General features: G+C 60.3%; 108 protein-coding genes and 1 tRNA gene (1 of these 109 only partly in view). 94 read left to right on the forward strand and 15 right to left on the reverse strand.

Annotation, left to right across the window (positions count from 1 at the left end; all coding sequences use genetic code 11):
* From aroC to aroF, 5 genes are all read right to left on the reverse strand, one after another.
* Positions 1–971: chorismate synthase (gene aroC, locus ARB25_RS00075; protein WP_070100709.1), on the reverse strand; the 971-nt coding region annotated here is incomplete at its 3' end.
* Position 972: 1 nt separating this feature from the next.
* Positions 973–2,292 (reverse strand): 3-phosphoshikimate 1-carboxyvinyltransferase, encoded by a 1,320-nt coding sequence (aroA, locus tag ARB25_RS00080; RefSeq protein ID WP_055285107.1) that lies wholly within the window; start codon positions 2,290–2,292, stop codon positions 973–975.
* The gene (gene aroB / locus ARB25_RS00085; protein ID WP_055285108.1) at positions 2,286–3,392 is read right to left on the reverse strand and encodes a 3-dehydroquinate synthase; all 1,107 of its coding nucleotides are present in this window, start codon (positions 3,390–3,392) and stop codon (positions 2,286–2,288) included. The genes aroA and aroB overlap by 7 nt, the downstream gene beginning before the upstream one ends.
* Positions 3,393–3,428: 36 nt before the next feature.
* Positions 3,429–4,343, reverse strand: a complete 915-nt coding sequence (locus ARB25_RS00090) for a prephenate dehydrogenase (RefSeq protein ID WP_055285109.1) — start codon at positions 4,341–4,343, stop codon at positions 3,429–3,431.
* A 3-nt stretch (positions 4,344–4,346) separates the two neighbouring features.
* Complete coding sequence (gene aroF, locus ARB25_RS00095; protein ID WP_022094767.1) at positions 4,347–5,369, reverse strand: 3-deoxy-7-phosphoheptulonate synthase; 1,023 nt, start codon at positions 5,367–5,369, stop codon at positions 4,347–4,349.
* Positions 5,370–5,573: 204 nt separating this feature from the next.
* Between aroF and ARB25_RS00100 the strand changes: the two genes are divergently transcribed.
* From ARB25_RS00100 to ARB25_RS00200, 20 genes are all read left to right on the forward strand, one after another.
* A tRNA-Arg gene (locus ARB25_RS00100) sits at positions 5,574–5,650 on the forward strand.
* 75 nt (positions 5,651–5,725) lie between these two features.
* The gene (locus ARB25_RS00105; RefSeq protein WP_055285110.1) at positions 5,726–8,449 is read left to right on the forward strand and encodes an HAD-IC family P-type ATPase; all 2,724 of its coding nucleotides are present in this window, start codon (positions 5,726–5,728) and stop codon (positions 8,447–8,449) included.
* Between the two features lie 216 nt (positions 8,450–8,665).
* Positions 8,666–9,808: a zinc ribbon domain-containing protein gene (locus ARB25_RS00110; protein WP_055285111.1), complete on the forward strand. Its 1,143-nt coding sequence runs from the start codon at positions 8,666–8,668 to the stop codon at positions 9,806–9,808.
* A 107-nt stretch (positions 9,809–9,915) separates the two neighbouring features.
* Positions 9,916–10,458 carry a peptidylprolyl isomerase gene (locus ARB25_RS00115; protein ID WP_006236059.1) on the forward strand — a complete coding sequence of 181 codons (543 nt, stop codon included), beginning with the start codon at positions 9,916–9,918 and terminating at the stop codon, positions 10,456–10,458.
* Between the two features lie 11 nt (positions 10,459–10,469).
* Positions 10,470–11,774 carry a tetratricopeptide repeat protein gene (locus ARB25_RS00120; protein WP_055285112.1) on the forward strand — a complete coding sequence of 435 codons (1,305 nt, stop codon included), beginning with the start codon at positions 10,470–10,472 and terminating at the stop codon, positions 11,772–11,774.
* 127 nt (positions 11,775–11,901) lie between these two features.
* Complete coding sequence (locus ARB25_RS00125; protein WP_006236061.1) at positions 11,902–12,933, forward strand: rod shape-determining protein; 1,032 nt, start codon at positions 11,902–11,904, stop codon at positions 12,931–12,933.
* A gap of 78 nt (positions 12,934–13,011) precedes the next feature.
* On the forward strand, positions 13,012–13,953 hold the full coding sequence (gene mreC, locus ARB25_RS00130) for a rod shape-determining protein MreC (RefSeq protein WP_082421788.1): 942 nt from the start codon (positions 13,012–13,014) through the stop codon (positions 13,951–13,953).
* A gap of 11 nt (positions 13,954–13,964) precedes the next feature.
* The gene (locus tag ARB25_RS00135; RefSeq protein ID WP_022094761.1) at positions 13,965–14,531 is read left to right on the forward strand and encodes a rod shape-determining protein MreD; all 567 of its coding nucleotides are present in this window, start codon (positions 13,965–13,967) and stop codon (positions 14,529–14,531) included.
* Positions 14,532–14,544: 13 nt separating this feature from the next.
* A complete protein-coding gene (gene mrdA / locus ARB25_RS00140) occupies positions 14,545–16,614 on the forward strand; it encodes a penicillin-binding protein 2 (RefSeq protein ID WP_055285113.1) in 2,070 nt (689 codons plus the stop codon).
* Positions 16,615–16,623: 9 nt separating this feature from the next.
* Positions 16,624–17,850: an FtsW/RodA/SpoVE family cell cycle protein gene (locus ARB25_RS00145; protein ID WP_055285114.1), complete on the forward strand. Its 1,227-nt coding sequence runs from the start codon at positions 16,624–16,626 to the stop codon at positions 17,848–17,850.
* A gap of 18 nt (positions 17,851–17,868) precedes the next feature.
* Positions 17,869–18,798, forward strand: a complete 930-nt coding sequence (locus ARB25_RS00150) for a YcjF family protein (RefSeq protein WP_055285115.1) — start codon at positions 17,869–17,871, stop codon at positions 18,796–18,798.
* 10 nt (positions 18,799–18,808) lie between these two features.
* Positions 18,809–20,686: a TIGR03960 family B12-binding radical SAM protein gene (locus tag ARB25_RS00155; RefSeq protein ID WP_055285116.1), complete on the forward strand. Its 1,878-nt coding sequence runs from the start codon at positions 18,809–18,811 to the stop codon at positions 20,684–20,686.
* Complete coding sequence (locus ARB25_RS00160) at positions 20,683–21,495, forward strand: TIGR03936 family radical SAM-associated protein (RefSeq protein WP_055285117.1); 813 nt, start codon at positions 20,683–20,685, stop codon at positions 21,493–21,495. The genes ARB25_RS00155 and ARB25_RS00160 overlap by 4 nt, the downstream gene beginning before the upstream one ends.
* Positions 21,496–21,562: 67 nt before the next feature.
* Positions 21,563–21,937: a 50S ribosomal protein L21 gene (gene rplU / locus ARB25_RS00165; protein ID WP_035138585.1), complete on the forward strand. Its 375-nt coding sequence runs from the start codon at positions 21,563–21,565 to the stop codon at positions 21,935–21,937.
* Positions 21,938–21,970: 33 nt separating this feature from the next.
* On the forward strand, positions 21,971–22,228 hold the full coding sequence (rpmA, locus tag ARB25_RS00170; RefSeq protein WP_006236075.1) for a 50S ribosomal protein L27: 258 nt from the start codon (positions 21,971–21,973) through the stop codon (positions 22,226–22,228).
* Between the two features lie 85 nt (positions 22,229–22,313).
* Entirely contained in the window at positions 22,314–23,780 is a 1,467-nt protein-coding gene (gene obgE, locus ARB25_RS00175; protein WP_172676293.1) for a GTPase ObgE, read from the forward strand.
* A 3-nt stretch (positions 23,781–23,783) separates the two neighbouring features.
* Entirely contained in the window at positions 23,784–24,461 is a 678-nt protein-coding gene (gene nadD, locus ARB25_RS00180) for a nicotinate-nucleotide adenylyltransferase (protein ID WP_055285119.1), read from the forward strand.
* A gap of 87 nt (positions 24,462–24,548) precedes the next feature.
* On the forward strand, positions 24,549–25,082 hold the full coding sequence (yqeK, locus tag ARB25_RS00185) for a bis(5'-nucleosyl)-tetraphosphatase (symmetrical) YqeK (protein WP_172676299.1): 534 nt from the start codon (positions 24,549–24,551) through the stop codon (positions 25,080–25,082).
* A gap of 42 nt (positions 25,083–25,124) precedes the next feature.
* Positions 25,125–25,565 (forward strand): ribosome silencing factor, encoded by a 441-nt coding sequence (gene rsfS / locus ARB25_RS00190; protein WP_421755285.1) that lies wholly within the window; start codon positions 25,125–25,127, stop codon positions 25,563–25,565.
* Positions 25,566–25,793: 228 nt separating this feature from the next.
* On the forward strand, positions 25,794–26,543 hold the full coding sequence (locus ARB25_RS00200; RefSeq protein ID WP_070100710.1) for a transposase: 750 nt from the start codon (positions 25,794–25,796) through the stop codon (positions 26,541–26,543).
* Positions 26,544–26,763: 220 nt separating this feature from the next.
* On the opposite strand, the gene dinB is transcribed toward ARB25_RS00200, so the two are convergent.
* Positions 26,764–28,017, reverse strand: coding sequence for a DNA polymerase IV (gene dinB, locus ARB25_RS00205; RefSeq protein ID WP_082421790.1), 1,254 nt, complete (start codon positions 28,015–28,017; stop codon positions 26,764–26,766).
* A 201-nt stretch (positions 28,018–28,218) separates the two neighbouring features.
* Here dinB and rpsP point away from each other — a divergent pair, with 201 nt between their 5' ends.
* The 26 genes from rpsP to ARB25_RS00335 all read left to right on the forward strand — a co-directional run bounded on the left by rpsP (position 28,219) and on the right by ARB25_RS00335 (position 54,902).
* Positions 28,219–28,560, forward strand: coding sequence for a 30S ribosomal protein S16 (gene rpsP / locus ARB25_RS00210; protein WP_022094749.1), 342 nt, complete (start codon positions 28,219–28,221; stop codon positions 28,558–28,560).
* Positions 28,561–28,602: 42 nt separating this feature from the next.
* On the forward strand, positions 28,603–28,848 hold the full coding sequence (locus tag ARB25_RS00215; RefSeq protein ID WP_171021534.1) for a KH domain-containing protein: 246 nt from the start codon (positions 28,603–28,605) through the stop codon (positions 28,846–28,848).
* Positions 28,849–28,852: 4 nt separating this feature from the next.
* A complete protein-coding gene (gene rimM / locus ARB25_RS00220) occupies positions 28,853–29,374 on the forward strand; it encodes a ribosome maturation factor RimM (RefSeq protein ID WP_055285125.1) in 522 nt (173 codons plus the stop codon).
* 10 nt (positions 29,375–29,384) lie between these two features.
* Complete coding sequence (gene trmD, locus ARB25_RS00225) at positions 29,385–30,143, forward strand: tRNA (guanosine(37)-N1)-methyltransferase TrmD (RefSeq protein WP_055285126.1); 759 nt, start codon at positions 29,385–29,387, stop codon at positions 30,141–30,143.
* A 2-nt stretch (positions 30,144–30,145) separates the two neighbouring features.
* On the forward strand, positions 30,146–30,709 hold the full coding sequence (gene lepB, locus ARB25_RS00230) for a signal peptidase I (protein ID WP_055285127.1): 564 nt from the start codon (positions 30,146–30,148) through the stop codon (positions 30,707–30,709).
* 59 nt (positions 30,710–30,768) lie between these two features.
* On the forward strand, positions 30,769–31,680 hold the full coding sequence (locus ARB25_RS00235) for a glycine--tRNA ligase subunit alpha (protein ID WP_006236091.1): 912 nt from the start codon (positions 30,769–30,771) through the stop codon (positions 31,678–31,680).
* A 3-nt stretch (positions 31,681–31,683) separates the two neighbouring features.
* Complete coding sequence (glyS, locus tag ARB25_RS00240) at positions 31,684–33,780, forward strand: glycine--tRNA ligase subunit beta (RefSeq protein ID WP_055285128.1); 2,097 nt, start codon at positions 31,684–31,686, stop codon at positions 33,778–33,780.
* A gap of 34 nt (positions 33,781–33,814) precedes the next feature.
* Positions 33,815–34,690, forward strand: a complete 876-nt coding sequence (locus tag ARB25_RS00245; protein ID WP_055285129.1) for a pyruvate, water dikinase regulatory protein — start codon at positions 33,815–33,817, stop codon at positions 34,688–34,690.
* A gap of 296 nt (positions 34,691–34,986) precedes the next feature.
* Positions 34,987–37,737: a pyruvate, phosphate dikinase gene (gene ppdK, locus ARB25_RS00250; protein ID WP_055285130.1), complete on the forward strand. Its 2,751-nt coding sequence runs from the start codon at positions 34,987–34,989 to the stop codon at positions 37,735–37,737.
* 209 nt (positions 37,738–37,946) lie between these two features.
* Positions 37,947–38,288: a 50S ribosomal protein L19 gene (rplS, locus tag ARB25_RS00255; protein WP_006236098.1), complete on the forward strand. Its 342-nt coding sequence runs from the start codon at positions 37,947–37,949 to the stop codon at positions 38,286–38,288.
* Positions 38,289–38,381: 93 nt separating this feature from the next.
* Positions 38,382–39,170: a ribonuclease HII gene (rnhB, locus tag ARB25_RS00260; RefSeq protein ID WP_055285131.1), complete on the forward strand. Its 789-nt coding sequence runs from the start codon at positions 38,382–38,384 to the stop codon at positions 39,168–39,170.
* A 189-nt stretch (positions 39,171–39,359) separates the two neighbouring features.
* Positions 39,360–39,845: a YraN family protein gene (locus ARB25_RS00265; protein WP_055285132.1), complete on the forward strand. Its 486-nt coding sequence runs from the start codon at positions 39,360–39,362 to the stop codon at positions 39,843–39,845.
* Positions 39,845–41,368 (forward strand): YifB family Mg chelatase-like AAA ATPase, encoded by a 1,524-nt coding sequence (locus ARB25_RS00270; RefSeq protein ID WP_006236101.1) that lies wholly within the window; start codon positions 39,845–39,847, stop codon positions 41,366–41,368. The genes ARB25_RS00265 and ARB25_RS00270 overlap by 1 nt, the downstream gene beginning before the upstream one ends.
* The gene (locus ARB25_RS00275) at positions 41,365–42,300 is read left to right on the forward strand and encodes a DNA-processing protein DprA (RefSeq protein ID WP_035138565.1); all 936 of its coding nucleotides are present in this window, start codon (positions 41,365–41,367) and stop codon (positions 42,298–42,300) included. The genes ARB25_RS00270 and ARB25_RS00275 overlap by 4 nt, the downstream gene beginning before the upstream one ends.
* Before the next feature lie 14 nt (positions 42,301–42,314).
* Positions 42,315–43,652: a methylenetetrahydrofolate--tRNA-(uracil(54)-C(5))-methyltransferase (FADH(2)-oxidizing) TrmFO gene (gene trmFO / locus ARB25_RS00280; RefSeq protein ID WP_055285133.1), complete on the forward strand. Its 1,338-nt coding sequence runs from the start codon at positions 42,315–42,317 to the stop codon at positions 43,650–43,652.
* An 8-nt stretch (positions 43,653–43,660) separates the two neighbouring features.
* Complete coding sequence (locus ARB25_RS00285) at positions 43,661–44,569, forward strand: tyrosine recombinase (protein ID WP_366223324.1); 909 nt, start codon at positions 43,661–43,663, stop codon at positions 44,567–44,569.
* Between the two features lie 219 nt (positions 44,570–44,788).
* Complete coding sequence (gene rpsB / locus ARB25_RS00290; protein ID WP_055285135.1) at positions 44,789–45,517, forward strand: 30S ribosomal protein S2; 729 nt, start codon at positions 44,789–44,791, stop codon at positions 45,515–45,517.
* A gap of 45 nt (positions 45,518–45,562) precedes the next feature.
* The gene (gene tsf / locus ARB25_RS00295; RefSeq protein WP_055285136.1) at positions 45,563–46,432 is read left to right on the forward strand and encodes a translation elongation factor Ts; all 870 of its coding nucleotides are present in this window, start codon (positions 45,563–45,565) and stop codon (positions 46,430–46,432) included.
* A gap of 118 nt (positions 46,433–46,550) precedes the next feature.
* Complete coding sequence (gene pyrH / locus ARB25_RS00300) at positions 46,551–47,273, forward strand: UMP kinase (RefSeq protein ID WP_035138557.1); 723 nt, start codon at positions 46,551–46,553, stop codon at positions 47,271–47,273.
* A 2-nt stretch (positions 47,274–47,275) separates the two neighbouring features.
* Complete coding sequence (frr, locus tag ARB25_RS00305; RefSeq protein ID WP_006236112.1) at positions 47,276–47,812, forward strand: ribosome recycling factor; 537 nt, start codon at positions 47,276–47,278, stop codon at positions 47,810–47,812.
* A 1-nt stretch (position 47,813) separates the two neighbouring features.
* On the forward strand, positions 47,814–48,608 hold the full coding sequence (gene uppS, locus ARB25_RS00310) for an undecaprenyl pyrophosphate synthase (protein ID WP_055285137.1): 795 nt from the start codon (positions 47,814–47,816) through the stop codon (positions 48,606–48,608).
* Between the two features lie 2 nt (positions 48,609–48,610).
* Positions 48,611–49,510, forward strand: a complete 900-nt coding sequence (locus tag ARB25_RS00315) for a phosphatidate cytidylyltransferase (RefSeq protein WP_253276017.1) — start codon at positions 48,611–48,613, stop codon at positions 49,508–49,510.
* Positions 49,510–50,697: a 1-deoxy-D-xylulose-5-phosphate reductoisomerase gene (dxr, locus tag ARB25_RS00320; protein ID WP_055285138.1), complete on the forward strand. Its 1,188-nt coding sequence runs from the start codon at positions 49,510–49,512 to the stop codon at positions 50,695–50,697. The genes ARB25_RS00315 and dxr overlap by 1 nt, the downstream gene beginning before the upstream one ends.
* A gap of 25 nt (positions 50,698–50,722) precedes the next feature.
* Entirely contained in the window at positions 50,723–52,084 is a 1,362-nt protein-coding gene (locus tag ARB25_RS00325; RefSeq protein WP_055285139.1) for a M50 family metallopeptidase, read from the forward strand.
* A gap of 13 nt (positions 52,085–52,097) precedes the next feature.
* Entirely contained in the window at positions 52,098–53,180 is a 1,083-nt protein-coding gene (gene ispG / locus ARB25_RS00330; protein ID WP_082421791.1) for a flavodoxin-dependent (E)-4-hydroxy-3-methylbut-2-enyl-diphosphate synthase, read from the forward strand.
* Complete coding sequence (locus ARB25_RS00335; RefSeq protein WP_055285141.1) at positions 53,181–54,902, forward strand: proline--tRNA ligase; 1,722 nt, start codon at positions 53,181–53,183, stop codon at positions 54,900–54,902.
* A 178-nt stretch (positions 54,903–55,080) separates the two neighbouring features.
* Here ARB25_RS00335 and ARB25_RS00340 read toward each other — a convergent pair whose 3' ends face one another.
* The gene (locus ARB25_RS00340; RefSeq protein ID WP_006236119.1) at positions 55,081–55,845 is read right to left on the reverse strand and encodes an aminoglycoside phosphotransferase family protein; all 765 of its coding nucleotides are present in this window, start codon (positions 55,843–55,845) and stop codon (positions 55,081–55,083) included.
* A gap of 89 nt (positions 55,846–55,934) precedes the next feature.
* The gene (adhE, locus tag ARB25_RS00345; RefSeq protein WP_055285142.1) at positions 55,935–58,583 is read right to left on the reverse strand and encodes a bifunctional acetaldehyde-CoA/alcohol dehydrogenase; all 2,649 of its coding nucleotides are present in this window, start codon (positions 58,581–58,583) and stop codon (positions 55,935–55,937) included.
* 332 nt (positions 58,584–58,915) lie between these two features.
* Here adhE and ARB25_RS00350 point away from each other — a divergent pair, with 332 nt between their 5' ends.
* The gene (locus ARB25_RS00350; RefSeq protein ID WP_055285143.1) at positions 58,916–59,692 is read left to right on the forward strand and encodes a transposase; all 777 of its coding nucleotides are present in this window, start codon (positions 58,916–58,918) and stop codon (positions 59,690–59,692) included.
* A 197-nt stretch (positions 59,693–59,889) separates the two neighbouring features.
* Here the strand turns inward: ARB25_RS00350 and rpmB are convergent, their stop codons facing one another.
* On the reverse strand, positions 59,890–60,078 hold the full coding sequence (rpmB, locus tag ARB25_RS00355; RefSeq protein ID WP_022094725.1) for a 50S ribosomal protein L28: 189 nt from the start codon (positions 60,076–60,078) through the stop codon (positions 59,890–59,892).
* 451 nt (positions 60,079–60,529) lie between these two features.
* Here rpmB and pyrR point away from each other — a divergent pair, with 451 nt between their 5' ends.
* From pyrR to hflX, 42 genes are all read left to right on the forward strand, one after another.
* Positions 60,530–61,114, forward strand: coding sequence for a bifunctional pyr operon transcriptional regulator/uracil phosphoribosyltransferase PyrR (pyrR, locus tag ARB25_RS00360; RefSeq protein ID WP_006236123.1), 585 nt, complete (start codon positions 60,530–60,532; stop codon positions 61,112–61,114).
* Positions 61,115–61,118: 4 nt separating this feature from the next.
* Positions 61,119–62,063, forward strand: a complete 945-nt coding sequence (locus ARB25_RS00365) for an aspartate carbamoyltransferase catalytic subunit (protein ID WP_055285144.1) — start codon at positions 61,119–61,121, stop codon at positions 62,061–62,063.
* The gene (locus ARB25_RS00370) at positions 62,047–63,336 is read left to right on the forward strand and encodes a dihydroorotase (RefSeq protein WP_055285145.1); all 1,290 of its coding nucleotides are present in this window, start codon (positions 62,047–62,049) and stop codon (positions 63,334–63,336) included. The genes ARB25_RS00365 and ARB25_RS00370 overlap by 17 nt, the downstream gene beginning before the upstream one ends.
* Positions 63,337–63,452: 116 nt before the next feature.
* Entirely contained in the window at positions 63,453–64,220 is a 768-nt protein-coding gene (locus ARB25_RS00375; RefSeq protein ID WP_055285236.1) for a dihydroorotate dehydrogenase electron transfer subunit, read from the forward strand.
* Between the two features lie 14 nt (positions 64,221–64,234).
* Entirely contained in the window at positions 64,235–65,143 is a 909-nt protein-coding gene (locus ARB25_RS00380) for a dihydroorotate dehydrogenase (protein ID WP_006236128.1), read from the forward strand.
* Positions 65,137–65,853, forward strand: coding sequence for an orotidine-5'-phosphate decarboxylase (pyrF, locus tag ARB25_RS00385; protein WP_035138533.1), 717 nt, complete (start codon positions 65,137–65,139; stop codon positions 65,851–65,853). Before ARB25_RS00380 ends, pyrF begins: the two co-directional genes overlap by 7 nt.
* Positions 65,854–66,092: 239 nt before the next feature.
* Entirely contained in the window at positions 66,093–66,401 is a 309-nt protein-coding gene (gene mihF / locus ARB25_RS00390) for an integration host factor, actinobacterial type (protein ID WP_006236130.1), read from the forward strand.
* On the forward strand, positions 66,402–66,971 hold the full coding sequence (gene gmk / locus ARB25_RS00395) for a guanylate kinase (protein WP_006236131.1): 570 nt from the start codon (positions 66,402–66,404) through the stop codon (positions 66,969–66,971).
* Positions 66,972–66,976: 5 nt separating this feature from the next.
* A complete protein-coding gene (locus ARB25_RS00400; protein WP_035138532.1) occupies positions 66,977–67,258 on the forward strand; it encodes a DNA-directed RNA polymerase subunit omega in 282 nt (93 codons plus the stop codon).
* Positions 67,259–68,503, forward strand: a complete 1,245-nt coding sequence (gene thiI / locus ARB25_RS00405) for a tRNA uracil 4-sulfurtransferase ThiI (RefSeq protein ID WP_055285146.1) — start codon at positions 67,259–67,261, stop codon at positions 68,501–68,503. It begins immediately after the preceding gene.
* Positions 68,504–68,638: 135 nt separating this feature from the next.
* The gene (locus tag ARB25_RS00410; protein ID WP_082421792.1) at positions 68,639–69,430 is read left to right on the forward strand and encodes a ComEA family DNA-binding protein; all 792 of its coding nucleotides are present in this window, start codon (positions 68,639–68,641) and stop codon (positions 69,428–69,430) included.
* A complete protein-coding gene (locus ARB25_RS00415; RefSeq protein WP_055285148.1) occupies positions 69,427–71,730 on the forward strand; it encodes a DNA internalization-related competence protein ComEC/Rec2 in 2,304 nt (767 codons plus the stop codon). Before ARB25_RS00410 ends, ARB25_RS00415 begins: the two co-directional genes overlap by 4 nt.
* A gap of 78 nt (positions 71,731–71,808) precedes the next feature.
* Positions 71,809–72,771, forward strand: a complete 963-nt coding sequence (gene holA / locus ARB25_RS00420) for a DNA polymerase III subunit delta (RefSeq protein WP_055285149.1) — start codon at positions 71,809–71,811, stop codon at positions 72,769–72,771.
* Positions 72,772–72,905: 134 nt separating this feature from the next.
* Positions 72,906–73,172: a 30S ribosomal protein S20 gene (rpsT, locus tag ARB25_RS00425; RefSeq protein ID WP_022094714.1), complete on the forward strand. Its 267-nt coding sequence runs from the start codon at positions 72,906–72,908 to the stop codon at positions 73,170–73,172.
* 96 nt (positions 73,173–73,268) lie between these two features.
* A complete protein-coding gene (gene lepA / locus ARB25_RS00430; protein ID WP_055285150.1) occupies positions 73,269–75,080 on the forward strand; it encodes a translation elongation factor 4 in 1,812 nt (603 codons plus the stop codon).
* A 4-nt stretch (positions 75,081–75,084) separates the two neighbouring features.
* The gene (dusB, locus tag ARB25_RS00435; protein ID WP_055285151.1) at positions 75,085–76,128 is read left to right on the forward strand and encodes a tRNA dihydrouridine synthase DusB; all 1,044 of its coding nucleotides are present in this window, start codon (positions 75,085–75,087) and stop codon (positions 76,126–76,128) included.
* A gap of 2 nt (positions 76,129–76,130) precedes the next feature.
* Positions 76,131–77,363: a radical SAM family heme chaperone HemW gene (gene hemW / locus ARB25_RS00440; RefSeq protein WP_055285152.1), complete on the forward strand. Its 1,233-nt coding sequence runs from the start codon at positions 76,131–76,133 to the stop codon at positions 77,361–77,363.
* A gap of 58 nt (positions 77,364–77,421) precedes the next feature.
* Positions 77,422–78,525, forward strand: a complete 1,104-nt coding sequence (locus tag ARB25_RS00445; RefSeq protein ID WP_172676294.1) for a DnaJ domain-containing protein — start codon at positions 77,422–77,424, stop codon at positions 78,523–78,525.
* Between the two features lie 81 nt (positions 78,526–78,606).
* Positions 78,607–79,755, forward strand: a complete 1,149-nt coding sequence (dnaJ, locus tag ARB25_RS00450) for a molecular chaperone DnaJ (protein ID WP_055285153.1) — start codon at positions 78,607–78,609, stop codon at positions 79,753–79,755.
* A gap of 9 nt (positions 79,756–79,764) precedes the next feature.
* Entirely contained in the window at positions 79,765–81,057 is a 1,293-nt protein-coding gene (locus ARB25_RS00455; protein WP_055285154.1) for a MiaB/RimO family radical SAM methylthiotransferase, read from the forward strand.
* Entirely contained in the window at positions 81,038–82,024 is a 987-nt protein-coding gene (locus tag ARB25_RS00460; protein WP_055285155.1) for a PhoH family protein, read from the forward strand. The genes ARB25_RS00455 and ARB25_RS00460 overlap by 20 nt, the downstream gene beginning before the upstream one ends.
* A complete protein-coding gene (ybeY, locus tag ARB25_RS00465) occupies positions 82,021–82,530 on the forward strand; it encodes an rRNA maturation RNase YbeY (RefSeq protein ID WP_055285156.1) in 510 nt (169 codons plus the stop codon). The genes ARB25_RS00460 and ybeY overlap by 4 nt, the downstream gene beginning before the upstream one ends.
* A 9-nt stretch (positions 82,531–82,539) precedes the next feature.
* A complete protein-coding gene (locus tag ARB25_RS00470; protein ID WP_055285157.1) occupies positions 82,540–82,917 on the forward strand; it encodes a diacylglycerol kinase family protein in 378 nt (125 codons plus the stop codon).
* A 12-nt stretch (positions 82,918–82,929) separates the two neighbouring features.
* Positions 82,930–83,997 (forward strand): GTPase Era, encoded by a 1,068-nt coding sequence (gene era / locus ARB25_RS00475; protein WP_172676295.1) that lies wholly within the window; start codon positions 82,930–82,932, stop codon positions 83,995–83,997.
* A gap of 15 nt (positions 83,998–84,012) precedes the next feature.
* Entirely contained in the window at positions 84,013–84,762 is a 750-nt protein-coding gene (gene recO, locus ARB25_RS00480) for a DNA repair protein RecO (RefSeq protein ID WP_055285158.1), read from the forward strand.
* A gap of 137 nt (positions 84,763–84,899) precedes the next feature.
* Complete coding sequence (rpsO, locus tag ARB25_RS00485; protein ID WP_035138510.1) at positions 84,900–85,178, forward strand: 30S ribosomal protein S15; 279 nt, start codon at positions 84,900–84,902, stop codon at positions 85,176–85,178.
* A 149-nt stretch (positions 85,179–85,327) separates the two neighbouring features.
* Complete coding sequence (locus ARB25_RS00490; protein ID WP_055285159.1) at positions 85,328–87,574, forward strand: polyribonucleotide nucleotidyltransferase; 2,247 nt, start codon at positions 85,328–85,330, stop codon at positions 87,572–87,574.
* A 647-nt stretch (positions 87,575–88,221) separates the two neighbouring features.
* The gene (locus ARB25_RS00495; protein ID WP_006235967.1) at positions 88,222–89,892 is read left to right on the forward strand and encodes a ribonuclease J; all 1,671 of its coding nucleotides are present in this window, start codon (positions 88,222–88,224) and stop codon (positions 89,890–89,892) included.
* 1 nt (position 89,893) lies between these two features.
* On the forward strand, positions 89,894–92,674 hold the full coding sequence (locus tag ARB25_RS00500; protein ID WP_253276018.1) for an FtsK/SpoIIIE family DNA translocase: 2,781 nt from the start codon (positions 89,894–89,896) through the stop codon (positions 92,672–92,674).
* The gene (locus ARB25_RS00505; RefSeq protein WP_055285160.1) at positions 92,674–94,185 is read left to right on the forward strand and encodes a helix-turn-helix domain-containing protein; all 1,512 of its coding nucleotides are present in this window, start codon (positions 92,674–92,676) and stop codon (positions 94,183–94,185) included. Before ARB25_RS00500 ends, ARB25_RS00505 begins: the two co-directional genes overlap by 1 nt.
* 26 nt (positions 94,186–94,211) lie before the next feature.
* On the forward strand, positions 94,212–94,709 hold the full coding sequence (locus ARB25_RS00510) for a YajQ family cyclic di-GMP-binding protein (RefSeq protein WP_022094699.1): 498 nt from the start codon (positions 94,212–94,214) through the stop codon (positions 94,707–94,709).
* Between the two features lie 27 nt (positions 94,710–94,736).
* Positions 94,737–96,086 carry a 30S ribosomal protein S12 methylthiotransferase RimO gene (gene rimO / locus ARB25_RS00515; RefSeq protein ID WP_055285161.1) on the forward strand — a complete coding sequence of 450 codons (1,350 nt, stop codon included), beginning with the start codon at positions 94,737–94,739 and terminating at the stop codon, positions 96,084–96,086.
* A gap of 99 nt (positions 96,087–96,185) precedes the next feature.
* Entirely contained in the window at positions 96,186–96,734 is a 549-nt protein-coding gene (gene pgsA / locus ARB25_RS00520) for a CDP-diacylglycerol--glycerol-3-phosphate 3-phosphatidyltransferase (RefSeq protein WP_006235973.1), read from the forward strand.
* A gap of 12 nt (positions 96,735–96,746) precedes the next feature.
* A complete protein-coding gene (locus ARB25_RS00525; RefSeq protein WP_055285162.1) occupies positions 96,747–97,277 on the forward strand; it encodes a CinA family protein in 531 nt (176 codons plus the stop codon).
* 257 nt (positions 97,278–97,534) lie between these two features.
* Positions 97,535–98,683, forward strand: coding sequence for a recombinase RecA (gene recA / locus ARB25_RS00530; protein ID WP_022094695.1), 1,149 nt, complete (start codon positions 97,535–97,537; stop codon positions 98,681–98,683).
* A gap of 11 nt (positions 98,684–98,694) precedes the next feature.
* Positions 98,695–99,387, forward strand: coding sequence for a regulatory protein RecX (locus tag ARB25_RS00535; protein ID WP_082421793.1), 693 nt, complete (start codon positions 98,695–98,697; stop codon positions 99,385–99,387).
* 257 nt (positions 99,388–99,644) lie between these two features.
* Entirely contained in the window at positions 99,645–101,195 is a 1,551-nt protein-coding gene (gene rny / locus ARB25_RS00540; RefSeq protein ID WP_055285163.1) for a ribonuclease Y, read from the forward strand.
* 1 nt (position 101,196) lies between these two features.
* Positions 101,197–102,282, forward strand: a complete 1,086-nt coding sequence (locus ARB25_RS00545; protein ID WP_006235981.1) for an ATP-binding protein — start codon at positions 101,197–101,199, stop codon at positions 102,280–102,282.
* 74 nt (positions 102,283–102,356) lie between these two features.
* Complete coding sequence (locus ARB25_RS00550; protein WP_006235982.1) at positions 102,357–102,674, forward strand: stage V sporulation protein S; 318 nt, start codon at positions 102,357–102,359, stop codon at positions 102,672–102,674.
* Positions 102,675–102,723: 49 nt separating this feature from the next.
* On the forward strand, positions 102,724–104,094 hold the full coding sequence (gene miaB, locus ARB25_RS00555) for a tRNA (N6-isopentenyl adenosine(37)-C2)-methylthiotransferase MiaB (protein ID WP_055285164.1): 1,371 nt from the start codon (positions 102,724–102,726) through the stop codon (positions 104,092–104,094).
* The gene (gene miaA / locus ARB25_RS00560) at positions 104,094–105,032 is read left to right on the forward strand and encodes a tRNA (adenosine(37)-N6)-dimethylallyltransferase MiaA (protein ID WP_055285165.1); all 939 of its coding nucleotides are present in this window, start codon (positions 104,094–104,096) and stop codon (positions 105,030–105,032) included. The genes miaB and miaA overlap by 1 nt, the downstream gene beginning before the upstream one ends.
* Positions 105,032–106,321 carry a GTPase HflX gene (gene hflX / locus ARB25_RS00565; protein ID WP_055285166.1) on the forward strand — a complete coding sequence of 430 codons (1,290 nt, stop codon included), beginning with the start codon at positions 105,032–105,034 and terminating at the stop codon, positions 106,319–106,321. The genes miaA and hflX overlap by 1 nt, the downstream gene beginning before the upstream one ends.
* Here the strand turns inward: hflX and ARB25_RS00570 are convergent.
* A complete protein-coding gene (locus ARB25_RS00570) occupies positions 106,306–107,010 on the reverse strand; it encodes a heparan-alpha-glucosaminide N-acetyltransferase (protein ID WP_035138489.1) in 705 nt (234 codons plus the stop codon). The genes hflX and ARB25_RS00570 overlap by 16 nt on opposite strands.
* Positions 107,010–107,654, reverse strand: coding sequence for a transcriptional repressor LexA (gene lexA, locus ARB25_RS00575; protein ID WP_035138488.1), 645 nt, complete (start codon positions 107,652–107,654; stop codon positions 107,010–107,012). The genes ARB25_RS00570 and lexA overlap by 1 nt, the downstream gene beginning before the upstream one ends.
* 163 nt (positions 107,655–107,817) lie before the next feature.
* Here lexA and ARB25_RS00580 point away from each other — a divergent pair, with 163 nt between their 5' ends.
* Genes ARB25_RS00580 through dut form a run of 3 tightly spaced genes read left to right on the forward strand, consistent with a single transcriptional unit; the run spans position 107,818 to position 109,210 of the window.
* Positions 107,818–108,267 carry a LysM peptidoglycan-binding domain-containing protein gene (locus tag ARB25_RS00580; RefSeq protein ID WP_055285167.1) on the forward strand — a complete coding sequence of 150 codons (450 nt, stop codon included), beginning with the start codon at positions 107,818–107,820 and terminating at the stop codon, positions 108,265–108,267.
* A 51-nt stretch (positions 108,268–108,318) separates the two neighbouring features.
* Positions 108,319–108,762, forward strand: coding sequence for a transcriptional regulator NrdR (nrdR, locus tag ARB25_RS00585; protein WP_055285168.1), 444 nt, complete (start codon positions 108,319–108,321; stop codon positions 108,760–108,762).
* Positions 108,763–108,766: 4 nt separating this feature from the next.
* Complete coding sequence (gene dut, locus ARB25_RS00590; protein ID WP_055285169.1) at positions 108,767–109,210, forward strand: dUTP diphosphatase; 444 nt, start codon at positions 108,767–108,769, stop codon at positions 109,208–109,210.
* 467 nt (positions 109,211–109,677) lie between these two features.
* Here the strand turns inward: dut and ARB25_RS00595 are convergent, their stop codons facing one another.
* Positions 109,678–110,979 carry an MGDG synthase family glycosyltransferase gene (locus tag ARB25_RS00595; RefSeq protein ID WP_082421795.1) on the reverse strand — a complete coding sequence of 434 codons (1,302 nt, stop codon included), beginning with the start codon at positions 110,977–110,979 and terminating at the stop codon, positions 109,678–109,680.
* 118 nt (positions 110,980–111,097) lie between these two features.
* On the opposite strand from ARB25_RS00595, the gene ARB25_RS00600 reads away from it, so the two are divergent.
* Both ARB25_RS00600 and ARB25_RS00605 read left to right on the forward strand, forming a co-directional pair.
* Positions 111,098–112,036, forward strand: a complete 939-nt coding sequence (locus ARB25_RS00600) for an NAD(P)/FAD-dependent oxidoreductase (RefSeq protein ID WP_055285170.1) — start codon at positions 111,098–111,100, stop codon at positions 112,034–112,036.
* 154 nt (positions 112,037–112,190) lie between these two features.
* On the forward strand, positions 112,191–112,802 hold the full coding sequence (locus ARB25_RS00605) for a DUF1836 domain-containing protein (RefSeq protein WP_172676296.1): 612 nt from the start codon (positions 112,191–112,193) through the stop codon (positions 112,800–112,802).
* Between the two features lie 72 nt (positions 112,803–112,874).
* Here ARB25_RS00605 and ARB25_RS00610 read toward each other — a convergent pair whose 3' ends face one another.
* The 3 genes from ARB25_RS00610 to ARB25_RS00620 all read right to left on the reverse strand — a co-directional run.
* Positions 112,875–113,741 carry a DegV family protein gene (locus tag ARB25_RS00610; RefSeq protein ID WP_055285171.1) on the reverse strand — a complete coding sequence of 289 codons (867 nt, stop codon included), beginning with the start codon at positions 113,739–113,741 and terminating at the stop codon, positions 112,875–112,877.
* 165 nt (positions 113,742–113,906) lie between these two features.
* Entirely contained in the window at positions 113,907–115,034 is a 1,128-nt protein-coding gene (locus ARB25_RS00615; RefSeq protein ID WP_055285172.1) for a coiled-coil domain-containing protein, read from the reverse strand.
* Positions 115,035–115,066: 32 nt separating this feature from the next.
* On the reverse strand, positions 115,067–115,343 hold the 3' portion of the coding sequence (locus tag ARB25_RS00620) for an adenine phosphoribosyltransferase (RefSeq protein ID WP_055285173.1). It continues 254 nt past the right edge of the window; 277 of the gene's 531 nt are visible here — the last part of the coding sequence; its start codon lies off the right edge, out of view — the gene reads right to left on this strand; its stop codon occupies positions 115,067–115,069.

Here is a 115,343-nt window from a genome sequence, read left to right on the forward strand (position 1 = left end):
TCCATAGCTTCCATGTCTACGGTCTGCTGCTCGCGGCCAATTGAGGGCGTCGGCTTTACGGCCATGCGCCACATGACGGGCGCGCCGGTCGAAATACCGCCCAGGATGCCGCCGGCGTTATTGGACTCGACCTCGATCTCGCCGGTCTCGGCATCGATGCGATACGGATCGTTGTTCTCGCTGCCGCGCATGGCGGCCACGGCAAAGCCCATGCCAAACTCCACGCCCTTTACGGCGGGAATGCCAAACGCGATGTGCGCGATGCGGTTCTCGATGCCGTCGAACATAGGGTCGCCGATGCCCGCGGGCAGGCCGTAGATGCCGCACTCCACGATGCCGCCGATGCTGTCGAGTTCATCGCGCGCGGCCAGAATCTCCTCGCGCATGCGGCCGGCTGCGGCGGCGTCAATGCACGGCAGGTCGTTCGTAAGGATAGCCTTGCGGTCGGCCTCTCGATAGACCATATCGTCCATCGGCAGGTCGGAGATGCCGCCGATCTGCGCGACGTGCGCCATGACCTGAATGCCGCGGGCCTCGAGTGCCTGTAGCGCAATGCCGCCGGCGATGCATAGAGGGGCCGTCAGACGGCCGGAGAAGTGCCCGCCGCCGGCGACGTCGTGCATGTTGTGGTACTTCACACGCGCCGGAAAGTCTGCGTGCCCGGGACGGGGCTTGCGGCGCAGCTCGGAGTAATCCTTGGAGCGCGTGTTGGTGTTCTCGATAATCGCGGCGATGGGCGCGCCGGTGGTATGTCCATCGACTACACCGGCGATGATATGCGCGGCGTCGGCCTCGCGGCGTTTGGTCGCGGTCTCGTCGCGACCGGGGGCTCGACGGTCGAGGAAGGACTGTAGCTGCTCCTGGTCCACGGCGATGCCCGCCGGAATGCCATCGAGCGAGCAGCCGATGGCGGGGGAGTGCGACTGTCCGAAGATGCTTAAGTGTAAGACGTTGCCAAAGGTCGAGGACATGCTATTCCTCCTCGAGCGTGACCTTGCCGCCCAGTAGGCGGTAGTGGTCGAAGAAATCGGGATAGGACTTGTTGACGGCCTCGGCGCCGTGGATCACGACCTCGCCGGTGGCGCGGCTCGCGGCGATGGCGGCCATCATGGCGATGCGGTGGTCGTTGTGCGAATCGACCTCACCGCCGATAAAGGCATCGACACCCTTGATGATGAGGTCGTCTCCGGCGATGCGCACCTGTGCGCCCAGCGCGGTGAGCTCGCGGGTGGTGGTGACCAGACGGTCAGATTCCTTGATGCGCAGGCGCGCACAGTCACGGATGAACGTGCGGCCCTGTGCCAGCGAGGCCACGGCTGAGATAACGGGCACCAGGTCGGGAATGTCGTGGGCACTCATCTCAAAGCCGGCAAGCTTGTCGGACTGCACGGTGGCGGCGTTGGTGGAGCGCACGATGCGGGCGCCAAAGCGCGAAAGCGCGGCAAGCACGTTGCGGTCGCCCTGCGCGGAGCTCAGGGACACACCTTCGACGGTGATGGGGTCGGTGCCGATGGCGCCGGCACACAGCCAAAAGGCAGCGTTGGACCAGTCGCCCTCGACGGCCACGTTGCCGGGCGTGCGATACGAGCCACTGCTCACGCGGAAGTTCGTGACCTCGGGCTGGCCGTCCCTGGCGGGAATACGCTCGACGTTGACCTCGACGCCAAAGGCCTTCATGGCCTGGATGGTCAGGTTAATGTAGGGGCGGCTCTCGATGAGGCCGGTCACCTGCACACAGGAGGGCTGGGCGAGTAACGGGGCTGCCAGCAGCAGGCCCGAGATGTACTGGGAGCTCACGTTGCCCGGCAGCACAAAGGTGCCCGGGCGCATGCGTCCGCTCGTCTTGAGCGGAAAACCGCCCAGGCCCTGCAGGTCGCAGCCGGCGGCGATAATCTCGTCCGAGAGCGGGGACAGCGGGCGGGCGCCTAAGCGTCCCTGGCCCACAAAGGTTGCCTCTGCCCCCAGCGCGCAGGCGACGGGCAGCATAAAGCGGAGCGTGGAGCCGCTCTCGCCGCAGTCGAGCGTGCCGCCCGCAAGTGCCTTGAGCAGGCCGAACTCAATACTCTTCATAGTGGGATGGACCTGGAAGCCGTCCTCGACGGTCTCGATGCGGGCGCCCAGCGCCGTGAGGCAGCGCACCGTGGCTTCGATATCGGCGCAGGTGGTGTTGCAAGTGACGTGCGTCTCGCCGTTGGCGAGTGCGGCGCAGATGATGAGGCGGTGCGCCATCGACTTGGATGCGATGGCGGGGACGGTGCCCTTGAGTGGGGAGGGGGTGATGCGGGCTAGCATACGGATGCGTCTCCCTTCTGGCCGAGGCCCTCGGCAATTAAATCATGGAAGGTGGAAAGCGGCGTGCGGTCGATGCTGCAGCGGCCAATGCCGTGCGGAATCACCAGATCGATGGTGTCACCGGCGCGTTTTTTGTCGTGCAGTGCCTCGGCAAAGACGGCATCGGCATCTAGGTCGCAGCGGGTCTTGAGGCCATGGCGTGCGCAGAGTTCCTCAATACGACCGGGCAGTGCGGCATCGCAAATGCCGTGCAGGGCCGCGGCGCGCGTGATGATGCCCATGCCGATCGAAACGCAGTTGCCGTGTCCGAGCTCAAAGTGCTCGCAGGCCTCGACGGCGTGTCCGGCGCTGTGTCCAAAGTTGAGGAGCTTGCGCTGGTTGGTTTCGCGCTCGTCGGCGACGACCACGGCGCGCTTGATGTCGATATTGCGGGCGATGATGAGCGCTACGCGGGCCACATCGCGGTTGAGCAGCTCCAGCGTGAGCGGGGTCTTCTCCAGCTCGGCGAAAAGCTCCGGGTCGGCGATCACGGCGTGCTTGACGACCTCGCCGCAGCCGTCGGCGAACTGCTCGGGCGTGAGGGTGGCCAGGCACCCCACGTCGGCGATAACCACGCTCGGCTGCCAAAAGGCGCCGGCCAAGTTCTTGCCGGCAGCCAGGTCGATGGCGGTCTTGCCGCCCACCGACGAATCAACCATGGCGAGCAGGCTCGTCGGGATCTGCACAAACTTGCAGCCGCGCATGTAGGTGGCGGCCACAAAGCCCGCCGCGTCGCCCACGACGCCGCCGCCGAGTGCCACGATCACGTCGGAGCGCGAAAGCTCGTGCTCGGCTACAAACTCCAAAATGGCAACGTAGGTCTCGGCGTGCTTGTGTGCCTCGCCTGCCTCGAAGGTGCAGATGCTCACCTCGTAGCCCGACGCCTCCAGGCTCTGCTTAACGGGCATCTGGTAGAGCGGGCCCACGTTGGTGTCCGTCACGATGACGGCCTTGGTGCCGCCGGCAGTGGCGCGCACGAGCGGTCCCGCCTGCTCCAGCAAAAACGTGCCAACATGCACCTGGTAGGGGCGTGCAGTGTCGATATCGATGGTAATCGCCATAAGCTTCGGTCCTTTCGACCTGGCGTGATAGGTGGTTTAGTGGGAGGCCTCGTCGTCGAGCGCGCGCTTGATACGGTCGCCCTCGGCAAGGAGGTTCTCCAGATAGCGCTGGTCGTGGTCTTTGAGCGCTCGGCTGTAGGCTCCGAGTGCCTCGATCAGATGGTCGATCTCGAAGGCGAGCGCGTCGGCGTCGTCGATCATGAGCTCGGACCACATTTGCGGGTTGAGGTGCGCCACGCGGGTGAGATCGCGGTAGCTACCGGCCGAAAAGCCGTGGTGAACCTGGGCGGTGGGGCTTTTGACGTAGGCGTTGGATACCACGTGCGCAAGCTGGCTCGTGAAGGCGATGACGCGGTCGTGCTCGGCGGCGCTGGTCACGCTGAACTTGCCAAAGCCCAAGGGGCGCACCATCTCGCGCACCTGGCCCAAAAGCTCCAGCTTGAGCGCATCGTCTACCGCGGGCGGTACGAGCACCAGCGGGGCGCCCTGGAACAGGTCGGCACGAGAGTTAGCGTAGCCCGAGTACTGCGTGCCCGCCATGGGGTGCGCGCCCACAAAGTAAAAGCCGTGCTCGCGGGCAAGCTCAAAGGCGCGCTCGCACACAATGCCCTTGACGCCCACGGTGTCGATCACCACGGGACCCATGATGGCGTCGGTGTCGGTGGCGTCGGCGAGCGCCTGGGCGTGCGCCTCGAGCCACTCGATGCATGCCTCGGGATAGCAGGCAAGGACGATGATGTCGCATTCGCCGAGTGTCTTGTCGTTGAGCTCTCCGTCGACAGTGCCCATGCTGGCGGCCGTCATGACATCGTCATCGGGGTCCCAGGCCAGCACGCGAACGCCCGCCTGTGCATAGCCGCGGGCAAAGCTGCCGCCGATGAGGCCAAGGCCGACGATGCCAGCGCACTTAGGGCCGCCCTGGTTAACGCGCGCGTTTCGCACCGTACCCATGGTTTACTCCATGGTCTCTTGGCAGACAACCTCGCGGATGGCGCGGATGCGGCGCATGGTGTCGTCGAATTGATCGGGGGTGAGGGCCTGGGCGCCGTCGGACCAGGCGCGGCTCGGCTCGTCGTGGACCTCGATCTCCAGGCCGTTGGCACCGCAGGCGGTCGCAGCGAGCGCCATGGGCTCGACGTAGCGGGTGTAGCCGGTGGCGTGGCTGGGGTCGGCAACGACAGGCAGGTGTGACAGGTGGTGCAGCACCGGCACGGCGTTGAGGTCGAAGGTGTTACGGGTGCGGGTCTCGAAGGTGCGGATGCCGCGCTCGCACAGGATGACGTTGTCGTTGCCCTCGCTCATGATGTACTCGGCTGCCATAAGCAGCTCGTCGATCGTGCCGGACATACCGCGCTTGAGCAGAATCGGGGTCTGGGTCTTGCCGACCTCCTTGAGCAGGGGGAAGTTCTGGGCGTTGCGGGCGCCGATCTGCATGACGTCAATCTTCTTGTCCAAGAAGACCTGCACGTCGCGTGGATCCATGATCTCGGTGACGATCGGCATGTCGAGCTCGGCAGACGCCTCGCACAGCAGGTCGAGGCCGGCGGGGCCCATGCCCTGGTAGGCGTAGGGGGAGGTGCGGGGCTTGTAGGCACCGCCGCGCAGCATCGTGGCACCGGCGGCCTTCACGCGGCGGGCGATGCGGATGAGGTTCTCGCCCTCGACGGAGCACGGGCCGGCGATGACCTGGAACTGGTCGCCGCCGATCTTGACGCCGTGGCCGCAGTCGATGACGGAGTCCTCGGGGTGGAATTTACGGTTGGCGCGCTTGAACGGCTCGGAGACGCGCTGCACGCGCTCGACGACATCCATGGACTCGAGCAGGAACGGGTCGATCTTGGTCGTATCGCCCACCAGGCCGATGATCGTCTCGTTCTCGCCGCGCGAGACATCGGTCTTCAGACCCTTTTTCTCAATCCAGCTGACGATATGGCTTACGGCCTCGTCGCTGGCGCTCTGCTTTAAAATTGCAATCATGGTGTGCCTCTCACCTCGATGGATAACTTTTGCAAAAACGGCCCGCATCGCGAGCCGTGTATATATGGTGCATGAGAGTTTATACTATCTGACTCGCTTTTGCCTTCTAAAGTGGGCCGTTGCGGCTCGTCTTCCTCGGAATTGCAAAGCTTTTTCTTTTATTTTGATAGCCCGTGGTGCACTTGGGTATAATGCCAACCGTTGGCCCTATTAGCTCAGGGGATTAGAGCGTCTGCCTCCGGAGCAGAAGGCCGTTGGTTCGAATCCAACATGGGGCACCATCGAACGTAAGACCGTCCGAACCTCGCATGGTCCGGGCGGTTTTCTTATACCGACGCGACGTGATGGGACGTGGTATGGCAGCAACGGATATCGAGCGCGGACTCTCAACCGCCGAGGTCGAGGAGCGTATCGCCGCCGGTAAAATCAACCGCAACATGGAACTCAAGACCAAGTCGGTCAAAGAGCTCATCATCGAGAACCTCTGCACGCTGTTCAATTTGATCAACGTGATCTTGGCTTTCCTGGTCATTTTGACCGGTTCGTTTAAGAATCTGACGTTCCTGTTCGTGGTGTTCTTGAACACCGCTATTGGCGTCATTCAGTCCATGCGTTCCAAGAAGATGGTCGATAAGCTCACGCTGCTGACCTCCAAGAAGGCCATCGCGGTGCGCGATGGCGCCGAGGTGGAGCTCGACCTGGACCAGATCGTGCTCGACGACATCATCCGCCTGGGGCGCGGCGACCAGATTCCCGCTGACGCCGTGGTGGTTTCGGGCGAGGCGCTCGTGAACGAGAGCCTGCTGACGGGCGAGAGCGACCTTATTAAGAAACAGCCCGGTTCCGAGCTCATGAGCGGCAGCTTTATCGACTCGGGCCTGCTGCGCGCCCGCGTGATCCATGTCGGCGCCGACAACTACGTGGCCAAAATTAATAACGAGGCCAAGTACGTCAAAAAGGTCAATTCCGAGATCATGAACGCGCTTAACGCCATCGTGCGCTTTGCGAGCATCATCATGATTCCGCTTGGCCTGGCTCTGTTCGCCTCGAGTGTAAGTGGGCTGTGGGATGCCGCGGGAACCCCGGGCGATAGCGCGCTTTCGTGGTGCTTCTCCGAGCTGTTGGCTGGTCATGTGCCTTCGTCGGCGCTGCTGTCCACGGTGGGCGCCCTGCTGGGCATGATCCCGCAAGGCCTGGTGCTGCTGACCTCGTCGGTGCTCGCCATCGCCACGGTGCGCCTGGCCCGCCGCAAGGTGCTGGCGCAGCAGCTCTACTGCATCGAGACGCTCGCGCGCGTCGACGTGCTGTGCCTGGACAAGACGGGCACCATCACGTCGGGTCGTATGGAGGTCGAGGGCACCTACCCGCTGCCTGTTGAGGGTGTTGGCTTTGGCGTGGACTCGGAGGAGGCGGCTGTTCCCGTCGATACCACAGTGCTCGATTTTGCGCTGGCTAACGTCGCGCGTGCGACTTCGGCCGATGCCAACGAGACCTGCCAGGCGCTGCTCAACTATTACGCCGATCGCCCGGTCGAGGTGTCTGAGCCGCTGTCGGTCATTCCGTTCTCGTCGTCTAAAAAATGGAGTGGCGCTTCTTTTGCGCAGGGCTCCTATGTGATGGGTGCCGCGCAGTTTGTGCTCTCTGATCGTGTGTTTTCGCAGGTCGAGAACCGTGTCGCCGAGCTTGCCGATACCTGCCGCGTGCTCGTGGTGGCGCGCGTGGACGGCTTTACGCCCGATGGGGATCTGGTGGGCGAGGCCGAGCCCGTGGGCTTTGTGACCATCCGCGACGAGATTCGTACCTCGGCGGCCGAGACCATCGGCTACTTTAACGAGCAGGGCGTGACCCTCAACGTGATCAGTGGCGACGACCCGCGTACGGTGTCGTCGATCGCGCGCGTGGTGGGCGTGCCGGGGGCGGACGCTTATGTGGACGCCACGACGCTCGATACACCGGCCAAGCTTGATGCCGCAGTGGACCGCTACCATGTCTTTGGTCGTGTGACCCCGCAGCAGAAGCGCGAGCTCGTGCAGGCGCTCAAGCGCCGCGAGCACACCGTGGCCATGACGGGCGACGGCGTCAACGACGTGCTAGCGCTCAAGGAGGCCGACTGCTCCGTCGCCATGGCGGCCGGCTCCGATGCCGCGCGTAACGTGGCCGAGATCGTACTCGTCGACAACGACTTTGCCTCGATGCCCGCCGTGGTGGCCGAGGGCCGTCGCTCCATCAACAACCTGCAGCGTTCGGCCTCGCTGTTCCTGACCAAGACGCTGTTCTCGATGGGCCTGGCGGCGCTGTGCATCGCGCTGCCGCCGTACCCCTTCGAGCCCATCCAGATGACGCTCATCAACTTCTTCTGCATCGGCGCGCCGGGCTTTGTGTTGGGCCTGGAGCCCAACAATGCTCGCGTGAAGGGATCGTTCCTGACGAACGTACTCAAGCGTGCACTACCGGCGTCGATTGCGGTCATTTTGGCTGCGGCGCTCGATATCTTTGTGGCGCGCGTGTTTGGCTTTAGCCAGCTTACGCTGTCTACGATGTGCCTGCTTACGTCGTGCGCGGCGAGCGTCAGCCTGATCTGGCGCATCTCGCAGCCTCTCACGCCCTTACGTGTGGTGCTCTTTGTGTTTGTAGTCGCCGGCATCTTGGTGGGCGTTATCGGATTCCCGGAGCTGCTGTCTATTGCCAACCTGTCGATGGGCCAGATGGTTATCTTGGCTGTCATCGTGGTCTTTACCTGCTCGGTGTTCTTTAAGCTCGCCACGATGATGGATTCGCTCAAGCCGCGTCGTCGTCATGCTGCAACTGGTTTTGGCCGCGGTGTGCGCGTCCACCTGGGTCGCGGTGGCGGCAAGGTGAGCTCGACGGGTTCGACGGCCGAGCGTTTTGCCAAGCGCTTCGCCGCCGACATGGCGCAGCGCCGCGAAGATCGCACCGCTCGCGAGGCCGAGGCCCGCGCACTCGAGGGAGTGGCCCAGGCCCAGCCCAAGAAAAAGAAGAGTACCGGAGCCAAGCGCTCTCGCGTGACCAAGTCCGCCCAAGGCATCAAAGTTTCGATGCCAAGCAAAAAGAAGAAGTAACCACACCTCACAGGGTAGCTAATTTGGGACGGGGCTTTTTTAGCTGCCCCGGCTGACAACGCGATCGGTTTGGTCGATTGACGGCCAGGGCAGCTAAAAAAGCCCCGTCCCAAATTAGCTACCCTGCGATGTTGAATTGGTGCCTTGCTCCTGTGGGGCCGTGGCGATGTTATGCTCTAACCTCGATTGTTTGAATTGCTTCGAAAAGAGGATGCCGTGATCTGCCCGCATTGCCTTAAGACTATCGAGGACGGCGCCTCGTTCTGCCCCTACTGCAACGCCTATGTGGGTCCGGGCGATGGCCCCGAGCACACCGAGTTCGTGTTCTGTGAGGGCTGCGGTGCCCGTCTTTCTCCGCATGATCGTACGTGCCCCAAATGCGGACGCCCCGCTCCGGGTATCCTCTCCGAGGACGCGGCCGCATCCGACTTGGCTGCGGGCCGCACGGCGGGTTTTCCGCGCCTAACGCAAGAGCAGATCGATACCGAGGTGCCTCATGCGCCCGCCTCGGCTGCCGCGGTTCTTTCGGACGCCGCCGATCCTAACGAGACCTGCGTGCTGCCGGCTTTCGATAAGGATTTCGGTATCCCCAAGGTCGATATTCCCACGCCCGTTTCCCTGCATGACGATGCTCAAAAACCCAAGCGCAAGGTGCATCCCGACGAGGACGCCTATCACAAGCACAAGCGTCATATCCCCAAGCCGCTCATCGTCATCGCGGTCCTTGCCGTCGTTTGCGGCGGTGCCTATTGGTTCGTGACGGCCGATCCCATGGGTGTCATGCCTGGCTTCTATGACCAGTTTGGCCAGGCCGCGCAGACGACCTTCCCCACGCGCCAAAAGGGCGAGGCGACTGAGGACGATACCAAGCAAGACGATTCTGCCGAGGTGGTCCAGGAAGAAACCGTGCTCACTGATGATCAGCTCTATACCAGGCTCGACGGTCTGTATCAGACCATCGTGTCCTACGGTGACGAGGACCAGATCGGCGAGGTCATCGATTCCTTTAACAACGGCTATCTCCAAACGCCGCTGTCCACCCGTCAGGAGTTGTCGCAGAGTGCCTACGCCCTGCGCGACCAGATCAAAAAGACGCAAGATGAGCTCAACAACCTTAAGTATCAGGACGATACGGTTTATGCGGACGACATCGCCCACTTAAAGCAGCTTGCCGAGTGGATGTACGAGCGCGTCGACGTGATCTGCCAGAGCTGGGACATCTCGCTGGCCATTCCCGATGGCGAGTCGATGAGTTCCCACCAAAGCGAGATCCTTGCGCCCATCGCACAGGGCGGCAACAGCGCGCTGAATCAGTACGACGCCAACGTGGGCTCCTGGAAGCCGCAGCAGCGTTCCTAAAATTAGTTCGCCATAGTCGGCATAACCTACGTGCGCAATTGATGTAAGCGCATGCTTATTGCTACAATTCGTACAAATATGCTTTAAACGCACGAGGAAGGAACCACATGTTTGGTTTTAAGAAAGAGCTCTACACGCCCGAGTATCAGCTTGCCGGCGACGAGTGCGCCGTAATCGAGACGTCGAAGGGTACCATCAAGGTCAAGTTTGACGGCGAGGGCGCTCCCATTCATGTCGCGAACTTCTGCGAGCTTTCCACGATGGGTTTCTATGATGGCCTTAAGTTCCATCGTTATGTTCCCGGCTTCGTCATTCAGGGTGGCGACCCCAATACCCGCGATATGTCCGGCGCGGACGTCGCTGCCGGTCTTGAGGGCCCCGATGGCATGCCCGGTACCGGTGGCCCCGGCTACTGCATCAAGGGCGAGTTTGCCACCAATCCGCGCAACAGCCATGTCGATGGTGCCCTTGCCATGGCACGCTCCATGGACCCCGATTCCGCGGGTTCGCAGTTCTACTTCTGCCTGGGCGCCCAGCATAACCTCGATTCCGGTTACACCGTCTTTGGTACCACGGTCGAGGGTCTCGATGTGATTTCGCAGCTGCGTGCCGGCGACGAGATCGTCCATGTCGAGATCGTTCACGAGTAAAGGGGACTTCCTTGAATAGCCAGCTGATCCAACAGGGCCGCGCCGCTTACCGCGCGGGTGATTTTTCCGCTGCAGCCCAGATGCTTGGGGCGGCAAAGACTCCCGATGAGATTATGGGCGAGGCCGATCACCTTCGTGGCAACGCCTTGATGCACCTGGGCATGTATGCCGAGGCCGCCGAGGCTTATGCTGCCGCCCTCAACGACGGCACCTACGGCAAGCGCGGCGCGCTGCTCACCAACCGCGGCAAGGCGCTCGCCGCCGTGGGCGACTACACGACGGCCGCCCAGGCGTTCTCTGCTGCTACGCAGGATGCTTCCTATGCCACGCCGTTCAAGGCCTATCTGGGCCTGGGCAATGCGCTGTTCCAGTCGGGCGATTATGCCAACGCGGGTACTGCCTTCCGTCAGGCTGCCATCGACGGCGCCAATCCGGCTCCTGCCGCCGCACTCGGCGAGCTCGGTCGTTGCTTCATTAAGCTCGGCCGTCCGGCGGATGCCGTGGAGACCTACCGCACGGCTATCGACTTTGCCGGCCCCCGCGACGACACGCGTGCGCTCAATGCCGGCATGGGTCAGGCGCTTTCTGCCGCCGGCCGTCCCTCCGACGCACTCGACGCCTTTAACGCCGCTACTGCCGATGGCATCTACCAGCTCACTTCCGAGCAGGCCGATGAGCTTGCCCGCGTGCATGATTCGCTTGCCGCACTGTCTGCCCAGACGGCTATGGCCACGGCTCCGGCGCCCGCGATGGACGCTCCTGCCGTCGATCCGCTCGATCCTACGGGCGCGACCGGTCAGTTTATGCCCGATCCCTCGGACACCGGCTTCTTTACGCTGTCCGAGTCCGAGATGGTCCAGCAGGACCGTCAGGATCGTAAGCAGGCCAAGGTCCGTCGTCGCCATCGCCACACGGGTCTCAAAGTCTTCATCGTGCTGCTTCTGCTCATTTTGATTGCTGCGGGCGGTCTGGGCTTTGCCTACACGCGCGGCTTTGGCTTCCCCTCGCAGGAGTCTGTCGTTTCCGATCTGTTCCAGGCTGCCGGCGACGGTGACAGCGCAAAGGCCGAGTCTTGCCTGGCCTCGAGCCTGTCCGAGGACGCCAAGTCGATGATCATCTCCTCGATTCCGCAGGGCGCCACCGTGTCCGTCGAGGGCATGGATCAGTCCATGACCGAGACGACCGCCAAGGTCAAGGCTTCGCTGTCCAAGGGCGGCGAGCAGGAGTACACCGTCAAATTCGTGCGCTCCGACAATCATATCGGCTGGGCCGTTTCCTCGCTCGATATGGATTTCTCGGCTGCTGACAACCAGTAGTGACCTTATGGGATTTAGCTTTGCCCGGCGCTTCACCGCAAGTGAGGTGCCGGGCTTGCGCTAGTATCATGAGCTAGTAGTTTTCCAGCAATCATCCAACACATCAGGAGTTGCGTTGTTTTCTTTGATGGATATGTTCTTCGGTAGCTATGCGGGCGATCTTGCCATCGACCTCGGCACCGCAAATACGCTTGTCTCCGTGCGCGGCAAGGGCATCGTCATTCGCGAGCCCTCTGTCGTCGCCATCGATAAGAACGACGAGCGCATCCTGGCGGTCGGTATCGAGGCAAAGCGCATGCTCGGCCGTACGCCCGGCAACATCGTGGCCGTTCGTCCCCTGAAGGACGGCGTCATCGCCGACTTCGATGTTACCGAGGCTATGCTTCGCTATTTTATCGACAAGGCGTCCGAGAAGCGCTATCCGTGGACCCCGCGTCCGCGCGTTGTCGTCTGCGTTCCCTCCGGCGTCACGTCGGTCGAGAAGCGTGCTGTCTTTGAGGCCACGATCCAGGCTGGCGCTCGCCAGGCCTACCTGATCGAGGAGCCTATGGCTGCCGCTATCGGCGCCGATCTGCCCGTCGAGGAACCCACCGGCTCCATGGTCATCGACATCGGTGGCGGTACCACCGAGGTTGCCGTTATCGCTATGGGTGGCATCGTCGTCTCGCAGTCCATCCGTATTGCCGGCGACGAGTTCGATCAGGCCATCCTCACGCACGTTCGTGATGCCTACAACTTGGCCATCGGCGAGCGTACGGCAGAGGACATCAAGATCAAGGTCGGCTCCGCCGTGCCGCTCAAGGACGAGCTCGACGTCGAGGTCAACGGCCGCGACGTGATCACCGGTCTGCCCAAGACCGTGCGCATCGAGAGCGAGGAGATTCGTCGCGCGCTCAACAAGCCGCTCGACGAGATGGCCAAGGCCGTCAAGGACGCACTCGACGCTACGCCTCCCGATCTTGCCTCGGACCTTATGTACTACGGCATTTTGCTGACTGGTGGCGGCGCGCTGCTGCGCGGTCTCGACGTGCGCCTGCGCGATGAGACCGGTGTTTCGGTCAACGTCAGCCCCACGGCGCTCGATAACGTCGTTAACGGCTGTGCCCGCGTGCTCGAGGCCAATGCGTTTGATGGCGGCTTCGTCCAGACCAATGCTTAATTTCCAAAAGGTGGATTCCATTTGGCACGATCTTCGGGTTTCTCCACAAATCTGAATACCAAGCGACAATCAACGGGTATGCGCCCGTTGATTGTTTTCAGCCTGATTTCGGTGTTGCTGCTCACGTTTTACATCCGCGAGGGCGAGGCAGGACCGATTCATGCCGTGCGTTCGGGCGTGACGACGATTACCTCGCCGGTGCGCTTTGTGGGCTCGGCTGTGGCGGCCCCCTTCAATGCGATCGGCAACGTGTTCTCTAACCTTACGGCGTCGCAGGACACGCTTGACGAGCTTAAGAAGCAAAACGAGGAGCTGACCTCTAAGGTTGCTGAGCTCTCCGAGGCTCAAAAGACCGCCGAGCGTCTGGAGGGGCTGGTCGGCCTGCAGTCGACCTACAACCTCAAATCGACCGCTGCTCGTATCGTTGGTGCCTCGGGCGATGCCTGGACCTCGACCGTAACCATCGACAAGGGCTCTGCCGACGGTCTTACCATCAACATGCCCGTGACGAGTTCTGCCGGTGTTATCGGTCAGATTATCGAGGTATCGGCCAAGACCTCTACCGTGCGCCTTATTGGCGACGAGAACTCGGGTGTGTCCGCCATGGTACAGGACACGCGCGCCCAGGGCATGCTGCAGGGTCAGGCTGACGGCACGCTGCGTCTTGAGTACGTGAGCGTCGACTCCGATGTTAAGGTTGGCGACATCATCGTGACCTCGGGCATTGGCGGTGTGTTCCCCAAGGGTCTACCGCTTGGCACCGTCTCGTCGGTCGAGAAATCGGCAAACGACGTGTACTACACCATTGTGGTGCGCGCCCAGACCACGGCCGAGAACAACGAGGAAGTGCTGGTCATCACCTCGCTGACCGACGAACAGTCGGCCTCGGATGAGGACGTGAGCACGGCCAACAGCACGCCGCAGGGAACGTCGCGCGATGCTGCGACCAAGACGAAGGACGAGAGCTCGGATGACAGTTCCGACACGTCCGAGACGACCGATTCCGGCTCGAGCGAATAGGGGGCATGTCCATGGATCTACACGAGCAGGGGATGAGCTCCCGCACGTTTGTAATCGCCGCCATCGTGTGCGTGCTGCTGCAGGCAGGCCTGGCACCGCAGATCTCCATTGCGGGCGGTCGCGTCAACTTCATGATTATCCTGGTGTGCCTAAGCGTGTTCTCGGGCGACCCGACCCGTGCCGTCGTGTGCGGTTTTTGCAGCGGCTTGTTCTATGACCTGTCCGCTGCCGTGCCGGTGGGCGTTATGTCGCTCCTGCTGACCGTGGGTTCTTTTGCCCTGGTGCACAGCGCCGTCGGTCAGACGGGCGGTACCCCGAGTGCGCGCGGCGTCACTGTGGGCGCCTTTGCGCTCGTCATTAATGTGATTTACAGCATCATCTTGCTGTTTATGGGTTTGGAGACGAGCTTTGTCGTGGCGATCTTCGGCCATGCGCTGCCGTCCTCGATCCTGACGGGTCTGGTTGCCATTCCGTTTTTGATGTCCGGCGTCGTGCCGCAGTCCGGCTATGGATTCTCCGCACGTGGCGGACGCCAGACGGGTATGCGCTTTAAGCCCAAGACCCGCAAGCTCAAATAGGGGAGGCCCGTAGATGTCTTCCCAGTTGACGGTTATTATCGCTGGTATCGTGCTGGTTGTGGCCATCGTGGTCGCGCTGGTCATCATGCGTCGTGGCGATTCCCGTTTTACCTACGATACGCAGCATGGAACGGCCCCACGCGCCACCGAGGGCGAGGGCAATACCGCGGCGACCGCCTTTAAGGGCCGCTTTTCCATCCTCACCACGGGTGTGGGCGCGATGTTTGCGGCGCTCGCCGTCAAGCTGTGGGGCATGCAGATGGTCTCGTCGGACTATTACGAGAAGCAGGCTAATAGCAATCAGACTCGCACCGTTACCACTCCCGCTGTACGCGGCCGCATCCTCGACCGCAATGGCGTGGCGCTTGTCCAGAACCGTCCCTCACTTGCTGTCGTGGCCTACCGCGACCTTGCCGAGGATGAGGTTCTGGTTCGCCATCTTGCCAACGTGCTTGGAATGCCTTACGTGGCGGTCCTTCGCAATATTCAGGACAATACAGAGGGCGCTCAGAGCCTGCATACCATCGCGACGGACGTCCGTCGCTCCACGGTTGCCTATATTCAGGAGCATGCCGGCGAGTTCCCGGGCGTCAAGATTGCCGAGCGTACCGAGCGCCAGTATCCATATGGCGAGACGGCATGCCATATCTTGGGCTATACCGGCACCATTACCTCCGAGCAGCTCGAGGCCCAGAATAAGAAAACCTCTGGGGATGATGATGCTTCTGCTGGCAAGATTACGTACCAGTCGGGCGATATCGTGGGCCAGGCGGGCGTTGAGAGCTACTACGAAAACCTGCTGCAGGGTATTCGTGGCGAGCAGACCGTCAAGGTCGATGCCTCGGGCAATGTGACCGGTCAGGCCGGCGCCGTGCCCGCGAAGGCCGGCTCCGACATTAAGCTCACGCTCGACCTTAAGATCCAACAGGCCTGCGAGACGGCACTGGCGAGCGCTATCGAGCTTGCCAAGACCACTGGCTACAGCAATGCCGGCAACGGCGCTGTGGTGTGTCTCGATCCCAACAATGGCGAGATCCTGGGCATGGCGAGCGAGCCCAAGTTCGATCCGTCCGTCTTTATCGGCGGCGTCTCAAATGACGTGTGGACCGAGCTCAATGATGACAAGGGTTCGCACCCGCTGCTCAACCGCGCCATTAGCGGACAGTACATGTCGGCTTCGACCATCAAGCCGCTCTCGGCACTGGCCGGTCTTGAGTTTGGAACCTACACGTCGGGGCAGACGACCAACTGCACGGGCTATTGGACGGGTCTGGGCAAGTCGTGGGGCAAGTACTGCTGGCTGCATTCCGGCCACGGCACCATGACGCTGCAGTCGGGTATCGCCAACTCGTGCGACCCCGTCTTCTACGACATGGGCAAGGCGTTCTTTTATGACGAGAAACATTCCGAGGGCCTGCAGGAGGTCTTTCGTCGCTGGGGTCTAGGCAAGACCTGCGGTATCGATCTGCCGAGTGAGGGCGCGGGCCGTATTCCCGATGCCGAGTGGAAAGAGTCGTACTTCACCGACGCCTCTGCCGAGGACCGCAAGTGGAATGCCGGTGATATGACTAACATTGCCATCGGCCAGGGCGACATCCTGGTGACGCCCCTGCAGATGGCGTGCGCCTATATGGGTCTTGCCAACGGCGGCAAACAGTACGTGCCCCACGTGTTTTTGTCTGCCGTGTCGCGCGATGGCGACGGCGATGCCTATAAGTACAACGGCAAGGGCAAGAAGAAGCGCCTGGAGGCCAAGATCAACAGTGATTCGGATTTGGCTCTTGTTCGCAACGGCATGCACGACGTGATTTACACGGCATCGACGTCCCTGGCGGCTCACTTTGGCACCCTGACGCCGCAGGTATACGGCAAGTCGGGCACGGGCGAGAAAAGCGGCGAGGACGAATACGCTTGGTTCTGCGCCTATGCACCGGCCGATGACCCCAAGTATGTTATCGCTACTGTCCTGGAGCAGGGCGGCGGCGGCTCAGATACCGCGATGCATGTCGTGCGCGACGTGCTCGGCGTGATTTATGACGAGCCCGATACCTCTTCGGCCTCGGGCGATTCTTCGGTTCGATAGGAGGTTGCGATGGATTTTTCTCCGGCGGATCTGTTCCGTTCAACCAAGACCGGCTCTCGCAGCAGCCTGGACCGCGTCAACAAGCAACTTTCGGCCTCGCGCGGCACGTTTCGCCAAAAGGTGCATATCGGTGTGCTCGTGGCTACTGTGGCGCTCGTCGCCTACGGTGCCATCATTATCTGGTCGGCTTCGCAGTTTAAGGCCGATGCATCGTTTTCACGCCATCTTCTGGGAATTGGCATCGGGGCGGTGCTGGCGGTGCTGGTCTGGCGTACCGACCTGCGCGGTATTTCCAATTTCTCGACGGCGTTGCTCGTCATCGACCTGATCGTGATCTTCTCGCCCAAGATTCCGGGTCTGTCCTATACGGGCGGTCTGGGCATGACGGGCTGGATCAAGATTCCCGGTATCGGCTTGACATTCCAGCCGGTTGAGCTTGCCAAGCTCATCACCATCTTCTTTATTGCTACGCTTGGCTCGCAGTATAACGGTCGCATCGATACCGTTCGCGACTACGTCAAGCTCTGCGGCATGCTGTCCATTCCGTTTTTGGCCGTCGTCGCCATGGGCGACCTGGGCTCGGGCCTGGTCGTGCTGGTTTCGGGCGCCATCGTCATTTGCATGAGCGGTGCACGCCGCGAATGGGTGCTGTCGACCCTGGCCCTGCTCGTGGGCCTGGTGGCCCTCGTCCTGGCGCTCGATTCGGTCTTTGATTCGCTGCTCGGCCACGATGTGCTCATCAAGCAGTATCAGATGAACCGTCTGACGGTCTTTATCGACCCCGATAATGCCGATTCGGACGATGCCTACAACCTGCAGCAGTCGCTTATCGCCGTTGGCTCGGGCGGCTTCTTTGGTAAGGGTTTGGGCCATGCGACGCAGTCAGCCGGCGGCTTTCTGCCTGAGTTCCACACCGACTTCGTCTTCGCCTTTCTGTCCGAGACCTTTGGCTTTTGTGGTTCCTTTTTGCTCCTGTGCCTCTACGTGCTGCTGATCTTTTCGACGATTCGCGTCGCCTTTAAGTGTGAGTCGCTGTTTTTACGTCTTTCGTGTGTGGGCATCGTTGGCATGTGGGCGTTCCAGACCTTCGAAAACATCGGCATGTGCATCGGCATCATGCCGATTACCGGTATTCCGCTACCGTTTATTAGCTTTGGCTCGTCTTCGATGATGATTCAGCTGCTGACGGTGGGTATCGTACAATCCATATGGCGGCATCGTTCGGGCGCCGCGTAACCGCTGGAGGGGTTTGCTATGAAAATTCCCGTAGATAAGCTGACCCGCGCTTTTAAGATGGGCGCGTCCGTTAAGAAGGATTCCGATACGCCGGTGCGCGTTTCGGTCTATCTGGATTCGTCCGCCTCGCGCTTTCTGGCCGAGACGGTGCGTGACGCCTTTGTGCCGCAGACGACCTCGGGCATTGTGCGCGTCGAGCGTCTGGGGGAGGAGCGAATTGCTCCAAAGACCGATACCGATGTGGTACTGGTGCTCTCGTGTGGTTCCGATCGCTTGGAGAGTGCCGTGCAGGAGCTCGTGATCGCCGGCGCACCCGTGTGCGTGCTTGCCGAGTCTGCTGTGGAGGTGCCGTTTATCGAGGAGTCTACGCCCATGCTCGGCGTGGTAGCGGCAACCGATAAGACGTATCTGCTCGAGACGCTTGCCCGCTGGATTCTCGACCGCACCGACAGGGAAACGGCTTTTGCGGCGAACTTTGCCTTCATGCGCATCGCGGCGGCCAATCGTATCATCACCTCGTGCGCGCTCACCAATATGGCGACCGGTGCACTGGTGTTTTTGCCGGGCGCCGATTATCCCGTTATGGCGCTGGCGCAGGTGGGCATGCTCTTTGAGCTCGCTGCCGTCTTTGGACGCGGCATTAAGCCTGAGCGCGGCTACGAGGTCGCGGGCGTGCTTGCCGGCGGTCTTGTGATCCGCGCGGTCACCCGCGCGCTCGTCAAACAGACGCCGCATATTGGGTTTGCCGTCAAGGCGCTCACTGCTGCCGCGGGCACCTACGGCATGGGCCGTGCGCTTGTTTCGCTCTACGAGCGCGATGTCGACTACAGCCGTGCCAACGAGGTGGTCACTGCCACGTTCTCCCGCGTTCGCGATCTGGTGACCACGGTCGCGGGCGCTACCCGTCCTATGGCGTCCTACCAAGACGCATCCGATCTCGCTGCTTAGGGGTTTTCCGTTGCGCGTTGCATACCAAGACTGTTTTCATTTAATTGAGCCGTTGCTCGCCAAGGTCGAGAAGCCGAGCCGCTATATCGATCACGAGTGGGGCACGCTTTCCAAGGCCGATGCCGACTACCGTTGCTGCCTGATCTATCCGGATGTGTACGAGGTCGGTCTGCCCAACCAGGGCATCGCCATCCTCTACAACATCCTTAACCAGGCCGAGGGCATCTCCTGCGAGCGCGGCTATGTGCCGTGGCCCGATATGGGCGACGCCATGCGCGAGGCGGGTATTCCGCTGCTATCGCTCGAGGGTGCAGCGCCGGTCGCTTCGTTTGATATCGTCGGTCTGCATGTGCCGCACGAGATGGCGGTGACGAACTTCCTCGAGGCGCTCGACCTCGCTGGCATTCCGCTGTTAGCGGCCGACCGCACCGAGGACGACCCCATTATCATCGCCGGCGGCCCCTCGGTGTACAACCCCGAGCCGTACGCGGCCTTCTTCGATGCCATCCTCATCGGTGAGGGCGAGGAATCGCTGCTCGAGACCTGCCAGCTGCATCGCCGCCTGCGTGACGAAGGGGTCCCGCGCGCGCAGATTGTCGAGCAGCTTGCATCCATTGCCGGCAACTACGTGCCGTCGCTCTATGAGGTTTGTCACGACGAGCCCTGCTCGCCGCATGGCTACACTGTGCCGCGTGAAGGCAAGGATGCGCCGACGGTGGTCTTCAAGCGCGTCGTCGAGGATTTCGGCGCCACGAATCCGTTGTCGCAGTCGTGTGTGCCCTATGCGCAGCTGGTTCACGACCGCCTGTCTATCGAGATCCTGCGCGGCTGCGCCCGCGGCTGTCGTTTTTGCCAGGCCGGCATGACGTATCGCCCGGTGCGCGAGCGCTCGGCCGACCAGATCGTCTCGTCGGTGATTCAGGGTCTGGAAAAGACCGGCTATGACGAGGTGTCGCTGACCTCGCTCTCCACGACCGACCACTCCTGCATTCGCGACGTTCTCGGCAGGCTCAACCGTCGCCTGGAGGATACGGGTATTCGCGTGTCTATTCCGTCGCAGCGCCTGGATTCGTTTGGCGTGGATATGGCCGAGTCGGTCGCCGGCGAAAAGAAGGGCGGACTGACGTTCGCGCCCGAGGCCGGCAGCCAGCGCATGCGCGACATCATTAACAAGAACGTGACCGAGGAGGACCTGGGCCGTGCGGCCAAGGCGGCCTTCGAGGCCGGTTGGAACCGCATGAAGCTCTACTTTATGATGGGCCTTCCCGGCGAGCGCGATGAGGACATCGTGGCCATCGCCAATCTGGCCGATCACGTGCTGGAGCTCGGTCGTTCCGTGGTGCCCAAGGCTCGTCGCGGCTCGATTTCGGTGTCGATCTCGGTTTCGGTCTTTATCCCCAAGGCTGCCACGCCGTTCCAGTGGTGCCCGCAGCTCGACTACGACGACGTCAAGCGTCGCCAGAAGCTGCTTATCACGAGCGTTCGCAACCGTGCCGTCCGCGTGCATTACCACGATGCCGAGACCTCGCTCATCGAGGCCGCGCTTTCCCGCGCCGGTCGTGACATGACGCCCGTCATCATCGATGCTTGGCGCTCGGGCTCTCGCTTTGACGCCTGGGTAGAGCATTTCTCGCTCGAGAACTGGAAGGAGGCTGCTGCCAAAAACGGCATTGACCTCAATGAGCTCGTGCACCTGCCCTACGAGTTGGACTGGCGCCTGCCGTGGGAGCACGTGAGCCCCGGCTGCACGCGCGGCTTCCTCGAGCGCGAGTACCGTCGCTCGCTCGAGGGCGTCACGACTCCCGACTGTACCCGCACGTCGTGCACCGGCTGCGGGATCTGCCCCACGCTCCACGCCAAGAATGTATTGATGGGTGATCGCGCATGAGTGAGCGCCTGACCGACAACCCCTCGCTCTTTAGGCTTCGTGTTCGCTATGGCAAGCGCGATCGCCTTAAGTACCTGGGCCATCTCGAAGTAATCCATACCATTGAGCGCATCGTGCGCCGTGCGGGACTTCCCTATGCCGTCACGCAGGGCTTCTCTCCGCACATGCGCGTGGGCTTCTCTTCGGCGCTGCCGGTGGGTACGTCGTCGACCTGCGAGTGGTATGACCTGTTTATGACCGAGTTCGTGGCGCTCGACGAGGCGTTTGGGCGCCTGGCTGCGGCGTCTCCGGCCGATCTGGCGCCCATCGAGGCGGCGTACATCGACGTGCGCACGCCGGCGTTGACGGCGCAGCTCACGCGCCTGTCGTATCGCATCGACCTGCACTTGGATCCCGAGGCGCCCGTAAGCGCCGACGAGGTGCGTCGTGCGATCGACACGCTGCGCGCGGGCCACGGCATCGACTACGCGCGCGGCAAAAAGAGCAAGCGCTTGGATTTGGATCACACGCTCGTGGGCTATGAGCTCACGGCGGGGGAGCGCCCGGACCATTTGGTGCTCATGCTCGACACCCATGCCGACAACGAGGGCTCCATGCGTCCGGAAATTTTGCTTTCTGCTGCTGATGTTTTGTTGCAGGGCTTGACCCCGGGCGTGGATGCACCTATTGTTTCCACCGGTATGCAAGACCTCGTGACCATCTGCTCCTACGATGTCGAGCGTCAGAATCAAGCATGCGAGGACGACGAGGGCCGACTCGTCAGCCCCATACCTGTGCGAACTTGTGGATTTGCTCCACATACTCGTTGACGGGGGTATTTTCGCCTGCTACTATATTCGGCTGTTGCACTAACTGATGCATGAAGGGCAAGTAAACATGTACGCAATCGTTAACACGGGCGGCAAGCAGTACAAGGTCGCCACCGACGATGTCATCACCGTCGAGAAGATCGAGGGCAATGAGGGCGACAAGGTCACCCTGCCGGTTATCTTCCTCAACGATGGAAAGAAGATCGTCACCGATCCCGACAAGCTGGCCAAGGCCAAGGTTACCGCTCAGATCGTTGAGCAGTTCAAGGGCGAGAAGCAGCTGGTCTTCAAGTTCCACAAGCGCAAGCGCTATCGTCGTCTGAAGGGTCACCGTCAGCAGCTCACCAAGCTGAAGATCGTGAAGGTTCAGGCTACCTCCCGCGCCAAGAAGGCTGTCAAGGCAGAGGCTGAGGCTGTTGCCGAGGCTCCCGTCGCCGAGTAGATTACACTCGTAACGAAAGAGTAGGTATACACAATGGCACACAAAAAAGGACTCGGTTCCTCCCGTAATGGCCGTGACTCCCGCGGTCAGCGCCTTGGCACGAAGCGCTATGCCGGCCAGACGGTAACCACGGGCACGATTCTCGTCCGTCAGCACGGCACGCACATCCACCCGGGTGAGAACGTTGGCCGTGGTAAGGACGACACGCTGTTCGCGCTGGTCGACGGTACCGTTGAGTTCCACAAGGGTATCAAGCACAGGGTCAGCGTACGCCCGCTCGCGAACGCGTAATTCACCCTTCATAGAGCACATATGTGGGAGGCACTTGAGTTTTAGGATTCAAGGGTCTCCCTCTTTTTTGTAGGAGGCGATTCTGTTGTCACAGTTCACCGATATCAGCCGCATTAACGTGTGCGGCGGCGACGGCGGAGCCGGATGTATGTCGTTTAGGCGCGAGGCATTTGTCCCCAAGGGCGGCCCCGATGGCGGCGACGGCGGTCGTGGCGGCAATGTCGTCATCCAGGCCGATGCTCAGCTGTCTTCGCTGATCGATTACCGCTTTAAGCATCACTTCCGCGCTGAGCGCGGCACGCACGGGCAGGGCGCCCGTCGTAACGGTAAGAGCGGCGAGGACCTGATTCTCAAGGTCCCTATGGGCACCGTGGTGCGCGAGCTCGACCCCGAGACGCAGACCCCGATGTTCGAGATTGCCGATCTGGTGCACGATGGCGAGCGCGTTGTCGTGGCCCCTGGTGGCGCCGGTGGTCTCGGCAATACGCACTTTGTGACGTCGGTGCGCCGCGCGCCCGCGTTCGCCCAGCTGGGCGAGCCGGCCGAGGAGCACTGGATTGAGCTCGAGATGAAGCTTATGGCCGATGCCGCGCTCGTGGGCTTCCCCTCGGTGGGTAAGTCATCGCTCATCGCGCGCATGAGTGCCGCCCGTCCTAAGATTGCCGACTACCCGTTTACCACGCTCGTGCCGAACCTCGGCATGGTGCGTGCTGGCGAATATTCTTACGTCGTTGCCGACGTCCCCGGTCTCATCGAGGGCGCGAGCGAGGGCAAGGGCTTGGGTCACCAGTTCCTGCGCCACATCGAGCGCACGGCACTCATCATGCACGTCGTCGACATGACGGGTGGTTTTGAGGATCGCGATCCGGTCGAGGACTATCGCATCATCAACCGTGAGCTCGAGCAGTATGGCGCCGAGCTTTCGGAACGTCCGCAGATCGTCGTCGCTAACAAGTGCGATGCGCCGGGCACGGCTGACAAGATTGCCGACCTTAAGCGTGCGGCGCTCGACGATGGCCATATGTTCTTTGCCGTGTCTGCTGTTACGGGCGCCGGCCTCAACACGCTGATGCTTGCCGTGGGCGAGCAGGTGGCTAAGCTTCGCGCCGAGCTGGCTGTCTCGGATGAGCCGGTCGTTCTGCGCGACGATGAGTGGGAGCGCCGTCGCCTGCAGCGTGAGAAGCGTTTCCGCATTGTTCAGGAAGAGCCCGGTGCCTTCCGCGTGGTCGGTCGTGCCATTGAGCGTATGGTCATCCAGACCGACTGGGAAAACGAGGAAGCCGTCATTTACCTGCAGCATAAGTTTGCGCGTATGGGTGTTGACGACGCGCTCGAGAAGGCCGGTTGCCGTGCGGGCGACGAGGTCCGCATTTGCCAGCGCGCCTTTGACTTTGAGGGCGCCGAGGACTTCTCGGAGTACGAGGAGCTCGAGGATGCTGGCGAGGACGTTGCCGTTGAAGCCATTGACGTGGCCGATGCTGCGGATGAGGGAGTCGAGGTTGTCGATGCGGCGGATGCCGCGGGCGATGCCGAGACCTCGGAGGGCGAGTAAGCCATGTCGCTGCGCGGTGGAATCGGTCTGCCCGAGCTTCCTCTAGAGGACGGGCAGGAGTTTAGGCTCGGCATTATGGGTGGCACCTTTGATCCCATCCATTACGGGCACCTGGTGACCGCCGAGCAGGCGCGCGAGTCGCTCGACTTGGACGCTGTGCTCTTTATGCCGGCGGGCTCTCCTGCCTTTAAGCTTGACAAGCCGGTGACGCCTGCCGAGGACCGTTATGCCATGACGGTCCTCGCCACCGCCGCGAACCCGGCCTTTTTGGCGAGCCGGTTCGAGATCGACCGTCCGGGTGTAACCTATACGGCCGATACGCTTCATGCCCTTCGCGACTTTTACCCGCCGCAGGTAAAGCTCTACTTTATTACGGGCGCCGACGCGATTATCGATATTGTGACTTGGCATGATGCCGAACGAATCGCTGAGCTTGCTACCTTTATTGCGGCGACGCGACCGGGCTTTGATATCGATACGGCGCGTGCCCGAATCAAAGAGTCGGGGCTGCCGTTCGACGTGCGCTATATTCAGATTCCGGCGCTGGCGATCAGCTCGACGAACATTCGCAAGCGTGTTGCCCGCGGTATGAGCGTGCGCTATCTTACGAGCGAGTCCGTGCTCGGCTACATTCGCAAACGCAGGCTATATGCCGATTTGGGCCAAGAAGATTTTGAGTGATGGGGGTCTACGTTGTCGGTAGAGGATCAGTTTGAGGGCGATGAGCGCGCGCTGCTCAAGCGCATTCAAGAGCTGCTCGATGTTCGCATGAAGGATAAGCGCAAGCGCTATGTGCATTCGCTGGGTGTTGCCGAGACCGCACTTCATCTGGCTGAGGTCTACGGCGTTGACTGCTTTGATGCCGCTGCTGCCGGTCTGATCCACGACTGGGACAAAGTGCTCTCCGACGACGAGCTGGTTACGCGCGCTCTGCATTACGGCATTAAGATTGCCGGCTCTCCTTCCGCCGCGACGCCGCTTTTGCATGGCCCTGTTGCCGCCTATGAACTTCCGCAGCTTTTTCCCGAACTGTCGCCGGCCGTTTTCCAGGCTGTCGACCGTCATACCGTGGGTGCCTGTGACATGACGCCGCTCGATATGGTGGTCTTTGTGGCCGATGCCATCGAGCCCAACCGCCACGGCGACTATGCGCATGCCCTGCGCGAGATGGTGGGGGAGTCGACGCTCGATGAGTTGTTCTTCTCCTGTTTTGCGCAGGGTCTGGTCTATGTGATCCAGTCCGGGCGCTATCTTTATCCCACGGCTATTACGATTTACAACCATTACGCCCAGCTGCGCTAACTCGGGCTGTCTAGAAAGAGGTATTCCATGGCCGACGAGACCATGACCGGCGAGCAGATTCTTGAAGGTGTGGAGCACAAGAGTTTCGTTGCCACGTCCGACCGCACTGCCGCCTCGCTGTCCGCGAGCGGTGTCGCCGCCGAGGATGTCGCCCGCGCCGCCGCGCAGGCCGCCTACGACAAGAAGGGCGAGGACGTTCAGGTGCTCGACCTGACCGAGCTTTCCGACGTATGCGACTACTTTGTGCTTGCCACCGGTACCAACAACCGCCAGGTCGATTCTATCGTCGACGAGATCGAGGAGAAGGTCGCCGAGGCTTGCGGCGAGCACCCGTTCTCCATCGAGGGTCGCGAACAGAAGACCTGGATGCTCATGGACTATGGTTCGGTTGTCGTCCACGTCTTCACTCCCGAGGCGCGCGACTTCTACCGTCTCGAAAAGCTCTGGGGTGACGCCCCCCAGCTCCCCCTCAACCTCCTCTAGAGCTTTGCTTGGGCCAGGGCTTTTTTAGCTACCCTTATCCGTTTGCCGGGCAGTTGCACCATTTGCAGCTGCCCGTCTTTCTTTTGCCCAAAAGTAGCTAATTTGGGACGGGGCTTTTTTAGCTACCACCTACCGTTCGCCGAACAACGCGATTTGTCGCACCCAGTACGTTTTTTTTCTGCTCTGGCTCGGGTAACGTAATTCTTATCTGTAGAGGAGGGAATGCGTATGACTCGGACTGCGCGAGAAATCTCTGAATATGGCTTTTACCATGTCGTTCAAAAGGGGTGTGGTGGTCAGCTGATATTTGAGGATGAGGATGATCGACTCTATTTGATTCGGCTGATTGCTTCGAAATGCCAGAAGTTCAAAGTTGATGTCATCGCGTGGTGCCTTATGGATAACCATATTCATCTTCTGCTTGACGATGAGCATGCTCATCTGAGTGATTGCATGCATTCGATTACGACGGCGTATGCCATGTATTTCAATTCTAAGACAGGCAGAAAGGGTCCACTCTTCCAGGATCGATTTAAGAGCGTGCCGATTCTTGATGATGATCAGCTGCTCAACTGCGTTCGTTACATTCACGATAACCCTGCGAAAGCCAGAATTGACACTGCTTCGCTCTATCGCTGGAGCAGCTTTAGCGAGTATATGGGCTATCCGGGTATTTGTAAGACTGATTGCGTGCTCGAGTTGCTCGGGAATTCCCAGAGGTTTTTTGCATTTAGCACCTCGGGCGAGCCCAATGGCTATTGCTTCCGTTATGGCGCTCACGTGAGTGATGCTGACGCGCTTGAGTTTGCGCAGGCGTTGCTCAAACCTTACGAGCCTCACCATCTCAAAGCTCTGCCAAAGGGCGTGCGTGATGACTGTATCCGCAAGCTCAAAAGCGAGGGCTTTTCGATCAAGCAGATCGTGCGCCTCACGGGCATCGGCCACTGCACGATTCAAAAAGTCAAAATTGAAAAGTAGCTCATTTCAGGCGGGGTAATTTTGCTACGGCCACCAAACCGGGCATCCGGGGTAGTCAATTTGGGACGGGGCTATTTTAGCTACCCTTTGGCTGACGGTGAATGAATTAGGCCGAATGAATCTCAACCGATATATAGGGGTAGCTAAAATAGCCCCGTCCCAAATTGACTACCCATGCCGTGTCGGACGGAAGGCAGCAAAAAGCCCCGTCCAAAAAAGATTAGTTTTTGAAGCGGGATTGGCGGCCGTAGGATAGGGCGGTGTCGCCGAACTTGTCTCGGACGGCGTCGATGGCGACGGAGAGGACGCGGCGGTCGCTGGATTGGGCTCCGCGGTCATCGATCTCGCAGAACAGGTCGGTCTGGATGCCGCCTTGGTGGTCGAAGTCGCTCATGCCGATGCCCGCTAAGCGAACATGCATGCCTTCCTGCCAGATGTTGTCGAGCAGTTCGAGTGCCACGGCCACAAAGATATTCTCGTCATCGGTAGGGTGCGGAAGCCGCCGCTGCGCCGTGCGTCCGCTGCCATACGAATACTTGAGCTTGAGCGTCACCGTGGCGCCTGTTAGTCCCTGACGGCGCAGGCGGCGTCCCACTGACTCGCCCAACAGCGCAATCGCCGCCTCAATATCCCCACGCTCAGTCAAATCTTTCGCAAAGGTGCGTTCATTGCTGACCGACTTGACCTCGCGCTCTTCATCGAGGCTCGTGACTTCAGAGATTTCGAGTCCCAGCGCACGCTGGCGCATGCGTTCGCCGTTGACGCCAAAAATAGAGGCCAAGGTGGATTCCGGTGCACGCGATAGCTCGCCGAGGGTGTAGATGCGCATGCGGCGCAGTCGCTCCTCGGCCGAGCGCCCGATGCCGCTCATGGCAGATACCGGCAGCGCGGCCAAAAAGCGCTGCTCGGTTCCGGGGCGCACGATGGTCAGCCCAAACGGCTTATCCCGCTCGCTTGCGATCTTTGCGACCGTCTTGTTGCAGCCCACGCCAATGGAGCACGTCACTCCCAGCTCTGCCACGCGATCGCTTATACGCCGCGCAACCAGCAGCGGGTCTTCGGGCGCAAAGCGACCCGGTGTGATATCGATGAAGGCTTCGTCGATGGATACGCGCTCAACGCGCGGGGTCTCGTCGGCGAGAATCGCCATGACCTGCGCGCTCACCTCGCGGTAGCGATCAAAATGCCCATGCGTCCAAATGGCCTGCGGGCACAGGCGCCGTGCCTCGGCCGAGGCCATGGCAGAGTGCACGCCAAAGCGACGCGCCTCATACGAACACGTGGACACGACGCCACGCGAATCGGCGTCTCCGCCCACGATGAGCGGCTTTCCGCGCCATTCGGGATGATCGAGCATCTCCACACTCGCAAAAAACGCATCGAGGTCCATGAGGCCCACCGCCGGACCCGTCCAGGGAGGCGGCGTGACGCCCATGGCATCCTCATAACCGTATGTATGTTCGCGTCTTTCCATGTCATGAGTATACCGCGCAGCTCATGTGGGGTGCGTGTATGTGCTTGCAAATCCCGAATTCTTGTCTAAGATATGGATTTGCCCTCGACTACACCGAAGAAGTTGGTCTCACGGACTTCATCTGCCCGCGTCGATGGCGTATTATGTTCAACTGTTTGTTTGTAGTTGCAGCCTAAAGCTGCTTGGTTGGAGGAGTTTCCTTTGGCAGTCAAGATTCGCCTTGCTCGTCACGGCGCTAAGAAGCGTCCGTACTACCGTGTCGTCGTCGCCGATTCCCGCGCCCCGCGTGACGGTCGTATCATCGAGGAGGTTGGCCGCTACAACCCGATGACCGCCCCCAAGACCATCAACCTCGACCTCGAGAAGATCGCCGACTGGCAGTCCAAGGGCGCTCAGCTCACCGACGCCGTCGCCGCTCTGGTCAAGGCCGCCAACGAGGGCGAGAAGACCGAGACCGTCGTCAAGAAGTCCAAGAAGCAGCTCGCCAAAGAGGCCGAGGCCGCTAAGGCTGCCGCTGAGGCCGCTGAGGGCGCCGAGGAGTAAATCGTGCCTGAGGTTGACGCTGCACAGCTCGAGGGTGAGGCAATGCTCTCAGATCGCATCGCCGATCTCGTCGAATATCTCGTTGTTCAGATCGTCGACGACCCGGATTCCGTGAGCCTTGAGGTCATCGATGGTGACGACGCCTCTACGATTGAGGTTTCGGTCGCCGAGGATGACGTCGCTAAGGTCATCGGCCGTCGTGGCCGTACCATCAAGGCCATTCGCACGCTCGCCCGTGCACTGGCCGCTCGCCTCGACACTGCTGTCGAGGTAGAGGTTCTGGGCTAGGACCTTGAGGTCCCAGTACAAAAACATCGCCCGTGTTGTCAAGCCGCACGGAAGGAAGGGGGAGGTCCTCGCGCAGCCGCTGCGGGGGCTTCCTTCTGTATTAGAGCCGGGTATGCGCGTCGCCCTGACGCCGCCGGCGCTCAAGCGCGACCGCTTTTGCACGGTCGTGTCCGTCACCGATACGGGCGATGGCGATCTGGTCTCGTTTGAGGGTATTGACGACTTGACGGCCGCCGAGGGCATCACGGGATGCTACGTGCTGGCAAATCGTGACGACTTTGAGCTCGATTCGCTCGACGCTGCCTATACCGACCTGATGGGTCGCGAGGTGGTCGACGATCGCTTCGGTTCGCTCGGCACGATCGTCGAGATCATGTCGACGCCCGCGAACGATGTTTGGGTTGTCGAGGGCGATCGGTACGGCGAGGTACTGATTCCCGTGATCGAGCAGGTTGTGCTCGATCTTCCCGACAAAGGAACAATTTCCGTCCACGTTATGGACGGCCTGATCGATATGGACAAGTAGGGAGGACAACATGCTGATCGAGACCCTTTCGGTCTTTCCCGAGATGTTTGAGCCCGTCATGTCCACGTCGATTTTGGGCCGCGCCCGCAAGGCCGGCCTTTTTGATTTTAAGGCGTATAACCTGCGCGACTGGACGCACGACCGCCATCGTACCGTCGATGACGAGCCGTACGGCGGCGGGCAGGGCATGCTCATGAAGGTCGAGCCTATCGCAGAGGCCATCGAGGCCATTAGCGCAGAGGGTCCCAAGCCGACGGTGGTGTTTTTTACCCCCTGTGGCGAGCCCTTTACGCAGCATGTGGCCGAGCGCCTGCTCAAAAGCGAGCGTCTGCTGTTTGTGTGCAGTCGCTACGAGGGCGTCGACGAGCGTGCGTATGCGTATGCCGATGAGCGTCTGTCGATCGGCGACTACGTGCTTACGGGCGGCGAGCTTCCCGCTATGGTCGTTGCCGATGCCGTCGTACGCCTGATTCCCGGCGCCCTGGGCGACGAGATGAGCAATGTGGACGAGTCGTTCTCGACCGCCGAGGACGGAGGCCTGCTCGAGTACGCGCAGTACACCCGTCCCGCCGAGTTCAACGGCGAGGGCGTGCCGCCGGTGCTCGTGAGCGGCGATCACGCCAAGGTCGATGCCTGGCGTCGCAAGAACGCCATCGAGCGCACCTGCCGCTGGCGTCCCGATCTGATCGAGACGGCGCGGCTCACGCCCGAGGAGCGCGCTTACGCGCAGGAGATTTTGGACGCTTCGTATTCGCAGAGCGAGGAGTGAGAATGGTTCCTACGCAACATTCCGCGTTGAGGGGCGCTTTTGAGTGGATCGCGGTCATCGCGATCGCGCTTGTGGCCACCTTCCTGATCCGCACCTTTGTGGTCGAGCCCTTTGTGGTGCCCACCGGCTCCATGGAGGACACGATCGAGATTGGCGACCAGATCCTGGCGCAAAAGGTGAGTCTCGAGCTCGGTCAGCCCGTCAAACAGGGCGATATCGTGGTGTTTCACAACCCCGATGGCACCTCCGAGCATGATGTTCTTGTCAAGCGTGTTATTGCCACGGCCGGCCAGACGGTCGACCTGCAGGATGGCAAGGTGGTTGTTGACGGCCAGGCGCTCGACGAGGACTATACGACGGGCATGAGCTGGCCACTTTCGGTCCAAGCGCCCGGCGCTCAGGTAAGCTATCCCTACACCGTTCCCGACGGGTGCGTGTGGGTGATGGGCGACAACCGCGAAAACTCTGCCGACTCACGCTACTTTGGTCCCGTCGATCGCTCTGATTTGATCGCTGTGGCGCTTGTGCGCTACTGGCCGCTCAACCGCATCGGCGCTATCGACTAAAAACCGCTATAGTACAGTACCTAACCGTGTAATCGTTTCGACGAGGGGATATTAGAGGCATGAACGCTTCATCGCTTTCCTTCCAAGACATCATCCTGCGCCTCCAGCAGTACTGGGGCGAGCAGGGCTGCGTCATTATGCAGCCCTATGACTCCGAGGTCGGTGCCGGTACCTTCCATACCGCGACCACGCTGCGCTCGCTCGGTCCCGCCGAGTGGCGCACCTGCTATGCGCAGCCCTGCCGCCGTCCCGCCGACGGCCGCTACGGCGAGAACCCTAACCGCATGCAGCACTACTATCAGTTCCAGGTGCTCATCAAGCCCTCTCCGGTCAACGCACAGGAGCTTTACCTGGGGTCTCTTGCCGCTATCGGTCTGGACCCCAACGACCATGACGTCCGCTTTGTCGAGGATGACTGGGAGAGCCCGACCCTTGGCGCCTGGGGCCTTGGCTGGGAGGTCTGGCTCAACGGCATGGAGGTCACGCAGTTTACGTACTTCCAGCAGGTGGGCGGCATCGAGGTCGACCCCGTGCCCGTCGAGATCACCTATGGCCTGGAGCGCATCGCCATGTATGCGCAGGGCGTCAACTCCGTCTACGACCTGGTGTGGAGCTACCTGCCCGACGGCACGCCCATGACCTATGGCGACGTGTTCCTTGAGAACGAGCGCGAGTTCAGTGCTTATAACTTTGAGGTCGCAAACGTCGAGATGATGCGTCAGAAGTTTGATGACTACGAGGCCGAGTGCCACTCCTGCCTGGAGCGTAAGCTTCCGCTGCCGGCGTACGACTGCGTCATGAAGTGCAGCCACGCTTTCAACCTGCTCGATGCCCGCGGTGCGCTGTCCGCGGTCGAGCGTGCCAACTACATCCTGCGCGTCCGCGCCGTCGCCAAGGCGTGCTGCGAGGCCTACATGGCCGAGGTCGCCGGAGTCAACGAGAATGCCGACCAGGAAGGCGAGGTGGCGTAAGCCATGGCAGACGCTAAGGATTTCCTGTTTGAGATCGGTACGGAGGAAATGCCCTCTGCACCGCTGAACAATGCCGTCAAGCAGCTTGGCACCATGATCGCCAAGGGTCTCGACGAGGCCGGTCTGGCCCACGGCGAGGTCCGCGTGATCTCGAGCCCGCGTCGCCTGGCTGCACTCGTTGCCGACGTTGCCACCGCGACCGATGAGGTTCACGAGGTCAAGCGTGGCCCCGCGGCCAACGTTGCCTTCGATGCCGACGGCAACGCCACTAAGGCCGCCCAGGGCTTTGCCCGCAAGTGCGGTGTGGCTGCCGAGGATTTGGTCCGCCGCGAGGACACCGACGGTCGCGAGTATGTCTTTGCCGAGAAGAACATTCCTTCCGCCCCGGCCACCCCGATCCTGACGGCCCTGTGCGAGAAGACTATCGCTGGCCTGCAGTGGCCCAACTACCGCTCTCAGCGCTGGGGTCACGAGCATGCGACCTTTGTTCGTCCGGTCCGTTGGATCTGCTGCCTTCTGGGCGAGGACGTTGTGCCCGTGTCGTTTGCCGACGTGACGAGTGGCAACACCACGCGTGGTCATCGCGTGCTTGGCCCCGGAGACCATGTGGTTGCCAGCCCCGCCGTCTACGAGCAGGTGCTCGAGGACGCCGGCGTGCTTTCTGCCGAGCGTCGTCGCGAGGCCATCCTCGCCGGTATCGCCGAGGTCGAGGCCGCTCGCCCCGGTTGCCATGTCGACACGCCCAAGAAGGTCTTTGAGGAGGTCATCAACCTCTGCGAGTGGCCGACGGTGCTCGTCGGTACCTTCGATGAGGAGTTCCTCAAGGTCCCGCACGAGATCATCTGCGAGTCCATGCTCACCAACCAGCGCTACTTCCCGATCTATGACGGCGAAGGCAAGCTCACGCGTGAGTTCGTGGTCGTTTCCAACAGCAAGCCCGAGAACGCCGAGCGCGTGATCGACGGCAACGAGCGCGTTGTGCGTGCCCGTCTGGACGATGCCAAGTTCTTCTATGAGGAGGACCTGAAGATCTCCCTCGACGAGTTCCGTGAGCGTCTAGCCAAGGTGGCCTTCCAGGAGAAGCTCGGTAGCGTGCTCGCCAAGTCCGAGCGCATCGAGCAGCTCGCGCTCGCTATTGCCCGTGAGGCACACCTGGGTGCTCACCTGGCAGCCGATGCCGCTCGCGCCGCGCACCTGTGCAAGGCCGACCTGGTGTCTAACGCCGTCGTTGAGTTCACGAGCCAGCAGGGCGTGATGGGCGGTTATTATGCGACCGCGATGGGGGAGAACGACGAGGTCGCTCATGCTATTCGCGATCACTATCGTCCTCGCTTTGCCGGTGACGAGCTGCCCGAGGGCACCGCTGGCTGCATCGTGGCCTGCGCCGATAAGCTCGATACCATCGCCGGTATCTTTGCCATCGGCGAGCCCCCGACCGGCTCTTCGGACCCCTACGCGCTGCGTCGTGCCGCTATCGGCATCATCAACATCCTGCGCGACCGCCTGCCGATCGACCCCACGTCGCTCATCGACTTCGCTCTCGAGCTCTACAGTGAGCAGGGCATTGAGTTCGATGCCGCCGAGGTCGCCCAGCAGGTTCGTGACTTCTTCCATGGCCGCCTGGTGAGCATGGCCCGCGACGAAAAGATCCCGGCCGATACCGTTGCCGCCGTCTCTGCGGTGCACATCATCGCTCCGTCCGTCTTCTTCGCCCGCTGCGCCGCCCTCGACGAGGCCCGCAAGAACGACGCCGAGACGTTCGACAACCTTGCGACCGCCTATGCTCGCGCCGCGCATATCTCCAAGCCCGAGCTGGGCGTGGAGTACGACCGCAGCCTGATGGGCGAGGTCGAGCTCGCGCTTGCCGATGCCTCTGAGGCCGCTCAGACCGCTGTCGATGCCTCCCTTGCTGCCGAGGACTACCCGGCCGCATTTGCCGCCCTCGCCGCCCTGCGCGCGCCCATCGACTGTTTCTTCGACGAGGTTATGGTCATGGACAAGGACGAGCAGCTCCGCGATAATCGCCTTAAGCTGCTCAACCGCTTCGAGGCCGTTTTCTCCGGCATTGCCAACATCGGTGAGCTTGCCCGCAAAAAGTAAGCCAGCCTGCGCGTAAGCGCAAAAGGAGCCCCGCATGGATTGCCCGGTCACCGCTCGTCCCACCGTCATCGTTATCTCCGACTCGCTCGGTGATACCGCTTGTGAGGTGGTGCTTGCGGCGTCCGGGCAATTTGATGAAGGGGCTTTTCGCGTTTTGCGCCTGCCCAAGGTGACCTCCGTGGAGCAGGTCAAGTCATTTGTGGGGCCGCGTGTCGATGCGGACCATCGCGATATCGCCGTGTTCCACACCATTGTCGATCCGGCGCTTCGCGCCCGCGTGCTCGATTACCTGGGTATGCTGCATATCCGTTCGGTCGACCTGATCGGCCCGACGCTCGCCGTGCTGTCGTCGCTCATCGGTGTGTCGCCAAAGGGCGTTGCCGGCGTGATTCACAAGACTGATGACCGCTATTTCCATCGTATCGAGGCCATGGAGTATTTCGTTGAGCACGATGATGGACGCGGCTGCGACGACCTTTCGGGAGCCGATATCGTGCTGCTGGGCGTATCCCGCACGTCCAAGACGCCGCTGTCGATGTATTTGGCCTATCAGGGTTACAAGGTTGCCAATGTTCCGTTGGCCCATGGCATGGAGCCGCCGAAGTCGATTTACGAGGTTGACCCGATGCGCCTGTTCGGCCTGATTTCGACCGTCGACGTTATTTCTGAGATTCGCGATAGCCGCTTGGGCGATGATTACGCCCGTGCCGTTGCCGGCTCCTATGCCGAGCCCGAGAGTGTGCGCAGCGAGCTCGAGGAAGCCCGTGCCCTCATGAAGCGCCTAGGCTGCTTTGTGGTGCGTACCGATGGCAAGGCGATCGAGGAGAGCGCCTCCGAGATCATTAGCCACTTGGAGGAAATCCAAGAAGTCCGCGCCCGCCGCGCCGCCCGCCGAGCCCAGCAAAGCTAGCTCATTGGGGTAGCTAAAATGCCCGTCTATATAAGACTAGCTAAAAATAATGCACGATATTGGTAAAGCGATTTAGCAAGAAACTGGCATTTGACCTGTAAGCTTCCTGCATTGGTATCTTCATAAGGTAACCACCTTTACCTACCGTTTACCGCCATATTTACCACGTTTACCAACCCCCGCGCCCTCTGCGCAAGCCCGCTCAATGCCCGCCGTATAGTACCCTCACGGCTCGCATCCGGCGGGTCGATTCGTCACCACGGTCGTGCGCGAAAGTGCATGGAAGGGGAAGTATCGTGAGCGATTGCAAGAGGGTTTTCCGTTTTGGAACCGACGCCCAGGGCACCTGTGTCACTGAGGGCGACAAGTCCATGAACTTCGTGCTTGGCGGCAAGGGCGCAAACCTTGCCGAGATGAGCCGCATCGGCCTGCCGGTTCCCGGTGGCTTTACCATTACCTGCCAGACTTGCGTCGAGTACTCCGGTGCCGGCAACGTGTGGCCCGGGGGCGCACTCGATGAGATCGTTGCTGCCGAGGCGGACCTCGAGGCCCGCTGCGGCAAGAAGCTCGGCGACGCCTCCGATCCGCTGCTCGTGTCGGTTCGCTCGGGCGCTCCGTTCTCCATGCCCGGTATGATGGACACGGTCCTCAACTTGGGCCTCAATGACGATTCCGTCCAGGGCCTCATCGCGCAGACGCAGAACCCGCGTTTTGCCTGGGATAGCTACCGCCGCTTTATCCAGATGTTTTCCAATGTCGTCATGGGCGTTGACGCCGACCTGTTCGAGAACGCGCTGACCCAGGCACGCCTGGTCGCCGGTGTCCGCGTCGACTCCGAGCTTTCGGCCGAGGATCTGCAGGAGCTCGTCGAGACCTTCAAGGGGATCTTCTCCGAGAACGTCGATGCCTCCCTGTATCCCGAGCTCGAGATCGCTGACGGCAAGCCCGTCTTCCCGCACGATCCGGAGCTTCAGCTGCGTCTTGCCATCCAGGCCGTCTTTGGCAGCTGGATGAACGAGCGTGCCTGCATCTACCGCAAACAGCATGGCATTTCCGACGACCTCGGCACCGCCGTCAACGTGCAGGCCATGGCCTTTGGCAACAAGGGCGAGACCTCTGCGACGGGCGTCGCCTTTACGCGTAATCCGGCCGACGGCACCAAGGAGTTCTACGGTGACTTTTTGGTTAATGCCCAGGGCGAGGACGTCGTCGCCGGTATCCGCAACACCGAGCCCATCGCCGACCTCAAGACCACCCCGGGGCTCGAGTCCGCAGGTGAGGAGCTCGAGCGCGTGTTCCTGACGCTCGAGGATCATTACCGCGATATGTGCGATATCGAGTTCACCATCGAGCAGGGCAAGCTCTGGATGCTCCAGACCCGCGTGGGCAAGCGCACCGCCACCGCCGCCCTGCGCATCGCTATCGAAATGGTCGAGGAAGGCCTGATCACTCGCGAAGAGGCCGTGAGCCGCATCGACCCCGCGCAATTCGACCAGCTCCTGCACCCGCAGTTTGACGCCTCCAAGAAGTACGAGGCGCTGGCCAGCGGTCTTAATGCCAGCCCCGGTGCCGCCGTGGGCGAGGTCGTGTTCTCGAGCGACGACGCCGTCACGCGTTCCGCCGAGGGCCGCAAGGTCATTTTGGTTCGCTGGGAGACCAACCCCGATGACTTGAAGGGCATGGTCGCCGCCGAGGGCATCCTGACCAGCCACGGTGGCAAGACAAGCCATGCCGCCGTTATCGCCCGCGGCATGGGTACGCCCTGCGTCTGTGGCGTTGAGCGCTTCCATATCGACGCCGCCGAGAAGGTCGTGCGCATCGAGGGCAGCGACCGCGTGCTGCACGAGGGCGACGTTATCTCCATCGACGGTACCCAGGGCATCGTCGTCGACGGTCCCGTCGACCTGGTCTCCGCCGAGCTTACCGGCGACCTGGACACCATCCTGTCCTGGGCCGACGAGATTCGCCTGGACGAGACCTGTGGCCATGCCAACCATGTGCGCGTCAACGCCGACAATCCCGAGGATGCCGAGCTCGCCCTCGAGTTTGGCGCCGAGGCTATTGGCCTGTGCCGCACCGAGCACATGTTCTTGGGCGATCGCAAGAACATCATCCAGAGCTTTATCCTGTCTGACGATGAGGCCGTGAAGCGGCAGGCCCTGGCCGACCTGCTCAAGGTTCAGACCGAGGACTTCCTGGCGATGTTTAAGACCATGTCCGGTCGCGATGTGGTCGTTCGCCTGCTCGATCCGCCGCTTCATGAGTTCCTGGATAATCCTCGCGAGCTTGAGGTCGCCATCACCAAGAAGGAAGCCGCTGGCGCCAGCGAGGAAGAGCTTGCCGTCCTGCGTGCCCGCCTGCGTCGTATCGACGGCATGGTCGAGTCCAACCCGATGCTCGGCCTGCGTGGTGTGCGCCTGTCCGTCGTCTTTAGCGATTTGCCGCTCATGCAGGTTCGCGCCGTCGCCACGGCTGCTGCCCGCCTCATCAAGGAAGGCGTCGACCCGCGCCCCGAGATCATGGTTCCGCTCGTTTCCATCACGGCGGAGCATGTCCAGACCTGCGAGGTTATCGAGCGCGTGATCGCAGAGGTTTCCGACGAAGAGGGCGTCGAGCTCAATATTCCCGTGGGCACGATGCTCGAGCTGCCGCGCGCCTGCATGGTCGCCGACGAGATCGCCCATTACGCAGACTTCTTCTGCTTTGGCACCAACGACCTCACCCAGACGACCTTCGGTTTCTCGCGTGACGACGCCGAGGCTAAGTTCATCCCGCTGTACATGCATAAGAAGATCTTGGAGGACAATCCCTTCGAGACCATCGACACGGCGGTACTCGAACTGGTGCGCTTGGCCGTCGAGAAGGGCCGCGCCACCAACCCCGACATGCACTTTGGCGTGTGCGGTGAGCACGGTGGCGACCCCAAGTCCATCAAGGGCCTGTTTAACGTGGCCGACGTGGACTACGTGTCCTGCTCGCCCTACCGCGTGCCCCTCGCACGCCTGGCTGCCGCTCAGGCCAAGCTCGAGGCCAAGCGTTCCGCCTAACGTTTTGGGTTTAGACGCCTAGCGTAGCCCCCTTCATGCCGCCCGTCTCATTCGTGAGACGGGCGGTTATCATGTGCGGGTTTTGTCTTTTTGTCTGCGTAAAAAATTGTTCTTGCAGCAGAAACCCGCGCGTGTATACTCGAATACGTTTGTTCAACTACGTGCCGGCCAGAGTGGTACGGCACCTCTAGAAGAGTAAGGAATTGCACATGGATTACATCCGCGCAATCGAGCGTCAGCAGATCCGCGAGGACATTCCTCAGGTTCGCGTTGCCGACAACGTCAAGGTTCACTACCGCATTAAGGAAGGCGACCGCGAGCGCATCCAGGTCTTCCAGGGCGACGTCATCCGCATGGCCGGCGCCGGTGCCCGCGAGACCTTCACCGTCCGCAAGATGTCCTTCGGTGTCGGTGTTGAGCGTACCTTCCCGCTTCACAGCCCCAAGATCGCCAAGCTCGAGGTCGTTCGTCATGGTCGCGTCCGTCGCGCCAAGCTGTACTACCTCCGCGACAAGGTGGGCAAGGCTGCTCGCATCCCCGAGAAGCGCTAAGAAGATCGCAGCGTCTGTCCACTCGTTTGGACACAAGGGCCACCTTCGGGTGGCCCTTCTTTTTATCTGATTTGCATGCAAGGAGGGCCTGGTATGGCCAATATGACGAGCTCGGTTTCGGCATCGCAGGTTGCCGGAGAGCTGGCGAGCGCAACGTTTGAGGAGATCCCCGCCCTCGTGGAGCATTATCGCGAGGACCCGCGCCAGCAGGTGATCAAGGCTCGCGAGCGTGCTCTTAAGCGCCATGCCAAGGAACTTGCCGAGCGCGAGCGCGTCAATGGCATGTACGAGCTTATGCATGAGCTTGGCGGCGATGGGGTGGTCGTTGGTGTCGACGAGGTGGGTCGCGGATCGGTGGCCGGTCCCCTGACGGTGTGTGCCGTGTGCCTTCCCATGGAGCCGCGCGTCTGGGGTATCAACGATTCCAAAAAGCTTACGCCGGCGCGTCGCGAGCTGCTCTCGGTGAAGATTGCCGAGGTGGCGACTGCTATCGGCTTTTGCCATATCGCTCCCGCAGATATCGATGAGATGGGTATGGCCCGCGCTATCCGTACCGCCGTCGCGGGTGCGGTGGCCGATACGGGGCTCGAGCCTGATTGCGTCCTCATGGACGGCAACCCCCTGGGCGCCGTTCCTAACGAGCGCGATGTGGTGAAGGGCGATGCCAAAATCGCCTGCATCGCCGCGGCGTCCATCATGGCCAAGGTCACGCGTGACGAGATGATGGTCGAGTACGATGCCGAGTATCCCGAGTACCATCTGGCCGAGTCGAAGGGCTATGCGAGTCCCGAGCACATCGAGGCCATTCGCAAACATGGACTTTGTCCGCTGCACCGCGTGAGCTTTTGCGGAAACTTTCTGCAGACTGAGCGCCTTTTCTAGGTCAATTGTGGAGACAGGGACCTTTGGGATTCTATAAACCTGCTGGTAGCGGGCCGTATGCAACAACATTGCTGCGTACGGCCCGTTTTTTGACGGCATTTGGTCAGCTTTTGGTTTGCTTCCGGTACTTACCCGCATGAAAGGTGCCCTCATCATCGGGGCAATGCAGTGTGCTGGAAAGGAGACCCCATGAGTGCCGCAAGCAAAAAGAGCAAGACGCAGCAGCTCAAGGAGCGTTGGGAAAACGGCGAGCTCGACTGCGGGGCGATGACGCCCGAGTTTATCAAGGGGCTCAGTCCTCGCGAGCTGGGCATGCTGGGCGAGCTGATCACCATCGACTACTTTAACGAGCGCGGCTACACCTTGCTGGAGCAGGGCTATCGTTGCACTGAGGGCGAGGCCGACCTGGTGTTGCTCGATGAGCTTGACGATGTCGTGGTGATGGCTGAGGTCAAGACCAGGCGCGTCGCCCTGGATTGCACCACGCGGGTCTTTCCCGAGGAGGCCGTGGATGCCCAAAAGCAGCGTCGGTATCGCCGTATCGCAAGTTGCTATCTCATGGAGCACTATCCGCTCAAGGCGATCCGCTTCGATGCAGTGGGTGTCACCATTCGCGGCGGGCATATCGCCGAGATCGAGCATCAGTACAACGCGTTCGATTGGCAGGTGTCGTGATGGCGTTCGAGACGTTTGCCGTTCACGCGGCCTGCATCCGCGGCGTCGAGGCGATTCCCGTCACGGTCGAGGTCTCGCTTGCCGGTGGCGTTCCGGGCATTCAGATGCTCGGTATTCCGAGTATGGAGGTGATGGAGTCACGTGGTCGTATTCGCTGTGCGATGCGCTCGGCCGGCTTTGAGATCCCGCGCTCGGGCATTACGGTCAATCTGGCGCCCGGCGATATTCGCAAGACCGGTAGCGGCTTTGATCTGCCCATCGCCATCGCGGTTCTAGCGGCCGATGGTCAGATTCCCCGCGACAACCTCGATCGTTGTCTTATCGCCGGCGAGCTCGGCTTGGACGGCACGGTGCTTCCTGTCAAAGGCGAGGTGGCGTTTCAGCTATTGGCTCGCGACATGGGGCTGTCTTTTATCGCCGGCAGGTCCGACCAGCATGTGCCACTCGCGGGCGTGGATTGCGGCTTTATCGACCATCTGTCTCAGCTTGCTCACGGCATGGGCGATGCCGCACGGCACTACTTGGATTCCGAGGGTGTCGAGGCGACCTTTGAGCCCGAGCTCGACTATGCAGACGTGCTGGGGCAGGAAGTCGCTAAACGCGGCATGGCGCTTGCGGCGGCAGGAGAACTCGGCTTGCTCATGATCGGGTCTCCGGGATCGGGCAAGACGATGCTCGCACGCCGTATGACCGGCATCCTGCCCGAGCTTTCCGTTGAGGATCAGCAGGAGGCACTGTGCATCCATTCGGTTTTGGGTGAGAACATTGATGGCTTGTTGGCGGGGCACCGCCCCTTCCGCAGTCCCCATCACAGTATTTCGACCGCAGGCCTTATCGGCGGTGGGCGCCCGGTGCACCCGGGTGAGATCAGCCTTGCTCATGGCGGCGTGCTATTTTTGGACGAGCTTGCCGAGTTTCCCACGGGCGTACTGCAGACGCTGCGTCAGCCCATCGAACGCGGTTATGTGAGGATCGTACGCGTCGACGGGGCCTTTACCTTCCCGTCGCGCTTTCAGCTGCTCGCTGCGAGCAATCCCTGCCCCTGCGGCTTTTTGGGCGACCGTGAGGTGCCATGCCGCTGCTCGGCGGCGATGGTCGAGCGCTATCGGTCTAAACTGCGCGGTCCTTTGGCCGACCGTATCGACATGATGATCGATGTGACCCGTCCCGACCCTCAAGTGATTATCGAGGGCGCAGAGGGTATGTCGTCGGCCGAGTTACGTGACTACGTTGTGCGCGGTCGCGCTTTTCGCGCTTGGCGCGAATCCCGTATGGACGATGCAGATGCCGAGGCCGAGGATGACGAGACGCGGTCCATTGACGGCGTCGTTTCGACCTTTGAGCTTGATGATGCTGCCGAGAAATGCGTACTCGGCCTATCCAAACGCACGCATCTCACAGGGCGTGGCATCGTGCGCCTGGTTCGCATTGCGCGTACGATCGCAGATGTCGCCGAGAGCGAGCAAGTGACGCAGGACCACGTGCTCGAGGCGGCGATGTACCAGGGAAGGAGGGACCAATGATGGCCGAGGGGACCTTCGAGCTGCATCCAGGTGATGCGTTGTATCCCGAGACCGTTTTGGAGCTTTCTGATGTACCCCAGACGCTTTATGTGCGCGGCAACCCCGAGGTGCTTTCGACGCCCGCGCTCTCCATCATCGGCGCGCGCAAGGCCTCGCCGTATGGTCTTGCCGTGGCAGAGCTTGCGGCAAAAGTAGCGGTTGATGCGGGGGTGACGGTGGTCTCGGGCGGTGCGGTCGGCTGCGACCAGGCCTCGGGTTGGGCTGCGGTCAACGCCGGCGGCAAACACGTCGCGGTGCTGGGGACGGGCGCCGACGTGGTCTACCCGCGTTCGAGCGCGGGGCTTATTACTCGCACGCTTGATACGGGCGGCGCGGTCGTGTCGATCTCTCCGTGGGGCATGGGTCCGCGCAAGTTCGCCTTTCCGCGCCGCAATCGCGTGATCGCGGCCCTGTCGCAAGCCCTCTTTGTATCCGAGGCGGGTATGCCTTCTGGGACGTTTTCTACAGCCGAGGCTGCTATGGATTTGGGGCGCGAACTTCTTGCCGTGCCGGGGTCGATCCTATCGCCCGAGTCGCGTGGCACGAATTACCTCATTGCGAACGGTGCCTGCTGCATCGTCGACGAGGAATCTATCGAGATGGCTATCTCACGCATCTACGGAACCCTGCGCTACTCGCGCCCCGATGCTCCCGGCATTGCCGACCTGGATCCAACGCAGCAGACCGTGATGCATGCGCTCATCGCCTCTCCGCTCAAGGTCGACGACATCGCGGCGCTCGTCTCGCTCGATGCTGTCGGCGTACTCAAACTCTTGGGTTCGCTTGAACTCGAGGGTCTTATCGAGCGCATGATGGATGGAAGGTATGCGCCCTCCAAGTTTGCCCTTCACGCCCAGACACCCTTCGGTCACAATGGAAAACGTGTCAATTAGAAAGGTGTTTGCAGATGCAGTTCGATCAGGTGACAGTTATCGGTGGCGGTCTGGCGGGTTCGGAGTGCGCGATCCAGCTGGCAGATCGCGGTTTTGCCGTAAAGCTGTGCGAGATGCGCCCCCAGGTGAGCTCCCCGGCTCACCATACCGATCACCTGGCAGAGCTCGTCTGCTCGAATTCGTTTAAGTCGACCCGTCCGGATTCCGCGGCTGGTTTGCTGAAGGCCGAGCTTGAGCGCATGGGTTCAGTCCTGCTCGATTGCGCCCATCGCGCGGCTGTTCCCGCCGGCGGTGCCCTGGCGGTCGACCGCGTCAAATTTTCCGAGCTTGTCGAGGCCGAGGTTGCCGCTCGTCCCAATATCGAGGTCGTGCACGGCGAGGTCACGCAGATTCCCGAGGGTCACGTGGTCATTGCCGCGGGCCCGCTGTGTTCACCGGCGCTGAGCGAAGAGGTTATGAAGCTCGTCGGTGGCGATGCCCTGGCATTCTTTGATGCGGCGGCGCCGATCGTCGATGCCTCCACGCTCGATATGGACGTGCTGTTTTCGCAGTCGCGCTACGAGGAGCAGGGGGGCGGCGACTATCTCAACGCTCCGCTCAATAAGGAGGAGTACGAGGCCTTTATCGAGGCGCTTACCACGGCCGACCGCGTGGTGCTCAAAGACTTTGAGGGCGGCGATCTGTTCCAGGCTTGCCAGCCTGCCGAGGAAGTTGCGCGCACCGGCAAGGACGCCATTCGCTTTGGCGCCATGAAGCCCGTCGGCCTCACCGACCCGCGTACCGGACGTCGCCCCTGGGCGGCGATTCAGCTGCGTGCCGAGAACAAGGAGAAGACCGCCTATAACCTGGTGGGCTTCCAGACCAACTTGACCTTTGGCGAGCAGAAGCGCGTCTTCCATATGGTGCCGGGCCTGGAGAACGCTGAGTTCTTCCGCTACGGTGTCATGCACCGCAATACCTTTGTCGACGCCCCTCACGTGCTCGATAGCACCTTTGCCGTGCCCGGTACCGGCGTGCGCCTGGCCGGTCAGATCACCGGCACCGAGGGGTACATGGAAGCCGTGGCGACAGGTCTGCTCGCGGCGCTCAACACCTATGCCGAGGCTATCGGTGCCGCGGGCGTCGAGTTGCCGCGTGTGGGCGCCCTGGGTGCGCTCGTGGGCTATGCGACCGATCCTGCCACCGTGGGCTATCAGCCTATGCATGTCAACTTTGGCCTGGTGCCGCCACTCGAGGATGGTAAGCGCCGCAGCAAACGCGACCGCTATCAGGCTTATGCGGATCGCGCCCTCGAGGCCCTTGATGCCTACTTGGCCACGCGCTCCGACTTGTTTGGAGGCGACCGGTCATAGCCTTTGACCTGTACGACACCGTCGACTCGTTTATCGCCTATATCGCACGTGTTGAGGGACTTTCTCCCAACACGGTGACGGCCTATGGCTCGAGGCTAGAGCGCTTTGCTGTCTGGTGCGAGCGCGAGGATATCGATGCTTTCGCTGCCGACGTGCGCACCATTCGTCGCTATCTTGCTGAGCTTTCGCGTGAGCAGGTGGCTCCCCGAACCCTTGCGGCGCATCTGTCTGCCATTCGCTCGCTCTATCGCTGGATGGCTGCCGAGGGGATTGTCGAGGGCGATGCGGTCTCGGCGATCGCGTCGCCCAAGCTGCCGCGTGACCTGCCGGGCGTCCTTACGACCCAGCAGGTCGAGGCGCTGCTCAAGACGCCTGATACCTCAACACCCGCGGGACTGCGCGATGCGGCGATGCTCGAGTTGCTCTATGCCTCGGGTGCCCGCATCTCAGAGCTTGCGGCGCTCAATGTGGAATCCATCTCATGGTCCGAGCGCACGCTGCGCCTGTGGGGCAAGGGAAGCAAGGAGCGCATCGTTCCTCTGTATCGTCGTGCGCTCGATGTGACGCGTCTCTATATTGAAGAGGGGAGGCCGGAGTTGCTCGCTCGGGCAAAGCGCCGCGACCTCGCTACCGGGCCGCATCCGCTGCTTATATCGGCGCGCGGCAATCGCATGAGTGCCGCCATGCTCAGGCGGCGGTTCCATACGCTGGCGACGCTCGCCGGCATTCCGGCCGACATTGCCCCGCATGCGATGCGCCATACCTTTGCGACCGATTTGCTCGAGGGCGGTGCGGACCTGCGCTCGGTTCAAGAGCTGCTAGGTCATGCGAGCCTGTCCACGACGCAGATCTACACGCATCTCACGCCCGATCGGCTCAAACGTGCCGTGGCTCAAGCCCATCCCCGCGGCGAATAGTGGCTGGGACGTCCCGCGCCGCACCGAGGTGTGTGGTTTTGATTGCGGGTTGGCAGGAAGAAGCAATCCTGCTATCATTCATCGGGTTGCTTCACGGCAACATGTTTTTATCACGCACGCGCGGCTACTTCATACCGTGGTGCCCGGGCTTTGGTAGCACATGTCCGGGTTGGTTATGGAGGATGACCCCGCGCGGAGGCAAACCACAGGAGGTTTAACATGGCTACCAAGATTAATATCCGCACCCTGCTCGAGGCCGGCTGCCACTTCGGTCACCAGACCCGTCGCTGGAACCCCAAGATGAAGCCGTTCATCTTCGGTGAGCGCAACGGCATCTACATCCTCGACCTCAAGCAGACCATCCTTGACGCCGACCAGGCCTACACCTTCGTCAAGAACGTCGCCAAGGGCGGCAACGTGCTGTTCGTCGGCACCAAGAAGCAGGCTCAGGAGGCCGTCAAGAACGCAGCCGAGCGCGCCAACATGCCTTACATCAACCAGCGTTGGCTCGGCGGTATGCTGACCAACTTCGTCACCATCCGCTCCCGCATCAACCGCATGGAGGAGCTTGAGGCCATGGTCGAGGACGGCCGCATGGCAGTCCTGCCCAAGAAGGAGCAGGCTGTTCTGGGTAAGGAGCTTGCTAAGCTCCAGACCAACCTCGGTGGCGCCCGCGATATGAAGGGTCTGCCCCAGGCTCTCTTCGTCATCGACACCAAGCGCGAGGAGAACGCCATCAAGGAGGCCCAGCGCCTGAACATCCCCGTCGTCGCCCTGATCGATACCAACTCCGATCCCGACGAGGTCGAGTACGGCATCCCCTGCAACGATGACGCCATCTCCGCTGTTACCCTTATGTGCGAGCTCATGGCCGACGCCTGCCTCGCTGGCTCCGGCAAGGAGCAGGTCTCCGAGGCCGAGATGGCCGCCGAGCCCAAGGCCGAGTAAATCAGTCCTATTTAAGTCTTTTTCATCTCTTTGAAAGGAACCACAATGGCCCAGATTACTGCCGCTATGGTCAAGCAGCTCCGCGAGATGACCGACTCACCGATGATGGAGTGCAAGAAGGCTCTCGTCGAGGCTGACGGCGACATGGATGCCGCCGTCGACGTTCTGCGCAAGAACGGCCTCGCCAAGGCTGCCAAGAAGGCTGGCCGTGAGACCAACGAGGGCGCTGTCGCCGCGTTCGTCTCCGAGGATGGCAAGACCGGCGCTCTGCTCGAGCTCTCCTGCGAGACCGACTTCGTCGGCTCCAACGCCAAGTTCACCGGCTTTGCTTCCAAGGTCGCCGAGGTTGTCGCCACCACCGAGCCGGCTGACGTCGACGCTCTGCTCGAGAAGCCGATGGGCGAGGAGACCGTTTCCTCCGAGCTCACCGAGATGATTCACATCATGGGCGAGAACATGAAGATCTCTCGTTTCGCCGCCCGTAAGGCCGAGAACGGCGCTCTCGCTTCTTACATCCACATGGGTGGTAAGATTGGCGTCCTCGTCGAGTTCGCCTTCGAGAAGGCCGAGACCGCTCAGGCCGACTCCTTCAAGACCTTCGCTCACGACGTTGCCCTTCAGGTTGCCGCCGTCGCCCCGATCTGCGCTACCCGCGATCAGGTTCCGGCTGAGACCGTCGAGCACGAGAAGCAGATCTACATGGCTCAGGCTGCCGAGTCCGGCAAGCCCGAGGCCATTCAGGAGAAGATGGCTGTTGGCCGTCTGGAGAAGTTCTACAAGCAGTCTGTGCTCACCGAGCAGGAGTTCATCAAGGACAGCTCCCTCACCATCAAGAAGTACGCTGAGCAGGTCTCCAAGGAGCTCGGCGACACCATTACCGTCGTTGCCTTTGACCGTCTGGTCCGTGGCGAGTAAATAAGCTCTTGTAGCTGGTAATGAGCAGGCTGTGGGTTTTACTCACAGCCTGCTTTTTCATGGCTCTTCTTAGAGCCTTTGATAGAATGTTGAAAGTTCAATCTAAAGGAGGATCGCTTTGTCCGACATCCGATATAAACGCGTGCTTCTTAAGCTTTCCGGCGAAGCGCTGATGGGCGACGGCCAATATGGCATCGACCCCAAGGTTACCGACCATCTTGCTAAGCAGGTCAAGGAGCTGCTCGCCGTTGGCCATGAGGTCGGCGTCGTTGTCGGCGGCGGCAATATTTTCCGCGGCATGGCAGGCGCTGCCGGTGGCATGGAGCGTGCTCAGGCCGACTACATGGGCATGCTGGCAACCGTTATGAACGCGCTCGCCCTGCAGGATGCCTTCGAGCATAACGATGTTCCCTGCCGCGTGATGAGCGCTATCCAGATGAACGAGATCTGCGAGCCCTATATTCGCCGTCGCGCCATCAACCACCTTTCCAAGGGCAACGTCGTTATTTTTGCCGCCGGTTCGGGCAATCCGTACTTTACGACCGACACCGCCGCGGCTCTTCGTGCGTGCGAGATCGGCGCCGAGATTCTGATTAAAGCCACCAAGGTTGACGGCATCTACGATAAGGATCCCGTCAAGTGCGCTGATGCCGTCCGTTTTGACAAGATTACCTATCACGAGGTTCTCGTCCGCGGTCTGCAGGTTATGGATTCCACGGCTACGGCACTGTGCCAGGACAACCGTATGCCGATTTTGGTCCTCAACATCGATGGCGAGGACACCGTCAAGCGCGCGCTTTCGGGTGAGCCCGTCGGCACGCTCGTCTATCAGGAGGATTAAGCATGGCAGAGAACATCACCGCCCACATGGACAAGTCGCTCGAGTCCCTCAAGCATAACTTCTCCAAGGTCCGTACCGGCCGCGCCAATGCCAACATTCTGTCCGACATCACCGTCGATTATTACGGTGTTCCCACGCCGGTCACGCAGGTTGCCGCCGTCAAGACCCCCGAGGCCCACATGCTGCTCATCGAGCCGTGGGACAAGGCACTCATCAACGCTATCGTCAAGGCCATCGGCGCTTCCGATCTGGGTATTACCCCCAACTCCGATGGCACCGTGGTTCGTCTGCCGTTCCCGGCTCCCACCGAGGAGCGCCGTCGCGAGCTCGTCAAGGAGTGCCGCGAGTACGCCGAGCAGGCCAAGGTGTCTATCCGTAACATCCGTCGCGACTTCAACAACAAGCTCGAGCGCGATGAGGAGCTCACCGAGGACGATGTCCGTCGCGAGCAGGCTAAGGTCCAGAAGCACACCGATGAGTATGTCGCCAAGGTCGAGGAGCTTCTGAAGGAAAAAGAAGCCGAGGTCATGGAGATCTAAGGTGCAATACGACGAGCATAAACTGGTCGAGTACTTTGCCGACGCCCCTGCGGGCGTCGGTTTTTCCGACCTTGACCTCAATAACATTCCGCACCATATCTCGTGCATCATGGACGGCAACGGTCGTTGGGCCACGTCGCGCGGTCTTGCACGCACTGAGGGCCACAAGGCGGGTATCGTCTCGCTGCGCGAGATCATTACCGCCTGCGTGCGCCTGGGCGTCGACGTGCTTTCGGCCTATGCGTTTTCTACCGAAAACTGGAACCGCCCGCAGCATGAGGTCAACGTCTTGATGCACCTGTTTGCCAAGACGTTCATCGACGAGTTGCCGCTTCTGAAGCGCGAAAACGTGCGCGTTGTCTTTTTGGGTGATATTTCCGCGCTGCCCAAGAAGACCCGCGACGTTTTTGAACGCGGTCTTGCCGAGTGCGCCGATCACACCGGTATGACGCTGGCGCTTGCCGTCAACTACGGCGCGCGTGCCGAGATTACCCGCGCTGTCCGTCAGATCGCACTCGACGTTGCCGCCGGTAAGATCGATCCTGCCGCAATTGATGACGACATGGTGGCTTCCCACCTCTATACCGCCGGTCTTCCCGATCCTGAGCTTGTGATTCGCACCTCTGGTGAGCTGCGCCTTTCGAACTATCTGCTGTGGCAGGTAGCTTATTCCGAGTTCTACGTCACCGATACCTATTGGCCCGACTTTGATCGTTGGGGCCTTGTCGACGCCATTTTGGCCTATCAGGGCCGTGACCGTAGGTTTGGTGGACTGAGCAAGACCGAGGAGGCTTAATCGTGTCCGATCGTCCCAAGGCATCTGCTCCCAAGACGCCTGCGCGTAAAGCTGCCACTGCGGGAGCGCCTGCAGCGAAGAGCGGTTCCGGTTCGTGGCTGGCGGGCTTTATTACCCGTGCCGCCGCCGGTATCGTCTACGCCGTTGTCTTTATCCTGTGCCTGGTTTTGGGTATCGTGCCCACGGCCATCTTTGTTTCCGTCATGAGCGGTCTGTGCTGCTATGAGTTTTTCCGTATGACAAGGCTCGATGGCAAGATGGCTAACGAGCGCATGGGTATCGCTGCCGCCGTGCTCTTTCCGCTGTCGGCGTTGGGCGATTCGATGCTGCTGAATGCCCTGCTTTTTGCCCTGATGCTCGCTGTGGGCATTTGGTATGTCTGGTCGCCGCGTACCCGCATATCCGATGTTGCCGTGACACTCATGGGTCCCATCTACACCGGTTTTATGCTGTCGGCTATCGTGCTGCTGCGCGATGCCGTGCCCGGTTTTGCCGGCGCCCTGCTTTCGGTGGGTGTTTGCGCGTCTCTCTGGGTCTCCGATTCGTTTGCCTATATCGTGGGTAGCCGTATCGGCAAACACAAGATGGTTCCCAAGATCTCTCCCAAAAAGAGCTGGGAGGGGTTTGTTGGCGGCATCCTGGGCTCGGTTTTGATTTGGCTCATCCTGTGGGCGACGCATTTCTTCAAGCTCAGCCTGCCCTATGCGCTGCTGTGCGGCGTGGTCGTGTCAATTCTGGGCGTTATCGGCGACCTTATCGAGTCGCGCATCAAGCGCGGTGTGGGCGTCAAGGATTCCGGCAACCTTATCCCGGGCCACGGCGGCATGCTCGATCGTAGCGATTCGCTTATCTTCGGCTGCATCACCGCGCAGCTGATGCTGATGATCGGAGGCGTGCTGTAATGTCATTCCAGACGACGTATGGCCCCGATGGACGCCTCCGTGTTGCCATCCTGGGTTGTACCGGCTCCATCGGCACCCAGGCGCTCGATGTGTGCCGCCAGCATGCCGATCGCCTGCAGGTGACGGCGCTGTCCGTTAACTCCAGCACCTCCGAGCTTGTTGCCGCTGCCCGCGAGTTCTCGGTTCCGGCGGTTGCCGTGGCCGATGTCGCTCATGGCGATGACGCCGTGCTGCAGGAGTTGCCCGAGGGAACGAAGCTTGGCCTTGGCGCGCAGGCGGTTTGCGAGCTCGCGCGTCGCGACGATGTCGACTGCGTGCTCGTTGCTATTGTGGGCGCCGCTGGTCTCGAGGCGAGCCATGCGGCCTTGACCTCAAATAAGCGTCTTGCCCTTGCCAACAAGGAGTCCCTCGTCGTCGGCGGCGACTTGCTTATGCCGTTGGCGCAACCGGGCCAGCTTATTCCAGTCGACTCTGAGCACTCCGCCATCTACCAGTGCTATCTGGGGGAGAACCCACGCGAGGCTCATTGTATTTGGCTCACCTGCTCGGGCGGTCCGTTCTTTGGCCGCACCCGCGACGAGCTCGACCGCGTGACGCGTGCCGATGCCCTCGCACATCCCACGTGGGCCATGGGTGCCAAGATCACCATCGACTCCGCCACCCTCATGAACAAGGGCCTGGAGCGCATTGAGGCCATGCATCTGTTTAACTGCGACCTCGATTTCATTAACGTGGTCGTGCAGCGTCAGTCCAAGATTCACTCTATGGTCGAGTTCGCCGACGGCTCCGTGATGGCGCATCTCGGTGCTTCCGACATGCGTATTCCCATCCAGTTCGCGTTCTCGTATCCCGAGCGTTGGGATACCCCGGCGCCTCGTATCGATTTCCGCGAGCTGGGGCAGCTCACGTTTGATGCTGCCGACATGGATACCTTCCGCTGTCTGGCACTGGCCGAACGTGCCGGCAAGACGGGTGGCACCATGCCGTGCGTGCTCAATGCCGCCAACGAGGTCGCCGTCGATGCCTTCCTGCACGATGGCTGCAGCTTTACCGATATCGATCGCATTGTGGAATCCTGCATGGATTCCCACGATATGCAGGCGGTCGATTCGTTTGAGCAGCTTCACGACATCGATGCATGGGCGCGTGAAAAGGCTGCGCAGGTGCTCGCCGCAACCCGTTCCTAACCCATAAGGATTGCTTTTTCGTTTTATGGATACTGTTCTGAGCGTTCTCTCATCGGTCTTTTGGGGCCTGCTGATGCTTTCCGTCCTCGTGTTTTTGCACGAGGGCGGCCACTTTTTGGCGGCGCGTGCCTGCGGCGTCCGTGTGACCGAGTTCTTTTTGGGCCTGCCTTGCCGCTTTGACATCCATTACACGTCGCGTCGCATTGGAACCAAGTTTGGCGTGACCCCGCTGCTGCTGGGTGGCTACGCTGCCATCTGCGGTATGGATCCGACCGACGTCTCGTGTGCCGATCGCGTGCTCGCGGCTATCTATCGTCATGGTCGCGTGACCGTGGCCGACCTTGCTGTCGAGCTCGAGCTATCCGAGGAGGTTGTGCTCGAGGCATGCGCCTTGCTCTTGGGTTGGGGCTCTATCGCGCCTTGGTATGAGGAAGGGGAGAAGCCCTCGCCGAGCTACTATCCCACCAAGTATCAGACGCTGCCGCGAGACGCGGCGGGTTACACCACCTTTGACGGCCGCCGTTTCGATCGAGAGCATGCGACTACCGAGGGCGATGTGTGGGAGCTGCCGTGCGGCGAAGCCGAGTTCCTTGCGCAAGAGCGTTCGCATACCTATCTGGGCCAGGGTTTTCTCAAGCGCGCCTTTATGCTGCTCGCGGGCATTCTCGTCAATATCCTGACGGGCTTTTTGCTGCTTATGAGCATCTACTCTATTGCGGGTGTCACCGTGCCGATGGATACCAACGTGATCGGTCAGGTTGACGAGGGGTCTATTGCCGCCAAGGCGGGTATCGAGGGCGGCGACGCGATCCTTTCGGTTGACGGAGTATCGTGCTCTACCTGGATGGACGTTTACGATGCCATCGGCAAGGCCGCCGGTAAGGACGATATCGCCATTGAGTATGAGCGCGACGGCAAGCAGCATTCGACCTCGGTTGCGCTCAAAGAGGACGAGCGCCTAGGTGTGTATGCCTCTACGCAGGTGGTCCGTTTAGACCCCATCACGTCGGCTCGCCTTTCGTTCTCCTGTGTCGTGCAGACAGCGGAGGGCGTGATGCGCCTGCTCCAGCCGCAGCATACGATGGAGATTCTCGATCAGTCTTCTTCGATCGTGGGCATTAGCGTTATGTCCTCACAGGCTGCTGCTGCCGGCCCTGCCACGTTCCTTTCGTTTGCCGCCCTCATTTCGTTCTCGCTTGGCTTTATGAACCTGCTGCCCATCCCACCACTCGATGGCGGCAAGCTGGTCATCGAGATCATTCAAAAGATTGCTGGCCGCGAGCTTCCGCTCAAGGTCCAGACGATTGTGAGCTATGTGGGCATCGCGCTCTTTGCGCTGCTGTTTGTCTATATGCTTCGTTCCGACGTCCTTCGATTTATCCTGTAGGGGAGTGTTTGGATTGTCTTTATCCCATCCTTTGCCTCGCGAGTTGACGCGCCCCGTGCATGTGGGCGGTGTGCAGATCGGTGGCGGCGCGCCGGTGGTGGTCCAATCCATGACCTGCACCGATACCGCTGACGCCCAGGCAACGCTTGCGCAAGTGTGCGCGTTGGCGCAGGCTGGCTGCGATATCGTGCGTGTGAGCGTGCCCACCGAGGCCGCGCTTGAGGGTTTCCGCACCATCTGTGCCGAGTCTCCGGTGCCGATCGTCGCCGATATTCACTTTAACCATAAGCTCGCCATCGGCGCCGTCGAGGCTGGTGCCGCCAAGCTTCGCATCAATCCCGGCAATATCGGCGATTGGGCTAAGGTCGATGCCGTGATCGATGCCGCGGGCGCCGCTGGGTGCGCGATTCGTATCGGTGTCAATGCCGGTTCGCTCGAACAGGATATCGCCGAGCGCGACGACCTCATGCAGCCCGAAAAGCTCGTGATGTCGAGCGAGCGCTTCGTCAAGCACTTTGAGGACCGCGGTTTTACGAACATTGTGCTTTCGGCCAAGGCCCATAGCGTGCAAACGACGCTTGATACCTATCGAGCCCTGTCGCGTGAGATTCCCCACGTTCCGCTTCACCTGGGCGTGACGGAGGCGGGGACCAAGCTCCAGGGCACCATCAAGAGCTCTGTAGGCTTGGGTATCTTGCTTTCCGAAGGCATTGGCGACACCATGCGTGTGTCGCTCACAGCCGATCCGGTTGAGGAGCCGCCGGTTGCCTGGGGTATTCTGCAGTCGTTGGGCCTGCGTCGCCGTGGCCCCGAGATTGTCTCGTGCCCCACATGCGCCCGCTGCCAGGTTAACCTTATTCCCATTGCCGAGGAGGTTACCGAGCGGCTTAAGAACTACTCTGCGCCGCTTTCGATCGCTGTGATGGGATGTGCCGTTAATGGCCCCGGCGAGGCTTCTGATGCCGATCTGGGCGTTGCTTGCGGACGTGGTCAGGCCTTGCTCTTTTCGCATGGCCAGATCATTGGTAAAGTAGCTGAGGACCAAATTGTCGACGCGCTTATGGCAGAGGTCGACAAGCTTATTGAGGAGAAATAAATGACCCGAGCAATGTATATGTCTAAGCTCTATGCGCCGACGCTTAAAGAGGATCCGGCGGACGCTGAGCTCGCCAGCCACCGCCTGCTGCTCCGTGCCGGCATGATCCGCAAAGAGGCCTCCGGCCTGTATTCCTATCTGCCGCTCGCATGGCGCTCGATCCGCAAGATCGAGAATATCGTGCGCGACGAGATGGACGCTGCCGGTGCCCAGGAGCTTATGATGCCTATCATGGTCGACGCCGAGTTGTGGCGTGAGTCCGGCCGCATCGACGCCTATGGCAAGGAGCTTGTGCGCTTTGACGACCGTCACGGTCGCGAGTTCGTCCTGGGTCCCACCCACGAGGAGACCGTCACGGCCCTGGTGCGCAATGAGCTGCGCTCCTACAAACAGCTGCCCGTCAACCTGTACCACATTCAGGACAAGTTCCGCGACGAGTTCCGTCCCCGCTTTGGCCTGATGCGCGGTCGCGAGTTCATCATGAAGGACGCCTACAGCTTCTCCGCCACGCAGGAGAGCCTGCAGGAGGAGTACGACAAGATGAAGCAGGCCTACGCTAACATCTGCGAGCGCTGCTACATCAAGGCTCTGCCCGTTGTCGCCGACTCCGGCGAGATCGGCGGCGACACTTCCGTCGAGTACATGGCTCTTGCCGACGCCGGCGAGGCTTCGCTCGTCTACTGCGACGATTGCGGTTTTGCTGCCGATGACGAGGCTGCAAGCACCAAGGTCGTTGTGACCGAGGGCCCCGGCGATGGCACGCTCACCAAGGTCGAGACTCCGGGTATGGGCACCATCGAGGCCGTTGCCAAGTTCTTCGGCTTCCCCGAGAACGGCACGCGCAAGTCGCTGGCACTCATCGACTCCGAGGGCAAGCCGGTCGTGGCCATTGTCCCGGGCGACCACGAGCTCAATGACTGCAAGGCCGAGCATGTCTTTGGCAAGGGCTACCGCATGATGACCGACGAGGAGCTTCAAGCGAACGGCCTGCACAAGGGCTTTATCGGACCGGTCAACCTGCCCGAGGGCATCCGTCTGGTGTGCGACGAGAGCCTGCGCGATTCCATGCAGTGGGCCTGCGGTGCCAACGAGGTCGATTATCACTTTACCGGTGCCTGCCCCGAGCGCGACTTTACGGTCGATGAGTGGGCCGATCTGGTCACCGTTGTCGCCGGCGACCCCTGCCCGCACTGCGGCAAGCCGCTCTCCGCTGCCCGCGGCATCGAGGTCTCCCAGGTCTTCCAGCTGGGCACCAAGTATTCCGAGGCCATGGGTGCCACCTTTATGGATGAGGACGGCAAGGAGAAGCCGCTCATCATGGGTTGCTACGGCGTTGGTGTGTCCCGCTCGCTTGCTGCCGTCGTGGAGCAGCACAACGACGAGCATGGCATCGTCTGGCCGGTCTCCGTTGCCCCGTACGAGGTCGCGGTGATTCCGCTCGATCCCAAGAAGGAGGAGTACGCTACCGTCTGCGAGCAGATCGTTGATGGCCTGTGCGCCGAGGGTATCGAGGTTGTCGTCGACGACCGCGACGAGCGTCCCGGCTTTAAGTTTGCCGACAACGACCTTATGGGCTTCCCGTATCAGGTCGTTCTGGGTAAGCGTGGCCTTAAGAATGGCACCGTTGAGCTCAAGGACCGTGCCACGGGTGAGCGCGAGGATGTGGCGATCGACGAGGTCGTCGCCAAGGTCGCCGAGCTTGTGAAGGCAGCACGCCGTTAATCGACGATTTCGCTTGTAGTTCGATATACGGGACGGCCCCGCATTTCTCCAGATCGGGGAGATGCGGGGCCGTCCTTTTATCTTGTGGCATCCTCGATATCTAAAAGGAAAACCCCACAGCCCATGCGAGCTGCGGGGTTTTCCTTGTGCCTCCGATGCGAAATAAATCGCTCAGATATTACTGATAATCGACGACGTCGATCCAGTTCTTCAGGAACTCATCGTTCACGTTGCGCTTACGAGCGAGCTCGGAAGCGGCGACGATGCTCGTCCACTGACGCACGACCTGCATGGGCATGTCGGCGCGGTCGCAGTAGAGCTCCAGGTAGGCCTCAGCCTGATCCTTGCTGTTGAGGGCAAAGAGCAGGTAGGTGGTGGCAACGTCGGCAGCAGGGGAGCCCTGGGTGGCGTGTGCCCAGTCGCACACATAGAGCTGGCCGTCGTCGCCGACGATGACGTTGGAGGGGTTGAAGTCGCCGTGGCAGACCTTGAACTCCTTGGTCATGCCGTCCAGACGCTCCTGAAGGTTGTAGCGCGTGGTGGCATTGAGCTGATCAAGGCTGTCGATCATGCGGGCGAACTTGTCGCGCTGACGGTTGAGCAGCGGGGAGGTGTAGCCGTGGATCTCGATCTGGAGGTCGACGAACATCTCGAGGTACTCACCAAAGCGCTGGGGCTCGGCAGTCATCTTCTCGGCAAGGGTGGTGCCCGGAACCTTCTCGGTCACGAGCGCCCAGCCGTTGGCGTTCTCGAGCTGGGAAACCTCGAGAGCCTTGGGGCTGCGGATGCCGCACTCATTGATGCGGGCAAGATTCAAAGCCTCGTTGAACACGTCGGAGACAGGCTTGGTCTCGTTAAAGACCTTGACGATCTTGTCGCCCAGGTCGTAAACGACCTTGTTGCCACGGCGGACGAGCTCGGTCTTGGAATCGGGTAGCAGCATGGTTGCATCCTTTCAACGATGCGATAGAAGCGACGGCGGGGGTGTGTGAAACACCCGTGCACCCCCGCCGCAAAAAACCGTGCTAAAAACTAGCAGACGGCGTAGTCCTGGGGCTCGCGGCCGTAGTAGGCGTCCAGGTAGAGCTCCTTGATCTCGCTCATGAGCGGGTAGCGCGGGTTGGCGCCGGTGCACTGGTCGTTGAATGCCTGCTCGGTCATCTCGTCGAGGGTGTCGAGGAAGTACTGCTCGTCAACACCGTAGTCGGCGATGGTCTTCTTGACACCGATGAAGTCCTTGAGCTCCTCGAGCTTCGTGATGAAGTTCTCGAAGACCTCCTTGTCGTCCTTGCCCTCGATGCCGCAGTACTTGGCCATCTCGGCGTAGTTGTGCAGCGCGTTGGGGTAAGGATACTGGGAGAAGGTACCCATCTTGACGGGAGCCTCGGCGGCGTTGTAGCGCATGACGCGGGTCAGGATGACGGCGTTAGCGATGCCGTGGGGCAGGTGATGGAAAGCGCCGAGCTTGTGAGCCATGGAGTGGTTGAGGCCCAGGAAGGCGTTGGCGAAGGCCATACCGGCCATGCAGGAGGCGTTGTGCATCTCCTCGCGGGCGTGCGGGTCCTTGGCGCCGTTCGTGAAGCTGGAGGGCAGGTTCTCGAAGACGAGCTTGGCAGCGCGCTCGGAGAGGCCCTTGGTGTAGTCGGAAGCCATGATGGAGACGTAGGACTCGATGGCGTGGGTCATGACGTCGATGCCGGAGGCAGCGGTCAGGCCGCGCGGGGCGGTCATGCAGTTGTCGGCGTCGACGATAGCCATGTTGGGGAGCAGCGCGTAGTCGGCGAGCGGCCACTTGATGCCGGTCTCCTTGTCGGTGATGATGGCGAACGGCGTGCACTCGGAGCCGGTACCCGAAGAGGTCGGGACGGCGACGAAATAGGCCTTCTTGCCCATCTCGGGGAAGGTGAAGATACGCTTGCGGATGTCCATGAAGTCCATGGCCATGTCCTCAAACTTGCACTCGGGGTGCTCGTACATCATCCACATGATCTTGCCGGCGTCCATAGCGGAGCCACCGCCGACGGCGATGATGACGTCCGGCTCAAAGAGAGCCATCTGCTTGGCGCCGCGACGTGCGCACTGCAGCGACGGATCGGGCTCGACGTCGTAGAAGCAGTCGTGGGCGATGCCCATCTCGTCGAGCTTGGCCTCGATGGCGCGGGTGTTGCCATTCTTGAAGAGGAACTGGTCGGTGACGATGAAGGCGCGCTTCTTGCCCATGACGTTGCCCAGCTCGTCGAGGGCGACGGGCGTGGAACCCTTCTTGAAGTAGACCTTCTCGGGAGCGCGGAACCACAGCATGTTCTCACGGCGCTCGGCCACAGTCTTAACGTTGATCAAGTGCTTCACCCCAACGTTCTCGGAGACGGAGTTGCCGCCCCAGGAGCCGCAGCCCAGGGTCAGAGACGGCTTCATGCCAAAGTTGTACAGGTCACCGATGCCGCCGTGCGAGGACGGGGTGTTGATGACGATACGGCAGGCCTTCATGACGTGCTCGAACAGGCTGATCTTCTCGGCCTGGGCGGGGTGCACGTACAGAGAGGCGGTGTGGCCCGGGCCACCGGCGAGCACCAGGTGCTCGGCCTTGTCGACGGCCTCCTGGAAGTCCTTGGCGTGGTACATGGCCAGGACCGGGGAGAGCTTCTCGTGGGAGAACTCCTCCTTGGCGGGGTCGGTGGAGGTGACCTCAGCGATCAGGATCTTGGTCTTGGCGGGAACCTCGATGCCGGCGAGCTCGGCGATCTTGGCGGCAGCCATGCCGGGGATGCGGTGATCCAGGGCGCCGTTCTTGAACATGGCGGCACGCAGGGCCTCCATCTCGGCACCCTGCTTGACGAAGTAGCAGCCGCGCTTCTGGAACTCGGCCTTAACCTGGTCATAGATGCTGTCGATGACGGTCACGGACTGCTCGGAAGCGCAGATCATGCCGTTATCGAAGGTCTTGGAGTGGATGATGGAGTTGACGGCGAGCAGCACGTCGGCGGTGTCGTCGATGACGACCGGGGTGTTACCGGCGCCAACGCCCAGGGCGGGCTTGCCCGAGGAGTAAGCGGCCTTGACCATGCCCGGGCCACCGGTGGCGAGGATGATATCGACGTCGCGCATGACCATGTTGGTCAGCTCGATGGAGGGGACATCGACCCAGCCGATGATGCCCTCGGGGGCGCCGGCCTTGACGGCGGCGTCAAGCACGAGCTTGGCGGCGGCGATGGTGCACTTGGCGGCTGCCGGGTGCGGGGAGATGATGATGGCGTTGCGGGTCTTCAGGCTGATCAGCGTCTTGAAGATCGCGGTGGAGGTGGGGTTGGTCGTCGGGATGACGGCGCCCACGATGCCGATGGGCTCGGCGATCTTGGTGATGCCGTAAGCCTCGTCGCGCTCCAGAACGCCACAGGTCTTGGTGTTCTTGTAAGCGTTGTAGATGTACTCTGCGGCGTAGTGGTTCTTGATGACCTTGTCCTCAAGAACGCCGCGGCCGGTCTCCTCGATGGCCATCTTTGCCAACGGGATACGAGCCTTGTTGGCGGCCATGGCGGCCTCATAGAAGATCTTGTCGACCTGCTCCTGCGTGTACGTAGCAAAAAGCGCCTGGGCCTCTCGCATCTGAGCGAGCTTAGCCTCAAGCGCCTCTACGTTGTCCACAATTGCGGGAGTAGTGTTTTCCGGTGACTTTTTCACCATTTGTGTCTCCTTGCGATCGGAGATTTACCCTACGCCTTGCATGATAGCAAGAAATTATTCGGCGAACGGTAAGATTCCTCTAAAAGGCACACTAAAACGCTTCAATAAAATGAAGCGTTTTAACTAAAACTATTTGCCTGCTCTTCCGCCCCGCTCGTTGGGGACAGGCTTACATGAGTGCTTTCACTCATTTGGGACAGACATCGTTTTGCCATTTTGCCGTTCTGGGCCTGTTATTGCCGCTTATTGGATATAAATAGGTTGCAGGCTCAGCATTTCGCGTTGCTTCTCTCCTTTTAGGTGTTGCCTGAACAGTTTTGAAAGGAGAGATTATGCCCCGATGCGTCCGCCCCGTTTCGATCACTGGCTATTACCACGTCTTTGACCGCGGCAACTCCAAACAGATTATTTTTGAAGATGACTCCGACCGTTATCGTTTCTTATCGGATATCTCGGACAGGTTTGCGCGCCATGAAGTGGCGGTGTTGGCTTGGTGCCTTATGGACAATCACTTCCATTTGATGGTTGATGACCCATTTGACAACCTTTCAAAGGCAATGCAGTGCGCGCTGACGGCATATGCCAAGTATTTCAATGGAAAAACGGGGAGAACGGGACATCTGTTTGACAATCGCTATTCGCGGGTCGCGGTTGAGTCGGACGCGCAGGCGGTGCAGCTGCTCGACTATATTCATCTCAATCCCGTGAAGGGTGCGCTTGACTCGCTCGATGCGTACCGCTGGTCAAGCTATAAGGCGTATCAGCTGGGCTATGATCCCTTTGACATCTGTGATGCGGCCCCTATGCTCGATATTGTCGGTGGCTCCCGTTGCTATTGCGAGCATCTCGAGGAAGTTGCCGGGCGCATCTGGTCAATGGAGGTTCTTCCACGCCGGCGGATCCCCGATGAGGAGGCCCTTTCCGTTGCGCGCGAAGTTCTGCCGAGCATAGATCCTGCACTGCTCAAAGCCCTGCCACGCCCCGAACGCGATGCGTGTCTGCTGAGGCTTAGGCGGGCGCATCTCACGGTCAAGCAAATTGCCCGTATCACCGGCATCGGCGCTACAAGCGTGACCAAGGCAACTGCAGACTGGAAGGATGCTGCGTGAGGCAGGGGCCGGAGCCAGTCAGTGCGTCGCATGCGTGCTTCATGTCTGTCCCCAATGCGTGAAAGCACTCATGTAAGTCTGTCCCCAATGAGTGCAAAAAAGGCGCCCTCCGTAGGGGAGGGCGCCTTTGGTAAGTTCTATATGAACGCGAGGTCTTTGACCCGGAGAGTCCGAGGTACTTGTTGGTAAGACCTTATTTAGGAGCGCGCAACCTTGCCAGACTTGAGGCAGGTGGAGCAAACGTTCATCTTGCGACGGTGACCATCGACGACAACGTAGACGCGCTGGATGTTGGGGCGGAACTTACGGTTGGTGACGCGGTGAGAGTGGCTGATGGAGCGACCGGCAACGGGGTGCTTACCGCAAACTTCGCAAACTTTGGACATAACTGACCCTCCTTGGGCGACAAACGAACATGTCGCGTTAACAAACAAGCCTGAACTATAGCACAGAAGCAGCTCTCTGTGCGTAATCTACACAGAGATATTCCTCTTTTGGCGATAGTGCTCACGCCACGGCCCTGGACGTAGATCCGATTTGCGTGCAGCAGAGGGGATTATGCCAGCTCGTGCGTGCGTTTTCAAGCTTGTCCCACAAATATATATAGGTTTATGGAGCATTGGGCTCCGTTTACGGATTGCTCTGTATTTATGCTCGCAATTAAGCCCGAGGTTGGCTACACTATCCCTTGACCATTAAAGGGGTACGAGATACCCACATGGAATTACATAGCTGCCAAAGAGCAGCCTTTCCTGTGGGTGTCTGGTCCGCTTTAAGCGGTCGGGCATCTATTTTTTTGACTGTGTCAGCAGTCAAGACATGTGAGGAAGGAGATCGATGGGCACGACTTCCCCCAAGGCGGTCATCATGGACGAGACCGCCGTCAATCGAGCGATGACCCGCATCGCGCACGAGATTCTCGAGCGCAACGAGGGCTGTGAAGACCTCGCTCTGGTCGGCATCGTCACGCGCGGCGACCTTCTGGCAAAGAAGCTCGCCGAGGAGATCAAGGAGATCGAGGGCGTCGACGTTCCGCTCGGCAGCCTCGACATCAGCTTCTACCGCGATGACTACGCTACCAATTTCGCTCCCGCGATCCACGCCACCAACATTCCCTTTAGCGTCGACGGCAAACGCGTCGTGCTGGTGGACGACATCCTGTATACGGGCCGTACCATTCGCGCCGCTCTCGACGCCGTCATGGACCTGGGCCGTCCGAGCCGCATCGAGCTTGCAGTCCTCGTTGACCGCGGCCACCGCGAGCTCCCCATCTCGCCGGACTTTGTCGGCAAGAACGTTCCCTCGTCGCACGAGGAGAACGTGCACCTATATATGAAGGAAGTCGACGGCCACACCGCCGTCGAGATCAACGACGTCGCGCCGGGTTCCCACGTGGGCTCCGCGCCGCTGGGAGGTGAGTAGTACCGTGGCGTTCAACCATAAGCACCTGATCGACATTACCGAGTACTCCGAAGAGGATATCAAGCTCATCCTCGAGACCGCCAAGGCGTTCTCCGAGGTCAACGAGCGTGCCATCAAGAAGGTCCCCACGCTCAAGGGCAAGACCATCGTCAACATGTTCAACGAGCCCTCGACGCGCACCCGCAGCTCCTTCGAGCTTGCCGAGAAGCGCCTTTCGGCCGATAGCCTTAACTTTGGCGGCTCCTCGACCTCTACGGTCAAGGGCGAGAGCCTCGTCGACACCGTCGAGACCCTCAACGCCTATAAGATCGACTGCATCGTCGTGCGCGATAAGCACGCCGGTGCTCCCTACATCGTCACGCAGAACTCGCCCGCGAGCGTCATCTGCGCCGGTGACGGCAAGCACAACCACCCCACGCAGGCCCTTCTCGACCTGTACACCATCTGGGAGCATAAGGGTGACTTCCACGGTCTGAAGGTCGCCGTCGTCGGCGATATCTCACACTCCCGTGTCTGCGGCTCGCTGATTCCCGCCCTTAAGATCATGGGCTGCGAGACCTACGCCGTCGCCCCCGGCACGCTGCTGCCGCCGGCGCCCGAGGTTCTGGGCTGCGACCACGTGACGAGCGATCTCGATTCTGTCCTGCCCGAGCTGGACGTTGTCTACATGCTGCGCGTGCAGCAGGAGCGCCTCGAGGGTGCCCCGTTCCCGACCATTCGTGAGTACCACAAGCTCTTCGGTCTGACCAAGGACCGCGAGAAGCTCATGAAGCCCGACGCAATCATCTGCCACCCGGGCCCCATCAACCGCGGCGTCGAGTTCGACTCCTATATGGCCGACCACCCGCAACGCTCCGTCATCCTGGAGCAGGTCTACGCCGGTATCTGCGTGCGTATGGCTATCCTGTATCTGCTGCTTGGAGGTGCCGATAATGGCCTTGCTTCTTAAGAATGCCCACGTCGTCGACCCGTCCGTCGAGCTTGACGGTGTCGTTGACGTCCTGATTGACGGCGACAAGATCGCCGAGGTCGGCGAGAATCTCGCCGTCGAGGGAGCCGAGGTTCGCGACCTTTCCGGCAAGTACCTCGTCCCCGGCCTGGTGGATATGCACGTTCACCTTCGCGAGCCCGGCTACGAGGTCAAAGAGGACATCGAGAGCGGCACCCGCGCGGCTGCCAAGGGCGGCTTTACCGGCGTGTGCTCCATGCCCAACACCGATCCCGTCACCGATAACGGCACTGTCGTGGAGTTCGTCAGGTCCCGTGCTGCCGAGGTCGGTCACTGCCGCGTCTATCCGTCGGGCGCCATGACCCGCGGTCTTAAGGGCGAGGCCATGTCCGAGATGGGCGATATGGTTGCCCACGGCGCCGTCGCCTTCACCGACGACGGTCGCGGCGTGCAGGGCGCGGGCATGCTCCGTCGCTGCATGGACTACGGCAAGATGTTCGGCAAGGTTTTTATGAGCCACTGCCAGGACGAGGACCTGGTCGGCCACGGCCAGATCAACGAGGGCAAGGTTTCGACCCGTCTGGCTCTCGAGGGTTGGCCGGCTGCCGGCGAGGAGCTCCAGATCGCCCGCGACATCGAGATCGCCAAGCTGACTGGTGCCAAGCTGCACATCCAGCACATCTCCACCGCCCATGGCCTGGAGATCGTGCGTGCCGGTAAGGCCGCTGGCGTTCAGGTTACCTGCGAGGCCACCCCGCACCACATGTTCCTGACCGAGAACGACCTGGACGAGACCTACAACACCTCGCTCAAGGTCAACCCGCCGCTGCGTACCGAGGAGGATGCCGAGGCCATCCGTCAGGGCGTCATCGACGGCACCGTCGACGTTATCGTCACCGATCACGCTCCTCACACCCCGTGGGAGAAGGCCCGTGAGTTCGAGCTTGCGCCCTTTGGTATGATCGGCCTCGAGACCTCGCTGTCGCTCGTACTCACCGAGCTGGTCAACACGGGCAAGATGAGCATGGGCCGCATGGTCGAGCTCATGGCCATCAAGCCGCGTGAGATCCTGGGTCTCGACCAGGTTCAGGTCAAGGCGGGCTCCGTTGCCGACCTGACCGTGTTCGACGCGTCCGCCACCTGGACGGTTGGCGAGGACGGTTACGAGTCGCGCGCCGAGAACTCCGGTTTTGCCGGCCGCACGCTCACCGGTCGTGCCACCGATGTGTTTGTCGGCGGTAAGCAGACGCTTGCCGACGGCTGCATCTGCTAGCATAGCCTTATCGCTTTTGTGCGCGGCGCCCTTGCGGTGCCGCGCTTTCTATTCGTTTGGACCATGCAACCGCATGGGGGATTGGAGCGTCTATGCCCACACCTTCCACTGCACGCATGCACGACTTCGAGGTCGTCTCGAACCGGGAGATTGCCGACGGCATCTTCTCGCTCGTCATCTCGGCCCCCAAGCTTGCAAGTGCGCTCAAGCCCGGTCAGTTTGTGAACATCGCCGTACCCGGCGATGCGTCCTCGCTGCTCCGCGTGCCCCTGAGCTACTACCGCGCCGACGCCGAGGCCGGCACCGTCGAGCTGTGGTACGCCGTCGTGGGCGACGATACCCGTCGTTTGTCCCAGATGGGCCCTGGCTCCACCTCTAACCTGCTGGGCCCCGGTGGCCGTGGCTGGATGGTTCCCGAGGGCACCAGGAAGGCCCTGCTCGTCGCCGGTGGCATCGGCGTTCCTCCTGTGCTGTGCCTGGCCGGTATGCTTGCCGAGCAGGGTGTTGACGTGGATGTGTGCCTGGGCTTTGGCACCGCTTCCAAGGCCGTGGGTGTCGATGAGTTCCGCGCGCTGGGCGCCACGGTTAACGTTTGCACCGATGATGGCACGCTGGGCACGCACGGTTTTTGCACCGATCCTGCTGCCGAGCTGCTTAGCGAGGGCGGCTACGACTATGTCGCCAGCTGCGGTCCCGCCGTCATGATGAAGAAAGTCGCCGCCGCTGCCGCCGAGGCCGGTGCGTACTGCGAGGTGTCGCTTGAGCGCATGATGAGCTGTGGCTTTGGCGCCTGCAACACCTGCAATGTCGAGACGGTCGACGGTATGAAGGGCGCTTGCATGTGCGGCCCCGTGTTCGATGCTTCCAAGGTGGTGGTCTTCTAGTGGGTACCGTGAACATGGCCGTCGATTTCGGCGGCGTCAAGATGCAGAACCCCATCAACACCGCAGCCGGTACCTTTGGCTACGGCTGGCAGTTCCAGAACTTCTTTGATGTTTCCCAGCTGGGCGCCATCACCACCAAGGGTTGCGCTGCCGAGCCCTGGCCCGGCAACCCCGCGCCCCGCATGGCCGAGATCCCCGGCGGTATGATCAACTCCGTGGGCCTTCAGAACCCCGGCGTGGCCGCCTTTGCCCGCGAGTCCGGTCCGTGGCTCGAACAGCTGTCCAAGGACGGCTGCCAGGTCATCTGTCAGGTTGCCGGCCACTCCGTTGACGAGTTTGTCCGCGCGCTCGAGATGTATGTCGAGCTGTGCCCCTGGGCTGCCGGCTACGAGATCAACGTGAGCTGCCCTAATATCGCCGCCGGCGGTGCCGCCATGGGCTCTACGCCCGAGGGCGCCTCATCCGTTATGGCTGCCTGCCGCAAGGTGACCGATAAGCCGCTGTTCGTGAAGATGGCGCCGGTCAACGTCGCCGAGATTGCCAAGGCCCTCGAGGCTGCCGGCGCCGACGGCCTTTCGGTCATCAACTCCATTCAGGGCATGGCCATCGACGTCCATACCCGCAAGTCCCGCGTGGCCAAGCCCAAGGGCGGCCTTTCGGGCCCGCTGTGCCACCACATCGCCGTGCGCATGGTCTGGGAGGTTGCCCAGGCCGTCGATATCCCCATCAACGGCGTCGGCGGTGTCATGACCGGCGAGGATGCGGCCGAGTTTATCCTGGCCGGCGCCACCTGCGTGTCGGTCGGCATGGCCAACTTCGTCGATCCGTGCGCTTCGCTCAAGATCGCGCACGAGCTCGAGGCCTGGGCTGAGTCCCAAGGCGTGAAGGACATCAACGAACTGGTAGGTGCTTTCGAATGCTAGAGACCGATGCCCGCGACCGCGTAATCGTCGCTCTCGACTGCGACCGCGAGCGTGCGCTCGAGCTCGCCCACGAGCTTTCGGGCCATGCCGCCTGGCTTAAGGTTGGCATGACGCTCTATTACGCTGAGGGCCCTGAGATCGTCAAGACCTTTAAGGACCTGGGCTTTAAGGTCTTCCTTGACCTTAAGTTCCATGATATTCCGCATCAGGTTCGCGGTGCCGCCCGTTCGGCCTCGCTTGCCGGTGCCGACCTGCTCTCGGTTCACGGCTTGGGTTCGGGCGCCATGCTCGCTGCCTGCCGCGAGGGTGCCGAGGAGGCGCGCGAGGACCGCGCCAAGCTCGTCGCCATCACCGTGCTCACGAGCATGAATCAGGATGCCTTGAGCGAGATCGGCGTCGAGTCGCCCGTGGCCGAGGAGGCCGCCCGCCTGGCAAAGCTCGCTCAGGCCAACGGCATCGATGGCATCGTGTGCTCGCCGATGGAGGCTCACGACATGCGTGAGCTGCTGGGCCCTGATGCCCTGATCGTGACTCCGGGTGTGCGTCCGGTGGGTGCCGCCCTTGGTGACCAGTCCCGCGTGGCGACGCCTTCCCAGGCTATCGAGCGTGGCGCAAGCCACATTGTGGTGGGCCGTCCCATCACCGGTGCCGACGATCCGGTTGCCGCCTTTGACGCCATTGTCGCCGAGCTGGTCGAAAACGTCGCGTAAAAGATTCCCCTAAGTCACCACTTTTGGGTTTCATTAGCACAAAATAGCCCCTGTGCCTGCGTAAACTTTCCCATCCTTTGTGTGGAATCGCAGGTCAGGGGCTTAACTTTGGGCGCAGTATATTGCACTTTTTGCGGGTATCGTCTAACCTATGGAGCCGCGATTGGGCATTTTGTACGTTCTACGTGCTAAAATGCCAATTATTGAATCAGATATAACCCAACTATTTGGAGGTACGAATGGCACTCCCTCAGCTTACCGATGAGCAGCGCAAGCAGGCTCTTGAGAAGGCTGCTGCCGCACGTCACGCCCGCGCTGAGCTTCGCGAGCAGATCAAGAAGGGCGAGAAGTCCCTCGAGTCCGTGCTCAACTCCGATGACCCCATCGCTTCCCGCATGAAGGTTTCCACCCTCATCGAGTCTCTCCCTGGTTATGGCAAGGCCAAGGCCGCCAAGATCATGGAGGAGCTCGGTATCTCCGCTACCCGTCGCGTCCAGGGCCTCGGCGTCCGTCAGCGCGAGCAGCTCCTTGAGCAGCTGACCAAATAAGTGAGCGCTCAGGATTCCAAGCTCTTTGTGATTTCTGGACCGTCAGGCGCAGGGAAGGGTACGCTCGTCACTCGTGTGCGCGAGCGCCGCTCGAACCTGGGCCTGACGGTTTCGGCTACCACGCGAGCACCACGCAAAGGTGAGGTCGACGGCGTCAACTACTTTTTTCTGACGCGCGAGGAGTTCGACCGCCGCGTGGCAAACGGCGAGTTTGTTGAGTGGGCCGAGGTCCACGGTAACTGCTACGGCACGTTGGTGAGCGAGGTCACATCCAAGCTCGCCTCGGGCGCGTCTCTGATTTTGGAGATCGATGTCCAGGGCGCCCTGCAGGTGAAGGAGCGTTTCCCCGAGGCCGTGCTGATCTTTATCAAGCCGCCTTCGCTTGAGGTGCTCCGCGAGCGTCTAGTCGGTCGCGGTACCGAGACGCCCGAGACGATTGAGCTGCGTATGGCAAACGCCGCCGATGAGCTTGCCCTTGCCGACCGCTACGACGACGTCGTGGTAAATGACGATCTCGACCGCGCGACCGATGAGCTCGTTCGCGTTCTCGATATGCATGAAAGGATCTGAGGTCCGTGTCCGTTGTAAAGCCTTGCATTGACGATCTTCTGGAGAAGACCGATCACAACCGCTTCCTGCTCGCTTCGCTTGCCTCCAAGCGCGCCTGCGACATCAATAGCATGCTGCGTGGCCAGCACAACCGTGTGCTTGCCGTCCAGGATGTCGATGACATCACCATCGGGCTTTCCGGTGCCGATACCATCTCGATGGCTATGGACGAGATTGTCGACGGCGACATCTCTTACGACGAGGCCCGTTACGAGAAGGCGCTCGGCCACAAGGTTGCTGAAGCCTAAATGGCGGCTCGCGTCTGCCTGGTCCATTATCACGAGGTTGGACTGAAGGGCAAGAACCGCGCACATTTTGAGCATATCCTCATGGATAACATCAAGGCGGCCTTGGCCGCCTTTTCCGTGAATGCCGTGTCTCGAATTTCCGGTTATATCCTCGTGACTTTTAACGAGCACCAGGCCGATGAAGCGGCGCGTGTCATTCGCACCGTTCCCGGCGTTGCCCGTGTGTCATTGGCGTATCACACCAACCGCGACCCGCAGGAGTACTGCGCCGCCGCCGTGAAGGCGCTGCGCGAGTTTGGTTCCTTCGATTCTTTTAAGGTGCACGCCAAGCGCTCCAATACCGACTATGAGCTCACCTCGATTGACATCAATCGTCAGGTGGGTGAGGTGCTATGTGAAGCCTTCCCCGATAAAAAGGTTCAAATGCACGACCCCGATGCGATGGTGCACGTACTGGTGGTCCAGGGTAGCGTTTATGTGTACGCGCGCTCTGAGCGCGGCGTGGGCGGTCTGCCGGTGGGTTCTGCCGGCAAGGTCGTGACGCTGCTGTCGTCGGGTATCGATTCTCCGGTGGCGACCTGGATGCTCGCGCGTCGCGGCGCGGTGTGCGTGCCGGTACATTTCTCCGGTCGTCCGCAGACGCCCGATACGAGCGAGTATTTGGTGCAGGACATCATCCGTGCGCTTGAGCCGGGTGTCCAGATCGGCCGCCTGTACGTGGTGCCGTTTGGCGACTGCCAGCGTGAGATTTCGGTCACCTGTCCCAGCAACCTGCGCGTGATTATGTATCGCCGCATTATGTATTCGGTTGCCGAGCGCATTGCACACATCGAGGGCGCCAAGGCCATCGTGACGGGCGAATCGCTTGGACAGGTTGCCTCCCAAACGCTTGAGAATATCATGGCCGTCAACGAGGCCGTGAAGATCCCCGTGTTCCGCCCGCTGATCGGTTCGGACAAGCAGGAGATCATTGCACGCGCTGAGGAGATCGGTACGTTCGATATCTCGACCGAGGCCGCTCCCGACTGCTGCACGCTCTTTATGCCGCGCCGTCCCGAGACGCACGCCAAACTCGATGCCGTGCATGAGGCATGGGAGCTGTTCGATCACGAGGAGATGATTGAGCGCTTGCTCAAACAGACCGAGTACATCGACTTCGAAAGCAACACGTATAAGGCCCCTAACACCTTAAAACGCAAACATTCCGAGCTCGCTCCACGTGAGATTTACCAAGATCACGAATAATGTTGTGTATAGACCGGCGGCGCATTTGCATCGTCGGTCTTTTTCTATCTGGGCATTAGGCGACAAACGGTTCATCTGTCGACGTGTACCTGAATAAATGGACACTTTTCCGCAAGGTTTTGGTCAGCTTCTGGTTTGACCGAGAAAACCGGTTTTGGGGCGTGGCTGTTGCGGAGTTCCTTTCCTGACACGATGGTGTTGGGAGGTTTTGCTATGGCGCAGCGCGAACAACACGAACGGGTCAAACGGATGGACCGCTTGGCGGACAAGCTGTTCGGTCATAAGGCGGTGGTCGTGGCGATACTGGTCGTCATTGCGATGGCGAGCGGCTTGGCGATGGCGAACCTTGGCGGCGGTGCTGGCGGCGTGTCGTTTGAGCGCACTGACGGTTCAGGCTCATTGGTGGAGCCGGGATCCGGCGATGCCTCGAGCGGAAAGACATCCGAAGGCTCTTCGCCTAAGGCGTCTGCCGCGGCAGAGGTTTATGTCGATGTTGATGGCGCCGTTGTGTCTCCCGGTGTATATCGCCTCAAGGATGGCGCGCGGGTGGCTCAGGCGATTGATGCCGCCGGCGGGCTGGCGCCCGAGGCAGACGTTACGGGGCTTAATCGGGCATCTAAGGTCGTCGATGGGCAGAAGATTCATGTTCCAACGGTAGGGGAACAGCAGACGTCCATTGCGGAAGCCGGTGTTGATGGTGGGACTTCCGCATCATCGGGCGTGAGTGGCGCAACAGGACTGGTAAACATCAATACGGCAAGCGCGGCAGAGCTGCAGACGCTCTCGGGTATCGGTCCCTCCATGGCACAGTCGATCATCGATGAGCGGACAAAGAACGGTGCTTTTGCCTCGGTTGACGATCTGATGCGTGTGTCGGGAATCGGCGAGAAGAAGCTTGCCAAAATCAAAGATTGCATCTGCGTATGAGTGCGACCGAGCGCGAGCATGTGATGCCTCCGCGCCCCCTGATACCGTGGACGATGGCCTTGTGTGCCGGCATGTGCATGAGCTGCGCCTTGGTGCTCAACGTGGCCGCTGATGCGCTGCTGAGGGAGCAGGCGCCGGCGGTCGGGCCGCTATGGGCCATTCCCGTTGCGGCGGCGGTATTCGTTGTGCTGGCGCAATCTTGTGCGCGGCTTGCCCCTTTGAAGCGGTGGCTGTATGCCGCGTCCGTGGGTCTCGTGGCGGGATCGGTCGTCTCGGCGTGGTGGGCTGTGGGCGCGCTCAGCGCCTCGAAGGCGCTCGACGGTCGAGCGGCAAGCAGCCTCGAGTTTGTCGTGCAGGGCGATCCATCCATAAACGACGACGTGTATTCCTATACCTGCGAGGCATGCGCGGACGGTAAGAACTTGGCAACGGTTCGCCTATCGTGTGACCGCGAGCTCAAGGTCGGGGCGCACGCGCGTGTTATCGGTCGCGTTTCACGTTTTGAGAACGATGCATATGGACGATCGCGCGTGCTCCGAGGCGAGGTGCGCAAGGTTAAAGCCGTTCGGATTGTGTCGGTCGATGAGGGCTCTCCGGGGCCGCTGCTTCGGCTGCGAAATGGGCTGCTTGCGTCCATCGCGCCTGCGACTGACTCGGCGCGTGCGCTCATGGCCGGTGTCGTCTGCGGTCGTTCGGCCGAGCTGCGCGCCCAGCCGGCGGGCGACTGGTTTTCGGTGACGGGGACGGCGCATCTTATCGCCGTCTCGGGCAGCCATTTGGCTATCGTGGGGTTTGTAATCGAGAGCGTATTGCAAAAGACTCGCATCTCACGTGGTCTTCAGCGGGCGATATTGGCGATAACGCTTGTGGACTACGCTGCCTTTACGGGCGCGTCTCCCTCGGCTGTGCGCGCGTGCTGCATGGTGTTCGCGACGCTTGTCGTAAACGGCGCGGGTCGTCGCCGGCACGGCGCATCGGCGCTCTTCGTAACCATGTCCATCTTTGTGCTACTGCGACCGACGGTGCTGTTCGAGATGGGCTTTCAGCTTTCATGTGCCAGCGTCTTAGCCATTCTGTGCTTTTGCCCCTATGCGACCTACGCTTTGGGTGAGCTGGGTGTGTCATCGGGCGTTGCCAGCATGCTTTCCGTCACGCTGTGCTCGCAACTGGCGACTCTTCCCATTACCATTCCCACCTTCGGTACGTTCTCGCTCATTGCTCCGCTGGCAAATGCGGTCATCGGTCCGGTGGTGAGCGTGCTGCTTGCCGTGTCGATCGTGCTGGTTCCCTTTTCGCTCGTGGCGCCGTTGCGGACTTGGGCGCTCGTTGTGCCCATGATTGCCGCCCGTTGCGCGCTGTTCTTCGAGCAGCTGTTTGCCGCCGTGCCGGGTGCATCCGTGAGCGTGCCGCCCGATAGCATGTGGATTTACCTAGTGCCGTGTGTGCTGGCGGTTCTGCTGGTCTGGTGGCCGCGTCCCCGCGCACGTCCTATGGCGGTGGGGCTTGCATGCCTGGTGCTCTTGGCTGCGATTCCGTACGTCTACTGGGATCGATTCGCGCCGCCTTCGGTGACGGTGCTCGATGTGGGCCAGGCCGATGCGATTCTTATTCGCCAGGGCAGCGCAGTGGCACTCGTCGACTGCGGGCTCGACGAGCGCGTGGTGGCGGCGTTGGTTCGCAATAACGTGCACCATATCGATGCCGTCTTTGTGACGCATTGGGATGAGGACCACTGGGGTGGTCTGCCTGCCGTGCTCGAACAGTTTTCGGTCAGAACGATTGCCGTGGCGGCGGATGCGCTGGAGGATGCTCCTGCCGAGGTATTGAACCGACCTGGCGTGGAGTATCGGCAGGTGCGCCGTGGGGATACGGTCGACATCGGCTCATTTTGCGCCCGCGTGATGTGGCCATTCGAGTCCGTGGATGGCGAGGGAAATGAGGACTCGCTTGTCCTGCTGCTCTCTTATGTTCAGGAAGGCAAGGGCCTGCGTGTGCTCCTCACCGGTGATGCCGAGCTCGATCAAGAACGGGAATTCGTGCAGGAGGTGGGAGATATCGATGTACTTAAACTTGGACATCACGGCTCTAAGGTTTCAGCCGATGGTGAGTTGCTGGACGTCCTGAAGCCCGAGCTTTCCCTCGCGAGCGCGGGCGAGGGGAATCGATACGGCCATCCGTCCGATGCCTGCATCGATGCCGTTAAGGAAGCGGGCGGCGTGTTCGCGTGCACCATCGAACACGGCGACATTACCGTCACGCCAACTGCGAATGGCTTTGCGATGCGATGCCAGCGACCGTGACGACGTCGTTGGCGTGTGGTGGGCCCCTGGGCTAGAATGGCACGGAACGAATACGAAGGCCTGCGGGAGGGGAGCGCAATGTCCGAAACCGGTCTGCTGCCGGCATATCTGATCGTCGGTACCGACGGAGTCAAGCGCGATCACGCCGTCTCGCGTATGAAAGCGCGTCTGGAAAAGTCGGGTATGGTCGAGTTTAACCTCGACGAGCGCGACATGACTAAGGACCCCGATATCGAGTCCATTATCGGATCGCTTAACACCTTTCCGATGGGCAGCGAGTTTCGCCTGGTAATCCTTGATGGCTGCTCAAAGCTCGCTAAAGCTGTCTCGGAGCCGCTCGTCGAGTACCTCGCAAGTCCCAGCTCCACAACGGTCTGCCTCATCATCGCCGACTCGCTTGCCAAGAACACGCGCCTGTATAAGGCGATCGCCAAGATCGACAAGAAGGCCGTGATCGATTGCTCCGGCACCAAGCGCTGGGAGCTACCGCGCCGCGTTCAGCAGATGGCGACGCAGCATGGCAAGTCGATCTCGACGGCGGCAGCCGAGGAACTCGTCTCGCGTTCGGGTGAAAACACTCGCATGCTCGATAACGACTTGGCTAAGCTTGCCCAGATGGTCGAGGCGCCCCAGATTGAGCTTGCCGACGTTGAGCGCTGGATTGTACGTACGGCCGAGGTTCAGCCTTGGGACTTTCTCAATGCGGTCTCGGCCCGTGACATGCGCCGCTCGCTCGAGCTCTTCAATCTACTGCCCGCCAAGAGCTACGTGTGGACTTACACATTGCTGTGCGGCCGTATTCGCGAGCTTATCGTTGCCAAGGCGCTCGATGCGCGCGGACAGGGTCGTGAGCTGGCCGCAACGCTTAAGCTTCAGTCCTGGCAGGTCAAGAATCACCTGACCTGGGCTCGCCGCTTTTCGATGGCAGAGCTCGTCGCAGCGCTCGAGGGAGCGGTCGATGTGGAGCTCGCGCTCAAGGGTTCGGCCGATTCTGAGACCGCGCTTTTGCTCTGGATTACGAACATCTTGAGAAAATCGTGATGATACCTGCCTATTTGACAAATTCGTTCTATCCCTTTGAGGGGGAGCGTGCTATAGTAGGCGCTTGCATGACCTCACCGTGTCTCAGAGGTGTCATACATTTTTTTGCAAGGAACTCGAAAGGAACTCCAGAAGTGGCAAACATCAAGTCTCAGAAGAAGCGTATCCGCACCAATGAGGCAGCTCGCATGCGTAACAAGGCTGTCAAGTCCGAGCTCAAGACGCTGACCAAGCACGTCCAGTCCGCCGTCGCCGAGGGCGACGCCGAGAAGGCCCAGGCTGCCCTCAAGACCGTCACCAAGCGTCTCGACATGGCTGCCGCCAAGCATGTTATCCACAAGAACCAGGCTTCCAACCGCAAGTCCGGTCTTGCCAAGCTCGTGAACAGCATCAACGCCTAAGTTGTAAATTTCACACCACACAGATTACGCGCATAAATGGAGCCTGTTTTATGGAACAGGCTCCATTTTTTGTACCGCTCGGGTAAGATAGTCCGCATGAATACTTCAATTGACATTTCCCACATCCGCAACTTCTCAATCGTTGCGCACATCGACCATGGCAAGTCCACGATCAGCGACCGCATCCTCGAGCTCACCCATACCGTCGACGAACGCGACATGGAGTCGCAGCTGCTCGACACCATGGATATCGAGCGCGAGCGCGGCATCACGATCAAGTCCAATGCCGTTCGCGTGTCCTATGACGCCGACGATGGCGAGACGTATCAGTTCAATCTGATCGATACGCCGGGCCACGTTGACTTTACCTATGAGGTCTCGCGCTCGCTGGCAGCCTGTGAGGGCGCGGTGCTCGTCGTTGACGCCACGCAGGGCGTCGAGGCGCAGACCGTCTCCAACGCGACGCTCGCCATGAACGCCAATCTGGACATTGTGCCGGCCATCAACAAGATCGACCTGCCCTCGGCCCATCCCGATGAGGTCAAGACCGAGATCGAGGATGACTTGGCGATCCCTGCCGATGATGCCGTGTGTGTCTCGGGCAAGACCGGCGAGGGCATCCACGATCTGCTGGAGTCCATTGTCTTTTTGATCTCTCCGCCCAAGGGCGATGCGAACGCGCCGCTCAAGGCACTCATCCTGGATTCGTACTTCGACGAGTATCGTGGTGTCGTCGCCACGGTGCGCATCTTTGACGGTTCCATCAAAAAGGGCGATACCCTGCGCATGATGCAGGCAAAGGGCGACTTTTTGGTCGATGGCGTGGGCGTCAAGCGTCCCGCCGAGACTCCGGTCGATGCGCTGACGGTCGGCGAGGTGGGCTACGTGGTCACGGGCCTGAAGGACCCCGAGGCCGTTCGCGTGGGCGATACCCTTACGTGGGCGTCGAACCCCTGCCCCGAGCCGCTTCCCGGTTATCGCGAGGCCAAGCCCATGGTCTATACGGGCCTGTTCCCGATCGATAATAAGGACTACGAGAACCTGCGTGACGCCCTCGATAAACTGCACGTCAACGACCCGTCGTTGGTGTGGGAGCCCGAGACCTCGGTGGCGCTCGGCTTTGGCTTCCGCGTGGGCTTCCTGGGCCTGCTGCACATGGAAGTCGTCAAGGAACGCCTGGAGCGCGAGTTCAACCTGGACCTCATTGCTACGAGTCCCTCGGTCGACTATCACGTCTACAAGACCGACGGCGAAATGATCGATGTCCGCAGCCCGCAGGACCTTCCCGAGGCCACGCGCATCGAACGTATCGAGGAACCCTACCTCAAGGCAAAGATCATCTGCCCGCCTGAGTACACGGGTGCCGTCATGCAGCTCGCCATCGAGCACCGCGGCGTCACGACCGACATGATCCACCTGACGAGCAAATCGGTCGAGATGCGCTTTGATATGCCGCTCGCCGAGCTCATCTTGGACTTCTTCGATCAGCTCAAGAGCCGCACCAAGGGCTATGCCTCGCTCGACTACGAGTTCAACGAGTACCGTCCCTCCGAGCTCGTGAAGCTCGATATTTTGCTTTCGGGCGACGAAGTGGACGCGCTGTCGTTTATCGTGCACAAGGATAAGGCTTATGGTCTGGCCCGTGGCCTGTGCGACAAGCTTAAGGAGATCATCCCGCGTCAGCTGTTCGAGGTTCCCATCCAGGGTGCTATCGGCAATAAGATCATTGCCCGCTCCACCGTCAAGGCGCGTCGCAAGGACGTGCTTGCTAAGTGCTACGGCGGCGATATCTCGCGTAAGCGCAAGCTGCTCGAGAAGCAGAAAGAGGGCAAGAAGCGCATGAAGGCCATCGGATCGGTCGAGGTCCCGCAGGAGGCCTTTATGGCGATCCTCAAGGTGGACGAGTAGGTCTATGGCGCTTTCTGAATACAGCAAGCGGCTGCTGGGCGCCTATGCCGAGCAGCCGTTCCTTATGGCTCCCATGGCGGGCGTGACCGACCCCGCCTACCGCATTATGTGCCGCCGCCGCGGTGCCAACCTTGCCTACAGCGAGATGGTGAGCGTGGCCGGCCTTGCCTATGCCAGCAATAAGACGTGGCGCCTGGTGCTGCCGGCCGACGAGGAACAGCAGATTTGCGTGCAGCTCTTTGGCTCCAAGCCCGATCAGTTTGCGAGCGCCGTCGCCGCCGTCGAGGAGCGCGTTGGCGATCGCCTGTCATTGATTGATATCAACATGGCTTGTCCGGCGCGCAAGGTCGTTACCAAGGGCGAGGGCTCGGCGCTTATGCGCACGCCCGATCTGGCCGAGAAGATCGTCGAGGCGGCGGTGGGCGCGGCACATGTGCCCGTGACTGTAAAGATCCGCAAGGGCTTTTATGCCGAGGACCGTAATGCCGCGACGTTTGCCCAGATGCTCGAAGGCGCCGGTGCCGCCGCAGTCGCCGTGCACGGTCGTTGTGCCACGCAGCTCTATACGGGCCAGGCCGATTGGTCTGTCGTCGATGAGGTTGCCGACGCTGTCGAGATTCCCGTGATTGGTTCGGGTGATGTGTTCTCGGCCGAGGACGCTGCTGAGCATCTGCAAGGCTCGGGTGCCAGCGCGGTGTTTATCGCGCGCGGCATCTACGGCAATCCGTGGGTGTTCGGTGATGCTCGCGCCCTTGCGCTCGATGGCACGCCGGTTCCTTCTCGCTCCTCGGTCGAGCGCCTGGAGGCTCTGCGTGAGCACCTGACGTTGACGCACGAGCTTCTGCCGCTTATGTCGCGCGCCCGTACGTACGCGAGCTGGTATCTAAAGGGCATGCCCCATGCCGCCGCCTGGCGCGCTCAGGTGGTGCGCTGCTCCACGTACGAGGAGTTTATGGCACTGGTCGATGATATCGAGCGCGATGTGGTGGCCTGCGAGGCTGCCCTTGCCGCCGGCGAATCGGTGCCCCCTCATCCGCTGGAGGCTTAAGGGTGGCCGTTACCGCGCTGTACGTGCACGTGCCGTTTTGCGCCCAAAAGTGCCGGTACTGCGACTTTGACTCGCGCAGTTTTTCTCCGTGCGACCTGAGTGCTGCGCTCGATGTCTATTTTGAGCAGTTGTTCGCGCGCCTCGATGCTTTTGGCAAGGCTGGGGCCCTTGACCATATCCGCACCGTCTATGTTGGCGGCGGTACGCCGTCGCTGGCGGGGGAGCGCCTGGTGGAGCTGGCGCGGCGTATTCGTGCGTGGTGCGCCCCCGTTGAGTTTACCTGCGAGGCCAATCCCGAGTCGCTGACCGCCGAGCTTGCCACTGCGCTTGCCAAGGTTGGTGTCACACGCGTCTCTCTGGGCGTGCAAACGCTCGATAACACCGAACTTACCGCCATCGGCCGTATTCACGATGCCGATCGGGCGTTTGCCGCCATCGCGACGGTCAAGAACTCTGGGCTTGACGTGTCGTGCGACCTTATGTGCGGACTTCCCGGGCAGACCGCAGCGAGTTGGAAGCGCACGCTCGATGGCGTGCTGGCGGCGGCTCCGCATCATGTGTCGGTCTACCCGCTCACGCTTGAGGAGGGGACTCCCCTTTATCGCATGGCGTGCCGCGACGAGTCGGTCGAGCCCGACGAGGATTTTCAAGCTTCGTGCATGGATGTGGCGCGTGAGCGTCTGGGTGCGGCCGGCTATCACCCGTATGAGGTGGCAAGCTATGCGCTCGACGGACATGAGTGCGCCCATAACATTGCCTACTGGACCGGCCAGGGCTATTTGGGCCTGGGTCGTTCCGCCGCGGGCATGCTCGACGCCGAGGATTTCGACCGTCTTGCAGGTTTGTTCCCCGGCGTGTCTTCTCGAGGCGATTCGTACCGCGTGCGTCTGGTGCAACGTGACGATGACGCGACGGCGTTTGAGGCCGAATATCTGTCGCAGCGTGAGGCTGCGGCTGAAGACCTGATGCTGTCTTGTCGCATGACGGGCGGTGTTGCGTCCGACCTGTTGGTTCGTGCAGCTTGCGTCATCCCGGCCGATGAGCTGGCAGCTGCCTGCGATCGCGCGCTCGAATTGGGTCTTGCCACTTGGGTGCCCGAGACGCTCGGGGTCCATGAGGGACCTTTCACTTCGGCAGATGTCGTCGCGGGCTATGTTCGAGCTCGTCTGGCGCCGACGCACTTGGGCTGGCTCGATGGAAATGTTCTGTTCGAGCTGTTTTGGGATCTAGCTTAGGCCGCTCGTGTAGAATTACCGGAATATATACGCTGCTGTGAGCAGGAGGTTGCCGCGCATGGCGACGATGAACGAAAAAGATTACTACGAGATTCTGGGTGTCTCCAAGGACGCCACCTCGCGTGATATTCAAAAGGCCTTTCAGCAAAAGGCCCGCAAGCTCCATCCGGACGTCAACAAAGAGCCGGATGCCGAGGAAAAGTTTAAAGAGGTTTCCGAGGCCTACGCCGTGCTTTCGGATGAGCAAAAACGTGCGCGCTACGACGCCATGCGCTCGGGCAATCCCTTTGCCGGTGCTCCTACGGCTTCGCCCTATGGTGGCGGCTACGCCGGCAACACAGGCTATGGCAATCCCTTTGAGGGCGGTTTTCCCTTTGGCGGCGCTTGGGGCCAGCAGCGTCGTGGGCAGGCTGCTTACAATCCCGAGAACGGCGCCAATGTGGTCGTCGATATCAAACTCGACGCCAAGGAGGCCAAGGGCGGTGCCCGCAAGACCGTCCGCTATACGCGCTTCGATACCTGTGGTCACTGCGGTGGTTCGGGCTCTGTTTCGTCCGAGCATGCACATACCTGTCCGAGCTGCGGCGGTCGCGGTCACATCGATGTCGACCTGTCCTTTCTGTTTGGTGCCGGCACGTTCCAGTCGGTCTGCCCTGAGTGCGGTGGCTCCGGTAAGGTCGTCGCCGACCCCTGTCCCGATTGCGGCGGCAGCGGGCGGACCCGTGTGACCTCCGAGCAGACGATTGAGTTTCCCGCCGGCACGCACGATGGCGACGAGGTCCGTATTGGCGGCATGGGTCACGCCGGCACCAACGGCGCCTCTGGCGGTGATCTGGTCGGTCGCGCCCATGTTGAGGCCGAGCGCTTGGAAGGCAAAGCTCGTACCGGTTTTTACCTGATGGGCATCGTGGCGCCGTTTTTGGTACTCTCGGCCATCTCGGGCGTGTTCTCGGCCTTTGCCGTGATGTGCTTTATTCCGTTTGCCATGGGCCTGTTCATGGTGCTTTCGGACGGCGTGCTTCATCGCAGCCTGCTGTGGTGGAAGCGCGGCGCGATGCAGTTTGCCAACGGTTTTGCCAACGGCTTCATGTTCGCGCTCGTGTCGGTTTGGTTCGCGAGCTGCTCGCAACGGGCCATGCTTTCGCCGTACCAAATGCAATAACATCAAACCCTCTGTTTGCGGTCGGCCCTGCTTGGGTATAGGACGCACTGTGACAATAATGAAAGTCGGAAGGATTCGGTCGTGTCGGAAAATAGGGATTACTACGAGGTACTTGGCGTCGACAAGGATGCCGATGCGCGGACGATTAAGCGCGCGTTTCTAAAGAAGGCCCGTACCGTACACCCGGACGTTTCGGACGACCCCGAGGCCGAGGCCAAGTTCAAAGAGCTCAACGAGGCTTATTCCGTTCTTTCCGACGAGCAGAAGCGTGCTAACTACGACCGTTACGGCACCGCGGACGGCCCTGGTGGTTCGGGCTACGTCGATATCAACGATATCTTTGGCGGCATGGGCATGGACGACCTCTTCTCGTCGTTCTTTGGCGGCGGTGCCGGCGGTGGCGCCCGCAGCCGTCGTGAGCGTCGTCGCGGACGAGACATGGCCATCTCGCTTTCGGTGACGCTTGAGGAGGCGGCGCTCGGCTGCAAAAAGACAATCAGCTATGACCGCCTTGCTCCTTGCGAGGACTGCAATGGCACCGGTAGGGCAGAGGGCGCACAGGAAAAGCAGTGCAGCCGCTGCCACGGCACAGGCTATGTCACGACGGTCCAGCGCTCGTTCCTGGGCCAGGTTCAGTCCTCTTCGCCTTGCCCCGACTGCCACGGTGAGGGCACGGTCATCGACCATCCCTGCGAGACCTGCGACGGTCAGGGCCGCACACCTTCGCACGAAAAGATCGACATCGATATCCCCGCCGGCGTTTCGACCGGTCGCCAGCTGCGCGTGAGCGGCTTTGGCGAGGCAGGCCTTCGCGGCGAGCCTTCGGGCGACCTGATTGTCAACGTGCGCGTTGCCGACCATGAGCGCTTTAAGCGCAACGGGGACGACCTGTACCTGGTGAGCGATATCTCGATTGCGCAGGCTGCGCTCGGCTGCGAGATCGAGGTCGAGGGCATTATGCCCGACGAGGTCGTTAAGGTGACGGTTCCCGCCGGCGCCCAGTACGGCGACACCGTGAGCGTCAATAATTACGGCATGCCGCGCATTGGCGGTGGCGGTTCGCGTGGCCGCCTGATCGTGCAACTGCGCGTGGTCGTTCCCACCAATCTTTCCAATAAGCAGCGCGAGCTGCTCCGTGCTTTTGCCGATGAGATGGGCGATGACGTCGCTTCCGGTAAGAAGTCGGTGACCGACCGTATCAAGAGTGCCCTCGACGATATCCTCGATTAAGGAGCCCGCGTGCTCGCACCCCATATTTCCGTCGTCAACCTCGGCTGCCGTGTCAACCGGGTTGAGTCTGACCGTATCACTGCCGATCTTATGCGCTTGGGCTTTGCTATTGTTGAGCCCCAGGATGCCGATCTGATCGTCATTAACACTTGTGCCGTTACGGGCGAGGCCGAGGCCAAGACCCGTAAGGCCGTCCGTCATGCGCTGGCCCATCCAAACGAGCCCTATGTGCTCGTGACCGGATGCGTGGTCAATTTGCATCCCGAGGAGCTGCTGGAGCTTTCGGATCGCGTGATCGCCGAGCCGTCCAAGATCGATGTCGCCGATCGTGTCTGCGAGGTGCTGGGCGTTGAGTCCGATAGCGTTCCCGCCTGCAGCGATGGTGAGGTGGTCGATGCGCTCGGTCGCTCTCGCCTGGGCGTGAAGATTCAGGACGGCTGCAACCATCGCTGCACCTATTGCATTGTGTGGAAGGCGCGCGGCCCCGAGCGCTCCGTGCCCGTCGAGTCCGTGCTCGAGCAAGTTCGCGAGGCCCAGGAGGCCGGCGTGCCCGAGGTGGTGCTGACCGGTGTGAACCTGGGTGCCTACGATGGCAAGAGCGCGACCGACGAGCACGTCGAGATCGATGAGCTGCTCGAGGCCATCATGGAGCGCACGTCTATTCCGCATGTGCGCATTTCCTCGGTCGAGCCCATGGATATCTCCGAGCGCCTGCTTAAGGTTATGGCGCGCTATCCGCAGCGCATCGCCCCGTTTTTGCACCTGCCCGTGCAGTCCGGCTGCACGGCGACCCTGCATCGCATGGGCCGCCCCTATAGCGCCGAGGCCTTCGAGGACACGGTGCGCATGATTCGCGCCAACCTGCCGCAGGCGTCCCTTTCGTGCGACGTTATCGTCGGTTTTCCCGGTGAGACGGACGAGGAATTCGAGGAGTCGCTGGCGCTGTGCCGCCGTGTGGGTTTCTCGCGTATGCACGTGTTCCGCTACAGCAAGCGTCCCGGCACCCTTGCTGCCGAGATGCCCGGCCAGGTGCCGCCCGAGGTTATGGCCGAGCGCAGCCGCCGTATGCGGGCCGCCGCACAGGAGCTCGCCATTGCCGACGCTCGTCGTCGCGTGGGCACGGTCGAGCGTGCCGTGCTCGAGTATGGTGACAACCTGACGCTCGGCTCGTTCCATCATGCCCGTCTTGACGATACCTGTGGACTTACAGCCCCGTGCCTGCTCGATGTTGCTATCATCGGAGTCGATGATTCCGGCTTGGTCCATGCACGCAGGGAGGTTCATGGAAGCCTCGAAGATTAGACTTACCGTTCCCGAGGGAATTGATCCCTCGCGCGTTTTGGGCGCCGGAGACGGCGTCCTTCGTGCGCTCGAGAGCTTGGTTCGCGCTCATGTGGTCGCCCGTGGCGATAGCATCGCCGTGAGCGGCGACCCGGACGAGGTCGAACTCGTGGCGCGCTTTTTCGAGCACGCTTTTCGCGAGGCGGCCGCCGGGCGCACGCTGTCTGCCGACGATGTCTCTCGCTGCCTGGCTGTCTTGCGCGACGGTGAGCACGAGGCTACGTCGCTTCGCGATGACGTGCTGCTTTCGTATCGCGGCCGCGTCATTCGCCCCAAGACGCTCGGGCAAAAGCGCTATGTGGATGCCATCCGCTCGCATACCATCACGTTTGGCTTGGGTCCTGCCGGTACCGGTAAGACCTATCTGGCTATGGCGCTCGCCGTTGCCGCGCTCAAGCGTCACGAGGTGGGCCGTCTGATCTTGACACGTCCGGTTGTCGAGGCGGGGGAGAACCTGGGCTTTTTGCCCGGTACCCTTGAGGAAAAGATCGATCCCTACATGCGTCCGCTCTACGATGCCCTTTTTGACATGATGGATCGCGAGCGCACCGATGAGCTTATGGAGCGCGGCGTGATCGAGATCGCCCCGCTTGCCTACATGCGCGGCCGCACGCTGAGCGATGCTTTCGTGGTGCTCGACGAGGCGCAAAATACCACGCCCGAGCAGATGAAGATGTTCCTGACGCGCCTGGGCTTCAACTCCAAGTTTGTGATTACCGGCGACCTGAGTCAGCGCGACCTGGTGGGTCGTCGTGGTGGTTTGGCCGATGTCGAGAAGATTTTGGGCCGTGTCGACGATGTCGCATTTTCGCACCTGGAGCGCGCCGACGTGGTGCGCCATGCCTTGGTGGGACGTATCGTCGAGGCATATGATGCTTATGATGACGTGCGCGAGCAGCGCCCGCGCGACCGAAAGGAGTCCCGTTGAGTGTATTGATCAGCAACGATGCCGAGCTCGATACGCTGCTCGATGCCCAGGAGGTGGAGCACATCTGCGAGGTTGTGCTTGCCGCCGAGGGCGTTGAGCGTGAAGTCGAGATTTCCCTTTCGTATGTCGACGAGGACGAGATGCACGAGCTCAACCACGAGTGGCGCGGTATCGACCGCACCACCGATGTGCTCTCGTTTGAATGCGACTCGGCCTTTGACGAGGATATTCCCGCCGACGAGACGCTCGAGCTCGGCGATATCATCTTGGCCCCGCAGGTTATTGCCCGTCAGGCCCCCGGTTTTGGCAATAGCTCCGCTGACGAGTGTCGTCTGATGCTCGTACACGGCATGCTGCACTTGCTGGGCTATGACCATATCGAGGACGACGAGGCCGAGGTCATGGAGGCCCGCGAGGACGCCATCCTGCGCGATCTGGCGTTCGAGCGCGGCGAGGACCCCAAGCTAGTCCACGTCGGCCCCATCACCAACCACGCCCACGACTAGGAGCCGTCTATGATTCCCGGATCGAACAAGGACCATCCGTCCTTCTTAAAGTCGTTTTCCTACGCCATGGAGGGCTTCGTTACCGCCGTCAAGACCGAGCGCAACATCAAGGTCATGCTCGTGGCGGGCGTGTGCACCGTCATTGCCGGCTGTATCGTGGGCCTCGACATTGCCGAGTGGGGCACGATTATCATCTGTTGTGGCCTGGTGATTCACGGCGAGCTGTGCAACACCGCTATGGAGGCTATCGTCGACCTAGCGACCCAGGAGCTCCATCCGCTGGCCAAGCGTGCGAAGGACATCGCCGCCGCCTCTGTTTACATTCTTTCCATCACCGCCGCAATTGTGGGCGTGCTGGTATTTGCCCACGCGCTCGGCTTTATTTAGAAAGGGATTCCCATGTCCGACAATATGCAGTCTGCCGATGAGATTTTGGACGACGAGTCCCTGGACGCGGTGGATACCGAGGAGCTCGAGGAAGTCGAGGAGTTCGACCCGTTTGAGGGCATGAGCGATGAGGAGCTCGACGCCCTGTGCGACGAGGACGACAACCTCGCGGGCTTTGGCGACGTGGAGCCCGGTTTCCGCAGCGGCTTTGTGGCCCTGGTCGGTCGTCCCAACGCCGGCAAGTCTACGCTGCTCAACGCCTGCTATGGCAAGAAGGTCGCCATCACTTCGCCGGTGGCCCAGACGACCCGCCGCCGCATGCGCGCCGTCGTCAACCGTCCCGGCTACCAGCTGGTCTTTGTCGATACCCCGGGTATTCATAAGCCCAAGGACGGCCTGGGATCCGAGCTCAACAAGAGCGCGCTGTTCGAGCTGAACGATGTTGATGTCGTCGCGTTTTTGATTGATGCCACCAAACCGATCGGCAGGGGAGACGCCTGGGTTGCCGAGCGCGTCAGATGCGCCCGTTGCAAGAAGGTCCTGGTGCTCACTAAGGCCGATGAGGCCGACCCCGCACAGGTCATGGAGCAGCTCAAGGCAGCCCACGAGCTCATGGAATATGACGACGAGATCGTGACGTCGTCGGTCAAGAACTTCAACGTCGATGCCTTTATCGAGACCGTTGCGCACTTTTTGCCCGAGGGTCCGCGTTGGTTCCCCGAGGATATGGGTACCGACGCTTCCGACGAAACGCTCGTTGCCGAGTTTGTGCGCGAGAAGGTCTTGCGCCGCACCCGTGATGAGATCCCGCACTCCGTTGGCGTGATCTGCGATGCACTCGAGCAGACCAAGAAGGTACTGCGCGTGCACGCCACCATTTACGTCGAGCGCGAGGGCCAAAAGGGCATCATCATCGGCAAGGGCGGCGAGATGATCAAGCATATCGGTATCGACGCCCGTCGCGATCTTGAGCGTATCTTTGGCACGCAGGTCTTTTTGGAGCTGGACGTGAAGGTCAAGGCCGGCTGGCGTGACGACGAGGCCCAGATTCGCCGCTTTGGCTACAACGCCGAGGACTAAGGGCGCGCGGCGCGCATGGCAGGCTCCCGGACATATCGCACGAAGGTACTCGTCCTCGACAAGACGAAGCTCAAAGAAACGGACTTGATCCTGACGATGCTTGACGAGCGGGGTCGGCAGGTTCGTGCCGTGGCAAAGGGCGCCCGCAAACCCGGTGGACGCCTGGCTGCGCGCTGCGAGCTGTTCTGTACCGTCGATATGCTGCTTGCGCATGGACGGTCGCTCGACGTGGTTTCTCAGGCCGAGCTTATGGAGGCGCCGCTCGGCGCTGCGCCCTATTACGAGACGACCTGCGCCGCAAGCGCGATCGCCGAGGTTGCGCGCGTGTGCTCGTTCGAGGACGCCGAGGACCCGTTTACCTTTGCCATTACGCAACGGGCGCTTACCCTGGTGGGCAGCGGGATTGACGCGGCGCATATGGACCTACTTGTGGCGGCATATGTCTTTAAGCTGCTGTCGCACGTTGGCTATCGACCAGATTTTTCGGCCTGCGTGCTGTGCGGAGACCCCATGCTGTCGCATTTTTCACCACAGGCGGGCGGGCTCATATGCGGATCGTGCGCGTCGAGCGTTCCGGGTGCCGAGCTGGTATCGACTGGTGAGGTCGCCTGGCTGCGCGCCCTCATGTCCATGACCTTCGATGCGCTCATGGCCGAGCGAATCGACCCGCATACGGCGGCATTCTTGCTCGGGCTTTCGCATGTTTGGGCCGCCACGTACACCGATCAGCGCCTCCGTGCGATGGAATTCATGTTGGGTCGGTGATGATGCGCAGGGGCGGGCTGCTTGTGGTAACATATCGGCCGTTGGTACCTCGACCTTGGTTGCTCGCTCCACCGGCGGCTTCCCAGTCCGAGGCGAATCGAGTTGCCCGTGGGCGACGTTAAACGAAAGGTGAAACAATGACTGTTTCCAAAGAGCGCAAGGCTGAGCTGACTGCCCAGTTCGGTAACACCCCGGTCGACACCGGCAACCCCAAGGTTCAGGTCGCCATCCTGTCCGAGCGCATCAAGGAGCTGACCGAGCACATGAAGTCCCACCAGAAGGACTTCCACACCCGTCGTGGTCTGCTCATGCTCGTCGGTCGTCGTCGTCGTCTTCTTTCCTACATCAAGAAGAACGACATCGTCGAGTACCGTGAGCTCATCAAGGCTCTGGGCATCCGCGACAACATCCAGTAGGATTTGTACATGCTAAGAGCGTCCTGCGCAGCGGGGCGCTCTTTTTGTGTAAGGGCGCGAACAATCACGCTCTGAAGCGTGGCGGGGGCAGGGGGCCCGCGTCACATGAGAAGCCCGCAGGCAAGGGGCCTGTGGGGTAAAGGAGAACAATGACACTCGTATCCAAGACCTTTGAGCTGTACGGCAAGACCTACACCTTCGAGTCGGGCGAGCTTGCCAAGCAGGCCACCGGCGCCTGCCTGGTCAAGCAGGGCGACACCACGATGCTCGACACCGTGGTCGTCTCCAAGGAGCGCAAGAACTACGACTTCTTCCCGCTGACCGTCGACTTCAACGAGAAGATGTACGCCGCAGGGCGCATCCCGGGTGGCTACCTCAAGCGTGAGGGCCGTCCCAGCGAGAAGGCCACGCTCACCGCGCGCATGATCGACCGTCCGATTCGCCCGAGCTTCCCGGACGGTTTCCGCAACGAGGTGCACATCGTCGCCACCTCGCTTGTCGCCGACCAAGTCAACCCCTTTGACGTCATCAACGTCATGGGTGCTTCCCTGGCCATGACGCTCGGCGGCGTGCCCTTCGAGGGCCCGCTTGCCTGCGTGCGCATCGGCCGCAACGTGGAGACCGGCGAGTTTATCGTCAACCCCACCTACGAGGAGCGCGAGAACTCCGATCTGGACCTGGAGCTGGGCGGCTCTGCCGACTTCATCTCGATGGTCGAGGCCGGCGCCGAGGAGATCTCCGAGGACGACATGCTCGCCGCCATGAAGTTTGGCCAGGAGGCCCTTGCTGCCTTCTGCCAGGCTCAGGACGAGTTCGTTGCCGAGTGGGAGCAGGCCAACGGCCCCATCGTCAAGAAGGAGTACCCGCTCGACCAGCCCGTCGAGGAGGTCCAGGAGCGCATCTTCGCCCACTACGACGAGATGGCAGCTGCCCTTCGCGATGCCGACAAGCTCTCCCGTATCGGCAAGGTCGAGGCTCTGAAGGAGTCCATCCGTGCCGAGTTCACCGAGGAGGAGCAGGCCGCTTGGGAGCGCGAGATCCCCGTGGCGCTCAAGAAGCTCGAGAAGAAGGCCATGCGCACCATGGTCGTCGAGACCGGTGAGCGCGTCGACGGCCGTGCCGCCGACGAGATCCGTCCCATCATGGTGAAGGACAACTACCTGCCGCTCGTTCACGGCTCCGGCCTGTTCCAGCGTGGTCAGACCCAGGTGCTTTCCGTCCTGTCGCTCGGCATGCTCAACGAGGGCCAGCGTCTGGATACCATCGAGCCCACCGAGGGCAAGCGCTACATGCACCACTACAACTTCCCGCCGTTCTGCACCGGCGAGACCGGCCGCATGGGCAGCCCCAAGCGCCGCGAGATCGGCCACGGCAATCTGGCCGAGCGCGCTCTGCTTCCGGTGCTCCCCGACGAGAACGAGTTCCCCTACGCCATCCGCGTCGTCTCCGAGGTCATGGAGTCCAACGGCTCCTCTTCGATGGCTTCGACCTGCGGTTCTACGCTCGCCCTTATGGACGGCGGCGTGCCCATTAAGCGCCCGGTCTCCGGTATCGCCATGGGCCTGATCCAGGAGGAGGGCAAGACTGTGGTCCTGTCCGACATCCAGGGTCTCGAGGACTTCCTGGGCGACATGGACTTTAAGGTCACCGGCACCACCGAGGGCATCACCGCCCTGCAGATGGACAACAAGGCTACCGGCCTCACCTTCGACATCCTGGCCCGCGCCCTGCAGCAGGCCAAGGAGGGTCGCGCCTTCATCCTGCAGAAGATGCTCGATGTGATCCCCGAGCCGCGCCACACCACGCGCAGCACCGCCCCTCGCATCGTCTCCATCCAGGTTCCGACCGACAAGATCCGCGACGTCATCGGTTCCGGCGGTAAGGTCATCCGCGGTATCCAGGACGAGACCGGCGCCTCGGTCGACATTCAGGAGGACGGCACCGTCTTTGTCGGCGGCACCGGCGAGTCCGTCGATCAGGCTGTCGAGCGCATCAAGCTCATCATCAAGGTTCCCGAGCCGGGCGAGGAGTACACCGGTCGCGTGGTCTCCATCCAGCCCTTCGGCGCGTTCGTGAACCTGCTGCCCGGTAAGGACGGCCTGCTGCACATCTCCCGCGTCGCCAAGGGCCGCGTGGAGAAGGTCGAGGACGTCCTCAACGTGGGCGACGAGGTCAAGGTCGTCGTCATCGAGGTCGACGATCGTGGCAAGATCTCGCTCGATCGTCTTGATAAGCCCGAGGCCCCGGCTCGTGCCGAGGGTGCCTCCGAGGGCGACGGCGAGCACTTCCAGCGCCGTGAGCGTCCGCGTCGCGAGCGCTCCGAGCGCAGCGACCGTCCGCGCCGTCCCGGCGACAACGGAGGTCGTAAGCCCCGCCGTCACCACGACGCCGAGTAACAGCTACATATAAGCAGCTCAACAAGGGCGACTCCGGACAGGGGTCGCCCTTTTGCTTGCGCCCGGGAGGGACGCATATGAAGTTTCCTGCTCTACAGTCCTGCGCAAGACGGAAAGCACATTAAGTGCTTTCCTTTGCGTGCGGAACTCGCGATAAACTTCATATGCGTCCCTCCCGGGCGCAAGCAAAAGGGCTGGTTAGTGCCGCTCGCTATTTAGTTAGACAGTCTATTCAGTAGTCAGATTTCAGATCAGTAGATAGACGCAGCAGTTTTCCCCTGATAAAACCTACCTAAATAAACCTGTCTCTTATTGGCAGGTCTGGTCTCAGCGGCCCCGGCACGGGCTAAGTTTATCGCGAGTTCCGCACGAACAGGAGGCCACTTAATGTGGCCTCCGTCGTGAGCAGGACTGTAGAGCAGGAAACTTAGCCCGTGCCGGGGCCGCTGAGACCAGACCGGTGGGATACACAGGTTCAGATGGGGCTTTGATGCATGGGTGGTCTGTTGATGGGCAATTGGGTATGATGCTGTGGTTATTGCATCGACTCTGTGATGCATGCTTGTACGTTCCCGGCGGTCGGTTTGCCAGAAGCGCCCCGTCGGTTGTTCCAGACCCGTTTCGAAGAAAGGAAACCACACTAACCTATGGCAGCTAAAAAATCATCTCCTTTGAAGATCATTCCGCTCGGCGGCCTTGACGGCATCGGCAAGAACATGACGGTCTTCGAGTGCGGCGACGACATGGTGCTCGTCGACGCCGGTCTCATGTTCCCGGATGACTCCCAGCCCGGTATCGACCTGGTGCTTCCCGACTACACCTATGTTTTGGAGAACGAGGAAAAGCTCCGCGGTATCGTCGTCACCCACGGCCACGAGGACCACACCGGTTCGCTTCCGTATCTGCTGCAGGACCTCAACAACAAGGTGCCCATCTTCTCGAGCAAGCTGACGCTTGGCTTTATCGAGGGCAAGCTTTCTGAGTTCCGCATCCGCGCGCCCAAGTTCCGTGAGGTCAAGGGCGGCAGCCACGTCAATCTGGGTGGCATCTCGCTCGACTTCTTCTCGATGACGCACTCCATCCCCGGCGCTCTGGGCGTGTTCATTCGCACCAATCAGGGCACCGTTATGCACACCGGCGACTTTAAGCTCGACCAGACGCCCATCGACGGCGTCACGCCCGACTACGCCGCTATCAGCCGCTTTGCCAAGCAGGGCATCGACCTGCTGCTTTCCGACTCCACCAATGCCACGGTTCCCGGCTTTACCAAGTCCGAGGCCGAGGTTGGTCCCAATCTGCTGCACGCCATCAAGAACGCCCCGGGTCGCGTGTTCGTCGCGTCGTTCTCGAGCCATATCCATCGTTTGCAGCAGATCTGCGATGCCGCCCGCAAGTGCGGCCGTAAGGTCGTTGTGACCGGTCGCTCCATGCTCACCAACACCCGCGTCGCGCGCGAGCTGGGCTACCTCAACATCGACGATGCCGATATCATTGATGCCTTCGATATCGATAACCTGCCCGACGACAAGATCGTCGTCATGTGCACCGGTTCGCAGGGCGAGCCGCTGTCGGCCCTGTCCCGCATGGCCAATGGCGAGCACAAGACGCTCTCTATCCACGAGGGCGATACCGTCATCCTCTCGGCAACTCCCGTTCCCGGCAACGAGAAGGCCGTCCAGCAGGTCGTCAACAGCCTGGCCAAGCTCGGCTGCGACGTGTGGGATAAGAACCGCGCTCTCGTCCACGTCTCCGGTCACGGTAGCCAGGAGGAGCTCAAACTCCTGATGGCCATGGCCAAACCCACGTACTTTATGCCGGTTCACGGTGAGGCCGTGCATCTGCGCGCTCATGCCCAGCTCGCCCGCAAGATGGGCATCAAGGACGATCATATCTTTATCCTCGATAACGGCGACACGCTCGAGATGCGCGGTGGTATCGTCAAGCGTGGTACACCCGTCGAGTCCGGCGTCGTCTACGTCGACGGCCTGCGTATCGGCGATACCGACCCCATTGTCTTGCGCGATCGCCAAAAGCTCGCCAACGACGGTATGGTCACGGCCGTTGCCATCGTCTCGCTCAAGCACAAGAAGATCGAGGCCATCGAGTTCTCGGGCCGCGGTGTCTCGTTTGCCATCGACGACCAGTTCTCCGAGGATGCCTCCGCATCCATTATGAAGACGATCGAGAAGGGCAAGTTTAGCTTTACGAGCAGCGGCTCCGATGCCATTCGCAAGGCCGTGCGCGATTCGCTCTCCAACTTTATTTGGAGCCGTACGCGCACCCGTCCGATGATCATCCCGGTCGTCATGGAGGTTTAGTTTGGCGCGCGGATCTGCACAAAACGCCAAAGGCAATAAGGCCAATAACCAACCGGCATCTGCTAAGGGTGCCGGTTCCCATCTGCGTGCCAATAAGGGCCACGAGGCCGACTTCGACGATTTTGAGCCCTTGGTCGAGCCCTCGGCCAACCGCGATATCGCCGGCGTGGTCATCGCCGTTTTGGCGATTGCGTCCTTCATTGCCGTGATTTCGCCGGCGACCGCACCCGTTACGGCTGCGGTTGCTGGTTTCTACCACCTGGGCTTTGGTCTGGGCGCCTACGTGCTGCCGATCGTCATTTTGCTGTTTGCCGCCACACTCTTTTTAGGCGAGGACTCGCCGCTCAACGTGCGCTCTGTTGCGGGCGGCGCCGTGGTCTTTATCGCCGTCGTTTCCATTCTTTCGCTGATGGTGCCGGGTACGAGTGTCTCGTGTGACCTTATGTTCACGCCGCAAAATTTGTCCGCCTCGGGTGGCTACATCGGTGCGTTTATTGCGAGTGCGCTGCAGAATGCCCTGGGTAAGCCTATCGCGATGGTAGTCCTGTTGGGCCTTGTCGTCGTGGGCTTGGTCATCATCGGCTTTTCGGTTGGCGGCGTGCTGCGCTCTGCTCGCGACCGTGCGGCCGATTTTGCCGAGCGCCGTCGTGCCGATGTTAACGCGAGTCCGTGGGGTGACGACGAAGCCCTGTCGGTGCCCGGCGTTGCCCGTCCGCACCTGAGCATTCTTCGTCAAAAGGGCTCCGATGCTGCAGTGACCACGGTCATGGGCAACGATGTGGACCCGGTTTTGGACAATGACGACGAGGACGAGGATCCGTTTGTCGACGTATCCGATTCCGTGGAGGCCGAGCGCGCTAAGACGACGCTGCTGCCGCGCCGCCATGCCAAGAAGGGCAAGGCTGCGCCTAAGCTCAATACGAGTGAGCCCGACCCGTCTTGGTCCGATAGCGAGATTGAGCTCACTGAGGGCGATGACGAGGACGACGAGGCGCCGATTGAGACCGCAAAGACAACTTTGCTGCCGAGTCGCCATGCCAAGCGCGAACAGGTAACCGGCCAGCTTTCGATGGAAGATGACCCCGATAAGATTGACGAGTCCGAGCCGCCGTTTGCCGTGAATCCTGTCTCGGCAGCACCTCAGATTCCCGACTTCTTGAAGCATCCCAAGGTTGCCGATGCGCCTGCCTCGAGTGCTGTCGGATCGGCTGCGGCTAGGGATGGGGGAGCGGACGGCGGCGCCGCAGATAACGAGGGCGAAGAAGAGGATGGCCTTAAGCTTCCGCCACTCGAAATCCTGCATGCCAACCCGCAGTCGGCGTCCTCCGCGTCTTCTGACAAGGAGCTGGAACAGACTGCCGAGTCGCTTCAGTCCACGTTGCTTGAGTTTGGCCGCAGTGCCCGCGTGGTCGGCTGGATCGCCGGCCCCACGGTGACGACCTTTAAGCTGCAACCTGGCGAGGGCGAGCGCGTGAGCAAGATCTCGAGCCTCGAGGACGATATCGCGCTTTCGCTCGCTGCCCAGTCGGTGCGTATCTTTGCCCCGATCCCCGGCACCTCGCTCGTGGGCATCGAGATCCCCAATCGCAAGCGCCAGAACGTCAACCTGGGCGACGTGCTGCCCTATGTGAAGGGCGGTCCGCTCGAGCTCGCAATCGGGCGCGATGCCGAGGGCACGCCGGTCGTCGCCGACCTTGCCAAGATGCCCCACCTGCTGATCGCCGGTACCACTGGTTCCGGTAAGTCGGTGATGATCAACTCCATCATCACGACCCTGCTCATGCGCGCGCTTCCCGAGGACGTTCGCTTGATCATGGTCGACCCCAAGCGCGTCGAGCTTGCGGGCTATAACGGGCTGCCGCATCTTTATGTACCGGTCGTTACCGAACCCAAGCAGGCCGCGAGCGCTCTGCAATGGGCCGTGTCCGAGATGGAGCGTCGCCTGAAGGTCTTCGAGCGCCTTAACGTGCGTAAGATCTCGACCTACAACGAAAAGCAGGCCGCCGGCGAGTTTGAGCATTACGACAACCCGCCGCAAAAGATGCCCTACCTGGTCATCATTATTGACGAGCTTTCGGACCTGATGATGGTTGCCGGCAAGGACGTCGAGGCGTCGATTGTGCGTATCGCCCAGCTGGGCCGTGCCGCCGGTATTCATCTTATCGTGGCCACGCAGCGCCCCAGCTCCAACGTGGTGACGGGCCTTATCAAGGCCAACATCACCAACCGCATCGCCTTTAACGTCGCCACGGGTATCGACTCGCGCGTCATCATCGACCAGATGGGTGCCGAAAAGCTTACCGGTTTGGGCGACATGCTGTTCTCCAAGGTCGACTGGGGCAAGCCTCGCCGTATTCAGGGATGCTTTGTTTCGGATGATGAGATCAACGAGATTGTCGAGTTCGTCAAGTCGCAGAGCGAGCCCGACTACCACGAGGAGATTCTGTCTGCCGTGGCGCCCGCTTCCATGTCCATGGCGGGTGGCGGCGGTATTGTCCGCACCGGAGTAGCCGAGCCGCAAGACGATGATCCGCTCATTTGGGAAGCCGCCCATATTGTGGTGGAATCGCAGCTTGGCTCCACATCTGGCCTGCAACGTCGTCTGAAGGTTGGCTATGCGCGTGCCGGGCGTATTATGGACATGCTGGAAGAAAAGGGTGTCGTCGGCCCGCCCGACGGTTCCAAGCCGCGCGAGGTCCTGTTGGACGAGGAGGGGCTTGCCGCGCTGGAATCTGTCGACGCCGAGATGGCACGTGAAGATCGTGAGTTTGGAGGATTCTGATGGCTGCACGCTTTGGTGACATGCTGCTCGAGCAGCGTCGCCGAATGGGCCTTTCCATTCAGCAGGTCGCCAACACCATCAAAATCAGGCCGCAGATCATCGAGTTTTTCGAGACCGGTAACTTTGCCTCGATGCCGCCGCGCGGCTATGCGCAGGGCATGATTTCGAGCTATGCTCGCTTTTTGGGCCTCAATCCGCGCGAGGTCGTCAATGCCTACTTTGACGACCTGATGGCATACGAACGCGAGACGTCCCAGCAGGGCGGTCGTTTTCAGGACGCCGCCGGCTACGTCAATTCGCGTTCCTCGGTCGATAACGGGCGCTTCCTGATGGTTCAGGGCGGTCGTTCGACCCGCTATGGACAGCGTCCTCAGCAGGCCGGTTATATTACCGAGACGGGTTCGGGCGAGGAGATTCGCTCACAGCGTGACCGGTTCCGCAGTACGCCGATGCCCGAGGACCGTGCACTTCCCGCTGCCCGCGGCGTGGCGCGTGACCCTCGTGCCGGCTACGGCGACGGCGGCTATTCCGATCGCGGTTACCGTGGTGCCTCTATGGGACGCTCTCGCGGTGGCTATGCGGATGCCGATACCACGCAGGTGACGCCGCGTCTTCGCTCTCAATCACAGCCGTATGGCCAGCGCTCTTCGGCTTCGCGTTCGGGCCAGCGTGGCTATCAAGGCCGCGGTGAGCTTGCGCCCCGCTCGGGTCAGCGCAGCCTTCAGGGCCAGGGCGGCTATCGCGGCCGTTCCGATAGCAATCGCGGTCGTATGCCTCAGGGAGGCGGCCGCAGCAGTTCCGGTCGTGGACGCGGCGGATCACGTACTCCTCAAAACAACGGGCTCGATCCGCGTATCGTCTACGCCGGCATCGGTGCCGTTGTGCTGCTGTTGATTGTGCTCATCGTGGTGCTTCTGCGTGGCTGCGCATCTTCGGCGCCCGAGAACACGCCCGAGACGCCCACTGCTACCAAGATGACGACCAAGAAGTCTTCTAAGAAGACCGAAACGGTCGACGAGGACGATGACACCGATGAGGCGACGGATGAGTCGACTGATTCGGACGCTACCAAGACGACGGCCAAGAAGGAAGAGAACGAGGTCACGAAGGTCAAAGTCTCCGTTGCCAAGGGAAAGACCGCGTGGATTGAGGTCAAGGTTGACGGCAAGTCGGTCTATGGCGCCCAGGCGACTGGCCCCTTTGAGCAGGAGTACACGCCCGAGTCTTCGATCGAGATCACCACGTCCAAGCCTTCCGATGTCACCGTTACCAAGAACGGTGAAAAGGTTCGTTACGATACCAAGACCTCGGGCGTGGCGCGTGTGACGATCACCGTTCCCAAGAAGGAGACGTCTGATTCCGAGAATGGTGAAAGTTCTGATGGTACCGACACCACCGATGGTACCGATACCACCGACGGTACCGATGCCCAGTCCACGGATGGCGCCGATACCGCAACTGACGGTCAGACACCCACCGATTCTACCGACAATTCGTACGATAGCTACTAGGCCGCTCGTACGCGAAAGGAAACATCATGGCTAAAGATTCCAGCTTCGACGTCGTGTCCGAGGTCAACATGCAAGAGGTCGATAACGCCTTTCAGCAGACCACGCGCGAGATTTCCCAGCGCTATGACCTTAAGGATTCCGGTGCCACGATCGAGCTTTCGAAGGGCGACAAGCTCTTTACGATCAACGCCCCGGCAGACTTTGTCTCCAAGCAGATTATCGACGTGCTGAGCTCCAAGCTCATCAAGCGCGGTATCGACCTCAAGGCTGTCTCGTGGGATGCTCCGCAGGCGGCGTCGGGCGGCACCGTGCGCGTGCTCGGCCATATCGTCGAGGGTATCGACCAGGCGACCGCCAAGAAGATCAACAAGGACATCAAGGACCAAAAGCTCAAGGTCAAGGTGACCATCGAGGCCGACAAGCTGCGTGTTTCCTCTGCTTCGAAGGACGCGTTGCAGACCGTGATCCAGTTTCTGCGCGACCAGGACTACGGTCAGCCGCTGCAGTTCACCAACTACCGCTAATATCATTCGAAAGGACCGCTCTCCAACATGGATACACCGTTGGGCTCCGTGCTCTATATCACCCTCGGGTGCGCTAAGAACGAGGTTGACACCGACCGCATGCGTTCTCTTTTGACCGCCGCAGGCTACGAAGAGGCATTCGACCCGCAGGATGCCGATATCGCCATCGTCAATACATGCTCGTTCCTCGCCTCCGCAACGTCCGAGAGCATCGAGACCACGCTCGAGCTCGCCAACGAGGTTCAGGACGGCGTTCGTTCTTGCCCCATCGTCATGTGCGGCTGCGTGCCGTCGCGCTATGGCGACGACCTGCCTGATGAGCTGCCCGAGGTCGCTGCCTTTGTGAAGGCTGACGAGGAGGACGGCATCGTGGCGGTCATCGATGGCGTGTTGGGTGTCGAGCGTGAGATTGCAGCCTATATCCCGCAGGTCAAACGTACCGTCGAGGGCGCTGTCGCCTACGTCAAGATTTCCGATGGCTGCAACCGCTTCTGCAGCTTCTGCATGATTCCCTACATCCGCGGCCGCTATCACTCGCGCAATGCCGAGAGCATTATCTCCGAGGTGCGCGACCTGGTTGCCGGCGGTGTGCGTGAGATCGTGCTGATTGGCCAGGACACGGGTATTTGGGGTACCGACTTTGCTGACGAGGACGTCGCCGAGGGCTTGCCGCGCAATCTGGCGCAGCTGCTGCGTGCCGTCGCCGAGGCCGTGCGCCCGCACAACGTCTGGGTCCGCGTGCTCTATCTGCAGCCCGAGGGCATGACTGACGAACTCATCGAGACGATTCGCGATACGCCCGAGGTGCTGCCCTATATCGATATCCCCGTGCAGCACTGCGACGCGCGCATCCTCAAGGCTATGCGCCGTTCTGGTTCGCGCCAGGAGCTCGAGGACCTGTTCCGCGATCTGCGTGAGCGTATCCCCGGCATCGTGATCCGTTCCACGGCCATGGTCGGCTTCCCGACCGAGACCGACGACGAGTTCCGCGACCTTATCGACTTTATGGACACCGTCGGCTTTGACTACACGAGCGTCTTTGCCTACTCGCAGGAGGAGGGCAGCCTGGCCGCTAAGATGGAGGGTCAGGTCGACGAAGAGGTCAAGCTCGAGCGCGCCCAGGAGGCCATGGACCTGGCCGAGTCGCTCGGTTTTGCCGCCACTGCCGCACATGTGGGCGAGCGCGCCCAGGTGATCGTCGACGGTATCGAAGAGACCGAGGATGGCGCCGAGCTGATCGGCCATGCCTGGTTCCAGGCGCCCGATTCCGATGGCGCGGTGCATCTGGACGCCAGCGAGGCGTCCGTGGGCGATATTCTGACCGTCGAGTTTACCGATAGCTTCTGCTATGAGCTTATCGGTCATGTTGTGGAGTAGGAGAGCGTCGTGGCTAACGAGAGCAATAAGGAACTGACGAGTGTCTGGACGCCCGCCAACATCGTGACGTGCGTTCGCATCGTCTTTATCCCGGTGTTCATGATCGTGTCGGCGCTTTCTCACACGAGTGTTGCCGGTACGGATTGGAGCACCTTCGACGGCCCGCTCGCCGCCGCTGCCTTCATTCTGTATGTGATCCTGTCGTGCACCGATAAGGTCGACGGTTATCTGGCGCGTTCGCGCAACGAGATCACCGACTTCGGTAAATTCTTGGACCCCATCGCCGATAAGCTGCTCGTGTTCTCGGCCCTGCTGCTGTTCTTGGATTTTGGCGCGGTGACCGTGTGGTCCGTGTTCATTATCCTGTTCCGTGAGCTTCTGGTGAGCGCCCTTCGCATGGTCGCGAGTGCGGCCGGTGTGGTCGTTGCGGCCGATAAGCTCGGCAAGTACAAGACGGCAACCACGATGGTCTCCATCTGCGGTTACCTGTGCGTTTTTGCTATGGCCGGCTTGCACCTTGGCCCGGTGGCGCTGACGCTCGGCATCTACTCGGTGTCGCGCTTCCTGTACGCCGTTGCCGTTGTCCTGACCGTTATCTCGGGCGCCCAGTACTTCTGGAACTGCCGCAAGATCGTCTTTTCGGTCTAGGTCCTGGTGGGTATGACGGACTCTTTTGAGCAGATTTCCGCACATAACGAGGAGCTGGCGCGTGATATTGTCGAGCGTGCAAGCTTTCGTGATGTGACGGTTTCGACGGCTGAATCTCTGACGGCTGGCATGATCGCCTCGACGATCGCCGATATCCCTGGTGCCTCGGCGGTGCTGCGCGGTGGTGCGGTGACGTACTGCGACGAGATTAAGCATCGCGTGCTCGGCGTTGAGCAAGAGACGCTCGACCGCTACACTGCGGTGTCGTATCAGACGGCGCGCGAGATGGCTGCCGGTTCGCTGGAGCTGTATCAGAGCGATATTGCCGTGAGCGCGACTGGCTATGCCGGTCCCGGTGGAGGGACCGAGGACGATCCGGCTGGCACTTTTTATATTGGCTGGGCGTATCGTTCCGCCGATGGGGGAGTGCCGGTCGTTGACTCTGTGCGCTGCCACTATGAGGGCGACCGTTCGTGTGTTCGTGCCCATGCGGTCACGGAGGCATTGGGTCGCATTGTCTGCGTGCTCGATTCTATGGAATAGACGTGTTTTAAGGGGCCTCCGGGCCCCTTAATTGTGGAGATATGGACCTTAGGCTAATTTGGCGTTTGTGCTGGTTGTAGACGTATTTTTGCCTGCCTTGTTCATTTTTGGTCCTTTGTGGTCAAGCATTTGGTCAGTGTTTGGTCGGCGTTTGGTTGGGTTTTGGAAAGGTCGGCTGCATATGATTTATCTGAACGGTTGACCACGAACAGCCGTTCGTTTATTATCGATGCAGGTTGTTAAGAGGAGGGCTATTCATGGCCAAGAATTCAGGTCCCGTACGTACCGTTCATGCTCGCACGACGGGTAAAGAGCGCGATGAGATGATCGCCACCACCAAGGCCGAGATCGAGAAGAAATTCGGCCAGGGTTCCATCATGAGGTACGGCGACGGTGGCCCCGAGCTCGAGGTCGAGGCCATTCCCACGGGCGCCCTGGCCCTCGATGCCGCGCTGGGTATCGGCGGCGTGCCGCGCGGCCGTATCGTCGAGATTTACGGTCCTGAGTCCTCCGGTAAGACGACGCTTTCGCTCGAGATCTTGGCCGAGGCCCAGGCTATGGGCGGCGTTGTGGCATTTATCGATGCCGAGCACGCGCTTGATCCCACGTATGCCGCGCGCATCGGCGTGGATATCGACGAGGTGCTCATTTCCCAGCCCGATACGGGCGAGCAGGCGCTTGAGATTGTTGACATGCTCGTGCGTTCCGGCGCCATCGATGCCATCGTCGTCGACTCCGTCGCCGCGCTGACCCCGCGTGCCGAGATCGAGGGAGAGATCGGCGACACTACGGTCGGTCTTCAGGCTCGCCTGATGAGCCAGGCGCTCCGCAAGCTCGCCGGCTCGCTGTCTAAGTCCAACACGACGTGCATCTTCATTAACCAGCTGCGTGAGAAGATCGGCGTCATGTTCGGCAACCCCGAGACTACGACGGGCGGCCGCGCCCTTAAGTTCTTCTCTTCGGTGCGTATCGACATTCGCCGTATCGACAGCATTAAGCTTAAGGACGAGGTTATCGGTAACCGCGTGCGCGCCAAGGTCGTTAAGAACAAGGTGGCAGCTCCGTTCCGTTCTGCTGAGTTCGACATCATGTACGGTACGGGCATCTCTAAGGAGGGCTCGATTCTGGACATGGCTGTCGAGTGCGGCATCTGCAAGAAGATGGGCTCCTGGTTTGCCTATGGCGAGGACAAGCTCGGCAACGGTCGCGAGGCCGCCAAGGCGTTCCTGCGCGAACACCCCGATTGCGCTGACGAGATTGAGCATAAGGTCCGCCTTGCCTGCGGGCTTGAGTTTGATGACGATGCTCCTTCCGAGGTCGAGCTGACCGATCAGCCTGCGCCTGAGGAGTTTGACGAGCTTTACGCTATCGATGGTTCCGCCATGCTCGATGATGACGACGAGTAGCGGTTACGCTCATGTCGTATACGGTGACCGAGGCCACGGTCGTCTATCCCGATAAGAAGGCGGCCTCCTCGTTCTCGAGCGGATATGCGTCCAAAAAGCCTTGCGCACATATCGATTGTGAGCTTGAGGGCGGTTTTGAGCGGTCCATTTGGATTCCCGTGCGGGTCGCGCGGCTGTATGTCAAAAACCGCCCCGATCTTCCCTGCGATTGGGACAACTTTCGTGAGGCGGTGCAGCTCATCGAGCGTAAATGTGCACTTACCATGGTGACCGAGATGTTATCGCGCCGCGACCATGCGACGGGTGAGGTCCGTGACAAGCTGGCTCGCTACGGCTTTCACCAGCCTGCGATCGATTTCGCCGTCGAGCGCGCCACCGAGTATCGCTTTTTAGACGAGAGCCGCTTTTGCTCGTACTTTATCGAGGAGCGCAAGCGGCGCGGTTGGGGACAGCGCAAAATCGAGACCGAGCTCAAGCGCCGTCATGTCGTGCTCGATGACATTCCCGGTTATCCCGAGGATTATTTTGCCGTCGAAGACGATTTGGAGCGTGCGTCAGCTCTGCTCGCCAAGCGGCGTGTTCCAGAGACGCGCGGATTCGAAAAACTGGTTCGGTTTTTGATGGGCAAGGGCTTCTCGTATCACATCGCCGCCGATGCCGTTAAGGCACGTCTCGATGCCGAACGCGAGGAATGTGCGGTTTAGGCGTATGCGTTTTGTGGTCCTGCCGTTCACCGCGTTTTAGCCGCCGTGCTGGGGCCATTTATTTGACAGTTGTTGTGGTTCAACGTACGATAAACACTGTCATTTGCTTTGTGATATGTGCTCATCTGTGATGAGTTTGTTTATATGTTTATCTGTATCCGACCCGCATAAGCTGCGCCCATATTACTCAAATGTCGCGAGCCGTTCGTAAGGACGGTTCGCTTTGTTGTGTAACGAATCCATAAAAAGGAGTGAGCATGCCTATCATCGTAGCGCTCGTTGGCATCGTTTTGGGTGCCATCGCCGCCATCGCCTACATGCGCACCGCCAAGCAGGGTAGTCTTCACGAGGCCGACGAAAAGATCCAGTCGGCACACGCACAGGCTGAGTCCCTGATCGGTGATGCAAAGCGTCAGGCCGAGACCCTCAAAAAAGAGGCTCTGCTCGAGGCTAAAGAGGAGATCATCAAGAACAAGCAGGCCGCCGAGGCCGAGGACAAGCAGCGTAAGAACGAGATTCGTACGCTCGAGAATCGCGTGATGCAGCGCGAGGAATCCCTTGATCGCCGCAACGACGCTCTCGACAAGCGCGAGCATCAGCTGTCCAGCCAGGCCGGTCAGGTCGAGAAGCGCTCTCGCGAGCTCGAGGAGCTCTGCGCAAAGCAGACCTCCGAGCTCGAGCGTATCGCCGACCTTACCCGCGAGGATGCCCACAAGGAGCTCCTCGATAAGGTTCGCGGCGAGGTCACCCACGAGGCCGCCATGATCATTCGCGAGTCCGAGCAGCAGGTTCGCGCCGAGTGCCACAAGACCGCCCAGGAGATTCTTTCCCTGGCGATTCAGCGCTGCGCTGCCGACCACACTGCCGAGGTCACCGTTACCTCCGTGCACATTCCCTCTGATGACCTCAAGGGCCGTATCATCGGTCGCGAGGGTCGCAACATCCGCACCTTCGAGCAGGTTTCCGGCGTCAACCTCGTGATCGACGACACGCCCGAGACCGTCGTTCTTTCGAGCTTCGACCCGGTCCGTCGTGAGACCGCCCGTGTCGCCCTCGAGAACCTCATCGCCGACGGCCGCATTCACCCTGCCCGCATCGAGGAGATGTATCACAAGGCTGCCGACCTGGTTCAGCAGCGCGTGCGCGAGGCTGGCGAGCAGGCTGCCTTCGATACCGGCATCCACGACCTGCACCCCGAGATCGTCAAGACCCTTGGTGCCTTGCGCTACCGTACCTCGTTTGGTCAGAACGTGCTTCAGCACTCCCTCGAGGTCTCTGATCTCTGCGGCGTGATGGCTTCCGAGCTTGGCCTGGACGTTGTGACCGCCAAGCGCGCCGGCCTGCTTCATGACCTGGGCAAGGCAATCGACCACGACGTCGAGGGCCCGCATGCCGTCATCGGCGCCGAGCTTGCCCGCCGTTATGGCGAGAAGCCCGTTATCGTCCACGCTATCGAGGCTCACCACGCCGATGTTGACCCCAACACGGTGCTCGATGTCCTGGTACAGGCCGCTGATGCCGTCTCTGCTTCTCGCCCCGGTGCTCGTCGCGAATCGGCCGAGAACTACATCAAGCGTCTCGAGAAGCTCGAGGAGATCGCCAACTCCCATGACGGCGTCGAGCGTACCTATGCCATGCAGGCTGGTCGCGAGGTCCACGTCATGGTTCAGCCTGACAAGATCTCCGATGCCCAGTCCACGGTTCTGGCTCACGATATCGCCCATCAGATCGAGGAAGAGATGGAGTATCCCGGTCAGGTGCGCGTCGTCGTGATTCGCGAGAGCCGTGCTGTCGATATCGCTAAATAACATGAGCGACGCGAACGAGCTCATCTCATTTATCGCGTCGATGTCGGGGGAGGGCAACCTTCGCGTCGAGGAGAACCTTGGCGAGGGGTATGTCCGCCTCCGCGTTTCGGAGGCCGAGCGGCGCCAGGCGAAGCACGACATTCAGCATGTCGAGGATATCGTCATCGAAATGCTCCGTAATGCTCGCGATGCCGGCGCCGACAAGGTCTATCTCGCCACGACCAAGGAAGATGGCGTCCGCACGCTTGTCTTTCTGGATAACGGCTCGGGTGTTCCGCAGGATATGCAAGAGCGAATCTTCGATGCTCGCGTTACCTCAAAGCTCGAGAGCATGAAGATGGACCGTTGGGGCGTTCACGGTCGTGGCATGGCATTGTTTTCGATCAAGCAGAACACCGACGAGGCCCGTGTGGTCACGTCCGGCGTCGATCTTGGTTCAGCCTTTAAGGTGAGCGTTGCAGCCGACCGCCTCAGCGAGCGTGCCGATCAGTCCAGCTGGCCCCAGGCCGTCAAGGATGAGGACGGACGTTATGTCTGTGCTCGCGGCCCGCATAATATTATTCGCGCTGCTTGTGAGTTTGCGCTCGAGGAGCTGCGTGGTTGCGATGTCTATCTTGGTTCTCCGTCTGAGATTGCCGCGACCCTTTATGCTCAGGCGTCAAGTCGGCTCGATACGTCTCGTCTCCTGTTTATTGATGACGAGAGCGAGCTTCCGGTTGTCGATCGTTTAGGCCTTGCCTCTGATGCCGAGGACTTTATCCGTATCTGCTCGGGTTTGGGTCTTGAGATGTCCGAGCGCACGGCACATCGCATTTTGGCAGGGCAGATTAAGCCCGTTCGCGGTGTGACTGCGCGTCTGCTGCGCGAGCGTGATTCGTCTTCGCATGCGCCGGCTCCTGTCGATCTCGCGAAGGATCGTCGTGGGCTGCGTATTGCCAAGGATGACATGGCACAGTTTTCGCGTGCTGTGGAGCGCGACTTTAATGACCTTGCCGCCCGGTACTATCTCAACCTTTGCGGCGACCCAAAGATTCGCGTTTCGCGTGATCGAATCACCGTGACCTTCGATCTTGCCAAAGAGGAATAGTGCCTTTACCGAGTCCACTCGGTACGATAAAGTTATTGCAGTTAAAACGTACTTTTAAACGCAGGAGTTTCTTCATGGATTGCCTGAAGGTATCAAGCAAATCATCGCCCGCGTCCGTTGCCGGCGCCATCGCCGGCATGGTCAAGGATGGTGTACCCGTCAACATCCAGTGTGTCGGCGCCGGTGCCGTCAACCAGGCCATTAAGGCCGTGGCTATCGCACGCGGTTTTTTGATTCCAACCGGTTTTGATATTTCCTGCGCGCCCGTGTTCTCCGACATCCTCATTAACGGGGAATCGCGCACGGCCATCCGCCTTTCTATCTACGTTCACCAGATCAATCGAGCTGCAATGGATAACGTCGTCATGGATGATGTTAAGCCTGTGGCATAGCTTCTGCTTGCCTCGATTCGCCTCCCTCCCATCGTTAGGACTTATGCACATGGACCAGCGTTCCGTACGCGATATTCTTGCCGGTAAAACCTACTTTATCCGCACCTTTGGCTGCCAGATGAATCAGCACGACTCCGAGCGCGTGAGCGGTCTGCTTGATTCGTATGGCTGCCTCATGGCGCTCGATCCCGAGCATGCCGATATCGTTGTCTTCATGACATGCTGTGTGCGTGAGGCCGCCGATACTCGCCTGTACGGTCAGTGCAATTCCTGCAAAAGCCTGCCGCCTTCGCCTTCGGGCAAGCGTGTGGTTGCCGTGGGCGGCTGCATCGCGCAGCGTGATGGAGAGGGCCTGCTCACCAACGTCGATAACGTCAATGTCATCTTTGGCACGCATTCCATCGCACATGTGGCCGAGCTCATTGCCGAGGCGTTCCTTGATGGTAAGCGTCATATCCGCACCAATGAGCATGAGGATACGGATGCCATGAGCATGCCGTGGCATCGCGAGACCCAGTATCACGCCTGGGTGCCCATCATGACAGGCTGCAATAATTTCTGCACCTATTGCATCGTGCCGTACGTGCGCGGTCGCGAAAAAAGTCGCCCCTTCGAGGAGATTGTCGACGAGGTGACCGGTTTGGTGCGCCAGGGCGTGCGTGAGATTACGCTGCTGGGCCAAAACGTTAACTCATATGGTCGCGATCTGTTTGGCAAGCCGCGTTTTGCCGATCTGCTGCGTGCCGTGGGCGATACGGGTGTGGAGCGCATCTTCTTTACGTCTTCGCATCCCAAGGACCTGTTGCCCGAGACCATCGACGCCATGGCCGAGACGCCTGCCGTTATGCCGCAGCTGCACTTGGCCGTCCAGTCAGGTTCGACGCGGATCCTCAAAGAGATGAATCGCCGTTATACACGTGAGGACTATTTGGGCCTGGTCGATCGCATTCGCAACCGTATGCCCGATATCGCGCTCTCGACCGACATTATCGTTGGCTTCCCAGGCGAGACTGAAGAAGACTTTGAGCAGACGCTCTCGCTTGCCGAGACGGTCCGCTATGCCCAGGCCTATACCTTCATCTACTCCAAGCGCGCTGGTACCCCGGCCGCCGAGATTGATGATCCCACACCGCACGAGGTCATCCTTGAGCGCTTTAACCGTCTGGTCAAGGTTATCGAGACGACAGCGCACGAGTACAACCAGGGTGAGCTCCATACCGTGGTGCCGGCGCTCATTGAGGGTACGAGTAAAAAGAACGATGCGGTGCTGCTGGGCAAGAGCCCCAAGAATCAGACCGTTCATGCGCCCATTCCCGAGGGATATAGCATCGACCAGCTTGTCGGTAAGATCGTTGATGTTGACGTCGACGTTGCTAAGACGTGGTATTTGTCAGGCTCCGTTGTGGGTGAGCCGCGCTAATGATTTCTCCCGGGGCAGGTCTTTCCGCCGTTGCGATCGTCGGTCCGACGGCGGTTGGTAAAAGTGACGTCGCTGACCGTTTGGCCGCTCGCCTTTCGTCTGAAGTGCTGTCGTGCGATGCGATGCAAATCTATCGCGGTATGGATATCGGCACCGCAAAGATGACGCCCGATGAGTGTACGGCGCCTCTGCGTCTCGTTGACATCGTAGAGCCGGGCGTCGCGTACTCTGCGGCGCTTTACCAGGCAGACGCTCGCGCGCATGTTGAGCGCCTGCTCGGGTCTGGACGTCTTCCGGTGTTTTGCGGGGGTACGGGCCTGTATCTCAAGGCCGCCCTCGATGAGATGGATTTTCCCTCGGGAGAACTTGAGGACGATCGCCGTGCGGGTTATCAGGAACTTGCCGAGCGCATTGGTGAGGAAGCGCTGCATAAGCTGCTTGCCGAGCGCGATCCTGAGTCTGCCGCGGTCATTCATCCTCATAATGTGCGCCGCGTGATTCGTGCGCTCGAAATGCATGATGACGGCGTTTCCTACGCACAGCAAAAGTCACAGTTTAGTGTTCCATGTGAGCATTATCATGCCTTGTGGTTTGGCTTGACACGCAATCGTGAGCTGCTTTACGAGCGCATTAACCTGCGCGTTGACCTCATGTTTGAGCAGGGTCTTGTTGATGAGGTCCGTGGCCTTATGGACCAGGGGCTTGAAGATGCGCTCACTTCGATGCAGGCGATTGGCTACAAAGAAATCATTGATGCTTTTAACGGTGTGATGACTATGGATGAGGCTCGTGAACTCATTAAGATGCGTTCGCGTCGCTATGCCAAGCGTCAGCTTTCGTGGTTTAAGCGCGACGATCGTATTGTGTGGTTCGATATGGACGAATATACGGTCGATGAGGTCGTTGAGGATATCTTGCATCGCATCGAGGCTGCCTGATGGCCCGGTTTCCCCTCGTTCCCACAGCACCCGAGCCTGAGCGTGCCATTCTTGTCGGCGTCGAGTGGCGCGACAATGCGTGGCCGCTCGATCGCTCGCTCGATGAGCTTGAGCGCCTGGCGCACACGGCTGGCGCCCGGTGTGTTGCTCGTTTGTCGCAGCGACTGGTTAAACCCTATCCTAAATCGTTTATCGGTTCCGGCAAGGTTGAAGAGCTGTGCGGCTTAGTGCATCGCATGGATGCCGATGTCGTTATTTTTGACGACGATCTGACGCCTTCACAGCAGTCCTATCTGGAGAAGGCCGTGGGCGAACCGGTTAAGATCATCGATCGCACGGCGCTCATTCTTGATATTTTCGGCCTGCATGCCCAGACGCGCGAGGGTCGTCTACAGGTGCAGCTGGCGCAGCTTCAATATCTGTTGCCTCGTCTGCGTGGCATGTGGAGCCATCTTGCCAAGGAGCAGACGCGCGGCGGCATCGGTTCGCGCTTTGGCCAGGGTGAAAGCCAGCTCGAGGTTGACCGTCGCTTGATTCGCAATAAGATTGCCGCGCTTCGTCGTGAGCTCAAGCAGGTTGAACAGCATCGCGATGTCCAGTCCAAGAGCCGCATTGAGTCACCGGCGTTTCGCGTCGCGTTAGCCGGTTATACCAATGCCGGTAAATCGACGTTGCTCAATCGCCTGACCGGCTCTACGGTACTTTCGCAGGACAAGCTGTTTGCTACGCTCGACCCGACGACGCGTTCGTATCGCCTGCCCGGCGGTCGCGGCATGACGATTACTGATACCGTCGGCTTTATTCAAAAGCTGCCGCATGGTCTGGTCGATGCCTTTAAATCGACGCTGTCCGAGGTGTTGGGTGCCGATCTAATTCTCAAAGTCGTAGATGCGTCTGACGAGGACTATGAGCGGCAGCTTGAGGCTGTCGACCGCGTTCTTGATGAGATCGGCGCTGGAGAGCGTTTAACGCTGACCGTATTCAATAAAATCGATCTTCTCGATAGCGTTGATCGTCTGAGCTTCCGTCGTCGCTATCCCGAGGCCGTGCTGTTCTCGGCCCAGACGGGCGAGGGACTCGACGATTTCGTCGACCGTATTGCTCGTGAGGCGGCTGCTACCGATGTGTTGCTCTCTGCTGATATCCCGTATCGCGAGGGCGCCCTCATCACGCTGGTGCATGAGCAGGGAACCCTTTTGCACGAGGAATATCTTGAGGACGGCGTTCGTATTGTGGCGAAGCTGCCGGCCCGTATCGCGCCGCGGCTCAAGCGTTATCGCACCGAGTAGACGAGCTCCAAAAAGCCCAGAATAATGGGTTGATGCAGCAGATAAAAGGGGAGTGCATGGCGTCCAAGGCTGGCGAGCGCCGGCAGGGGGTTGGCGTAGGCCCAGCTTAGGGCGGTCTTATCGATTCCCTGCGCTATATGTGCGGCGAAGTATCCTGCAAGATACATAAAGATAAACGGGATGATGGGGTAGTAATCACCTGAAACAAACCCAAGGCTCGGAAATCCCAGCCACGCCAGGTAGGGGACAGGGTAGATCGTTTTGGGGATACTCCAGGTGAGGGCGAACAACACAAGGCATAGCGACATACCCCATCTCGCCGATATCTTCTTAAGGACGGGATCGGTCAACGCCACGATGCCGGTACATGCGGCCATGCAGTAGATGATGCCAAAATTAACCGAATCGTCGACTGAGACAAGTGTTGTTGCCAGCCAGACGACGAGTGCTGCTAAGGCGTATTTGGCGGCACGTTTGATATTGTTGCGCGAAAGGGTGCACATCCAACCCGCGATAAACAAAAATACCCAGCTGATGCTGGCGCGCCAGATGTCTTGAAAGACGGTCTGGGTAAACCAGGGCATATCCCAGTCGTACAGGTAGGCGAGATCGTAGCAAGCGTGAAAACCTGCCATTGAAATCATCGTAAACCCGCGGACGGTATCAAAGATGGTGATGCGTTTTTGCATTACGAGAACCGGCGCATTAAGCCGACGACTTTGCCCAAGATGATGGGATTCGTTGCATAGATAGGCTCCATGGTGTCATTCTCGGGCTGCAGGCGTACGCGTCCCTGCTCCTTGTAGAACGTCTTGACGGTCGCTGAACCATCAATCATGGCCACGACAATTTCGCCGTTCATGGCACTCTTTTGTTCACGGACGATGATGTAATCGCCATTGAAGATGCCGACATTGATCATTGAGCTCCCATGCACCTCAAGGATAAAGGAACCCTGATCAGTGGCGATTTCGGTCGGGATAGTAAAAGTGTCTTCGATATTCTGCTCGGCCAGAATGGGAATCCCAGCCGCGACGCGACCAACGAGCGGTAGCGAGACCGTTCCGCGAGGTGCGGTGGGCTCGTCAGATTTAGAAATTGAGACAGAGGAACCGTCCTCGTTAAAGAGTTCCAGGGCGCGCGGTTTGGTGGCATCGCGCTTGAGTAGCCCGCGCGCCTCCAGGGCAGAGAGATGGGCGTGCACGGTGCTGGGAGAGGATAGGCCCACGGCAGAAGCCATCTCGCGCACGCTGGGCGGATAACCCTTCTCCTGCTGATATTCCTTGATGAAGTCGTAAATTTGCTGCTGACGCTTGGTAATTTTGCGAGCCATCAGGGCATCCTCTCTACCCATGTCAAACAAATGTTCGAATTTTGCTTGACAGGAACAACTGTTCGAAGATAATAATAACCGAACATTCGTTCTCGCGCTAGACATTTTTGTCCGCGCGGCTTGATAAAACTGTTCTCAGCAAAACACGCGAGAGGAGAACATGATGAACGCAACGAATATGGTCCAGGGAAACCTCGCCCTTAAGCTCGAGACGCCTGCCGCGCCGGCTTTCACGGTTGTTAAAGGCGGCCGATCTGGTTTCCAAACACTGCCTGGCAAGCCCGTCCGCAGCCAGTGCGTCGCCACGACTTCGGCCCCCGTTGCCCTAAAGGCTTCGACGATTGTCGCCCTAGCCGTTGCGCTCACGCTCTTCTTTGTACTTGCCACCTCGATCTTCAGCGCTCGTCACGCCGCATATGCCGAGTCGGTATCCAACGTTACCTACGAGACCGTCCGTGTTCAGTCTGGCGATTCCTTGTGGTCGCTAGCCCAGGAGCATCCGATTGAGGGTCTTTCCACGCAGGAGACCTCTGATATGATCCGCAACGTCAATCACCTGGAGCATGGCTCGCTCGATGCCGGTGCGCATCTTAAAGTTCCCGCACGTTCATAAGATTTAAGTACCGTCGCATGGTACCCTTGTAATCGTTTTAGAGGAGGTACCATGCGCTGTCCCAAATGCGGCAAGGCACATACCCGCGTCGTTGATTCCCGCATGCAGGAATCAAATAACACCATCAAGCGCCGTCGCGAATGCTGCTCATGCAATTATCGCTTTACGACATTTGAGCGTTGTGAAGACCCTATCGAGGTCATTAAGTCAGACGGATCCAAGCAACGGTTCGATCGCAATAAGCTGCTGGTCGGTTTGATGCGCGCCACGATCAAGCGAGATATCGACACTAAAAAGCTCAACGAGATCATTGACGATATTGAGGTTGAGCTTCGTTCCCGTACGCTCACGGCTGTTACGTCCCATGAGCTGGGCGATATGGTTCTTAAGCGGTTGGCCAAGATCGATAAAGTGGCCTACATCCGCTTTGCCTCGGTCTATCGCGATTTCAAAGACGTCGATGAGTTTCTGCAAGAGCTCGACAAGCTAAGGTGATTTCATGTCCAACATTACCGTTAACATTAAGCGTCTCGACCCAACCGTCGAGCTTCCCAAATACGCCCATCCCACGGATGCCGGTCTTGACCTCCGAGCCAACGAGGATTGCACCCTCAAGCCTTTTGAGCGTCGCCTGGTCTCCACGGGCCTAGCCGTCGCCCTGCCCGACGGCTACGCCGGCTTCGTCCAGCCCCGCAGCGGCCTGGCCATTAAGCAAGGCCTGTCCATAGTCAACACTCCTGGCCTCATCGACGCCCACTACCGAGGAGAGCTCAAAGTCATCCTCATCAACCTAGACCCCACGAACAACATCCAAATCAACAAAGGCGACCGCATCGCCCAGCTCGTCATCCAAGAAGTCCCCACGGTCAACCTCGTAGAAGTAGAAGAACTAGATAAAACCGACCGAGGAGCCGGCGGTTTCGGTTCTAGCGGCGTCGCTTAGTCGTTTACGTACTGTCCGCTGACCGGCCCGACCCGCCTATATATCATCCCGTGCTCAAACATTCTCGCGGGGGCGCTCGTATCCCTCCCGCCCGTCTCTCACACATATCATTCCATGCTCAAACATTCTCGCGTCGCTTCGCTCGCTGCGAAACTGCGCGTGGAACGATATGTGTGAGAGACGGGCGGGCGGTTACTCGCTTGAAAAATTAAAGCCTTTCTTTCTAGTAAGCCGATGCGATAAAGGAAAACCTCCTTTCTCGCATCGGCTTACTATATTTATATTTTTGGTTTTGCCTTTGCAGATTCTGATGGTGGGGAATCTGGTATAGCTGCAAGTACGTTAACGCAGCTTGCCTGTGGGAGGCCCCTATATATCGTCCCGCGCGCAGTTTCGCAGCGAAGCGAGAATGTTTGAGCACGGGATGATATATAGGGGCCTCCCACAGGCAAGCGAACATTAAGACGCTAGCGGATATGCGCGGGTTTTCCGCCCCAGTAGAAGCGGCAGAATGCGCGTTTTCTTTTCTGGGGTTTGCCTACGAGTTCCATGGTGGCGACGGCGATGTCTTCGGCTGCGTGGGGACGGCGTAGTACTTCGCCGTTGATGAGTAGGGCTTTGAGCGACTCCGGATGGTCGTGCAGGTGGCGCAGGGTTACGATGAGCTCTCGTGCCGTGGTGACGTGCATGCTGGCGCCCATGCCGGTGAGCATGGTGGTGTTGGCCTTTTCCTGGCCATATGACTTGCCCAGCAGGATCATCGGCAGATGCGCGCAGAGGCACTCGGTGACCGTGAGTCCGCCCGATTTGAGGATTGCCAAGTCGCAGCCGTGCATGAGGGCCGCCATGTCGTCGACATAGTCCAACACCGTGACGTTCTCGAGCTTCATGGCATCGAAGAGCGTCTTCAGCCGGGTGGCATACTCCACGTCTTTGCCGGGCAAAAAGACAAAGTGCATGTCTTCGAAGCTGCGCAGGAAGGGGAGTGTGTGGTCCATCGCCGCGCGAAAGCGGACGTAAGGCTGGGGCAAGCTGGCGCCGGCCATTACCAGCACGACGGTCTTGTCGGTGGGGAGGTTGAACTTGGTTAGCTCTTCCTCGCGATCGTAATTCGTGTCGAATCCGGCGCGAATAGGGATGCCGGTAATGCGAATCTTTGCCTCGGGCACCTTGCGCGGACGCAGCGTTTCAGCCATGAATTCGTTGGCAACACAGTATAGATCGGTGTCCTTGTGGGGCCACCAGCCCTCGACTTCGTAGTCGGTCGGTACGCAGATGACCGGATAATCGATACCCGTAATTACGCGGGCGCCAACGGCAACATTGGCTGCCGTGATGTGCGTTGCGACCACGGCTATTGGCCTTCGACTACGAATATATTCGTTGAAGGCGGGGAACATAATTCGCGACCATGCCGTGCCGCCACCCCAGAGAAGATGCCCCGTAAGCGTATATCGCCAGGTCAGGTCGTAAATGGGGCGCGTGGCTCCCGTAAAAGAAGCCGCGGTCTTATTGCCGTCGAATTTAATACGTCCAAAATCAAGGATATCGAGCACTTCAATCTCAACATCCTCGGGGACGCCATTGGTGCCGCGGACGAGGTCGAATGCCTGCGCAATCGCATTTGCGGCGGCCTTGTGGCCCGAGCCGACCGAGGCATGCACGATGGTCACGAGGGGTTTTTGCTGAGCCAAGAGCGTGGTTTGCTCCGATTGGGGAGTGCTGTGCGTGATCAGGGGAGCGTCGTCGCTCGTCTGCGTCTGATCCATCGATAACTCCCCTTCGACGTTGTAACACGGATTTATCATTGTAGTGCATGAGTGTCACGTTCACGTAAATTTGGGTATGAGCGCAAAGAACGACAACGTTTCGACGAGAGGACTCTTCATGATTACCGATCAGACAATCGATGTTGCGATTATCGGCGGCGGCCCCGCGGGCTATGCTGCGGCCATTTATGCGGCGCGCTCCAACCTAACGACGACTGTCCTTGAGCAGGGTATGTCTGGCGGACAGATTGCTACATCCAACGAGATTGAGAATTATCCTGGTATTCCACTGCTGAGCGGCGCCGAACTTGGTGAGCGGTTCCAACAGCATGCTGAAGGCCTGGGGGCCCAGGTTAAATGGAGTATGGTGACAGGCGTCGATTACGATGCCGATGCGGCTCAATTTACCATCCATCATGATATGGGCGACACAGCGGCCAAGAGCGTCATTGCGTGCATGGGCGCCACGCCGCGTCCTGCGGGTTTTATTGGCGAGGACACGTATCGCGGTCGTGGCGTTTCGTATTGCGCGACGTGTGACGGCATGTTCTTCCGTGGCAAGCAGGTCTTTGTTATCGGAGGCGGCAATTCGGCATGCGAGGAGGCACTGTTCCTGTCCGACATTGCCAGCAGCGTGACCATCGTGCTGTGTCGCGATCAGTTCCGTGCACCCGAGGGCGTTGTGAATAAGGTGCTTGCTAAGGACAATATTTCAGTTAGGTACCAAACTAGTATTGTTGAGCTTTCTGGTGAAGCGATGCCCACGACAATCACGTTCAAGAACAATGCGACTGGTGAAATGCACACTGAGTCCTTTGAACCTGGCACATTTGGCATTTTTGTCTTTACGGGGACGCAGCCACATACCGAGCTTGTTGAGCATCTCGTCGATCTGGCTCCCGACGGCGGCATTGTTACCGACGATTCGATGGCCACCCGTACGCCCGGTTTATTCGCAGCTGGCGACATCCGTTCCAAGCGTTTACGCCAAGTTGTGACCGCCGTTTCTGATGGAGCCATAGCGGCAACCAGCGCATACGCATTTCTTCGTGGATAAGTACGATAATATATCTTATGTAAGGTTGCTATCTTTAAACGAAGTGGTTGGGCGGTGTATCAATGTGCTGTCCAACCACTTTTACTTGCCGGCTATATGGTATGCAAAACTAGATAACCTAGAATACAATATAGCTAATGAACGGAGGATCCTTATGAACCACGCCAAACGCGTTATCCCGATGTCCGATACATCGGTCAGCATTAAGCCTGAGGATATTCAACCCACTGTGCTGCCCGATGCATTTATTCAGTCCGATATCGTGCGCAAACTCAATATGTTGAGTCTGCCGCGCTATAACCAGTTGCCAAATGTGACACTCTACCGCGACCAGGTTATTGAGTATGTTGCGCTGTGGATGGAGCCGCTGTCTATTTGCGTTGAGCAGCCTATCATTACGCCATCGATGATCAATAACTACGTGAAGGTCGGCCTGGTGCCTGCTCCGGTCAAAAAGCAGTATGGTCGCGAGCAGATTGCCCGCCTGATCGCTATCTGCATCTTTAAGCAGGTGCTACCTATTGCTGCGGTGCAGGCACTCTTTAACATTCAGCGTTTGAGCTACGATGCCCCGACTGCCTTCGATTATGTGATCGACCAGCTTGAGGCATCGATTCGCGCCGCGTTTTCTATCGAGCAGACGCCGGTTCCCGATACGGCGCATCAGGTCACACGCGAGTCGCTGCTTGTGCGCAGTGCCGTATCGTCCTTTGTTTCGAAGGCGTACTTGATGAGCTATCTCAAGTTCAATGGGTTTAATAGCTAGTCGACGTATAAAACGGGCGGGACAAAGAGCCATAGGTCATTTTGTCCCGCCCGTTTTTTGCTTGGTTTGACCTTATTGGCCCGATGCTACGCCCATGCCGTAGCCGATGATGAGGCCGTGCATCTCGGCGTAATAGGAATCCAGGCCGTTGCAGGGCATGATGATGGTCTTGGAGCCGGGCCAATGCTCGACTATGCGGTCAGTAAGCGCCTGGGCTCCAGCTTCGTTCTCAACGTGATCGATGATGACCTCACCGCCCGTAAAGCCCTCGGCTTCCATAGTGTCGATGATCTTGTTAAGAATCTTCTTTTCGCCACGTGTGTGCCCGACGAGTTCGATTTTACCGGCCTCACTCGCCGTGCCCAAAATGCGTATATTGAGCTTGTTGGCAATGACGCCGGCTGCCTTAGGGATACGTCCGGCTTTGGCGAGATTTTCGTAATTGCACAAGCTGAAGAGGATTTTGCTGTTCTGTTCAAGACTATCGAAGTATGCGCAAGCGTCCTCGAATGAGACATCCGGATTGCTTGCAAGATAGCGGTCGAACAGCAAGAAAATGAGGTCCATTTTGCCGCCAGCTGCGCGTGAATTGACTAGATGAATCTGTCGGTCGGGCTCCTCGGCAAGAACCATATCGCGAGCCGTGGCTGCCGCGTTGTAGCTGCCCGACACGCCCTCAGAGATCGGCATGCAGATGGTCTTGTCTGCCAATTTGAAGAGCTCGGCCCACTCCCCTACGCTGGGACAAGCGCTCGAAGAAGCGTTCGTCTCCGCCATAACAGCGCAGTTAAGCTCATGAACATCGAGCGAAAGGTCATCGACGAATTCACGCTCCCCCACTCGAATTTTGAGGGGCGCAAATGCAAAGGTGGTATGGGGCGCGGTCGGTTGCCAATCGCGGAGGTTACAGCTTGAATCGGAGATAAGTGCCCAGCTCATAGAGGGTCCTTTCTAATTGTTCTCATTCAATTATAGCCATCTTGCAAATTGAATGTGCGGCTATCTAGTTTTGAATACTAGATAGCCGCACAAGAATAGAGACAAAAGAATGGACCTCGCGACTTAAAGCCACGAGGTCCACATTCACACGCTGTGTAAGATGACTTAGTAGCGCACGAAGATATAGTTGTTGTTCATGCCGGCGGCAACGGAGCTGATGATAACACCCGTGTTGTAGTCGGAAGCATGAATCATCTGACCACCACCGATGTAAATGCCGGTGTGGTACGAGTTGACAACAACGTCACCGGGCTGCGGATCGGACACACGCGTCCAGCCCATAAAGGTGCCCGTGGTGCCCAGGCGGCAATAGCGACCAGTGAGACAATAGCTAACAAAACCAGAGCAGTCGAAGCTGTTCGGGCCAATTCCGCCCCAGGAATAAGCGCAACCAAGCTTACTGTATGCACGCGAGACAACAGAACCACCATCAACAGACTGGCTCGGAGCAGAAGGCGTCGGAGCCGGAGCGGGCGTGGAAGGCTGCGGCGTCGGAGCAGGTGCCGGCGTAGGAGCTGGAGTGTTGCCGCCCTGGTTGTTGTTATTGCTGGTCTGGCCACCATTGTTGGTGTTCTCGGTCGTACCGGCAGTCTCGTTGCTCACCGTGGCCTTCTCGGCGGTGCTGGCGTTGATGCCAGCCTGCAGCGCGGCGTTGGCCTCGGCCTCGGCGGCAAGCTCGGCCTGCAGCTGTGAATCCAGGGAGTTTACGACGTTCTGGGCTTCAGCCTGCTGGGCGTTAAGCTCGTCGACCTTCTTTTGCGTGGCGGCGACGTTCTTTTCCTGCTCGGCCTGCTTATCGGTGAGCTGCTGCTTAAGCTCCTTGACCTCTTGAATGGTCTGAGCTTGCTTATCGGAAACTTTGCCGTAGTAGAACAGACGGTTGAGCATATCGCTCAGGTCATCGACACCCGTCAGAACCTGAAGCAGGCTCAGACCGCCGGTTTTGTACTCGCCGGCGACATAGGTCGAGAGCTTGGCCTGACCATCGGCGATCTCTTGCTGCTTTTGCGTGATCTCACCAGCAGTCTGATCGAGCGCCTGCGTCTGCGTGGCGAGCTCATCGTAAATCTGCTGGGTTTGGGTACCGATCTGCTCGAGCTTCGTACGAGCAGCGGCAAGGTCGGATGCGGTATCGGCGTAGGCAGGAGCCGCGAGGCCCAAGCCCAAAACACAAGCGAGGGTTGCCGTAGCAGCGCAGCGTGCCATATTTTTGTGCGTGTTTGCTGTGCGCATGTAGCTTCCTTTCCAGTAACTAAGGGTAACGGCTAGTCCACCGTCACCAGGCTAAAGAGCTCCACATCGTCATCAGACGGCGTGAGCTTCTCGCGCGGGTTGAGAAACGCAAGCTCAAGGATACAACCGTAACCGACAAGCTTTGCGCCCATATCTCGCACCAGTTTACCTGTTGCCTCGACGGTTCCGCCCGTCGCGACCAAGTCGTCCAGAATCAACACGGTATCTTTAGAGCTGATGGCGTCGGCATGGATCTCAATTGAATCGGTGCCGTACTCGAGCTCGTAGCTCTGGCTTACGGTCTCGCGC

This window comes from Collinsella aerofaciens (assembly GCF_001405375.1).
GTDB lineage: Bacteria > Actinomycetota > Coriobacteriia > Coriobacteriales > Coriobacteriaceae > Collinsella > Collinsella aerofaciens_F.

Coding starts and splice junctions, on each gene's coding strand:
- dinB (WP_082421790.1), bottom strand. CDS start 28,017: ATGGAAAGACGCGAACATACATACGGTTATGAGGATGCCATGGGCGTC.
- yqeK (WP_172676299.1), top strand. CDS start 24,549: ATGAAGGATAAGCGCAAGCGCTATGTGCATTCGCTGGGTGTTGCCGAG.
- rpsO (WP_035138510.1), top strand. CDS start 84,900: ATGACTGTTTCCAAAGAGCGCAAGGCTGAGCTGACTGCCCAGTTCGGT.
- ARB25_RS00235 (WP_006236091.1), top strand. CDS start 30,769: ATGAACGCTTCATCGCTTTCCTTCCAAGACATCATCCTGCGCCTCCAG.
- recA (WP_022094695.1), top strand. CDS start 97,535: ATGGCCAAGAATTCAGGTCCCGTACGTACCGTTCATGCTCGCACGACG.
- dxr (WP_055285138.1), top strand. CDS start 49,510: ATGTCATTCCAGACGACGTATGGCCCCGATGGACGCCTCCGTGTTGCC.
- aroA (WP_055285107.1), bottom strand. CDS start 2,292: ATGCTAGCCCGCATCACCCCCTCCCCACTCAAGGGCACCGTCCCCGCC.
- ARB25_RS00445 (WP_172676294.1), top strand. CDS start 77,422: ATGGCGACGATGAACGAAAAAGATTACTACGAGATTCTGGGTGTCTCC.
- lepA (WP_055285150.1), top strand. CDS start 73,269: ATGAATACTTCAATTGACATTTCCCACATCCGCAACTTCTCAATCGTT.
- ARB25_RS00460 (WP_055285155.1), top strand. CDS start 81,038: ATGGAAGCCTCGAAGATTAGACTTACCGTTCCCGAGGGAATTGATCCC.
- trmFO (WP_055285133.1), top strand. CDS start 42,315: ATGCAGTTCGATCAGGTGACAGTTATCGGTGGCGGTCTGGCGGGTTCG.
- dut (WP_055285169.1), top strand. CDS start 108,767: ATGTCCAACATTACCGTTAACATTAAGCGTCTCGACCCAACCGTCGAG.
- rimO (WP_055285161.1), top strand. CDS start 94,737: ATGGATACACCGTTGGGCTCCGTGCTCTATATCACCCTCGGGTGCGCT.
- ARB25_RS00510 (WP_022094699.1), top strand. CDS start 94,212: ATGGCTAAAGATTCCAGCTTCGACGTCGTGTCCGAGGTCAACATGCAA.
- ARB25_RS00115 (WP_006236059.1), top strand. CDS start 9,916: ATGTTTGGTTTTAAGAAAGAGCTCTACACGCCCGAGTATCAGCTTGCC.
- mrdA (WP_055285113.1), top strand. CDS start 14,545: ATGTCTTCCCAGTTGACGGTTATTATCGCTGGTATCGTGCTGGTTGTG.
- rsfS (WP_421755285.1), top strand. CDS start 25,125: ATGACCGGCGAGCAGATTCTTGAAGGTGTGGAGCACAAGAGTTTCGTT.
- era (WP_172676295.1), top strand. CDS start 82,930: ATGTCCGACAATATGCAGTCTGCCGATGAGATTTTGGACGACGAGTCC.
- ARB25_RS00550 (WP_006235982.1), top strand. CDS start 102,357: ATGGATTGCCTGAAGGTATCAAGCAAATCATCGCCCGCGTCCGTTGCC.
- aroF (WP_022094767.1), bottom strand. CDS start 5,369: ATGATTGCAATTTTAAAGCAGAGCGCCAGCGACGAGGCCGTAAGCCAT.
- pyrF (WP_035138533.1), top strand. CDS start 65,137: ATGCTAGAGACCGATGCCCGCGACCGCGTAATCGTCGCTCTCGACTGC.
- aroB (WP_055285108.1), bottom strand. CDS start 3,392: ATGGCGATTACCATCGATATCGACACTGCACGCCCCTACCAGGTGCAT.
- ARB25_RS00525 (WP_055285162.1), top strand. CDS start 96,747: ATGACGGACTCTTTTGAGCAGATTTCCGCACATAACGAGGAGCTGGCG.
- ARB25_RS00325 (WP_055285139.1), top strand. CDS start 50,723: ATGGATACTGTTCTGAGCGTTCTCTCATCGGTCTTTTGGGGCCTGCTG.
- ARB25_RS00415 (WP_055285148.1), top strand. CDS start 69,427: ATGAGTGCGACCGAGCGCGAGCATGTGATGCCTCCGCGCCCCCTGATA.
- ARB25_RS00375 (WP_055285236.1), top strand. CDS start 63,453: ATGCACGACTTCGAGGTCGTCTCGAACCGGGAGATTGCCGACGGCATC.
- nrdR (WP_055285168.1), top strand. CDS start 108,319: ATGCGCTGTCCCAAATGCGGCAAGGCACATACCCGCGTCGTTGATTCC.
- frr (WP_006236112.1), top strand. CDS start 47,276: ATGGCAGAGAACATCACCGCCCACATGGACAAGTCGCTCGAGTCCCTC.
- ARB25_RS00145 (WP_055285114.1), top strand. CDS start 16,624: ATGGATTTTTCTCCGGCGGATCTGTTCCGTTCAACCAAGACCGGCTCT.
- mreC (WP_082421788.1), top strand. CDS start 13,012: ATGCGCCCGTTGATTGTTTTCAGCCTGATTTCGGTGTTGCTGCTCACG.
- pgsA (WP_006235973.1), top strand. CDS start 96,186: ATGATCGTGTCGGCGCTTTCTCACACGAGTGTTGCCGGTACGGATTGG.
- tsf (WP_055285136.1), top strand. CDS start 45,563: ATGGCCCAGATTACTGCCGCTATGGTCAAGCAGCTCCGCGAGATGACC.
- rpmA (WP_006236075.1), top strand. CDS start 21,971: ATGGCACACAAAAAAGGACTCGGTTCCTCCCGTAATGGCCGTGACTCC.
- rnhB (WP_055285131.1), top strand. CDS start 38,382: ATGGCCAATATGACGAGCTCGGTTTCGGCATCGCAGGTTGCCGGAGAG.
- ARB25_RS00105 (WP_055285110.1), top strand. CDS start 5,726: ATGGCAGCAACGGATATCGAGCGCGGACTCTCAACCGCCGAGGTCGAG.
- thiI (WP_055285146.1), top strand. CDS start 67,259: ATGGCGGCTCGCGTCTGCCTGGTCCATTATCACGAGGTTGGACTGAAG.
- rpmB (WP_022094725.1), bottom strand. CDS start 60,078: ATGTCCAAAGTTTGCGAAGTTTGCGGTAAGCACCCCGTTGCCGGTCGC.
- ARB25_RS00245 (WP_055285129.1), top strand. CDS start 33,815: ATGGATTGCCCGGTCACCGCTCGTCCCACCGTCATCGTTATCTCCGAC.
- ARB25_RS00135 (WP_022094761.1), top strand. CDS start 13,965: ATGGATCTACACGAGCAGGGGATGAGCTCCCGCACGTTTGTAATCGCC.
- adhE (WP_055285142.1), bottom strand. CDS start 58,583: ATGGTGAAAAAGTCACCGGAAAACACTACTCCCGCAATTGTGGACAAC.
- ARB25_RS00580 (WP_055285167.1), top strand. CDS start 107,818: ATGAACGCAACGAATATGGTCCAGGGAAACCTCGCCCTTAAGCTCGAG.
- mihF (WP_006236130.1), top strand. CDS start 66,093: ATGGCACTCCCTCAGCTTACCGATGAGCAGCGCAAGCAGGCTCTTGAG.
- ARB25_RS00595 (WP_082421795.1), bottom strand. CDS start 110,979: ATGGATCAGACGCAGACGAGCGACGACGCTCCCCTGATCACGCACAGC.
- rny (WP_055285163.1), top strand. CDS start 99,645: ATGCCTATCATCGTAGCGCTCGTTGGCATCGTTTTGGGTGCCATCGCC.
- rpsB (WP_055285135.1), top strand. CDS start 44,789: ATGGCTACCAAGATTAATATCCGCACCCTGCTCGAGGCCGGCTGCCAC.
- ARB25_RS00215 (WP_171021534.1), top strand. CDS start 28,603: ATGCTCTCAGATCGCATCGCCGATCTCGTCGAATATCTCGTTGTTCAG.
- ARB25_RS00505 (WP_055285160.1), top strand. CDS start 92,674: ATGGCTGCACGCTTTGGTGACATGCTGCTCGAGCAGCGTCGCCGAATG.
- ARB25_RS00495 (WP_006235967.1), top strand. CDS start 88,222: ATGGCAGCTAAAAAATCATCTCCTTTGAAGATCATTCCGCTCGGCGGC.
- recO (WP_055285158.1), top strand. CDS start 84,013: ATGGCAGGCTCCCGGACATATCGCACGAAGGTACTCGTCCTCGACAAG.
- ARB25_RS00535 (WP_082421793.1), top strand. CDS start 98,695: ATGTCGTATACGGTGACCGAGGCCACGGTCGTCTATCCCGATAAGAAG.
- ARB25_RS00370 (WP_055285145.1), top strand. CDS start 62,047: ATGGCCTTGCTTCTTAAGAATGCCCACGTCGTCGACCCGTCCGTCGAG.
- ARB25_RS00340 (WP_006236119.1), bottom strand. CDS start 55,845: ATGCTGCTACCCGATTCCAAGACCGAGCTCGTCCGCCGTGGCAACAAG.
- miaA (WP_055285165.1), top strand. CDS start 104,094: ATGATTTCTCCCGGGGCAGGTCTTTCCGCCGTTGCGATCGTCGGTCCG.
- ARB25_RS00270 (WP_006236101.1), top strand. CDS start 39,845: ATGGCGTTCGAGACGTTTGCCGTTCACGCGGCCTGCATCCGCGGCGTC.
- ARB25_RS00275 (WP_035138565.1), top strand. CDS start 41,365: ATGATGGCCGAGGGGACCTTCGAGCTGCATCCAGGTGATGCGTTGTAT.
- ARB25_RS00350 (WP_055285143.1), top strand. CDS start 58,916: ATGCCCCGATGCGTCCGCCCCGTTTCGATCACTGGCTATTACCACGTC.
- lexA (WP_035138488.1), bottom strand. CDS start 107,654: ATGGCTCGCAAAATTACCAAGCGTCAGCAGCAAATTTACGACTTCATC.
- ARB25_RS00380 (WP_006236128.1), top strand. CDS start 64,235: ATGGCCGTCGATTTCGGCGGCGTCAAGATGCAGAACCCCATCAACACC.
- nadD (WP_055285119.1), top strand. CDS start 23,784: ATGTCGCTGCGCGGTGGAATCGGTCTGCCCGAGCTTCCTCTAGAGGAC.
- lepB (WP_055285127.1), top strand. CDS start 30,146: ATGGTTCCTACGCAACATTCCGCGTTGAGGGGCGCTTTTGAGTGGATC.
- ARB25_RS00160 (WP_055285117.1), top strand. CDS start 20,683: ATGAGTGAGCGCCTGACCGACAACCCCTCGCTCTTTAGGCTTCGTGTT.
- ARB25_RS00470 (WP_055285157.1), top strand. CDS start 82,540: ATGATTCCCGGATCGAACAAGGACCATCCGTCCTTCTTAAAGTCGTTT.
- hflX (WP_055285166.1), top strand. CDS start 105,032: ATGGCCCGGTTTCCCCTCGTTCCCACAGCACCCGAGCCTGAGCGTGCC.
- ARB25_RS00570 (WP_035138489.1), bottom strand. CDS start 107,010: ATGCAAAAACGCATCACCATCTTTGATACCGTCCGCGGGTTTACGATG.
- rplS (WP_006236098.1), top strand. CDS start 37,947: ATGGATTACATCCGCGCAATCGAGCGTCAGCAGATCCGCGAGGACATT.
- trmD (WP_055285126.1), top strand. CDS start 29,385: ATGCTGATCGAGACCCTTTCGGTCTTTCCCGAGATGTTTGAGCCCGTC.
- ARB25_RS00615 (WP_055285172.1), bottom strand. CDS start 115,034: ATGCGCACAGCAAACACGCACAAAAATATGGCACGCTGCGCTGCTACG.
- ARB25_RS00490 (WP_055285159.1), top strand. CDS start 85,328: ATGACACTCGTATCCAAGACCTTTGAGCTGTACGGCAAGACCTACACC.
- glyS (WP_055285128.1), top strand. CDS start 31,684: ATGGCAGACGCTAAGGATTTCCTGTTTGAGATCGGTACGGAGGAAATG.
- ARB25_RS00265 (WP_055285132.1), top strand. CDS start 39,360: ATGAGTGCCGCAAGCAAAAAGAGCAAGACGCAGCAGCTCAAGGAGCGT.
- holA (WP_055285149.1), top strand. CDS start 71,809: ATGTCCGAAACCGGTCTGCTGCCGGCATATCTGATCGTCGGTACCGAC.
- ARB25_RS00150 (WP_055285115.1), top strand. CDS start 17,869: ATGAAAATTCCCGTAGATAAGCTGACCCGCGCTTTTAAGATGGGCGCG.
- dusB (WP_055285151.1), top strand. CDS start 75,085: ATGGCGCTTTCTGAATACAGCAAGCGGCTGCTGGGCGCCTATGCCGAG.
- miaB (WP_055285164.1), top strand. CDS start 102,724: ATGGACCAGCGTTCCGTACGCGATATTCTTGCCGGTAAAACCTACTTT.
- pyrR (WP_006236123.1), top strand. CDS start 60,530: ATGGGCACGACTTCCCCCAAGGCGGTCATCATGGACGAGACCGCCGTC.
- ARB25_RS00545 (WP_006235981.1), top strand. CDS start 101,197: ATGAGCGACGCGAACGAGCTCATCTCATTTATCGCGTCGATGTCGGGG.
- ARB25_RS00610 (WP_055285171.1), bottom strand. CDS start 113,741: ATGAGCTGGGCACTTATCTCCGATTCAAGCTGTAACCTCCGCGATTGG.
- ARB25_RS00090 (WP_055285109.1), bottom strand. CDS start 4,343: ATGGGTACGGTGCGAAACGCGCGCGTTAACCAGGGCGGCCCTAAGTGC.
- ARB25_RS00605 (WP_172676296.1), top strand. CDS start 112,191: ATGAACCACGCCAAACGCGTTATCCCGATGTCCGATACATCGGTCAGC.
- ARB25_RS00600 (WP_055285170.1), top strand. CDS start 111,098: ATGATTACCGATCAGACAATCGATGTTGCGATTATCGGCGGCGGCCCC.
- ARB25_RS00125 (WP_006236061.1), top strand. CDS start 11,902: ATGGATATGTTCTTCGGTAGCTATGCGGGCGATCTTGCCATCGACCTC.
- ARB25_RS00200 (WP_070100710.1), top strand. CDS start 25,794: ATGACTCGGACTGCGCGAGAAATCTCTGAATATGGCTTTTACCATGTC.
- ARB25_RS00335 (WP_055285141.1), top strand. CDS start 53,181: ATGACCCGAGCAATGTATATGTCTAAGCTCTATGCGCCGACGCTTAAA.
- rplU (WP_035138585.1), top strand. CDS start 21,563: ATGTACGCAATCGTTAACACGGGCGGCAAGCAGTACAAGGTCGCCACC.